Genomic DNA, 115,343 nt, shown 5'->3' with positions numbered 1-115,343 from the left:
TTGGTTCTCGACGAGCGCGACCTGCTCCGAGTGGCGGTGTTCCTCGCCGCGCTGCCGTTGCTCGCCGCTGCCTTCGCGGCACGTGATGGAAGGAGACTCACGGCACGGCGTGAGCTAAAACCGTGGCGGACCGAGGTCGACACCCCCACCACCGTACGGCTGTGGTTGAGCTCCCGCTCCGGCATGCCGGTCGGTGCGACGGAGCTGACCGACAGCGTTCCGAGCACCCTGGGCGGCGATGCGCACCGAGCACTCGACCGGTCTCCGGGACGCGACGGAACGACCGTGGAGTACACGATCCACGCCGAGCTCCGGGGAGTGCACCGGATCGGGCCGTTGCGCTGCCGCTCGGGAGATCCGTTCGGGCTCTCGGCCTTCGACAGGGAACTCCTGAACACGACCCGGTTGACCGTCGTACCGCGCGTATTCGAGTTGACCGGGCTGCCCGCCGGATTCGGCACCGGAACCGGGGAGCCCGGTTCCGGCAGGGCCCGCGCCGGTGAGGGTACCGATGACAGCACAGTGCGGGAGTACCGGCAGGGCGACGACATCCGCAGGGTGCACTGGAAGACGACGGCACGACGCGACGAGCTGATGGTCCGTACCGAGGAACGCCCGGAACGAGGCGGGACGACCGTACTGCTCGACCAGCGGGCCGCCGCGCATCGCGGGGTGGGCAAACACTCCAGTTTGGAATGGGCGGTTTCCGCGGCGGCGAGCATATGCGCCCATCTGTACGAGAGCGATCGGCGGCTACGACTGGTGGGCGCGGGAGGGGATCCGATACCGGGCGACGAGCGTTCGAGCAGCCGGCTCGACGTCGAAGTGGACGAGGCGCTCCTGCTGGAGGCGCTGGCGGCGCTGCAACCCTCCGGCAGGCGTGATCTCGCCGGGGGTGAGGATCCGGCACGTGGGCAGGACCTGATGGCGGTACTGGGGCGCACGACTCTCGCTGGCGCCGACGAGCTGGCCTCACTTCGTCCCACGGGTGCACGCAGTGTGGCGCTACTGCTGAACGTGGCGGGGTGGAACACCGACGGGAAGGAGAATGGCCAGTCGGCTGTGGCACGACGACTGCGCGGCGCTGGCTGGACAGTCACCACGGTCGACGGACCGACGACTCCGATACCACGCGTGTGGGAGAGCCTTTGCGAACAGACCGTTTCCCCGGACATCGCGCGGATGGACCGATGAACCGGACCGAAAGCAGCCGTCGCTCCACCATCGGTGTACTCGCCCTGCTGGCCGTACTGCTGACCTCCACCTCCTTTTCGGTTGTGCTCGCCGACTGGAGGTGGTTCCCGCCCACCGCGATGACGGCCACGGCCGTGGCCGGAACCGGAATCGCGCTCCGCATGAGGCGTGACTCGTGGTGGGGGCTGCCGGTGCAGTTCGCCACGCTGCTCGTGATGCTCACGGCACTGTTCGGCGACCACGGTGTTCTCGGGCTGGTCCCCACTCCCACTACCTTCGGGGAGTTCTCGAACCTGCTCGGCGAAGCGGTCGAAGTGATCCGTACCGGGATACCGCCCGTCCCGGCGGAGACCGACATAGTGGCTCTGATCTGTTCGGGGATCGGAGCGGTCATGATCCTGGTCGATCGGATCGCCGTCACCTGCCGCGCACCGGCCGTGGCCGGGCTGGTGCTGCTGTGCGTGTTCGCGATCCCCGCGTCACTGGCCGATCGGATGTTGCCGTGGTGGGTTTTCGTGGGCAGTGCTCTGGGGTTCGCCGCCCTGCTGCCGCTCGGAGTGGGAATCCCGCGATCGGGAGGTGGGGATGGGGTTTCCGCTCGGCGGATCTCCGAGGCCGTCACCGTCACGGCCATGGCCTCCGTATTCGGTTTGCTGGCGGGCGCGGTCTTCACCGGGGTGGGGACGCAAGGCAGGATTCCGGGGGCCGACCGGGACCCGACAGCACCGGACACGGGCGAGATCGGACTGCGTCCGTTCACCTCGTTGCGTGGTCAACTGACACGCGACGAGGAAGTGGAGCTGTTCCGGGTGGAGGGGTTGCCGAGGGAAACCTACCTGCGTGCGATGACGCTGAGTCGTTTCGAACCGGAGCAGGGCTGGCGACTCGGCAGGCTCTCCGAAGGCGTTCCCGCAGAGGGTCGTCTTCCCATGCCGCCCGGAACGGAGCGGTCGACGGCAGCCCCGAAACGGATCGAGATCGAGCCGGTGGGCTACCGCGATGCCTGGTTACCGGTGTTCGGGGTACCCAGCCAGGTTTCCGGTATAGGTGACGACTGGCGTTACGATCCCGATTCCGGAATGGTTTTCACTCGGGAAACCGACGATACCGAAAGCTACACCGAACTGGCCGTCCTCCCCGACCCGAGCAAGGCGGAGCTACGGACCTCCTCGGGGAACTCCTCGGTCGATCGGGCCTATCTCGCCACCAGCGGTGCCGGGAAACGAGTACGCGAGCTGGCGCGGCGCATAACGGCGAACGCCGACAACCGGTTCGACAAGGCCCTCGCGCTGAACAACCATTTCACCGATCCGGCGAACGGTTTCAGCTACGAACTGCGGACAGCACCGGCTTCCTCGCACAGTGCGCTGGACGACTTCCTGTTCCGGGGCAAACGGGGTTATTGCGAGCAGTTCGCCTCCGCCATGGCGGTACTGCTGCGGGAGGTCGGCATTCCTTCCCGCGTCGCGGTCGGGTTCACATCGGGACAGCCCCGGGGCGACGAACGCGTGATCACCACCGAGGACGCGCACGCATGGGTGGAAGCGCACTTTCCCGGCCACGGCTGGGTGACCTTCGATCCGACCCCGCTGGCGAACGGCCGCGGTTCCACCCCTTCGTATCTCGATCCCACCGCGACCCAACAGGACGACGAAGGGGAGACCACCGCCACGAGTGAGCGGACCACGAACCCCACCCGGCGGAACGACGGGACACAACACCAGGGGGATCCGCGAGCGGGTTCGGGGGATTCGGCAGAATCCGGCATACCGATCGGTATACTGCTGCTCGGCGGCACGACACTGGCGATACTGGTGGCGGGTACCGGCACGCCCGCGGCGCTGCGGGCGCTGCGGAGCGGAAGAAGATCGAGTCTGATAGCCACGGGTGGCCTCGGAGCGGCCGAGAACGCGTGGCGGGAACTGCTCGACGAAGCCACGGACCGGGGCGAGCTCACCCCACCGGGCGAAACCCCGCGTCGTACCGCCGACCGGATCAGCGGGAAGTACGGGATGTCCGCCGAACAGCGGGGAGCCTGGCACGAACTGGCGAGCGCCGTGGAGCGGGAAAGGTACGGCCCACCGGGGCGGCGTGAGACCGCGTCACCGCTCGAGATCCTGCACCGGGCCAGGGCGGGCCTGCGGGCGGCCAGACCCCTCGGGTTCCGGGAGCGACTGCTGCCGAAGTCGGTACTGCGACTGCCCACGCGTCGAAACTCCACCGCACGTCGCTGAGAGCCGCTCGAACGGCGGCCGAACACGGAAACGCCCGGATCACATCGTGACCCGGGCGTACCCAGCTCCGCTCGGGTACGGCGAGCGCCGTCCCCGAGTCTCACGTGAGCACTACCTCTCGAAGCGCTTCCGGAAACGGTCCTCCATTCGCTGCGTCAGGGAGTTCCGCTCCCCCGCCCTGCGCTTCGCACCGGAAGAACCATCACCGCCGTCACCCGACTGCGACTCCGGGTCCTCCGCACTACCGCGCATGGCGAACAGAATGATCACTGCTCCGCCGAACATCACGAGGAAGCCGACCACGCTCACAATGGGTATCCCGGCTGCAGTGACCGGAATAACCACGCCGAGCACCAGTAGGATCAACCCCAGCACGAACACGGCGGCGCCTTGCAGGCGACGCCGCCTGGAGGGTCGATGCAACCGCCCTCCACGCACGTTGGAGGCGAACTTGGGATCCTCGGCGTAGAGCGCGCGCTCGATCTGATCGAGCATTCGCTGCTCGTGCTCGGAGAGTGGCATGGCTCCTCCTCCGGCACACTAGTTCGTGTCACCGGAGCCCCACTCACTTCGTTTCACGAAGCTCCGGTGAACGCTTTTTGGGGGCGTCACATTCGAGGATACGGCCCCAGCGACGAGACGACTACCCGGTCCCGCCCCCGAGGCCATAATAATCACCCAACATCATCCTGTAGGGGTATTCCTCACTGCGCCGCGTGACCGCCCGGGACGCGGGCCAAGGCGTGCAACCTGGTGGCTATGTCCCGCAACGGCGGTTGCGCCGCTGCTGCCATCTCCAGTTCTCGCAGCGCATCGCCGTTCGAATGGGATCCCTCCAGCAGTGAACCGGGGACGAGGTCGGAAATCACGCTCTGCCCCTGCACCAGCTCGACCTCGAGACCGACGGAGACGAGCACGTCCCGTAGCGAATCGGTGTCGAAACGGCGCCGCACCGTCTCACTCACCGGATGGTCGAGACGACCGTTCGGGTCGTTGAACAACCGCAGCGCCTCGGGAACCCGCCCGGTCAGGGCTCGCGCGAGCACGGCCGCGTACCTGTTGGCCGCCAACACGGAGACGGCCGCACCGGGGGAAACGGCGGTGGCGAGCGCACGCAGCGACTCGCTGACGTCGTCCACGTACTCCAGCAGGCCGTGCCCCAGGACCAGATCGGCCCCTCCCTCGGGAACGGCTCCGCGCAGCGCATCTGTGTCCCCCTGGACCGCGGCCACACGCTCGCTCACACCCGCCTCGCCCGCCCTGCGGCGCAGCGTGGCGAGCGCGTCGGGGCTGGGATCCACCACGGTGACCGAACATCCCGACACCGCCAGTGGCACCGCCCAGACACCGCTGCCGCCCCCGATATCCAGCACCTCGGGCACACCGCCACGACGGCGACGTGCGTCGATCAACTCGGTTTCCAGCACCCGGTACACGGCGTCGGACTTCATAGGGGAAGCGTAATCTCGCCGTTCGGCACTACTGCAGCGGACCGGTCCGCGACGGATCAGTTCACCCGGACGACTCGCGTGATACGTAGGCTACGGGCGTGCACACGGTGGCGGTACTGAGCCTCAAAGGCGGCGTGGGTAAGACGACAGTGGTGCTGGGGCTGGCTTCGGCGGCCATGCGCAAGGGCGCGCGCACCCTCGTGGTGGACCTCGATCCACAGTGCAACGCGACGGCTTCGCTGGAGCCGGGGCGGACCGAGCGCGGGTTGAGCGACGTGCTGGCCGACCCGAGCCCCGAGACGGTGGCTCGCGCGGTGGCACCGAGTGCTTGGGGCGAGGGGGTCGACGTACTCGTCGGTTCCGAGGACGCCGAGATCCACAACGGTTGGGACGGCAACGAACAACGTCTCACCAGGCTGACCGAAGCGCTCTCGGAGCTGACCAAAGCGGCCGCCGACGGGGAGCTGCCGTACCGACTGATCCTGTTGGACTGTCCACCCTCACTCGGACGGTTGACGCGTTCGGCGTTGATAGCCGCGGACCGGGCACTGCTGGTCACCGAACCGACCATATTCGCCGTTTCCGGCGTACAGCGGGCGTTCGAAGCGGTTCAGACGGAACGAACGGCCAACAATCCCGACCTGCAACCACTCGGGGTGGTGGTGAATCGGGTTCGTGCTCGCTCGCACGAGCACCAGTTCAGAATCGACGAGTTACGCGACATATTCGGCCCCCTGGTGATGCCGGTAGCCCTACCGGACAGACTGGCGGTACAGCAGGCCCAGGGCGCCTGTGTGCCCGTGCACCAGTGGGGAACACCGGGCGCCAGGGAGGTGGCCCTGGCGTTCAACCTGCTGCTGGCGCGCACCCTGCGTGCGGGGAGACCGCAACGCGATCCGGAACCGGGCGAGGGGGAGGAAGACGAGATCGACGCGGCGGAGGACTGAAGGCACCTGTCCGCCGCTGCCGCGTCCCCGTGGGATCGGCAAGTTCCCGTCGGCGGTCGCTTCCGGGGGCTCCTCCGAGCGGGGTGGGCGACCGTGCTCGCGGAGCACCTCAAGCGGAGAGGTCAGTCGCGCGGACGGCCCCGTACCGCGTCGACCAGGGTGCGCAGCAAGGGGTAAACCAGCACGAGCAGGAGTGAGCCCCAGACCACGCCACTCAACCGGAAGCCCCCGAGCGAGAGCGTGGGGTTGCTCGCGCCGATGAGCAGCGTGGCGACCACGACGACCAGGTTGGCCGGATCGGTGAACCGGATGCGGGCACGCAGCCAGATCCGCCCACCTATCAGTGTGACCATCCCCAACAACACCATGGTCGCCGCGCCGACGACACCGATCGGAACAGTGTCCAGCAGCGCCACGAACTTAGGCGAAAAGGCCAGCGTCACCGCAGCCACAGCCGCGGCCACACAGGCCGCCGTGGAAAACACCCTGCTGGCGACCATCACTCCGGTGTTCTCGGCGTAGCCGATCAGCCCGCTCCCGCCCACGGCCCCGGAAAGCGTCGTGGCCAGGCCGCCACCGATCAGCGCGTCGCCCACGTTGCCGTCGAGATCGCGATCGGTCGAGGCCGCCACCGCCTTGACCACTCCCACCTGCTGCGCGGCCAGGACGACCACCAGGGGCAGCACGACCGGGATCACCGAGATGTGCAACCGCGGCGTGATCAGTTCGGGAAACCCGAACCACGGGGCACTGCGCAGCGACTCGAGCCGAACCTGGTACACCCCTCCGGCGGCGAACGCGTAGAACCATCCGGTGGCGATCCCGAACAGCACACAGCCACGGTTCAGCAGTCCACGGCCGAAGACCGCCAACAGCACGATGACCAACGCGGTCACCACGGCAGCCACCGGAACCGGTCGGAAGGACGGGACGCTTCGGGCGGCTTCCTGGAACAACGTGACCGAGTGGGTGGCCATGCCGAGTCCGACGAGCACGACGACTCCCCCGGTGACGACGGCGGGCATGGCCGTCTCCAGCAGTCGCACCCCCAACGCTTTGACGGCGATCCCGACAGCGGTCACCAGCAGCCCCACGACCAGAACGGCACCCACCAGGCCGCCCGGTCCCGCGCCGGAACGCTCGGCAGCCACCCCCAGCGGCACCACGAAGGTGGCCGAGGCCCCCAGGTAGGCGGGCACGCGGTTACGCGTCAGCAGCAGAAAAAGCAGGGTTCCCACCCCGGAGGCCAGTAACGTCGTCGCAACCGGCAGTCCGGTCAACCGGGGCACCAGCACCGTCGCACCGAACATGGCGAACAAGTGCTGCAGCCCGAGTCCCATCGTCAGTGGCCAGCTGAGCCGCTCCTCGGTTGCCACGTCCTCGCCGTCCGGCGGTTGTCGACCGTTGCCGTGCACGGCCCACAAAGCCACATCCTCCTCCTGTTCGGGAATCGTGGGAAACGTGTCCCGAGCCGTGTTGTCCCGACGCGGTGTTCTCCCGGCCGACGGGCCCGTGGACGGATCACCGACAGCACGCCGCGGCGCACGAGATCACCTCAACCGACAACCGCGAAGATTACTATTTCACAACAGTTGGGAAAACCAACTTGGGAAACTCAGATCCGGCCGGTTTCACGTGGGGTGCTCGCACAGCGTGCCCGCTTTCCGGAAGCCCGAGCGGGCGGCCGGGTCCGGCAACGGGATCGGGGCAGCCGTCACCCGCGTCCGGGCAGCTGGGATCTCACTCCGAGGAGTCGTTCCGGGACCATCGGCCGGGAGGCTGCTCCGGCGGGCCGAGATCCTCGGTGTCCTGGGATTCGTGGCCGGAGAGTTCCCGCAGTGCCGAGGCCAGCCCCGCGAGTCTGTCCGTGGCGTCACGCAACTGGTGCCCGTGCTGTTCTTCACCCCCACTGGCGGCCACGGCGCGTCCAGCCGCGGCCACGAGGGCACCGTACCGTTCGACACCGTCGTCGAGTTCGGCGCGCATCCGACGAACGTCCGCGCGCAGCTGGGCGCGTTCCCCTTCCGGAGCGTGTTCGACCGTGGCTTCCACCGCCACGAGACGGTCGGCCACCGAACGCAACGTCGTAGCCATCTCGGCAGCGGTACCACGCGCCTCGGCCACCGGTTCGTCGGACTGACCGACGTTCTCGGAGAGTCGACTCAACGAGATGTACAGGCTCTGCTCCGCATCGCGTAGCCGCCGCATGGGCTCGTGAGCGGCGGATTCGCGCGTAGGCAGGCTGATCGGTTCCGGCGGCGGCTCCGGAAGCGGCGTCCGGTTGAGCCTGCGGTAGCGACGTATCGCCCCGACGGTGCCCACCCCCGCGGCCAACGCCATGCCACCGAGCCCGAGTGAGGCCAGGTCGAGCAGCACGTCCCCAGCGGAGTCGGCCGGAAGCCCGATGGTTTCCGGCGCGTAGGCCAGGTAGGCCCCGCCTCCGAAGACCCCGGTAGTCATTCCGCTGCCGACAGCGGTTCGTTTCGCCCTGTTCCGCCTCCGGATCAAACGGGCGCGCGGATCACGCCAGGCCGCGATCCTGCGGCGAACACCGGTGAGCACCGGTCCACGCAACTGTTGGAGCGCGTAGTCGCTCCACTCACCGAATCCGTCGCCCCTCCCGCGCACGGTGGGTCACACTTGGCCGGACTGCGGGTTCTGCTGCGACTGCGGCTGCTGTTGCGGAGCGGGGGCCGACTCCTCGCTCCGAGTCGTCCCACCGGTGACCTGCTGCTGGTCGCCGGTCCCCATGGACGCCCTGATCTGGGCGAGTCGATTGACACCCGCCGAGTCCGTGGCCGCCTGCTGGACCTCCATCATCCGCCCCTGCACACTGTTCTGCGCCAGGTCGGCCTCGCCGAGCGCGGTGGTGTAACGCTGCTCGATCTTGTCCCGCACTTCGTCGAGCGAGGGAGTGTTACCGGGTGCGGCCATGTCGTTCATCTGCCGCAACGAGCCCGCCACCTGCTCCTGCATCTTGGCCTGTTCGAGCTGACTGAGCAGCTTGGTCCGCTCGGCTATCTTCTGCTGCAGTACCTGCGCGTTGCGCTCGACGGCCTGCTTGGCCTGGTCTGCGGCCTGCAGGGACTGATCGTGCAGGTTCTTCAGGTCCTCAACCCCTTGTTCGGCCGTGACGAGTTGGCCTGCCAGCTGCTGGGCGGTTTCCTCGTACTGCTGCGCCTTGGTCTCGTCACCCTCGGCGCGAGCCTGATCGGCCATGGTCACGGCCTGGCGCGCCGACCCCTGCAGCTTCTCGACCTCGTTCAGCTGCCGATTGAGCTTCATCTCCAGCTGCCGCTGGTTGCCGATGACCGAGGCGGCCTGCTGCGACAACGCCTGGTGCTGCCGCTGAGCTTCCTCGATGGCCTGCTGGATCTGCACCTTGGGGTCGGCGTGCTCGTCGACCTTGGACGAGAACGACGCCATGAGGTACTTCCAGAACTTCACGAAAGGGTTGGCCATCTCCTCCGCCTGCTTTCTGTCCTACCGGTTTCGCCCTGATCGGGCATTCACGCCGATGGGACGCCGCTGCCGGTTGCTCCGCGGAGCCGCTCCACCGAACCGTGGAACCCCGCGCACAACAGACCGGAAACGCTTACCGACCTCAGCGTCTACCCCCATAGTGTCAGCTCGGTCGAACGGCTTCCACCAAGCCCCGTGGATCTCCGGCAAAAATTCGAAGATCCACGGGCGTTTCGGTCGGTCACGGACTCTCAAGCGGCCACTACCACCCCGTTGGAAGTTCGTCCCGGCGGGCTGATGCGCTGGCTGAGCACCGGCTGCAGCCGCCAGTCCTGCGACTCGGGGTCCTCGTCCGCGTCGAACGAATCCGAAACACTTTCGGCGCCGGCCGGTACGGGCTCGGCTTCCCCGTCGGCCATCTCCGCTTCGGCCAGTTCGGAGTCGATCAGGCTGGAGACCAACCGGTCCCCCTCGATCTCGGCAGGCGTGGCCTGCTCCACGACCGAAGGCGCGACCACGGTCTCCGAGGAGTCCAAGTCGCCCGCCACGGTCACGAGCAACTCGGGCAATGGCAGATCGAGTGCGTCGCAGATAGAGCCGAGCAGCTCACTCGACGCTTCCTTGCGACCGCGTTCCACCTCGGACAAATAACCAAGACTCACCCGGGCTGCGCGCGAAACCTCCCGCAGGGTGCGGGACTGAGCAGCCCGCGCGCGGCGCAGTCGCTCTCCGACCGCCTCCCGCAACAACACGGTCATCGCGCGCCTCCATTCCGTCGCCTACATCCTGCGCGACGCGTCAACGCCCCACACTACTCAACGCGACGCCAACGCACGGCTCGCTTACCACGAGTCCGCCGAGGGCGAACGAGTCTCATCCACAAAACGGAGTCAACGACCCCAATGTCCCATGAAGCGAGACAACGCGCGTGACCGCCGGCGGTAACGTCGAGTTCTCTTCCGATTCAACGCAACAGCCCCTCCAAGTGTTCCAGGGCTCGAAAAGCGGCGCCGCACCGGATCGAACCACGGTCCCCGCTCAACCGTTCCGTCCGGATCACGGACCCGTGCGGTCCGGCGAATCCCAGGTGAACCGTTCCCGGTGGGACCCCGTCCTGCCAGTCGGGCCCGGCAACGCCGGTGAGACCGACACCCCAGTCCGCCACGCAGTGTCGCCGCGCTCCCCTGGCCAGCTGTTCGGCCACCTCGGGCTGCACCGCGCCGCCCTCGGCCAACAGCTCGGGGCTCACCCCCGCGAGCGAGCTCTTCAGGTCGGTGGCATACACCACAAGGCCGCCGCGCACCACCGAACTGGCACCGCTGACATCGGTCAGCAGCATGCTCAGCATCCCGGCCGTCAGGGACTCGGCGGTGGCGATCGTGAGATCACGGAGCCGCAACGATTCCAGGATGCCGCCGACCAACTCCTCTTGCTCCACCTGCCGTTCCGGGCGGAAGCTCATGCGCGCGCTCCACGTGAACGCGGGCTCAACGAGCGCAGCCGGAGCGCGCGCACCGCGTAGTCGACACCCGTGACCACGGTGGCCAGCACGGCCGCGCCCATGACCACCCATTTCAGCGGATCGGCGGCGTCACCGAGCGGCAGCAGGTAGAGGCCGATCGCCACGGCCTGCAACATCGTCTTGAGCTTGCCGCCCGGGCTGGCCGGGATGACACCGTGCCGGATGACCCAGAACCGCAGCAGGGTGACCGAAGCCTCCCGGAAAATGATGACACCGGTCACCCACCAGCCGAGATCACCGAGCGCGCTCAGCCCGACCAACGCGGCTCCGGTCAGCGCCTTGTCCGCCAGCGGGTCGGCGATCTTGCCGAAGTCGGTGATGAGACCGCGACGGCGAGCCAGGTCACCGTCGATACGATCGGTGATCGAGGCGATGACGAAGACCGCGGTGGCCACCCAGCGCCACAGCGAGTCGTGTCCACCCGCCCAGAACAGCACGATCAGGAAGACGGGAACGAGCAGCAAGCGTGAAGTGGTCAGCGCGTTGGCGATGTTGACCAACGGGACCGTCCGCTCGGTATCGGCGTCGCCCTGGCCGGACACAGGCCGGTCCGACGCCGCACTGTCCGCTGTCATGGCAACTCCTCGAACCGATCCTGTCCGCTACGAACCTCATACGCCGTGCCACCCCCAGGATCTGCGACGACGGTCGCACCGTCCACCGCAGGGGCGGTCGACCGGACGAACTCGCACCGACGACGGCGGTGCGGCGCGACGGCCGCGACTTCAGGGTGGAGGACGAACCATCCACCACTGGCGGGCCAAGCATAGCGTCCGGCCACGAGGCGACGACCGGGGAAACCCACCGGCTCCGGAGAGTACGGCAACCGGTCGAGATCACGACGGGCTCAACCCCGGCTTTCCGCCGGATCGGAAAATCGCAGTAGAATACGTTTATGCATGATTATGCGGAAAACAGGATAACGATTCGCCGTGCTCGAATCGGCGACGTGCGGGAGATCAAACGGCTCGTGGACACATATGCCGGTCGGGTACTGCTCGAAAAGGATCTGGTCACCCTCTACGAGAGCGTGCAGGAGTTCTGGGTGGCCGAACGCGCGGATCGGGATCCGAAGGACATCGTCGCCTGTGGCGCACTACACGTACTCTGGGAGGATCTCGGAGAGGTCCGCACCGTGGCGGTGGACCCGCGTGTTCGCGGCCAGGGGGTGGGGCACCGCCTGGTGAACGGTCTCGTCGAACTCGCGGCGGAGCTGGGGCTGCCGAAACTGTTCGTACTCACCTTCGAGACCGAGTTCTTCGCCAAACACGGATTCGAACCGATCACCGGAACACCGGTCAGTCCCGCCGTCTACGCGGAGATGCGCCGCTCCGCGGACAAGGGCGTCGCCGAGTTCCTGGATCTGCCCTACGTCAAGCCGAACACGCTGGGCAACACGCGCATGCTGCTACGACTGGGCGAGCGGGACTGACCAAGACGCGACAAAAGGGACCGACCGGATCATCAGATAACGCCCGATCGCACGAAGCGTTCGCCAGCCCGAAGCGATAGGACTGATTCGACTACAGATCATCCGTCGCTAGGGGACGATCCGTGTTCGGACGGAATACTCGAAACGGGCCGCGAGTACTGGTGATGCTGCTGGCAGCCTGTTTCACGACACTGCTGACCGGCACCAGCGCTTACGCGGCGATCGACGACCCGCAACTTCGCCGGACCACCGACCACTACCTCTTCGAAGTCACACTGGGCGAGTTCGGACAGATTCGCGCCGAACGCCCCTATCCCGACCAACTCGACTGGTCCTCGGACTCCTGCTCGTACTCACCGGACGCTCCGCTCGGCTACGACTTCACGCCGAGCTGCCAACGGCACGACTTCGGGTACCGCAACTACAAGCTCCAGAACAGGTTCACCGAACAGAACAGGGCGATCATCGACGACAACTTCCGCGCGGACATGTACTCCAGTTGCGCGGGTGACGCCCTGTGCGAACGCGCGGCCGATGTGTACTACTACGCCGTGCGGCAGTTCGGCGCCAGTAGCGCCGGCACCGCGGAGGCACTTCGGAAGGCACAGCTCACGACGCGGTAACCGTTCCGAAGACGGAGCTCGGGAGCCGGTCGCGTGGCGTCGGAAGGACTCCCGGTCGGGAAGACCCCGAGCGTACGGACCGATTCCGCCGCGGTGCGTCGGAGCACCGCGGCGGAATCACTCCGTCTCCTCCGGAGGCGGACCACCCCGGATAGCGCTCAGCGCACTGTCCAGGTCCTCCGGTTTGACCAGCACCTCACGCGCCTTGGACCCCTCCGAGGGCGCGACGACGCTTCTGGACTCCAGCAGATCCATCAGCCTGCCCGCCTTGGCGAAACCGACCCGCAGCTTCCGTTGCAGCATCGAGGTCGAACCGAACTGACTGGTGACGACCAGTTCCGCTGCCTGCAGCAACACATCAAGGTCATCGCCGATGTCGGAGTCCACCTCCTTCTGCTGCCCCGCCTTGGCAACCGTGACCCCGTCCGCGTAGTCGGGTTCCGCCTGTTCCTTGGTGTAGCCCACGACCCGGTGTATCTCCTCGTCACTGACGAAGGAGCCCTGCACTCGGCCCGGGCGTGCGCCTCCCATCGGCAGATAGAGACCGTCACCCATGCCGATCAGCTTTTCCGCCCCCGGTTGGTCGAGGATCACTCGCGAATCGGTGAGCGAGGAGGTCGCGAAGGCCAACCGGGACGGAACATTGGTCTTGATCAGACCGGTTACCACGTCGACCGATGGACGCTGGGTCGCCAGCACCAGATGGATCCCCGCCGCGCGCGCCTTCTGCGTGATCCGCACCACCGCGTCCTCGACGTCGCGGGGCGCGGTCATCATCAGGTCGGCCAGCTCGTCGACGATCGCCAGGATGTACGGATAGGGACGGTACTCGCGTTCACTTCCCGGTGGAGTGGTGATCTCGCCGGAGCGCACCTTGTCGTTGAAGTCGTCGATGTGGCGGACCCTGTTGGCCTGCATGTCCTGATACCGCTGTTCCATCTCCTCGACCAGCCACCCGAGGGCGGACGCCGCCTTCTTGGGCTCGGTGATGATGGGGGTGATCAGGTGCGGAATCCCCTCGTAGGGAGTCAGTTCCACCATCTTCGGATCGATCAGGATCATCCGGACCTCGTCCGGGGTGGACCTCGCCAACAGCGACACCAGCATCGAGTTGACGAAGCTCGACTTACCGGAACCGGTCGAACCGGCGCAGAGCAGGTGGGGCATCTTGGACAGATTCGCGGTGACCATCTGCCCCTCGATGTCCTTGCCCAGCCCTATCACCAGTGGATGCGTGTCGTTGGCCGCCGTCGGCGAACGCAGCACGTCACCGAGCCGCACCATCTCGCGGTCGCTGTTGGGGACCTCGATCCCGACGGCTGACTTGCCGGGTATGGGAGCCAACAGCCGTACGTTGTCGTTGGCCACCGCGTAGGCGATGTTCCTGGTCAGCGCCGTGATCTTCTCGACCTTGACCCCGGGGCCCAACTCGACCTCGTAGCGGGTGACCGTGGGGCCGCGGACGAATCCGGTCACCTCCGCGTCGATCTTGAACTGACGCAGCACCCCGTTGATCGCCTCGATCATCGCGTCGTTGGCGGTACTGTGCCGCTTCGCGGGATCGCCCTCCTGCAGCACGTCGAGCGGCGGAAGGTGGTAGTCACCCTCCACGGTACGGCTGAGGGTAAGTTGCTGCGGCTCCTCCGGAGCGGCCCCGGTCGCCTGTACCGACGCGGCCCCGCCGCTCTCGGCCGCCTTCGAGGACGTCTCGGTGCGTGATTCGGCCCGCGGCTGCTCCGACGTCGCGGCGGCTCGGGTCTTACCCGTCCGCTCGACAGCGTCCTCGGACTCCTCCTGGGACGACGACCCGGTCATGGCGGCCTGCCTGCGCCTAGCCGGTCGACGGAGCTCGGCACTGCCCTGATCGGACGGACGCAGCTCCTCATCGGCCGGTTCGGACGCGGTGTGCTCGGGATGGGCGAGCTGACGCAGTCGTTCCGGAACGTCGCGTACCGCGGTTCCGGTCAGCAACAGCACGGCGAACAGTGAGACCAACACGAGAACCGGCACCGCGACGACACCGGTCATCCCGTTGGCCAATGGTCCGCCCGCGGCGTATCCGAGCAGCCCACCCGCCTCCGACCACTCCTCGGCGCGACGAGGGGCACCGGTGACGATGTGCAGCACACCGAGTCCCGCGAACAGCAGCAGCGCCGTTCCGACCACCATTCGCGGACGCGCGTCGGGATTGGTCTCGGTACGCATCAGCAGTACCGCCACCGCGAACAGCACCGGGGGGAGTGCGAGCGCCGCGGACCCCACCACCGAACGCAGCAGCCAGTCGAACCAGTGGCCGACCGGACCGCCCGCCTGCCACCACACGCCCGCCGCGGTGATCACCGCCACGGCCAGCAGGATCAGGGCCACTCCGTCACGCCGGTGCGCGGGTTCGAGCTCCCTGGTGCGCCCCAACGCACGCAGCAGGGTTCCGGTCGTGCGGGCAAGACTGCGGCCCAGTTCGGACCCACCGGACCCGCCCCGGGAGTTACCGCCTTTGGCGGCGTTCCCCCGGTTGGCGGTGGAACGCCGGGAACCGTTCTTCGCGGTGCGCTTGGTCGTGGCGGCATTCCCGGTGGAGGACCGACCGGATCGCGTTCCCCCGCTCCTGGTGCTCTTGGAACCGGATCCGTTCGAGGTGGACTTCTTCGTGCTCGCTCCGGAGGAGCCACGACGCTCCCCTCCACCACGCGCGTTCGTCCGCCCCTTACCCGTCGTGCCGCTGGCCATACCGAACACGGTATCGGTGCTCCGTCTCTCTTGTAACACCAGCCGAAAGCCGTCCATCACTGTTCTCGGAAGAGCCGCTCGTCATGCTCACAGGCACACGGTTCCGGCCACGAACCGACACGCCGTCGAGCGGACGACCGGGAGCGGCGAGGGGCGGGCACGCGTCGAAGCCGTGGAGCCGTGGCACCCGTTCTCGGCAGGACCACTCGGACGTCGCCGTCGACGGCTCCGCCGAACACATTTCACCCACCCGGGTGGGTGCGGCGACGACGTGACAAGCACCGGGACGGACATGCCGATAAGACTGGTCGGGGTTTCCGAACGGAAGGACGGATCCGGGTCTCCTTCACCGGGAGGAACACGAAGTTTCGGTGGGATGCCGGCGGTCAGCGGACAACACCACGAGTCCGGGAGAGCGGTTGTCGTCGCATTGCGGTGCGTCCCGGTTCGCCTACAACTGGGGTCTGGCTCGGGTGAAGGCCGTGCTGGATCAGCGGGTAGCGGAAGCTTCCTACGGAGTCGCCGAGGACCAGCTCACCACGACGGTGTCGTGGTCGGCCTACTCCCTGCGCAAAGCCTGGAACGCGGCGAAGAACGAGGTGGCCCCGTGGTGGGGCGAGAACTCCAAGGAAGCCTACGCCACCGGGCTGGCCAATCTGGCTGACGCGCTGGGCAACTGGCATCAGTCCCGCACCGGCAAGCGCGCCGGGAAAACGGTGGGGTTCCCTCGGTTCAGGTCCAAGCGCCACCGCTTTTCGTGTCGGTTCACCACCGGCTCGTTCGGGCTGTCCGATTCGGACCGGCGGCATGTGAAGCTGCCCCGCATCGGGCTGGTGCGCACCCACGAGTCCACCCGCACACTCGCCCGGCACGTCGAGCGCGGCACTGCCCGCATCCGCTCGGCCACCGTGTCGTACCGGCGCGGCCGGTGGCACGTGTCGTTGTCCGTCGAGATCACCAAAACCGACCCCCAGCCTGCGACCCAGGGCGGCACGGTGGGGGTGGATCTCGGGGTGAAGCACTTGGCGGTGCTGTCCACCGGCGAGACCGTCGCCAACCCGAAACATCTCGACCGGGCGCAGCGGAAACTGCGCCGACTGCACCGCCAAGCGTCCCGTCGTCGTGGCCCGGACCGGCGCACCAAACAGAAGCCGTCGAACCGGTGGCGCACAATCCAGCGTCAGGTGTCTCGCCTGCACACGCAGGTGGCCAACGCGCGCCGCGACGGGCTGCACCAGCTCTCCACCCGACTCGTGGCCGAGTTCGACACCGTGGTGGTCGAAGATCTCCACGTGTCCGGGATGGTGCGCAACCGCCGGTTGGCCCGAGCCGTCTCCGACGTGGGCATGAGCGAGCTGCGCAGACAGCTCGACTACAAAACCATCTGGTCAGGCCGCCACCTGGTGGTAGCCGACCGCTGGTATCCCAGCTCCAAAACCTGCTCAGACTGTGGCGCGGTGAAAGCCAAACTGCGCCTGTCCGAACGTGTCTTCACCTGCGAGTCCTGCGGCCACACCGCGGATCGCGACCACAACGCGGCCCGCAACCTCGCGGGCCTGACGTCCTCCCCGAGTTGCGGGGCGACGAAAAACGAGCCCGCTGGAAACCCACCTAAGACCAGCCCCGCTGGCAACGGGTACCGCCACGGGAAGACCGCACCTACGGGTGCGGTCAAGGCCGTGTAGCAATACAACGGCTCAGGAACGCTTCTACACGTTTCCTGAACGGCAACGCCTGGTCAACGCGCCCTGCCGTACCTGGCCCGCACCGGCGGGCGATCGTGCCGACGTGGTCTGCGCACCGCGTCCCGCTCCCGAGCCAGGCTCCGAACCGAATTCCGGGGCGACGCGGCGGTCGGAACCACGAACCACGCAGCCGACGGTGTTGCGCACGGCGCTGCGGTCCGCTCGACGTTGAGGTTCCACTCGACGTCACGAAATCACTCGACACCCCGCGGAAGCGAGCTGGACACCGCTGGACCACTGGGCCTCCCGAAATGCCCGGAAGACGAGTCTCCACACCGAAAAACGCTCGGCGCCGCACACGATGTGCGACGCCGAGCGCTCCCCCTCCCCTGGTGTGACTTCGGCCCGTACCGGCTTCCCGTTCGACCGCTCCCCGAGCGCGCCCACCCCGACAGCGCCCATTGGGAAACGTCGCCGGTTCTATCCGTTCGGCTCGGTGTGCCCGACGGCTCCCACTTCACTCGCGCACCCGAACACCGATTCGCCGATCACGAGAACCCCGTCACACGTCTTCGCGGCACGTACCGGTCCCCATCCACCGCGGCGGGGACCGACCGGATGCTCAGCGAATCTTGGCGTGGTCAACGATGGGTGCGTTGACGCACTTGCTGTTCTGCGAGGAACCGATGTTGCCGGCGACGCCGAGCACACCGACGTTGTTCCCGCAGAGCTGGATCGGCAGGACGCTGATGTTGTTGTCGTTGAGGACGTTGATGCCGTCGTTGTCATAGCTGTCGGCCATGGCGGGCGATCCCACGGCCATGAGACCGGCGGCGGCTGCCGACACCGTCAGAAGGCGAAGCGACTTACGCACGATCGGACCCCAATCTGCGATCTACTGTTACTGCGGAGCGGACCGGCTCAGCGGAAACACGAAAGTTTCCCCGCAAGCTTTCCGCCGACCGGCTGTTTCCACATTGGCATCACAGCCGGGAACCAGCGCGCGCAGTCACACCATCGAGGCAACATCACCACACGAAAGTGCTGTTGCAAACAAAATGTGTCCACGGTAGCCGGAACCGCACCCGGGATTATCCACTCGAAAGTGTCTTCCAAGCGGTTCCGAGCTCACGATCACGGGGCGGCACGGATCACGGAGTTCGCGAACCGTCGAGGACGTTCCCAGCGACGTACGTGCATCCACCACGAGCCGGTGTGCGGTCCCGCTGTGCCGGCGCTCCAACGGCCCGAACGAAACCCCGGTTCAGGAACTCACCGGAAGCACGTTGGGCACGATCATCGGACGACGCCGGTAGGTGTCGGCGACCCACTTGCCGACCGTACGCCGCACCGTCTGCGCGATGCGGTGCGTATCACTGATGCCCTCGGCCTCGGTCCGCGAGAGTTCCATCTCCACCAGCGGAACGACCCCGTCGAGCGCCTTGGGGTCGTCCGAGAAGCCCCGGCCCGAGACCGTCGGGGGTGATACCGCGCGTCCCGTACCGGCCTCCACCGCCACCGTGATGGAGATGAAGCCGCCCTCACCGAGCACCAGCCGATCGGACAACGTGGACTCGCCGACGTCACCGACCGAGAGTCCGTCCACGTAGACGTGTCCGACCTCGACCCGGCCCGCGATGCTGGCGATACCGTCGACCAGGTCCACCACGACGCCGTCCTCGGCGATCACCACCCGGTCGGGTTGCACCCCGGTGAGGGTGGCCAGTTCGGCATTGGCCCGCAGGTGCCGCCACTCCCCGTGCACCGGCATCACGTTGGCCGGGCGCACCGCGTTGTACAGGTAGAGCAGTTCGCCCGCCGAGGCGTGCCCGGAGACGTGCACCTTGGCGCTCCCCTGGTGGACCACCTCGGCCCCCAGCCGGACCAAGCCGTTGACGACGCCGAAAACCGCCGTCTCGTTGCCGGGAATCATCGAGCTCGCCAGGATGACGGTGTCGCCGTGCTGGATGCTGATCTGCTTGTGCTCGCCACGGGCCATCCGTGACAGCGCCGACAGCGGCTCCCCCTGCGATCCAGTGGAGACGAACACCACGGAGTCGGACGACATCTGCAGCGCCTCGTCCAGGTCGACCAGGGCTCCCTCCGGAACCCGCAGGATGCCGTGCTCGGCGGCGATCCCCATGTTGCGCACCATGGAGCGCCCCACCAGGCAGACCTTGCGCCCGTAGGAGGTCGCCACGTCGAGCACCTGCTGCACCCGGTGTACGTGGCTGGCGAAGCAGGCCACGATCACACGCTGCGTGGCTCGTCCTATCACCGAGTCCAGCACGGGGCCGATCTCGCGTTCCGGGGTGACGAAGCCGGGCACCTCGGAGTTGGTGGAATCGACCAGGAACAGATCGACTCCCTCACCGCCCATCCGCGCGAATCCCGCGAGGTCGGTCAACCGACCGTCCAGCGGCAGCTGGTCCAGCTTGATGTCACCGGTGTGCAGCACCGTCCCCGCGGGGGTGCGGATCGCCACCGCCAGCGCGTCCGGAATCGAGTGGTTGACGGCGAAGAACTCCAGGTCGAACTCGCCGTGACTGCTGCGCTGCCCCTCCTCGACCTCGACCAGCCGCGGCGTCAACCGGTGTTCCTGGCACTTGGCGGACAGCAGCGCGAGCGTGAAGCCGGAACCGATCACCGGCAGCTCCGGGCGTTGCCGCAGCAGGAAGGGCAGGGCGCCGATGTGGTCCTCGTGCCCGTGCGTGAGCACGATCGCCTCGATCTCCTCGAGGCGGTTCTCGATCGGGCCGAAGTCGGGCAGTATCAGATCCACTCCGGGGGAATCGTCCTCCGGGAACAGCACACCGCAGTCGACCACCAGCAACCGACCGTCGTACTCGAACACGGTCATGTTCCTGCCGACCTCACCGATACCGCCGAGGGCGACCACCCGTAGCGCCCCTTCCTCCAACGGAGGTGGGGCCGGAGTCGCCGACGTCGGTGTCAGGGGATGTTTCTCGGTCGACGTTGCGCGTGCTGTCAACGCGATGTCACCTCGGTTGCCGCATCGGGATTGACCAGGACCAGACCAGCATCCCACAGATCGCTGGCGATGATGCGCACCTGTTCGTCCGTGGCCGACGGCAACGGGAGCCGGGGTTGCCCCGTCTCGTAACCACACAGGCGCAGTGCCGTCTTGGAGAAGATCACACCACCGACGAAGTTCATCGACCGGTAGACCGGGAGCAGCCCGTAGTGAATCTCACGGGCGGTGGCGACGTCACCGGACTCGTGCGCGTCCAACATCTGGCGCAGCCGGTCACCGACCACGTGCCCCACCACGCTGACGAAACCGACCGCCCCGGTGGACAGCCACGGCAGGTTCAGCGGATCCTCGCCGGAGTAGTACACGAGGTCGGAATTGGCGATCACGTCGCTGCCCGCGAGCAGATCGTGCTTGGAGTCCTTGACCGCCTTGATGCGGGGGTGCTCGGCGAGCCGCTTGAGCGTCTCGGTCTGGATCGGAACCACCGAACGCGGCGGGATGTCGTAGAGCATCACGGGGAGTTCCGTGGCATCGGCGACCGTGGTGAAGTGCGAGTACAGCCCTTCCTGCGGCGGCTTGGAGTAGTAAGGGGTGACCACGAGCAGCCCGTGGGCCCCGGCCTTCTCGGCCCCGCGCGCCAGTTCCACGGAGTGCGCGGTGTCGTTCGTTCCCGCCCCCGCGACCACGGTGGCACGATCCCCGACGGCCTCGGAGACGGCACGCAGCAGCCGTTCCTTCTCCTCGGTGGTGGTGGTTGGGCTCTCACCGGTGGTGCCGTTGACGACCAGGCCGTCGTTACCCAGCCGGTCCACCAGATAACAGGCCAGCTGTTGCGCGAGAGCCGTGTCGAGATTCCCGTCCGTGTCGAACGGGGTAACCATGGCGGTGAGAACGCGCCCGAAAGGACGACCTTCGGTAGCTGTGGGACTGACGGTCATAACTGCTGACGCTACCCTCCGAGGAGATCATCGGACGTGCCCGTCTCGGAACTGTGTCCCGGGAACGTTCGGGCGACGGAAACATCACGACGATTCGAACCGCGGCGAGGCATTGTTCCGCGCCCGACGGGAACAACACCCGGATTCTTCCACGACTCCGGCCAGTGAGACACATCACTCCTCGCGGTGCCCCGGGCACCGCAGACCCGACTGCCCCACCGACCGGAGCCGCTCGCTCAGACGCTACGGCGAAGATCCTCCACCGCCAGCACGTCGGCCTCGTTCCCCTCGAAGCTGACCTGCGCGGGCTTCCTGCCGAAGGCGTGCAGCAGGAGCTCCTCCGAGGAACCGAGGATGCGCACCGTCCGCGGCCCGTTCTTCGCGGAGACCTCGTGGCCGTCCGGACGACGAAGCACCACGCCCACCGGGCTGCGGCCGTAGAAGTACCTGGCGGTGCGGGACAACGCCTTCCAGAGGGCCTCCGAACGCTCCGGGTCCTCCGGTCGCGGCTGCCACCCCGGCTGTGCCCGGCGGACGTCCTCGTGATGCACGTAGTACTCGGCGCTGTTCACACCCTCGTTGACCGCCCCGATACCGAGTGGGTTCCACTTCGGCGGCCCCTGACGTACCCGATCGACCAGCTCCTCCCACTGGAGTTGAGCCAGTTCGCCCCGAACACGTTCCCCTCGATCGGCCAGTGCCTTCAGCAGCTTCCCACCCGCCGCGTCCGGGCGGTGTTCCCGTACCACCAGGTGAACGGCCAGATCACGCGTCGACCAACCGTGGCACAGCGTCGGCGCCTCCGGCCCCAACCGCTCGAACAGATCACACAATTGCTGACGTTCGTCGTTAGCCACACCCATGCCCGCACTCTAGCCGGAACAGCCGGGCGAGGTCCGCGCGAGGAGGTGATCCACGGCCCACATTGGCTCGTCGAAGGCCACGAGGCGGATCAGCCCTCGGTCACGTACGGACTCGAAGCCACCTCGGTGCCGTCCCGCAGTTCGGTGATCTCGAAGTCACCGAAGACGTTGGGGGCCACTCCCCGCAACTGCCTGAGGCATTCCACGGCCAGCCCGCGGATCTCCACATCGGCGTGCTCACTGGCGCGCATCGCGACGAAGTGCCGCCAGGCGCGGTAGTTACCGGTGACGACGATGCGCGTCTCGGTGGCGTTGGGCAGCACGGCACGGGCGGCCTGCCTGGCCTGCTTGCGGCGCAGCGTCGCCTTGGGCTCGTCGGCGAACTTGTCCTGCAGCGCCTGTTGCAGATCCGCGTAGGCCTCCAGCCCCGCCTTCGTCGCGGCCAGGAACTTCTCGTGCAGCTCGGGGTCCTCGGCGATGATGTCGGGCTCGACCATGCCCGCGTCCCGCTCGGGGACGTAACGCTGCGACAGCTGGGAGTAGGAGAAATGCCGGTGGCGGATCAGCTCGTGGGTCAACGAACGGGAGACGCCGCTGATGTAGAAGGTCACGGTTCCGTGTTCGAGCACGGAGAGATGCCCGACCTCCATGATGTGGTCCAGGTACCCGGCGTTGGTCGCGGTGGCGGGATTCGGTTTGCTCCAGGACTGGTAACAGGCACGACCCGCGAACTCCGCCAACGCCTGTCCCCCGTCGGCATCGGTCGACCAGTCCACGTCTTCGGGCGGGAAGAACTCGGTCTTGCCGATCAGCCGTACCTTCGGCGGAACGATCTCGGTCACGGCGGGCGAACCCCTTTCCTGCGTACTACGGCCGGCGCGATGCCACCGGCGATGACTCCCCCGGGAGGCCCCCACCGGCGATCGGCGTGGCCACTTCCCTCGTCGAACACCCTAACGACCCCGAGTTCGCCGGTCCGACGCGCGGTACGCGGCTGCCGAACGGACCCGATGCCTCACCGAACCGGAACCACGCACGAGGCCGCTCTCCCGGCGATCTGTCAGGACGCACGACACCACTCCCCCTTGCGGTGACACCAGAATGACGTCATGGTGACGTCATGGATTTGAGCTCGCACATCAGCCAACTCCGTGAGGACCTGACGGCGGCGGCATCGATGGGGGACGAGGACACCCGACACGCCGCGACCCTGTTGGCGGGGGCGCTGGAGCCGGCTGTTCGGCTGACCCTGATGAACGCGCTGTCCGATCTGGCTGCGGAGGTGACCACGCAGCTGGACGGCCGCGTGGTCGACGTGCGCCTCGAAGGCAGGGACGTACGCGCGGTGGTGAGCGGGCCGAGCGAACACCGCCGGGAGAGCACCGAGGAGGAGCCACCACAGCCACCTCCCAGCGGTGACAGCGGCGACATCAGCAGAATCACGCTGCGACTGCTGGACGAGATCAAGGGACAGGCGGAACAGGCCGCCTCCACGCAGGGTGTCTCGTTGAACACCTGGGTGGCCAGGGCCGTGCAGGGGGCGCTGCACGGCAACCGGCCGCACGGCGCCTGGAACGGCGGCGGACCGGAGCAGCCGGGCCGCTCCGGGGACTCCGGCCAGGACGTTCCCGACTCCTCCCGACTGTGGGGATGGGTCACCGGCTAGTGGCAGGGCGGTTGACGCGGATCGTCGCTCGACGTGCCCCGCGAGGACTCTCCCGAGGTAGCGGGGTCACTGGCCGGGGTGCGACCTCACGGGCTGCTGGAGGGCTCAGCCGCACCGGCCCCACTCCGGTATCTCTCGGGCACACCTCGCAGCGACCCACTCAGGACTTCCCAAGGAGCAGAGCAGGATGAGCGAACATTCGGAGCCGCCGCCCCGGGAACTCGTGCGTGACCGTGAGTTCCGGGTCTCGGGGCCGGTCGAACTGGACCTGAGTAACGGCCTCGGCCCGATCGAGGTCGAGCTGGAGGAGTCCGAGACGGTTCGGGTGGAGGTGCGGCACGAGCCGGAGCACGGCTATCCGGACTGGCGAGGCGGGCTCAGCGGACTGCTGAACTGGGTCAGCGAGCAGTTCAACGAAACCGGCATCAAGCCCGGGAACGGACGCGGCAACGGCGGCACCCGCGAGGGAGAACGCGCACTGAACGCGGCGGCGGAGGCGGTACAGCAGACGCGGGTGGACATGACCAACAGCCGAGTGGCCGTGCATCCGCCCACCACGGTGCCGCTGCGCTCGGTACCACTGGCGCTTCGGGTACACGCTCCGACCGGTTCCCGGGTCAACGCACGAACCGGGCCGGGCTCCATCCGGATCGGCGGCAGTTCGGGGCGGCTGAGCCTGCAAAGCGGTTCCGGCTCGGTACTCACCGACGAGGCAACCGGCACCGCGACCGTGCGAACCGGGTCCGGACAGGTCCGGCTCGGAACCGTGCGGGCCGGGCTACAGGCACGCAGCGGAAGCGGAAGCATCGAGATCGCCGCGATCGACGCCGCCTCCTCGGTGGTGACCGGCAGCGGCAGCGTGTGGCTGGGCAGGATCGCCGACGATCTGCTGGTGCGTTCCGGCAGCGGTGACATCACCGTCGCCGAGGGAACGGCGGGGCAGGTGGAACTGATCACCGGCTCAGGAGAACTGCAGTTCGCCGTGGGACGCGGCGTCACCGCGGAGGTGGACCTGACGTCCTCGACCGGCAGCATATCCAGCGAGCTGGAGGTTTCCACGGAACCGCCCGACACGGAGCCCGCGCTGAAACTCTTCGGCCGCACCGGCAGCGGGCAGGCACTGTTGACCTCGGCTGTCTGATCGCTCGTGTAGGTTCCTCGACCGAGTTCCGTTGTCCTCGCTTCGTACGATCCTCCCGGGAGGGTCACGCCACGAGGCGCAACCCGGTGGCGAGATCACCGCGCTCTCCGACGACCACCTCGCCCAACCCGAGCCAGTCGGCCATCTCGCGCAGTGCGGCGCCCAGCTCGGAGGCAACCCGATCGTGCTCGACGTCCGGCTCGGCGAACACCCCCGGAACGCGCAACACGCCCTCCTGGCGATCGGCCTTGAGATCCACGCGCGCCACGATCCGATCGTCCAGCAGGAACGGGAACACGTAGTACCCGTACTCCCGCTGCTCCCGGGGCACGTAGATCTCGATGCGGTACCGGAAGCCGAACAGTCGCTCGGCTCTGGGGCGGAACCAGATCAGCGGGTCGAACGGGCAGAGCAGTGCCCGAGCTCCGACCGAACGGGGCGTACGAGCACCGCGATGCACGTAGGCCCGATCCGACCAGCCCTCGACGGTGACGGGACGAAGCTCGCCCTGCTCGACGAGTTCGTTCACCGCCGCGCGGGAACGCTCCGGAGACAGTCGGTAGTAATCCCGCAGATCCGGCTCGGTGGCGATGCCGAACGCACGGGCGGCACGGGAGACCAGGGTCCGCACAGCCTCGTCCACCGGTGGATCCTGGGCCAGGATCTCGGGGGGCAGCACGCGCTCGACGAGATCGTAGTGGCGTTGGAAACCGCGTCGGGTGGCCGTGGTCAGTTCCCCGGCGGCGAACAGCAGCTCGCAGGCGTGTTTGGTGTCCGAACGGTTCCACCAGGTGCCGGTTCCCGTCTTGGACCCGCCGATCTCGCGTTCCAACTCCGCCGCACTGACCGGGCCGCTCTCCTTCACAGCGGTACGCACCTCGTCGGTCAGTCCGGGCGCGCGCTCCAACAGCCGACGGTAGCGGCGCCGTGAGGTGTCGGCGTATTCCCGCATCCGCCAGCGCAGTAACGGCCAATCGGCCAACGGGATCAACGAGGCCTCGTGTGCCCAGTACTCCACCAGCAGACGACGGGAGCCGGGATTCCATGCGGCGTCGTCGAGCGACGACCTGTCGTAACCGCCGATCCTGCTGAACAGGGGCATGTAGTGGGCACGTACCGCCACGTTGACCGAGTCGAGCTGCAGCAGGTTCGTACGTCGCAGTACACGGCGCAGCCGCCCGCGATCCGAGGTGCCGGTTGCCGGAGTGTCGGAGAATCCCTGGGCGGCCAGCGCGATCCGTCGAGCCGCCGCGATACCGATCGTGCGCATACCGGGCAATCATGCCAGCGGACACCGACACACCGTGTATCCGTACGCCGATCCGGTTTCGGCCACCACCACCGAACCCGTCGAGGTGGACACGTTAGGTTCTCGTCATGGCCGACGCCGAGGTACGGACCGCCACAGTCGCGGACGCGGCAGAGATCGCCCGGATTCAGCTCGACACCTGGCGCAGTGCCTACACGGAGCTACTGCCGCCCGGTGTGCTGGATGAGCTCACCCAGGACACCACGGAGCGGCAGTGGTCGGAGGCCGTGGCGGAGAGCGCGACGACGGTTCTGCTCGCCACGGAGGGAAGCTGGACGGTCGGCTTCTGCGTGGGCGGTACCGCTCCAGCGGGGGAGACGGCCGCGGCGGACGGCTCCGTACCAGAGGACGCGAACCACACCGGACTCGTGAGCACCCTGCTCGTGGAGCCGCGTTGGGGACGCAGGGGGCACGGTGGCAGACTGCTCGGCACCCTGGCCCAACGGCTGCGAGAAGCGGGCAACACCAGGGGCATCGCCTGGATCCCGGAAGCCGACGAAGCGTCCATGGCCTTCTACCGCGGTGTCGGTTGGGAGCCGGACGGAACGGTCCGGACCCTGGACGCCGGGGGCAGACCACTGCGTGAACTCCGCGTCACCGGATCTCTGGAGCTGCGTTTCGAGTGATGCGACCGGATACCGGTTCACTCGGAATCCCGCCGCTCCAGCTCGATGGCCCTGCGCATCGAACGACGGCCGCGGTTCCGGTCGCCCGCCAGATCATAGGCCTGCGCCAGGGCGTACCACGCCCGCCAGTCGTTCGGGGTCCGCTCCAGTTCCGCGCGCTTGCCCTCGAACCACTCGTCGGCGGCATCGCGCCGCACTCGGCCCGAGGGACGAAGCGGCAGATGCGACACGTCCGGCAGTGTTCCCTCGTCACTCATCCGCTCCGCGAGGTGCTGCGTACGCATCCCGAACCGGATCTGGTCGAGCACCAGAACAGCACCGAGCACCGGAAGGACGAACACGGCCACGCCGAGCACCGCGAACACCGGAACACCGCTGAACAGCATTGTCACCGCCCGCTGCCCCAGCAGAACCAGGTACACCGCGAGCACGAGCGCGAGCAGCAACGCGGCTCCACGCGCGCCCGGCGACCACGAACGGCGTTTCGCGCTCTCGGACATCACAGCCCCAACAGGGGATCCAGCCCCACGGTGACTCCCTTGCGCCGCTCGATCTCGCGCACCGCGAGCAACAGGCCGGGCATGAACGAACGCCGGTCGTAGGAGTCGTGCCGCACCGTCAGTGTCTCCCCCTCGGTGCCGAACAGCACTTCCTGATGCGCGACCAGACCGGTCATGCGCACCGCGTGCACGTGAACGTCGTCGATCTCCGCGCCACGGGCGCCCTCCGGGTCCCTGGTGGTCGCATCGGGCATGGGATCCAGTCCCGCCGCCGTCCTGGCCTGGGAGATCATCCGTGCGGTACGGATCGCGGTTCCGGACGGGGCATCGGCCTTGCGGGGGTGGTGCGATTCGACGATCTCGGCCGAATCGAAGTATCTCGCCGCGATCTCGGAGAACTTCATGGCCAGTACCGCGCCGATGGCGAAGTTCGGGACCACGAGCACGCCGATCTCCGGCCGTTCACCGAGCCAACTCCGAATTCTGCTCAGCTCTTCGGTGCCGACCCCGCTCGTGCCGACCACCGCGTGGATGCCGTGTTCCACGCAGAACGCCAGGTTGTCCATGACCGAATCCGGATGGGTCAGATCCACCGCCACCTGAACCCCGGCCTCGGACAACCCACGCAGCGAATCCTCCCGATTGATCTCGGCGACCAGTTCGGTGTCGGCTGCCTCCCCGACGGCTCGAACGGCCTCGGACCCCATTTTCCCGCGCGCACCGAGTACTCCGACCCTGATCGGCTCCACCGGCTCGACTCCTTTCGAAAGTTGCACGGTTCCCTGCCCGACGATCTCCTGCCCGACGAACTCCTGCCCGACGAACTCCTGCCCGGCACGATATTGCTCGCCCCGCCCCCGCTCGCGCACCGGCCCCGCACCACGAGAGGTGTCGCACGCGGCACGTGAACGCCACTCGCGCCGCCGCGGCCCCCGCGAGCAGCGATGACCGGACGGGACGTTCGGGGGTCACCGACGAGTGCGGCCCGCCCGAAGAGTTCCGGGCGGGCCGGGTCACATCGATCGGTCCACCGTCGAGTCGGAACCTCCGGCCGAGGTTCGGCCGGTCGGCGTACCCTGCCGGGAACGCCGGTTCCGAGGGATGGTCACTCCGACTCGGGCGACTGCTGCACCGAGGCCTCGTCGACGTTGACCGACTCGGACTCCTCGTCGACGGGAACCAGGCTGATCTTGCCCCTGCTGTCGATGTCGGCGATCTCCACCCGGAGCTTGTCGCCGACGTTGACCACGTCCTCGACCTTGCCGATGCGCTTGCCGTTGCCGAGCTTCGAGATGTGGACGAGACCGTCCTTGCCCGGCATCAGGGAGACGAAGGCACCGAACGCGGCGGTCTTCACCACCGTTCCGAGGAAGCGCTCACCGATCTTGGGCAGCTGCGGGTTGGCGATCGAGTTGATCCGATCGATGGCCGCCTCCGCTGAGGGGCCGTCCGAAGCGCCGACGTAGATCGTGCCGTCATCCTCGATGGTGATCTCGGCACCGGTCTCCTCGGTGATCGTATTGATCATCTTGCCCTTCGGGCCGATGACCTCACCGATCTTGTCCACCGGAACATTGATCGAGGTAACCCGAGGCGCGTGCGGGCTCATCTCGTCCGGCGAACCGATCGCCTCGGCCATGACGCCGAGAATGGCCAACCGGGCGTCCCTGGCCTGTCCCAGCGCCTGCCCGAGAACCTCGGAGGGGATGCCGTCGAGCTTGGTGTCCAGCTGCAGGGCCGTGATGAAGTCCTTGGTGCCCGCGACCTTGAAGTCCATGTCACCGTAGGCGTCCTCGGCACCGAGGATGTCGGTCAGCGCCACGTAGTGGGTCTGCCCGTCCACCTCGTCGGAGACCAGCCCCATGGCGATGCCCGCGACCGGGGCCTTGAGCGGAACACCCGCGTTCAGCAGCGACAGCGTCGAGGCACAGACCGACCCCATGGAGGTGGACCCGTTGGAGCCCAGCGCCTCGGAAACCTGACGCAGCGCGTAGGGGAACTCGTCCCTGCCCGGCAGCACCGGGACCAGTGCGCGTTCGGCGAGCGCGCCGTGCCCGATCTCGCGTCGCTTCGGCGTACCCACTCGACCGGTCTCGCCGGTGGAGTAGGGCGGGAAGTTGTAGTGGTGCATGTAACGCTTGCTGGTGTCCGGACCGAGACTGTCGATGGTCTGCTCCAGCCGGAGCATGTTCAGCGTCGACACCCCGAGAATCTGTGTCTCGCCGCGTTCGAACAGCGCGGAACCGTGTGCCCGGGGAACCACCCCCACCTCGGCCGAGAGGCCGCGGATGTCGGTCAGGCCACGGCCGTCGATGCGGACCTTGTCCCGGATGATGCGCTGGCGGACCAGTCTCTTGGTCAGCGCCTTCAGCGCGGCACCGAGCTCCTTCTCCCTGCCGGCGAAGGAGTCGCCCTCCTCGACGCCGACCCGCTGCAGCGTGATTTCCTTCAGCTCGTCGAGCCGCTGCTCCCGCTCCTGCTTGCCGCCGATGGCCAGCGCCTCGGCCAGCTCCCCGGAAACGGCCTGCTCCACGGCGGTGTAGGCGTCCTCGGCGTAGGCCGGGTAGACGGGGTACTCCTCGGCGGCACCGCCGGCGGCCTCGGCCAACCGCTGCTGCGCCTCGCAGAGCCCCCGGATGAAGGGTTTCGCCGCTTCCAGACCACCCGCGACCACTTCCTCGGTGGGGGCCTGGGCGCCTTCGGCGAGCAGCTCGTCGGTCCCCTCGGTGGCCTCGGCCTCGACCATCATGATCGCCACGTCGTCACCGACGATGCGCCCGGCCACGACCATGTTGAACACGGACCGCTTGAGCTGCTCGTGAGTCGGGAAGGCGACCCATTGGCCGTCGATCAACGACATCCTGGTGCCGCCGACCGGGCCGGAGAAGGGCAGTCCGGACAGCTGGGTGGAGGCCGAGGCGCCGTTGATCGCCAACACGTCGTAGGAGTCCTCGGGGTTCAGGCTCATCACCGTGACCACGACCTGCACCTCGTTGCGCAACCCCTCGACGAAGCTCGGGCGAAGTGGGCGGTCGATCAGCCTGCAGGTCAGGACCGCGTCGGTGGAGGGCCTTCCCTCCCTGCGGAAGAAGGATCCCGGGATGCGTCCCGCCGCGTACATCCGCTCCTCGACGTCGACCGTCAACGGGAAGAAGTCGAGGTTGTCCTTGGGTTGTTTGGAGGCGGTGGTGGCGGACAACAGCATGGTGCCGTCGTCCAGGTAGGCGGTGACGCTGCCCGCCGCCAGCTTGGCCAACCTGCCGGTCTCGAAGCGGACGGTGCGTTGGCCGAATTCGCCGTTGTCCAGGACGGCGGTGCTTTCGTACACCCCGTCGTCGTATGACTGCGAGTCTGTCAACTCATGCTCCTAGAAATTGTGGGCTCCTCCGAACGCAGAGACCACAACGACCGCACGCAGCATGGTCCGACGGGGCCGGTCATCGATCGAAGCCCAGGGGATGTTCGCTCCGACACCCCCTGTGGCCACTACCGAGGACCGGCGAAGGCACCTGCTTGGCAGCGGTGTGGACTCTGTGTTGGCAACCCTGTGTCGCTTGCCGGTTGTGATCCGGACGTCGCTCGTGGGGTTCCACCCCATACACCAAGGGGAGTGGCAGCGCGGCCACTCCCCCGGGCGAACTGTCAGCGGCGCAGTCCCAGTCGCTGAATCAGCGAACGGTAGCGCGTGACGTCGACCCGCGTCAGATAGTTGAGCATCCGACGGCGACGGCCGACCATCAGCAGCAAGCCACGACGCGAGTGGTGGTCGTGCTTGTGTTCCTTGAGGTGTTCGGTCAGTCCCGAGATCCGATGGGTCAGCAGGGCGACCTGCGCCTCGGCCGATCCGGTGTCGGATTCGTGCAGGCCGTACTCGGAAAGGATCTGCCGCTTATCGGTAGTGGACAGCGCCACGAGTGAGTCTCCTTGTATTTCGTGTCCCGTGCCGCCGATACCGTGCTGGGCACGACATCGGATTACGTATCGTCACCGTTCGGTTGAGGCCAAAAACTCGAAGCTGGCAATCACCCGTCTGGCTGATCTCCGGCCGCCACGGACCGCAGCCGGAGGCTGCCACCGAGCATAACAGGGGAACCGGTGAAAAGTGGTATACCCGCTGCGCGGCGTGTCACCGAGGGTTCAGCGGAACCCGGTACACCGTCCGATAGGTCAGCGTCCCCGAGTGCCGCTCACTGGCAACCACGTCGAGCGATTCCGCCGACCAGGCCGGTCCCACGTAGCTGTTCAACCGATCGGTGAGCCGATCGGACTCCACCCTACCGCCCGACCAACGAGCGACCGTAACGTGTGGGCGGAAACGCCGAACGTCCGCTCCTGCCAGCAGGGCCACCCTGCGCAGCACCGGTGAAACCCCGCCGCTGCCAACGTCGTTCTCCGGCGCGACCCCCACCCATAGCGCGCCGCGAAACGTACCGACCCCCGCCAGGCACAGCGATGGCAGGGCGAAGTCCGGTTCGGTCTCGTGGAGTTCGGCCACTCCGGCCCGCAACCGGGCGACGACGGTGTCGGGATCGGCGTCGTCACCGTGAAAGCACAGGGTCACGTGCCACCGGCGGGGCGGGATCGGACGAAAACCACGCGAACGCTCCGCTCCGCCCGGCCACTCGCCACGTCTGTCGCCACCCAACGCGGCGGCAAGGTCGGCGACCGCGGCTTCGGAAGGCCAGAGCGCGGTGAACAAACGCATCAGGAATCCTCCCGAAATCCGCCGACAGGGGTGTCGAGGTCCGTGCCGGGACGAGTCCGTACGTTCGCCGTCACGGCGAGCCCACGTCGAAATTCGAACCGACCCCGGAGCGGCGCGTCCCACTCGCGGCCACCACTCACGCCGATCTGCTGTCCTCGGCCCTGGTCTCACCGGAGGCGGCTCTTCGTAACAGCCCGGCCAGGGCGGGATGATAACTGTCCAGCAGGTCGGCGGCCCATTCCAACTCGTGCGGCTGGGCGACCTGCCGCAGCGCGGGTCGCACCACTTCCTCGCTGTTGCCCACCTGCCGAACGGGCATGCTGTCCCTTCCGAGCGCGGGCCGGGAATCCCTGACGTCCTCGAGTGCCTGTCGCACCGCTTCGGACTCCCCGGCTGCCACACCCGGGGTGAACACCTTGCGTTCCAGCATGACGAGCCTGGCCAGCACGGAGGGGTTACCGATCTTGGCACGCCTGCCGCTCATCACCTGGCTGAGCATCGGTGCGCTGATCCCCAGTACTTCCGCCAGCTGAGCCTGTGAAGTGCGGTAGGCGACCACCAGTCGCCGTACCCGATCGCCCAGCGGTTCGCCGTACCACTGACGTTGCAACGCCAGATTCCGCTGGACGACCTCGCGTTCCTGCACGTTGGCTCCCCCCGGCTGCCGTTCGGATCGATGAACCCTCTCGAGTTCCGAATATTGCCAGGCCGGCGAAACGCACGGGTCCGGAATCCGAAAAATGTTTCATAACGCCTGGGCAATCAACCGCACGGCGGAACGGGTCACCGCGGCATGAGGAGGGCACGTGTCTCGGCCACGTCCTGCGCCATCCGAGCGACCAGCTCGTCGGCCGAATCGAAGCGGACCATTCCGCGCAATCGGTCCACGAAATCCAGCTCGGCGTACTCGCCGTAGAAATCGCGATCGACATCCAGTACGAACGCCTCCACGGTGCGCTCGGTGCCGGAGAAGGTGGGATTGCTGCCGACCGAGACCGCGGCCGGCAGGGTTTGTTCCGGTTCCGTCGCGCCACGCTGTCTATGTGTGAACCAACAGGCGTAGACCCCGTCGGCAGGTATCGCCGCGAACTCGGGGGTGGACAGATTGGCCGTCGGGTATCCGAGTTCCCTGCCTCCTCGGCCGGTACCGCGAACGACGATTCCCTCCAGCCGGTGATAACGGCCCAGCGCGGCGGCAGCGGCGGCCACGTCACCCGCGTCCACGCAGGAACGTACGAAGGTCGAGGAGAACGTGACCGGCGGTTCGTGCTGTTCCGCGCCGTCGGTGTGGCCGCCAAGCAGTTCGGCGGACTCCGCCTCGAAACCGAACCGCTGCCCGAGCGTGTGCAGCAGGTTTATGTCCCCCGCGGCCTTGTGGCCGAACGTGAAGTTCTTCCCCACCACGACCACGGCGGCGTGCAGCCGCTCCACGATGATCTCGTGAACGAATTCGTCGGCGGGCATTCGCGACATCTCCGCGGTGAACGGCAGCACGCAGAAAACGTCGACCCCCTGCTGCTCCGCCAGTTCGGCCCTGCGCTGCAGCGTGGTCAGCTGCGCGGGATGACTGCCCGGGCGGACCACCTCCGCCGGATGCGGGTCGAAGGTGACCAGTACGCACGGCAGCCCGCGCTGTCGCGCCCGCCGCACGGCCTGCCCGATCAGTTGCTGATGCCCCCGGTGCATCCCGTCGAAAACTCCGATGGTGACCACACACCGGCCCCACCCACTGGGAAGCTGCTCCAAGCCACGCCAACGCTGCACGGCTTTCCACCCTATCTAGCCATGTGTGCCGCGCGGGCGGGACCGGGGCGTGTCGCCGCGAAGAGCCTCGTGGTGTCCCCGGTCGGGGACATCACCGCAGCGGCGTCCAACGAAGTGGGAGGAGACTACCGGGGAACGACGAGTCCCGCCCCGGCACGGCCCGGAGTCGGGACGGCGACGCGTCACCTGTGGTCAACCGGCCGGACGCAGCACCAACACCGGCTTGGCCGTCGCTCCCTGATTCCGCAGCAGCGCGAGGGCGTGACCATCGGGGTCGAACGCCGCGTAGGTGCCGTCGAGGTCCGTCCCGGTGATCGATTTGCCGTGCGAGAGCGCCCGTGCGGTTGCCGTGTCGACCTGGTGCCGCGGGAAAGCGGCGGCGACAGCCTGATCGAGGTCCATGGACAGCTCGGGGTGCTGTTCCAGGTACTCGAGACCGCGGACCGTCGCCAGCCCGAACGGACCGACCCGCGTACGACGAAGCCTGGCCAGATGACCCCCGACTCCCAACCGTTCCCCCAGATCACGTGCCAGCGCGCGAACGTAGGTACCGGAGGAGCACTCCACCATCACGTCGAGATCGAGCGTCTCCCCGACGGAGTGCGTGGCGAGCAGGTCGAACCGCGACACGGTGACCGGTCTGGCGCTCAGCTCGACCTCCTCACCGCTGCGGGCGAGTTCGTAGGCACGGCGCCCGTTGATCTTCACCGCACTGACCTTGCTGGGGACCTGTTCGATGTCACCGGTCAACTCGGCCATCACCGCCGCGACGGCGGACTCGGTGATCCCGGAAGCATCGGCGGCGGAGATCTGTTCCCCGTCCGCGTCGTCGGTGTCGGTCGCCGAACCGAGTCGGACAGTGGCCAGGTAGGCCTTGGTGTCGAGCGCGAGGTGACCGAGCAGCTTGGTGGCACGCTCCAAACCGAGCACCAGCACACCGGTGGCCATCGGGTCGAGCGTTCCGGCATGCCCGACCTTGCGGGTCCCCATGATTCGGCGAACGCGGGAGACGACGTCATGCGAGGTCATCCCCGCCGGTTTGTCCACGACCAACAAACCGGCGGGAGTTGTCTGCTGCGAGGAGGTACGGGTCTGACGCGGCACGACGCCCCATCCTGCCTGATATCGACGCCCGGACCGAAACGGGTCGCCCTCCCGACGGACACATGCCCCCGGGAGCGCCCCTGGAACGCGGCTCGCTAACGTGGTGCGCGCGGAAGAGCAGGAGGGGGCGACGTTGACGATCAAGCCGATCCGACGGTTCGGCGACCCGGTGCTGCGCACGGCGGCGGAGCCGGTCACTGTCTTCGACGACAGAATAACTTCGCTGGTGACGGACTTGCTGGACACCGTGACCGAGCCGGGACGCGCCGGTGTGGCCGCACCACAGATCGGAGTGAGCCTGCGGGCGTTCAGCTACAACGTCAACGGCGAGAAGGGCTACGTCCTCAATCCGGAGCTCGTGGAGACCTCGGGGGAACAGGACGGCGAGGAGGGCTGCCTGTCCGTCCCCGGCCTGAGTTACCCGACGCATCGGGCCTCCCACGCGGTGGTTCGTGGGGTGAACCTGCGCAACGAACCGGTCACCGTAGCGGGGGATGACCTGATGGCCCGCTGTCTGCAGCACGAGACGGACCATCTGGACGGGATCGTCTACCTGCAGCGGCTGGAACCCGAGAAGCGCCGCTCGGCGATGAAGGACGTGCGCGGCACGGACTGGTTCTGGAACGGCAACTGAGCCGTTCCGGAACGGCCGTCGACACGCCTACTGCTGCTGGGACGCCGACTCGCCGGGAACCCGCGTCGCTCCCACGACGGCCCACCGACCCGAGCGCGCCCGCGCCAGCAGCGTCAGCAGCCTGCCGAACATGAACAAGCTCAGTCCGGTCCAGATGCCCGCCAGTCCCCAGTCGAAGACCAGCGCGAGCCAGATCAGTGGGAGATAACCGATCGCGGCACTGAGCATCGTCGCCGTTCGGAGGTAGGCCGCGTCGCCCGCGCCGAGCAGCACCCCGTCCAACGCGAAGACGACCCCCGCTACCGGCTGCAGGGCCACGAAGAACCACCAGGCGTAGGGCATCTCGGCCAGCACCGAGGAATCACTGGTGAAGACGGACGGCAGCACCGGGAACAACACGGCGAACAACACACCGAGCAGTACACCGAAGCCTAATCCGTACCAGCTCACCTGCCTGCCGATGCTCTTGGCCGCACGAGCCGCCTCTCGTCCCAGCGCCGCTCCCACCAATGACTGCGCGGCGATCGCCAACGAGTCGAGCACCAGCGCCAGAAAGCTCCAGAGCTGCCAGACGACCTGGTGGGCCGCCGCGGTGTCCGCACCGGTCCTTGCCGCCACCGAAGTGGCGGACAGGAAGCACGCCTGGAAGGCCAGAGTGCGCAGAATCAGGTCCCGCCCCAATGAGAGCTGGGCGCGCATCATCGCGGTGTCCGGGCGGAGAGCGGTAACCCGTTCCGTCAGCAGCGCACGGACGAACAGGCCCGCCGCGAGGGTCTGGCCGATTACGTTGGCCACCGCGGACCCCTCCAGTCCCCAGCCAACCGGGTAGACCAGTACGGGGCAGAGCACGAGCGAGACACCGTTGCCCGCCAACACGTAACGCAACGGCCGAACCGTGTCCTGCACTCCACGCATCCACCCGTGCCCGGCAAGGCTGAGCAGCACCATCGGAGCTCCGAGCAACGCGATGCGCAGCCAACCGGTAGCGGCCTCCGCGATGGCTCCACCACCGGTCATCAACCGCACGACCGGACCGGCGAACAGCTGCGCCAACAGCAGGATGCCCAAACCGACGCCGAAGCCGACCCAGCTCGCCTGCACACCCTCCGCGACGGCATCGGCACGTCGTCCCGCTCCGTGCAGTCGCGCGGCACGAGCCGTGGTCCCGTAGGAGAGAAAGGTCAGCTGGCTGGATACGACCGTGAACAGTGTTCCGCCCAACGCCAGGCCTGCCAGTGGAACCGCTCCCAGATGACCGACCACGGCCGTGTCGACGAGTACGTACAGCGGTTCGGCGGCCAGCACGCCCAACGCCGGGACAGCCAGCGCGAGCAGCCGTCGCACCGGAACCCGTTCATCGGTCTCGGACACCACACCTCCAGTAAGCTGTTCACACGGAAACCGCCCCTTACACAGAGGCTACGGTAAGGATCAGTCATGGACAATGCCGATTACACGGCGGGTGCGCTTCGTCTCTCCAACGCGGATCTGACGAGCCCGGAGACACTGCGCGAAGCGCTGCGTCACGAACCCTGGTGGGCACAACGGGTCACCGAGTCCGACCTGCGTGTGCTGCGAGAGGTCGCGGTGGGAGTCCGACGAGCACTGGCGGCGGCCAGTGCCGGTGACGCGCCGACACTGCTCGCGGAGACGAACGAACTACTGGCGGCCCATCCACCACGTCCGAGACTGTCCGACCACGGCGGGGAATGGCACATCCACGTCGCGGACGTCGACGCCGGTCCGGCGGAGGAGATGGCCGCGGTCGCCGCGTGGGGACTCGCGCAGGGAGTGGTGCGGCACGGCAGCGACCGATGGGGCCGGTGCGCGGCCCCGGACTGCGAGAACTACTTCCTGGACACTACGGCCAACCGGACCAAACAGTTCTGTTCGGCCCGCTGTGCGAATCGGGTGAACGTGGCGGCTTTCCGAGCTCGTAACCGCGAGTGACGGGTTTCCCCGAGCCGTGACGGGTTTCCCCGAGCCGAGAAGCGGCCGAAGTCCCATTCGAGGGCACCCGTCGCGGGGCTCCCGCACCGGTGAGTCGACGCCCGCGACGAAGCACGAACGCCAGCGGGGATCTCCCCCGGACCACGAGAAGCGCCCCGCACGAGATCTCCGGTTCAGTCCTGTCGACCACCGGAGTCCTGCTCGTCCTCCCGCGTCGCGGCAGCCGCGCCCGCGTCGTCGACGATCTCCGCTTCGGACGAGCGGTAAGGATCCACGTCACCTGCCGGACTGGCGGCAGAGGCCAGTCGCGCCACCTCGGCATCGGCCTCCTTGGCCTGCGCGAGGACTTCGTCCAACCTACGCGCGTCACCGGGGATCGAATCGGCGACGAAAGTCAGCGTCGGTGTGAACCGGACCCCGGTCTGCTGCCCGACCCGGGAACGCAGCACGCCGGTGGCGCTGTGCAACGCCGCCGCGGTGGCACTCTCGTCGGTGTCGTCACCGAAAACCGTGTAGTAAACAGTCGCGTCCCGCAGATCGGCGGTGAGTCGCGCGTCGGTAATGGTCACCATGGCCAGCCTCGGGTCCTTGACCTCGTGCTCCAGCCCGGAAGCCACGATCTGCGCGATACGTTTGGCCAGTCTGCGGGCGCGCGCCGAATCAGCCACGGCGCACCTCCTCTGTCGGTCGATCCCCACGGGACGACCCCATAGTCACGTTCGTCCGACAACTCGCGAGGACACTCACCGTGTCCCCGAGGGGAACCCGTCACCCCTGACGGGTAGCAGAGCACATGTCGGCTCGCGGGGACAAACTCAATCCTGCGGGCCGAGCATGCGCTGCCGAGTCGAAAGCAGTTCCAGTTCGGGATGTCCCGCGACCGCGCGCTCGCACGCTTCCAGAACCTCGCGAACCTGCCCCGCCTCTCCGGAGACGGCTGAGACCCCTATGACCGCGCGGCGGTAGAGATCGTTGCCACCCACCTCGGCGACCGCGACGTCGAAGCGCCGCCGCAGTTCCGAGACCAGCGGCCGGACCACCGCACGTTTCTGCTTCAACGACTGAACGTCACCGAGCAGCACATCCAGTTCGAGCGCACCTACGTACATCGGCTTTCCACACCGGCACGAGCCCCACGGCACGGTGGGGACCGAAGCTCGGTCCCCACCCGCCGACGAGGTCTCAGATGCGCGGCTTCTCCTGCATCTCGTAGGCCTCGATGATGTCGCTCTCCTTGATGTCCGAGTACGACCCCAGGGTCATACCGCACTCGAAGCCCTCGCGGACCTCGGTGGAGTCGTCCTTGAACCGTTTGAGCGAGCTGATCGTGAGGTTCTCCGCCACGACCACGCTGTCCCGCAACAACCGGGCCTTGGAGTTACGCCGCACGATGCCGTTGAGCACCATGGAACCGGCGATGGTGCCGACCTTGGAGGACTTGAACACCTCGCGCACCTCGGCCCTGCCGAGCTGCACCTCTTCGTACTCGGGCTTGAGCATGCCCTTGAGGGCCTGCTCGATGTCCTCGATGGCGCGGTAGATGACCGAGTAGTACCGGATCTCCACACCCTCGCGGTTGGCGACCTCGGCCGCCTTGCCCTCCGCTCGGACGTTGAACCCGAGAACGATGGTGTTCTCCGCCGTCGCGAGGTTGATGTCGCTCTCGTTGATGCCACCGACGCCGCGGTGAATCACCCGCAGCTCGACCTCGTCACCGACCTCGATCTTGTTCAGGGATTCCTCCAGCGCCTCGACGGTACCGGAGTTGTCACCCTTGATGATCAGGTTGAGCTGGTTGGTCTCCTGCAGGACCTTGTCCAGGTCCTCGAGGCTCACGCGCTTGCGCTTGGCGGCGTTCTGCGCCTCGCGGATCCTGGCGGCACGGCGATCCGCGATCTGCCTCGCCACCCGGTCCTCGTTGACCATGAGGAAGGTGTCACCGGCACCGGGAACCGAGGTGAACCCTACGACCTGGACCGGTTGCGACGGCTTGGCCTCGGTGACGTCCTGATCGTGCTCGTTGATCATCCGGCGTACCCGACCGTGCGCCCCGCCGGCCACGATCGAATCCCCGATCCGCAGCGTGCCGCGCTGCACCAGCACGGACGCCACCGGGCCACGACCGCGGTCGAGATGCGCCTCGATCGCCACACCCTGGGCCTGCATGTTCGGATTGGCTCGCAGGTCGAGGGTGGCGTCCGCCGTGAGCAGGATCGACTCGAGCAGTCCCTCGATGTTCTGCCCCTGCTTGGCGGAGATCTCCACGAACATGGTCTCGCCGCCGTACTCCTCGGCGACCAGGCTGTACTCGGTGAGCTGCTGCTTGATGCGGTCCGGATCGGCACCCGGAACATCGACCTTGTTGATCGCCACCACGATCGGCACGCTCGCCGCTTGGGCGTGGTTGATCGCCTCGACGGTCTGCGGCATCACACCGTCGTCGGCCGCCACGACCAGCACGGCGATGTCGGTGGACTTCGCACCCCGAGCACGCATGGCTGTGAACGCCTCGTGACCGGGGGTGTCGATGAAGGTGACCGGACGATCCTGGCCCGCCAGCTCGGTCTGCACCTGATAAGCACCGATGTGCTGGGTGATTCCGCCTGCCTCGCCCTCCTGGACGTTCGACTTGCGGATGGTGTCCAGCAACCTCGTCTTACCGTGATCGACGTGTCCCATGACGGTCACGACCGGCGGACGCGACACCAGCTCTTCGCTGCTGCTGCCAGGGTCACCGAAACTGAGATCGAAGGATTCGAGCAGCTCCCGGTCCTCGTCCTCGGGGCTGACCATCTCGATCTTGTAGTTCATCTCCTGGCCGAGCAGTTCGAGCACCTCGTCGGAGACGGACTGCGTGGCGGTGACCATCTCGCCGAGATGGAACATCGCCTGCACCAGCGAAGCCGGGTTGGCGTTGATCTTCTCGGCGAAGTCGGTCAACGAGGCGCCCCGGCGCAGCCGCAGCGGCTCGCCGTTACCCCGCGGCAGCCGCACCCCGCCGACCGAGGGCGCCTGCATGTTGTCCATGTACTCTTGGCGCTTCTGGCGCTTGGACTTGCGCCCGCGACGGGACGGACCGCCCGGCTTGCCGAAGGCGCCGGCCGTGCCACCACGGCCGCCTCCCGGACCGCCACCGGGCCGTCCCCGGAAGCCACCGCCGCTGCCGCTACGGCCACCACCGGGACCGCCACCGGGACCGCCACCGGGACCGCCACCGCTCGGCGGACCACCACGGCCACCACCGGGACCACTGGGAGCACCACCGGCCGGAGCGTTGCCACCACGGCCGCGACCACGGCCACCACCGGGACCACCACGACCGCCGCCACCGGAACCACTTCCGGCGCCACCACCGGGTTTGGGTGCCCGGGAGGGCATCATGCCCGGATTCGGACGCGGCGGCATCATGCCGGGATTCGGCTTGGCAGCACCTTCACTGCGCTGGTCGCTCTTGGCCGCGGGTGTCTGCTGCTGGCCCTGTCCCGAGCCCTGCTGCTGACCGCCCTGCTTGTCCGGGCGCTGACCGCCGCCCTGCTTGTCGGGACGCTGGCCGCCGCCCTGCTTGTCGGGACGCTGGCCGCCGCCCTGCTTGTCCGGGCGCTGACCGCCCTGGCCCTGACCTCCTCGGCCGGACTGACGCTGGCCGCCGGAGCCGCCCTGGCCACCCTGCTTTCCGCCGGAGCCGCCGCGCTGTCCCGGGGAACCGCTGCCGACACCGAACGGGTTGTTGCCGACCCGCGGCGAGCGCGGCCCCGGCTTCGGAGCCTGCGGCTTGGGCGGCACTACGCTGCCGTCGCTGCTTTCACCGCCGGCCTGCTGCTGTTGTTGTTTGTCCGAAGGACGCGGACCGGGCTTGGGTACATTGCGCGGTCCGGGCTTGGGGGCCTGACGTTCGCTCTTCGCCGACCCGTCCTGGCCGGAACCGGCCTGGGCCCGCTTGTTCGACTTGTCAGCCGGAGCCTGCTGCGCCCCGTTCCCCTGGCCGGTCGAGTCGGCGCCCTTGGCCTGCTCCTCGCTGGAACCGGTCTCGTCCCGGAACTCGGCAGCCGGCGGCCGCGAGCGTTGCGAGTCGGCACCGTCGCCGGACCGCTCCGAGTCGGCCTCGGCCGCGGGCTTCGCCTCCGGAGGCCCCGGCTTCGGGCCTGGCTTGGGCCTCGGGCCGGGCTTGGGAATTCGCGAGTCCGTCTTGTCGGAACCGGAGCGCGACGTGCTCTGTTCGGACTGGGTCTGGGCCTTGGTTTCCTGCCCGTTCGTCTTGTTCTCCGACTTCGACTGCGTAGCGGTACTACCGTTGTCCGCTGCGGCCGCGGTGGACTTGTCCGCCTTGGTGAACGCGTCGCGCAACCTGCGTGCCACAGGTGCTTCCACCGTCGACGACGCGGACTTCACATACTCGCCCTGGTCGGCGAGTTTGTTGAGTACGTCCTTGCTTGTAACGCCGAGCTCCTTGGCGAGCTCGTGCACGCGGGCCTTACCTGCCACTGCTCTCCTCATCTGGTGAGGTCGGGCGGCAGACCCGCTCGACCTCGTCCTACTGCCGGTGCGCGTTCATGGCTTCAGCTTCACGGCTGATTCATGACGGGTCGACCTGCTTCCTTTAACTGCCTGGTACGGGAAAACCCGTGTTGGCTTGCTCGTGAGCAACCTGCTCCACATAGGCCTGCACTGTTGTGCTGTCGAGTTGTCCTCGCACGCGCAACGCGCGTGGAAAGGCCCGACGTCGTTCGGCCGAACGTAGACACGCGGGATCGGGGTGCAACCACGCACCCCGTCCCGAAATCCTGCGCTCGGGATCGGGGACGGCCTCACGACCGCCCTCGGCCACCACTCGCAGCAGATCGGAAGCCCACGTTCGGGTGCGACAACCGATGCACGTTCGGATCGGTTCGTGAGTTCCCCCACGGTTACCGGTCGATCGTGTACGAATTCTCGCCCCCTCGCGCTGAGCCACCTGTGATTCTAACCCGTAGTTCTCACTCCGCCGAACCCACGGTCGGCAGATCATTCACCTGGGAGACGAAACCCTCCACACCCGGGGGTTCGGCATCCGGATGCCCCGCGGTCGTGGCGGGCGAACTCGGATCGGCATCACTGCGAATGTCGATGCGCCATCCCGTCAGCCGAGCCGCCAACCTGGCGTTCTGGCCCTCCTTGCCGATCGCCAACGACAGCTGGAAATCCGGCACGATTACCCGCGCCGTCTTCGCTCGCTCGTCGACGACCTCCACCGAGACTACCTTAGCCGGCGAAAGCGAGTTGCCCACGAAAGTCGCCGGGTCGTCGGAGTAATCGATGATGTCGATCTTCTCCTGGCCGAGCTCGTTCATCACGTTGCGCACCCGGGCGCCCATCGGACCGATGCAGGCTCCCTTGGCGTTGACCCCCTCGACCGTCGACCGCACGGCGATCTTGGAGCGATGCCCGGCCTCCCTGGCCACCGAGGGGATCTCCACGGTCCCGTCGGCGATCTCGGGGACCTCCAGGGCGAACAGCCTGCGGACCAGGTTCGGGTGGGTGCGCGAGAGAGTGATCTGCGTACCGTGCACCGTGCGTGAAACGCCGACCACGTAGGACTTGATCCGGCTGCCGTGCTCGTAGCGTTCCCCCGGAACCTGCTCCGCCGCCGGGATGACGCCCTCGCTGTCACCGACCTCCACCACGATCATGCCGCGGGAGTTGGCCCTGGCGTCGCGCTGGATGACTCCGCCCAGGACCTCGCCCTCCTTGGTGGAGAACTCACCGTAGGTCTTCTCGTGCTCGGCGTCCCGCAGCCGTTGCACGATCACCTGGCGCGCCGTGGTGGCAGCGATCCTGCCGAACCCCTCCGGCGTGTCGTCCCATTCCTCGGCGACCTCTCCCTCGGGCGTGAGAGTGTGAGCAATCACACGCACCACGCCGGTCTTGCGGTCCACCTCGACCCTGGCGTGCGGTTGGTGCCCCTCGGTGTGGCGATAGGCCGTCAGCAGGGCCGACTCGATGGCCTGAAGGACCGTCTCGAATGGGATGTCCTTGTCGCGTTCGATCGCCCGCAGCGCGGCGATGTCGACGTTCACCTCGACTCCTCCGTGTCATTTCCGTCGCCGCCGTCGTCCGCGGCAACGTCCGCGGCCCGATCGAGCTTGACCAATTCCTCCGCCGGTGGCTGCTGGAACTCAACCTCGACCACCGCGCGCTCGATGTCACCGTAAATCAACCGACGAACACGACCACCGGCCAGAACCAGCACACCGTTCTCGGCCGCGGGGCCGACCCTGCCGAGCAGCTCCTCACCGCCGACCGTTCTGATCCTGGCAAGCCTGTTGCGGGCACGATGCCAGTGCCGCTGTTTGGTCAGTGGACGATCGACACCGGGTGATGTGACCTCGAGATTGTAGGGCCCCGCGAGCACGTGTTCGTGCTCGTCGAGAACCTTGGACAGGGCTCTGCTGACATCGGCGATGTCATCGAGCGCCACCCCGTCGTCGGCATCTATGATCACCTTGACCAGCCGCCGGCGACCGGCTTGCTGCACGTCGAGTTCCTCGAGGTCGTATCCCACCTCCGCTACGGCCTGCGAAACGGTGGGCGTCAGGCGCGCGACTATCTCGTCCCGCGGCGGGCTGGACACGTTTGCACTCCAAAAAGTTCGCGGCGGCTGAAATTGTCCGGTGCAAGGCAACGCCGGGTGATTTTCCTACGAACCGACGTGACCCGCTTCGCGGGGCGGCGAAGCCCCACGGTCGTGGCGCACCGACGGTGACCGTGGTATTCCAGGGTATCGCGTCCAACCGCTGGCGAGCGCGGCGTACGGCGAACCGATAACGACACGATCACGGGACCACCGGCGACCGATCACCGCGACCGGCTGGCAATATATGTGACCGTGGATTCTCCTCCCCGCATCGGCCGCGACGCCCCCACCGGAAACGTGGACCGACGCACTCTGCTGCGCCTTTCGGCACTGGCCACGTTGTCACCGGTGTTGCTGAGCTGTTCCGGTGCCGCGGAACCGGACCCTGATCCGCTGGTCGAGCTCGCCGAGACGGCACGGGCCGACGCGGAGCTGGCACGAGCCGCGGCCGAGAGCCACCCCGAGCTCGCGGAGAGCGCTCGGGGCGTCGCGAACGCACGCGACGAACACGCAGCGGAACTGAGACGCGAGATCGATCGCCTGACGGGCGGTGGCTCCACGAGGACGAGCACTGCCCCCACCGGGCGGCAGGGCACCGCGGCGGGGTCCGAGCAGACCGCGGAACGCCTGCGGGCGGCGTTGCACGAGGCACAGCGGCAGGCGGCCCGGACCGTTCCCGAACTGTCCGGCTACCGGGCGGGGCTCGCGGGGTCCGTCTCGGCCGGATGCGCGGGTCTGCGGGAGGTCTTGGCATGAGTTCGACGGAGCTCTCCGGAACGAGCGAACAGGCAGCGCGGAAAGCGCTGGAGGCGGAGCACGCGGCGGTGTGGCTCTACGGGCTGGCAACGGCCTTCACTGAGGATTCGAAGGTGAGATCGGGGATCGACGAGGCCGCGGCGACACACCGCGAGCATCGTGATCGCACCCGAGGGTTGCTGCGCGCCGCGGGTGTCGCGCCACCCTCGGCCGAACCCGCGTACCGTCCGCCGAAAACCGTCACGGACCAGAACTCGGCGCTGCGCGCGTTGCTCGCGGCCGAGCAGGACTGTTCCATCGGATGGCTGGCGGTGCTGGAGCGTTCGGAGAACCGGCAGCTGAGCGAGCTGGCACTGACCTGCCTGACCGATGCCGCCACCCGGGCGACGCGCTGGCGGTCGCGGTTGGGAATCGAACCGAGCGCTTCCGCGTTTCCCGGGCGGGAATAGCCGAACGGAGCGGGCGCTCGGGAATCTCCGGACCGGCTCCGGGGAAACGGTCCTCCGGCGAACCGAACGCGGGCCCGTGGCACCCACTCGGTGTCACCCCGCCCCGGGAACCACCCGCGAAACCGGCACCGTTCCCCGGCCCCGCGTCTTCTGTCCCGCGACTGGGCGACGAACTGGTCAACCGGGGTTTTTGTCCTGGTAGTCGCCGAGCTTCAGGGCTTCGGTGGTGACGCTCTTGAGCCTGCCGTCGTCACTGTCACTGCGCCCGAAATAGGACGACTCGCCGATGACGACCAGGCGCTGCCGCTGCAGCGAGTCGTACCCGTAGTCGTGTGACAGGCTCGGGTACTTCTCCGGCATGTCGCGCCCCGCTGTGACGAGGTCCTCGATGTTGCCGGTGGCGTTGCGGGTCGCCATCCGCTCCAGCCGATCGGCGTTGTCGACCTCTGGCATGCGCACGGTGACCACCGAGGTCAGCACCCTCTCCCCGTTCTGCAGCTGCGTGGTGTACAGCGCACGGGTGAGGTGCTCGCAGGGGTTGTCGGCGAAGAAGTCCGCGATCTTGCCCGTCGAATGCTCCGCGCAGTTGTCGGGCTCGTCGTTGAGTTGGCGTTCGAAGTCGTAGGCGGTCTGCGGTTTCCCCGCGTGCTGGGTGGATTCCTCGGAGGTGCCGGGGGGCGCGCTCGGTTTGATCATCACCCACAGCAGCCCGGACACCACCGAAACCGCGCAGAGCAGCAGCGCACGTTTGGCCCACCCCAGCGGAGTGATCCCGCCACCGCCACCTCCGGAACCGGTTGAACCGCCTCCGACAGGGCTGTTCGGCACGTCCGCGCCGAAGCCCGCGTACGCGGGATTTCCCCGTGACGGATCGGACGGCGGGGAAACCTGACCGGCTCCCGGTATCGGCCCGGACGGCGCCGGGCCCGGAGACTGGGCCCCCTGGGAGTGCTGCGGGTGCGAAGGCTGGGATCGGGGGTGCTGGGGCTGCCCGTGATTGGCCCGCTCGGGTGGGGGAAACGTCGGTCGGGTGCGTTCCTCGCCGGATCCTTCCGAACGATCCTGTCCATGCCACGCTGGCGTTGCTCGTTCGGGTGACCCCCCGTGGCCGCCGCGGACAGCATTGAGTGGCGCGGTGTCCCCGCGCTCGAAATTTTGCTGCGACCCCGTCATCTGTTCGGGTGCACCGTGGTGATCCGACACGGGCACCTACCGTAGCGGGTAACGATCGGGCAGAGAACAGCACATCAACTACGACGGAAAAGCGGAGTCGGACCGGAGCGCGTCCAGGAGGGCCCGAACGTCCTCCGCCGTGTTGTAGACGTGGAAAGCCACCCGGATCCTGCCGTCCCGCTCCGCGAACCGAACACCGGCCTCACGCAGCCGTGACACGGCTTCGGGTGCCTCGAGGGAGACTATGGGCGAATCGGGTTCGGCCAGCCCCAGCGCCGAACACAACGACCCGGCCAGCCCGAGGCAGTGCTCGCGGATCGCGGCCCTGTCCAGTCCGACCAACCAGCGCAGCGAGGCCGCCGCTCCCAGCTGTGCGAACCAGTCCGGCGAGGAGTCCAGCGAACGAGCGTCACTCGCCAGCCGCAGCGGCAGACCGTAGATGCTCTGCCACGGGTCCTCCCCCGCGTACCAGTTCGCGCCGTGCGGACGTGGCCACGGTGTTCCCGTGCCGACTGCCAGCCAGGCCGCACCGCGCGGCGTGAGCAGCCATTTGTAGCCGCATCCCACGACCCAGTCCGCCCAGTCCAGCTCCAACGGCATCCAGCCCGCCGCCTGAGTCACGTCGAGCAACACCCGAACACCGTGTCGCTCGGCGAGCGCGCGTAGGCGGTCGGTGTCCATCACCGCGCCGTCGGCGGACTGCACCACGCTGACGGCGACCACGTCGTGATCCGGCAGGGAGTCGAACAACCGGTCCTGGTCGACCTCGGTCACCCGCACGCCACGGTCGTGTTGTGCGGCGAACGGAAACACCACGCTCGTGAACTCCCGCCGGACCACCAGCACGCTGCTGTTGTCGGGCAGCCCCGCCGCCACCGAACCGACCAGTTGCCCCACCGAACCGCCGGTGGCCACCCGTTCGGCGGAAACGCCCACCAGTCGAGCGAAGTCCCTACGCGCCGAAGCCACGAATTCGTCGAACTCGGTGGCGGCGAGTCGCCCAGCTCGCCACCTGTCGATCACCGCGGACACGGCGTCGGCCGCGAAAGCGGGCGGAACCCCGATGCTCGCGGTGTTGAGATAACCGGTCGGGACATCGAAGCTCGCACCGAACGACTCGCGCATGGCGGAACGATACCGCAACGAGGAGGGGTGATGATCGCATCGAGAACCACCCGGTTTCCCCGCCTCGGCACGACAGCGGGACACCGCCCCGGCGCCATCCGACCGAATCGCCACGGAGGTCCTAGACTGCCCGGCATGCACAGCGAAGAGGTCGAGATACGCACCGGGGGTCGCGAAGTGGTGCGCGATCTCAACACCGAGTGCGAGAAATTCCTGCGCGGAGCCGGAGGGGACGAGGGCCTGCTGCACCTTTGGGTCCCACACGCCACGGCGGGAATCGCGGTCATCGAAACCGGGGCCGGCAGCGACGAGGACCTGCTCACCGCGCTGCGCGAACTGCTCCCGGCGGACGACCGTTGGCGACATCGACACGGCTCGTACGGCCACGGACGTGACCACGTGCTTCCCGCTTTCGTGGCGCCCTTCGTCTCGGTACCAGTGCTCGGGGGACGCATGGCGCTGGGAACGTGGCAGTCGGTGTGCCTGGTGGACACCAACACCGACAACCCGACGCGTCGGATCCGGATGAGTTTCCTCCGAGGCTGAACGGGACGGTCCCCTCGGCGGTGGGGACCGTCCCGGACCCACGAACGGTAATCTTCCCGGTGTGACGCAACCACCCGGTGGGCCGTACGACAACACGTCCGGCCAATCAGGATTCGGCCCGCGAGGCGGACAGCAGTATCCACAGTGGCCACCCCATTCCGGTGGTTCCCCCGGGAGGTGGTCGACGGATTCCAGTTCCAGTCCGTACGGCTGGCAGTCCGATTCCAACCGCTCGGGGATCCCCGGGGAGTCCGTCTACCGCGGCTTCGGCACGTTCGACGAACCCGCCCGTGGCGGGAATCGCCGGAGAACCCGCTGGGGGGTGGTTACCGGGCTCGCGCTCGCCGCCCTGTTGCTGGCGAGTGCGATCACCATCAGCATCTACTACGGAACCGCCTCCTCGCCGTCCGGCGGTAACGTCGCCGCGGACGAGGAGCGGTCCTCGACGACCGCCCGGACCGCGCCGCCGGCACCGGAGCCGGAGATCGACGGCTGGCAGGTGGGCTACAACGAGCGGAGCCGGTTCGCCTACGACGTACCGCAGGACTGGAGCGTACTGCCGTCCGAGCAGAGCTACACGATTTCCGGTGTTCCGAACGTGACCTTCCACGGCCTCGTGGACGGCCCCTCGTACCGGTGCGGCAACCGTACGCTGGTAGCCGGTCGAGTGGTGAGCGCGTTGGTGGAAGACGAAAAGCCGATGTCGAAGACCGCCGAGGGCTTCTTCGAGGAAGCCGTGACCGACTTCTACGCCACCAACGGAGTCGATCCGGACGTCTCGTTCGAACCGGCGGAACCACGTGAGACCACGGTGGAGGGATTCGACGCGGTCCGGCTGTCGGGCACGGTGACACTGGGCGGCGAGCGGAAATCGGGGGACGGGAAAACCGGGTGCCTTCCCACGAAGGCCACGATGGCGACACTCGTGGTACGGGCCCGGGAACACTACGTGGTGCTGGTGGCGAGCGCGGACAGCGAACGGCCCGCCTCGGCACCGAGCGCTCCGGACGAGAAGGTCGTGCCCCGCATCGTCGACTCGGCGCGAACGGTGCGCTGAGCGGCGGATGGGCTCAGCGACGGATGGCACAGGCCACCGCCGAGAATCGATTCGCCACCACCGCACGGCGATGTCGCGTTCCCCGGTGAACAGGCGGGTGTTCCGCTCCGGCGAGCTCTCGCCGAGGCCGGAGCGGAACACCACCGCGCTGAATCAGCCGTGCAGCAGACCGACCAGATGCCCCACGATCCGGTCGGTGGCGATCTCGGTGCGCTCCCCACCGGCGCGGTCCTTGACCTCGACCACACCGTTGGCCAGCCCCTTGCCGACCACGAGGATCGTCGGGACACCGACCAGCTCCGCGTCGGCGAACTTGATCCCCGGTGAGGCGTTCCGGTCGTCGAGAATCACGCTGATACCGGCACCGTCCAACTCGGCGGAGATCCGTTCCGCCTCGGTGGCCAGGCTCTCGTCCTTGCCCGCGATCACCACGTGCACGTCGGCGGGGGCGGCCTCCCTGGGCCAGACCAGGCCGAGCTCGTCGTTGTGCTGCTCGGCGATGGCCGCGACCAGTCGGGAAACCCCGACGCCGTAGGAGCCCATGGTGACCCGCTTCGGTTTCCCGTCCTGCCCGAGCGCGTCCAACGAGATGGCGTCGGTGTACTTGCGGCCCAGCTGGAAGATGTGCCCGATCTCGATACCGCGGGCGGAGCGCAGTACGCCGCGTCCGTCCGGTGAGGGGTCTCCCTCCCTCACCTCGGCCGCCTCGATCGTTCCGTCCGGGGTGAAATCACGGCCGCAGACCAGATCGACCACGTGGTGGTCGGGCTTGTCGGCACCGGTGGCCCAGGCGGTTCCCCGTACCACCCGGGGATCGACGAGGTAGCGCACCTCGTTGTCAAGCAGTGCAGGCGGGCCGACGTATCCCTTGACCAGGAACGGGTTCGCCTCGAAATCGGCGTCGTCGAGCAGGGCCACCTCCAGGGGCTCCAGGGCGGCCTCGAGCCGCTTCATGTCGACCTCGCGGTCGCCGGGCACACCCACCCCGAGCAGCTCCCAGTCCTCGGCACCGGGGGCACGGGTCTTCACCAGCACGTTCTTGAGCGTGTCCGCGGCGGTGAAGGTGCGTTGCCCGCTCTCGGAGTTGAGGAACTCCACCAGGGTCTCGATGGTCGGGGTGTCCGGGGTGTGGTGAATCTCCGCCGGAGGGTGGTCCTCGATCCTCCCCTCGGGGGGCGCCGGGGTCGTGACGGCTTCGACGTTGGCCGCGTAGTCGGACTCACTGCTGCGCACGAAGGTGTCCTCACCCGTGGCACACTCCGCCAGGAACTCCTCGGAGGCCGAGCCACCCATGGCACCGGAGGTCGCCGACACCACGGTGTAGTCGAGTTCGAGCCGGTCGAACAGCCGCACGTAGGCCTGCCGGTGGAGCTGGTAGGACCGCAGGAGTTGTTCGTCGTCGAGATCGAAGGAGTAGGAGTCCTTCATCACGAACTCCCTGCCGCGAAGAATCCCGGCGCGGGGGCGTTCCTCGTCGCGGTACTTCGTCTGGATCTGGTAGAGGATGACGGGGAAGTCGCGGTAGGAGTTGTACTCCCCCTTGACCGTCTGCGCGAACAGTTCCTCGTGGGTGGGCCCGAGCAGGTAGTCGCCGTTCTTCCGGTCCTTGAGCCGGAACATGTTCGGCCCGTACTCCGTCCAGCGACCGGTGGCCTCGTAGGGTTCCTTCGGCAGCAGTGCGGGCAGGTGGATCTCCTGGGCACCGATGGCGTCCATTTCCTCACGTACCGCCCGCTCGATGTTGCGCAGCACCCGCAACCCCAACGGCAGCCAGGAATAGATGCCCGGCGCCACCCGACGTACGTATCCGGCGCGCACGAGCAGGCGGTGACTCGGCACCTCCGCCTCGGCCGGATCCTCCCGCAGGGTACGCAGGAACAACGTGGACATCCTCGTGATCACGGCTGCGCGCTCCTTTACGCCCGGCATTCTCCTCGCGTGTTACGGGGCAGCGTAGCTGTCGGGACCACGGTCAGTGGCGAGTCCCCTCCCGGAGGGGAACTCCCGCCCGAAAGGTCCGGAGTGCGGGACGCGAGTCCCACGATCGGAGCACAGCGACGGATCTTCGCACGCTCGCCACGCGTGGGTGTGGCTCAATTGTTCCGCACTTCGAGCGAACCGAACACACGATGGGAGCTGTGATGAGTTCGGAAGACGACGGCCCCCTGTTCTGGCATCCGGCACGGCAGCTGGACGGGAAACGCCACGCGATCCGGCAAGACCGCCCGCCGAGGGGCTGGTCGAAGGTCCGGGCGCTGTGCGGCTCGCTGCTGGACCCCGCTCCGGTGAGTTCCACGGAATGGTTGCTGTATCCGACCTGCCGAGCGTGCTGGGACAGCGTGGTTCGCAGGCAGGTACCGGACTTTCCCTGCGCGGCCCCCGAGGAGGATCAACCGCCCGAGGAGCGCTGAGGGAACGCGGAACGGCGGCGGCGCGCGGTTGCCCGTTCGGCCGGCGCGGTCAGCGCCGAAAGGTCCACGCACGCGGCCCGGCCACCCGCGGAAACGACCGCGAAAACCGGGACCGCGCAGTCCTGCTACTAGACTGCGGTGGACCCCACGGCCCTCTTTCGCCTCTCCGGCCCCTCGGAACCACAGGCTCACACGGAAAGGATCCCGGTTTCACGTGTTGGTGTTGCTTCCCCCGTCCGAAACCAAGTCGAACGGCGGTGACGGAGCGCCGCTGCGGCTCGAATCACTGTCGTTCGGGGAGCTCAACCCGGTGCGGGAACGGCTGGCCGAAGCCCTGACCGAGCTGGCGTCGGACACCGACGCCAGTCTGCGGGCCCTCGGACTGTCCGAGCGGATGTCGGGCGAGGTCACGCGCAACGCCACGCTGTGGAACTCCCCGACCGCGCCGGCGCTGGAGCGCTACACCGGAGTGCTCTACGACGCGCTGGAGGTCGGCTCGATGTCGGCGGTCGAGCGGTCCCGTGCCGACAACCGGTTGGCGATCGCCTCGGCGTTGTTCGGCATGGTCCGGGGCGGGGACCCGATACCCGGCTACCGGCTTTCGGCGAACTCGGCCCTGCCCGGAGTCGGCCGACTGCACACCGTGTGGCGCCCCGCGCTGGAGCCGGTGCTGGCCGCCGAGCGGGGGCCGGTGGTGGATCTGCGCTCCGGGGCCTACGCCGCGTTGGCGAGAACGCACGGTGCTGTGGCGGTAAGCGTGGTCACCGAACTCGTGGACGGCTCGCGCAAGACCGTGAGCCATCACAACAAGGCCTACAAGGGGCGGCTGGCGCGCGCACTGGCATGTGCCGAGGAGGAGCCCAGCGATCTCGACTCGATAGCGGTGGTGGCGGAAAAAGCCGGGATCGGGGTGGAGCGCGCGGGCGAACGAGCTCTGCGCGTGATCGCGGACTGACGAGGACCGTGCCGGTCACCGGCAGCGTCGCCACGCCCGAAGTGGGATAGAATCATCCCGTCGCGTCCGGTCGGTGAGCAGTAGTGCGGTGTGTTCGCCCCGCTCCTCGATCCGGAGAGGCGAGGCGCAGCGCCGCGCGGAGCCGCGGCAGGAGTCGCCCATGACGTCCGGAACCTCCCGGACTCCGGTGTGGCCGACACGCCGTACCGGCAACACCGAACCGGTCTGTCATGCCGGTACGCGCCCGGCCGATCCCACTGGTCCCGGGAATCGTCCACGCCGTTGAACCGTGTTCCGCGACACAACGAGCCCCGGAGAAGGAGAACCGCGAACGTGTCCTGTTACCTCTTCCGCGGTGAGCGGAGCCCGCTACCCGGCGCGGTTTCGAAGTCCAGCGCGGTTTCGAAGTCCGGGGTGGTCACGGAGGACGTGCCTGCGGGAGCCGTTGCGGGCCGAGTGACGACGTCCGAGACACCGGGATCGTCATGAACGAGGCGAGGACGGAGCTGCCCGAACGAGTGCGGGTGGTGGGCATCGGCGCCGACGGTTGGCCGGGTCTGTCCCCTATCGCCAGGCAAGCGATCACCGAGGCCGATGTGCTGCTGGGCAGTCGCAGACAGCTCGATCTGGTACCGGAACCGAGTGATCGCCGGGTCACCTGGCCCTCACCGCTGCTCCCGGCGTTGCCCGGCTTGTTCGCCGAGTACGCGGACAGCGCCGTCTGCGTGTTGGCGAGCGGGGACCCGATGTTCCACGGGATCGGTGCGACCCTGGCCAGGTTGCTGGGACCGGAGCGGCTGGATGTGATACCGCAGCCCTCCTCGGTGTCACTGGCGTGTTCCCGGTTGGGATGGCCGTCGCAGGAGACCGAGGTGGTCAACCTGGTCGGCAGAGCGGTGGAGAACGTCCTGGCCGCACTCGATCCGGGCGGACGCCTCCTGGTGCTGGGCTCCGACGGGACGACTCCGGGCAGGGTCGCCGAGCTGCTCACCGAGCACGGTTTCGGCCCCAGCGAACTGACGGTGCTGCAGAACCTGGGAGCCGCGCACGAGCGGCACCGGACCACGACCGCGGCCGAACTGCGGGAGAACACCGAACCACTCCACGTGCTCGCGGTGCGCTGCCGCACCGACGAGGAGACACAGCCCCCCTTCGAGCGCTTCCGAACCGCTGGTGCGCCCGGACTGCCGGACGAGGCGTTCGAGCACGACGGGCAACTGACCAAACGGGACGTGCGGGTGACCACGATGGCTCGGCTGGCCCCCTTCCCCGGTGGACTGCTGTGGGATGTCGGTGCGGGAGCCGGAAGCGTGGCCGTCGAGTGGATGCGCGCCGCTCCGTCCTGTCGTGCGATCGCGATCGAACGAGGCTCCGAGCGTGCCGAACGGATCGCGCGCAACGCCGCCCGGCTCGGGGTTCCCGAGCTGAGCGTCGTCGCGGGAACCGCTCCGGAAGCACTGCGGGATTTGGAACGACCGGACGCGGTGTTCGTCGGCGGCGGAGTGACCGCGCCCGACGTGTTACGGACCTGCATGGAGGCGTTGGCACCGGGCGGACGCCTGGTGGTCAACGCCGTCACGATGGAATCGGAGTCGATAGTGTCCGACTGGTACAGCAGGTTGGGCGGCGAATTGGTGCGCATCGGCATCGAACAGGCCGCTCCTATCGGTGGATTCACCGCTTGGCGTCCCGCCATGCGGGTGACGCAATGGGCGGTGACGAAGCGATGACGGTTCACTTCATCGGTGCGGGCCCCGGCGCGGCCGACCTGATCACTGTTCGTGGGCGGGACACCCTCGCGAACAGCCCGGTGTGTCTGTACGCGGGCAGTCTGGTCCCCCGGGAGCTTCTGGAACAGTGCCCGGCGGAAGCCCGACTCGTCGACACCGCCAGGATGACGCTCGACGGGATAGTCGACGAGATGCTGGCGGCCCACCGGCGGGGGCAGGACGTGGCACGGCTGCACTCCGGGGATCCGGCGGTGTTCAGCGCGGTGGCCGAACAGATGCGCAGGCTCGACGCCCACGGTGTCGACTACGAGATCGTTCCGGGGGTACCCGCGTTCAGCGCGGCGGCGGCAGCGCTGAACCGGGAGCTCACCGTTCCCGGTGTCGGTCAGACCGTGTTGCTCACCAGGATCGCCGCCCGGGCTACCCCGATGCCGGAGGGCGAGGAGCTGGAAACGCTGGGCCGCAGCGGCGCGACGATGGTGCTGCACCTGGCGGTCAACCGCATCGAGGAGCTCGTGGAGCGGTTGGTGCCGAACTACGGCCACGAGTGCCCCGTCGCCGTGGTCGCCGGTGCGAGCAGGGACGACGAGATCGTGCTGCGCGGCACGCTGTCAGACATATCCGACCAGGTCAGGCAGGCGGGGATCGAGCGTACCGCCGTGATCGTCGTGGGCGAGGTGCTCACGGCGGGTGAGTTCCCGGACAGCCATCTCTACTCGGTGAACCGTTGTCGCGAGTGATCGTCCGCTTCTGACACCCGGACGATCTCGCCCTGGGAACCGGGCGTCGATTTCTCGCGAAATCGCCGCGCCGCTACGGTGCGGTGCCGAACCCCGAGCGCCCACGCGAGGGATCGTGGCGGCGGAGTCCTGTCAGAACGTCGGAGGAGTACGTCCGACGATCTCTCCATCACGGTCGATCACGATCACCTCGACCTCCACGGCCGAGCCGCGCAGTGTTTCCAGGGCCACTTCGCGTGCGTGCCGAGCGACGACGTCCCCCAGCCGGAAATTCTCGGCGAGGGCCGCTTGGAGCGCGTCGAGGGCGGTGTTGGCACCGGCCACGCGTTCGGCCAGTTCCGCGCTGCCGCCCTCCTGTCGCACCAGGCGGGACAGCTGTGCGAAGTTGACCTGGGAACGCTTGGAGTGCAGATCCAGGTGGCCGTCGGCGAGCTTCGCCATCTTGCCGATGCCGCCCGCGATCGTCAGCCGGGCCACCGGGTGTCTGCGCAGGTACTTCAGCACCGCTCCCGCGAAGTCGCCCATGTCGAGCAGCGCCTCGTCGGCGAGTCCGTAGAGCTCGACCACCGTGCGCTCGGACGTGCTGCCGGTGCATCCCGCCACGTGCTCGAGTCCCTCGGCCCGGGCCACGTCCACTCCCCGCCGGATGCTGTCAATCCACGCCGAGCACGAGTACGGGATCACCACTCCCGTGGTGCCCAGGATCGACAGTCCCCCCGTGATTCCCAGTCTCGGGTTCCAGGTGTGTCTGGCCAGCTCCTCGCCGTCCTCGACGGATATCTCGACCACCACATCACCGGAATCGCCGTGTCTCCCGGCGAGATCGGTTACCGCTTCGGTGATCAGCCTGCGGGGAACGGGGTTGATCGCGGGCTCACCGACCGCCAGCGGCAGACCGGGCTTGGTGACGGTGCCGACACCGGCTCCGGCACGGAAGGTCACCCCACTGCCCCGCTCACCACGGCTGACACGGGAGCGCACGACGGCACCGTGCGTGACGTCCGGATCGTCCCCGGCGTCCTTGACCACTCCGGCGAACGCCCAGCCCGGTCCGGACCGCTCCCGGGTGAGCGCGAAGGACGGGCAGTGTCCCTTGGGCAACCGCACCGGCACGGGATCCGGGAAGTCACCCGTGAGCAACGCCGTGTAAGCGGCTGTGGTGGCGGCCAGGGCGCAGGCTCCGGTGGTCCAGCCGTACCGGAGCCCACCCGACTGCTCGGCGCTTTCGTTCGCCACGGCAGAATGCACTCCAACGGGTTCGATTGGTCGTCCTGGCGGAAGAGTTCGCGGTCACCGATCCGGAGTCCGAAGGAGCCCGGGACTTTCAACGGCACGACCGCACCGACGAACCCGACCCTACGACCGACCCCGGTCCGCCCGCGGTGGGAACCCCGAAACCGCGATCCCACCGACTTTCCGGGTCCGGGCACGGGCCGTCGCCGGGATTCCGCATTCGAATTGAGGTGTAACGATGAGTCCGCGTGTCCTCGTTCTGGGCGGCACCGGCGAGGGTAGGCGACTGGCCGAACAACTCGCTCACCTGGGATTTTCGGTGGTTTCCTCGCTCGCCGGCCGGGTTAGCGAGCCGAAACTGCCCGCCGGTGAGGTCAGGATCGGCGGGTTCGGCGGCCGGGAAGGACTGGCCGAATACCTCCGCGGGGAACGGATCGGGACCGTGGTGGACGCCACCCATCCGTTCGCCGCGCGGATGACCGAGAACGCGGTCTCGGCCGCGGAAACCACGGGAACCGAGCTGCTGGTGCTCCGGAGAAGGGCGTGGTCGCCGGGACCGGACGACGAGTGGCACCAAGTGGACTCGCTGGCCGAGGCCGCCGAGAAGGTCGGCGAGCTCGGGCGGCGCGTGCTGTTGACCACCGGGCGCCAGGAACTGGGGTGCTTCGCCGCCGCGCGGGACAACTGGTTCCTGGTACGCACCGTCGACGAGCCCGAACAACCGCTGCCTCCGAACATGACCACGCTTTCCGCGAGAGGACCGTTCGACACCGCCTCCGAGTTGGAGCTGCTCCGAGCACACCGGATAGAGGTAATCGTGAGCAAGAACAGCGGAGGCGACATGACCGAGGGGAAGCTGAGCGCCGCACGCGGACTGGGACTGCCGGTGGTGCTGGTGCGACAGCCGGATCTCCCGCCGGCGCCCGTGGTACACACCGTGGAGGAGGCACTCACCTGGTTCCGGGAACGCGGTTATCATGCCGGGTAACGGCGTGGCGTGAACACGGTCGTACCGTCCGAGCGCTCGACGACCCTGCTGGTGGAGGAGCCGACCAGCAACAGACATCGCATGTCGACCTGTTCCGGATCCAGCTCGTCGAGCCGGACGATCCGAACGTCCTCCTCCGCACCTCCGATGTCTCTGCCGATCACCACCGGTGTATCGGGAGCACGGTGCCGGAGCAGTGTGTCGCGGGCCGCACCGACCTGCCAACGCCTGCTCGCGGAGGCCGGGTTGTAGACGGCCATCGCGAGATCGGCACTCGCGGCGGCCTCCAGCCGCTGTTCGATGACGCTCCACGGTTTGAGCCGGTCGGACAGCGAGAGCACGCAGTAGTCGTGGCCCAGCGGCGCCCCCGCTCTGCTGGCCACCGCCTGCGCCGCGGTGAGCCCGGGGAGGACGCGGACGTTCACGTGCTCGTAAGCAGGATCGGCGGCCTCCTCCAGCACGGCGCTCGCCATCGCGAAGACCCCCGGGTCGCCGGACGAGACCACGACGACCTCGCGCCCGGTGGCGGCGAGCTCCAGCGCTGCCGCGGCCCGCTCGGCTTCGACCCGGTTGTCCGAGGGGTGCTTGCGTTGGCGCGGATTGGTCGGAATCCGGTGGAGGTAGGGACCGTAGCCGACGAGATCGTCGGCGGCGCCGAGCGCCGCCTGTGCCTCGGGAGTCGTCCACTCCCGACCCGCGGGGCCCAATCCGACCACGCTGAGGCCGCCCGAGCTCGAGCCGGTTTCGCTGCCGGTGTCCTCGTGGGCCGCGGTGGTGCCGGTGGTCTCCCCCACCGGACTGGGCAGCAGCGCCAGTGAGAAGTAGGGCACGCTTTCGGGATCGACGTCGCCGAGCTTCTCGACTCGTTGGCGGCGTGTGCTGGCGCGTTCCACGTAGTAGGCACTGTCGAGACAGCCTGCCTTGTCGAAGGCCTCCCGCACTCCCTCGAAGGTCCGCCCCAGTTTGAGCACGGCGGCGGCGTCGGTGTCCCGCAGTCGCTCGGCCAGGGCGTCCGGGTCCAGGGTGCCGGGCAGTACCGTCAGGACCTCGTCGCGTTCGGCGAGTGGTCGTCCCAGTTCGGCCGAAGCGGCGCTGACCGAATTGACGCCTGGCACGACCTCCGTGTCGAACCGTCCCGAGAGCCGTTTGTGCATGTGCATGTAGGAGCCGTAGAAGAACGGATCGCCCTCCCCCAGCAGTGCGACGTCGCGACCCGCGGCGAGGTGAGTGGCCAGCCTGCCCGCGATCTCGGTGTAGAACTCGTCGATCGCGCCCTGGTAACCCCCGGGGTGATCGGTGGTCTCGGTGGTGACGGGATACACCAGGGGTTCCTCGATCTGGTCACCGCGCAGATAGGGCTCGGCGACCGAGCGGGCGATGCTGTTGCCGTGCCTGGCGCTGTGATAGGCGACCACGTCGGCCTCACCGATCAGACGTGCCGCCTTGACCGTGACCAGTTCCGGATCACCGGGGCCGAGCCCCACTCCGAACAGTCGGCCGGGCAGGGGGGCGTTGCTGTGTTGGCTGCTCACTCTTCCTCGCTCGCGATCGCGTTGATGGCGGCGACCGTCATCGCACTACCGCCGCGCCTGCCGTGCACCACCAGGTACTCGGGACAGCCGGGGTGCTCCTCCAGCGCCTGTTTGGACTCGACCGCACCGATGAACCCGACCGGAATCCCCAGTACCGCCGCTGGTGTTCCCGCCCCCTCCTCGATCAGCTCCAGCAATCGGAACAAGCAGGTGGGCGCGTTGCCGATCGCGACCACGGCTCCGTCGAGCCTGCCGCGCCACAGTTCCATGGCCGCCGCGCTGCGGGTGGTCTCCAGCTGACGGGCCAGCTCCGGGACCCGTGGGTCGGACAGGGTGCACAGGATCTCGTTGGCGGCGGGCAACCTACGGCGCGTCACCCCCGCGGCCACCATTTCCGCGTCGCACAACACCGGAGCACCGGCGGCCAGCGCGTCGCGCGCGACACCGACCGCTCCGGGGGAGAAGGCGAGATCGTCGACAAGGTCGACCATGCCGCAGGCGTGGATCATGCGCACGGCCACACCGGCGACGTCCGACGGCAGCTCGTCGAGACCGGCTTCGGCGCGGATCGTCGCGAAGGAGCGCCGGTAGATCTCCTTGCCGTCCCGGATGTATTCGATCACCGGTTGTCCTCGTCACCCGTTTCCTGCTGGTTGTCCTCGTGTCCGTCACTGGGCTCGACGGTGCTCGCACCGACGTGCCGGGCACGCCGGACGGCCTCGGCCACCTCGTCCGTCCCCGCATCCGTGGCCCAGGTGTCGGTCCCGGACTCCGTGGTGGAGCTGACCCGGTATCCGGAGGAGCTCGCCAGCACTTCCACCACCGGACCCCGCGGAAGCCCGCAGCGGCGCGAGCAACCGGCCCAGTGCACCGGCAGGACACCGGCATCGGTGTCTCCGGCGTCCGCCGCCTCGACATAGGCCAGACCACGCGCGGCGTCCCGGTGGACGTCTGCCAGGGACTTGGCACAACCGGGTTCCCCCGCACAGGCGGTCGCGCCGTTGAACGGCGAGGCTGTTTCGACGATCAGACCGCACGAGTGCAGCGCGGAGAGCCACGTCGAACACTCGTCTTCGGCGACGCCGGGGACGACCACCGTCCGCCAGGGCGTCAGTCGGACGGTACCCGACGCGGCTTCGGCCGTTCGTATGATGCAACGCAGCTGCGCCGGGGACAAGCGCCCCAGTGGTGCTCCCACGCCCAGGGCTACCCGCCCCTCGGAGCGAGCCAGCTCACCCACAGTGGGTCTTTCCTGGGAATTCACCCGCTCGGTGAACGAGGTGGAGGGCCGCGGTGTGACATCGGCAACGGATCCCGGCCATCGCTCCACACGAGCACGAAGCGCGTCGGTCAACTCATCCAGTGTGTCCAACTCGGCCACTCGCCACGCGGCGGCACCGTGCCGTCCCCGCACGGCGAGGAACTCGCACGCGGCCGTCACCGCGGCGGCGGGCGCCGAGTCGGGCGGGACCCGCACTCCCGAATCGGTTCCCGCCAGCAGCAGGGCGACGTTGTCGGAGGACACCGGCAGCAGTCCCACGTCGGCACGCAGCCGCGCCAGATCACCGCTGCCGTCGTCGACGGTGAACAGGAACCTGCCGGACAGTTCGGCCAACGCGGGCTCGGCGCACAGCAGTGCGTCGAGTTCCGCGACGAGCCAACGCACCGAGCACAGTCGGCCGCGCCCGTCGAGTCCCGCGTAGGGGGCGGCGATGATGTTGCGCACCCGCTCGTGGGTCAACGAGGGCAGCAGGCCGACTTCGGCCAGCAGCCGTCCCAGCTCTTCGGGGGCTTCGACACCGCGCAGCTGCAGGTTCGCACGCGAGGTCAGCTCGACCGTGGAGTTCCCCAGCTCCACGGCCGCCTTCGTCAGGGCGCGCAGCCCGCGGGTCTCCAGCCGACCACCGGGAACCCGGATCCGCGCCAGCCCACCGTCCGCGGCCTGATGAACCCGGAGCGCACCGGGGCAGGCATCGGCTCTGTCTCGGTCGACGCTGTAGTTCTCGGACACTCCGGGGATGCTACGGGCCGCACCACTGTGCGCCGCGACACGATGGCGGCCTGCGGTGTGCCCGCGGCTTGACGAGGGATCCGCACGTTACCGAAACTGGAGCTCGTATCTGCGGTGGATCATGGAGGAAGCCGGTGCGAGTCCGGCGCGGTCCCGCCACTGTCACCGAGGAGCGAACTCCGTGGACGGTCACTGTCTCGTGGAGATGGGAAGACCGGAGCGAGCGATGATCCGGGAGCCAGGAGACTCCGACCACCGCCACCACTGAAAAGGGGCGAGGACCCCTGGGAAGGTTACTGATGCGCCGTTCGAACGCGCGTGCATCGCGCGTCCTGTCCTGGTCGGTCCCCCCGGTTTTCGACGCCGAGGAGCCAATCGCATGATCCTGCTGCTGTCAACTTCCGACACCGACCTGCTCAGTGCCCGGGCCAGCGGCGCCGACTACCGGCTCGCCAACCCGGCCCGGGTCGGCGCGGACGATCTCCCCGGACTGCTGGACGGCGTCGACCTCGTCGTGGTGCGGCTGCTCGGCGGCCGCAGGGCGTGGGAGGAAGGACTCGACGTCCTGCTGAACGGGCCACGCCCGGTGGTCGTACTCGGCGGGGAACAACAGCCGGACGCCGAGCTCATGGAGTGCTCGACGGTTCCGGGCGGGGTGTGTGCCGAGGCGCACGCCTACCTGGCGCACGGCGGCCCGGAGAACCTGACCCAGCTGTTCCACTTCCTGTCCGACACCGTGCTGCTTACCGGGCACGGCTTCGCTCCGCCCGCGGAAACCCCCACCTGGGGCAGGCTGGAGCGCACGCCGGGTCGGCAGGAGGGTCCCACCGTCGCGGTGCTGTACTACCGAGCGCACCACATGGCGGGCAACACCGCGTTCGCCCACACCCTCTGCGACGCGATCGAGAACGCGGGTGGACAGGCCATGCCGCTGTTCTGCGCCTCGCTGCGCACCCCCGACCCGGAACTGCTCGAAACGCTGCGCGGCGCGGACGCCCTGGTGGTCACGGTGCTCGCCGCGGGGGGCAGCAAGCCCGCGGTAGCCACCGCCGGTGGTGACGACGAGGCGTGGGACGTCGGCGCGCTCGCGCGACTGGACATCCCGATCCTGCAAGGGTTGTGCCTGACCAGCAGCCGCGCCGCCTGGGAGGAGAACGACGAGGGACTGTCCCCGTTGGACATGGCCACCCAGGTCGCGGTTCCGGAGTTCGACGGCAGGCTGATAACGGTACCGTTCTCGTTCAAGGAGAACGACTCGGAAGGACTGCCGGTCTACGTCGCCGACAGCGAGCGCGCGGCGCGTGTCGCCGGGATCGCGGTTCGGCACGGGAGGCTGGGACACATCCCCGCCGAGCGCAAGCGCCTCGCGTTGATGCTCTCGGCCTACCCCACCAAACACGCCAGGGTCGGCAACGCCGTCGGCCTGGACACCCCGGTGTCCGCGGTGCGGATGCTGCGCTCGCTGCACGAGCACGGCTACGACATCGGCCCGGCGGAGGGCCCGGACGCCCTGCCCGGTGTCGAGGCGCAGGACGGCGACGCGCTGATTCACGCGCTGATCGCGGCAGGCGGACAGGACCGCGACTGGCTGAGCGAGGAACAGCTGGCGGGCAATCCGGTACGCATCCCAGTCGGGCGCTACCGGGAGTGGTTCGACTCGCTTCCCGAACAGCTGCGCACCGACATCGAACAGCACTGGGGACCACCGCCCGGTGAGCTGTTCGTGGACTACTCGCGGGACCCCGAGGGTGAGATCGTGCTCGCCGCCATCAGGGCGGGCAACGTCGTGCTGATGATCCAGCCGCCACGTGGCTTCGGGGAGAACCCGATCGCGATCTACCACGATCCCGACCTGCCCCCGAGCCACCACTACCTGGCCGCCTACCGGTGGCTCGTCGACGACTTCGACGCGCACGCGATGGTGCACCTGGGCAAGCACGGCAATCTGGAGTGGCTTCCGGGCAAGACGGCGGGCATGTCGGCGGCCTGCGCCACGGACGCGGCGATCGCCGACCTGCCGCTGATCTACCCGTTCCTGGTCAACGATCCCGGTGAGGGAACACAGGCCAAGCGGCGGGTGCACGCGACCCTGGTGGACCACCTGGTTCCTCCGATGGCCCGCGCCGAGAGCTACGGCGACATCGCACGACTGGAACAGCTGCTCGACGAGCACGCCAACATCACGGCGATGGACCCGGCCAAGCTGCCCGCCATCCGCAGCCAGATCTGGACGCTGATGCAGGCTGCCAAGCTGGATCACGACCTGGGGTTGGCGGAGCGCCCGCACGACGCCGAGTTCGACGACATGCTGATGCAGGTCGACGGTTGGCTGTGCGAGGTCAAGGACGCCCAGATCCGGGAAGGGCTGCACGTGTTCGGGGATCCTCCCGCCGGGGAGGCCCGGGTCGGCCTGGTCCTGGCGATGCTGCGGGCGCGGCAGATGTGGGGTGGCCGGCAGGCAGCGGTTCCGGGGCTGCGAGAGGCGTTGGGACTCGCGGAGGACGGTTCGGAGGCCCGGGAACGGGTGGACGACGTCGAGGAGCGGGCTCACTCGCTGGTGGCGGCCATGGAGGAACACGGCTGGCGGAGCGAGAAAGTCGAGGAAGCCTGCCGTGCGGTGCTGGGCGAGGTGCCGGAACGGGTTCCCGAGGTGCTGCGGTTCGCCGCCGCGGAGATCGTGCCGCGACTCGCGGCCACCACCGACGAGATGGACTCGACGCTGCACGCGCTGAACGGCGGCTACATTCCCTCCGGCCCGAGCGGCTCCCCGCTGCGCGGGCTGGTGAACGTACTTCCCACCGGCAGGAACTTCTACTCGGTGGATCCGAAGGGCATTCCGAGCAGGCTCGCCTGGGACACCGGTTACGCCATCGCCGAGTCGTTGCTGGAGCGCTACCGCGAGGACAACGGTGAGTGGCCCGACACGGTGGGACTGTCGGTGTGGGGCACCAGCGCGATGCGCACCTCCGGTGACGACATCGCCGAGGTGCTCGCGCTGATCGGTGTCCGTCCCACCTGGGACGACTCCTCGCGGCGGGTCAACGGGCTGGAGGCGATCCCGCTCGACGAGCTCGAACGGCCGCGCGTCGACGTCACGGTGCGCATCAGCGGCTTCTTCCGGGACGCCTTCCCGCACGTGGTCAACCTGCTCGACGACGCCTTCCGGATGGTCTCCGAGCTGGACGAGCCCGACGAGTGGAACCACGTTCGGGCGCACACCAGGGCCGATGTCGCCGAGCACGGCGACGAGCGCCGCGCGACGATGCGCATCTTCGGTTCCAAGCCGGGTGCCTACGGTGCGGGCATGCTGTCGCTGATCGACAGCCGCAACTGGCGCGACGACTCGGACCTCGCCGAGGTGTACACGGTCTGGGGTGGTTTCGCCTACGGCCGCGAGCTGGACGGTGTCGAGGCGAGGTCGGACATGGAGACCGCCTACCGCAGGATCTCGGTGGCGGCCAAGAACACCGACACGCGTGAGCACGACATCGCCGACTCGGACGACTACTTCCAGTACCACGGTGGGATGGTCGCCACGGTCAGAGCGCTGACCGGCGAATCCCCCGCCGCCTACATCGGGGACAGCTCGCGGCCGGACTCGATCAAGACGCGGTCGCTGCACGAGGAGACCTCGCGGGTGTTCCGCTCCCGTGTGGTCAATCCCCGCTGGGTCTCGGCGATGCGCCAGCACGGCTACAAGGGTGCCTTCGAGCTCGCGGCCACGGTGGACTACCTGTTCGGCTACGACGCGACTACCGGCGTGGTCGGCGACTGGATGTACGAGAAGCTCGCCGAGACCTACGTCTTCGACGAGCAGAACCAGAAGTTCCTCACCGAGTCGAACCCGTGGGCGCTGCACGGGATCGCCGAGCGACTGCTGGAGGCCGCCGACCGCGAGCTGTGGGCGGAGCCGGACCCCGAAACGCTGCGGGGGCTGCGTGAGGTCTACCTGCAGGTGGAAGGTGACCTGGAGGACGGTCCCGGCGGGAACTGACACCGACGCTCGTCGGCGTCGATTTCGCGCGAAATCGACGCCGACGAGCGGTCGGGCGGAATCAGGCCACCGGCAGCGCCCGACGTTCGGGGGCCAGCCCCGCCACCGGACCGACGACGATCACGGCGGGCGGCTTGACCTCGGAGTTCTCGACGTCGTCGGCCACTTCGCGCAGGGTGCTCCGCAGCGTCCGCTGCGTGTGCATGGTGCCTTCCTGGACCACCGCGACCGGCGTTTCGGGGCTCCTGCCGTGTTCGAGCAGCACGTCGGCGAACTCGCGGATCCGTTTGACGGCCATCATCAGCACCAGCGTCCCGTTCAACCGGGCGAGGGCGGGCCAGTCCACTAGGGACTGCTCGTCGTTCGGCCCCACGTGCCCGGAGACCACGACCACCTCGTGCGCCACCCCGCGGTGGGTCACCGGCACGTCTCCGATCGCCGGCGCAGCGAACGCACTGGTTATGCCGGGTACCGCGGTCACCGCCACCCCTGCCTCGACGCAGGCCAGCAGCTCCTCGAAGCCCCGTCCGTAAACGTAGGGGTCGCCGCCCTTCAGCCGCACCACGAAGTTGCCCGCCGTGGCGCGTTCGATCAGCAGCTTGTTGATGACTTCCTGGTTCGCCGCGCGCCCGTAAGGGATCTTGGAGGCGTCTATCACCTCGACGTCGGGGGAGAGTTCCTCCAGCAGTTCACGCGGCGCGAGCCGGTCGGTGATCACCACGTCGGCCCTCCCCAACAGCTGGCGACCACGAACCGTGATCAGGTCGGGATCCCCCGGACCACCGCCGACGAGGGCGACGCCGGGTTCCGGTGGTTCGGCACGCTCTTCGACCTGCCCGGTACGCAGCGCCTCCAGCAGCGCCTCCTTGACCACGGCCGATCTACGGTGATCCCCACCGGCCAACACTCCGAACAGCAGGCCGTCGTGTTCCGCGACGGCGGGGGTGACCGCGGTGCCCCCGCTCGCGTCGTCCGCGCGCACGCAGAACACTCGGTCGCGCTCCGCCTCGGCGACGACCCGCTCGTTGACCTCGGCGCTGGAGGTGCAGGCCACCGCGTACCAGGCCCCGTCCAGATCTCCCTCGGTGTACCGCCTGCGGTGCCACACCAGCTCTCCGGCTTCGGCCATGGCATCAACGGCGGGGGTGGCCTCCGGCGATATCACCACGACGCTTGCCCCGGCCTTGAGCAGCCTGGGGACGCGGCGCTGTGCCACGGTTCCGGCTCCGACGACCACCACCCGCCTGTCCTGCAGATCGAGTCCGGCGAAGTAGTGGTGCTGGCTGTGCGAGGTCATCTGGATAGTCGTTCCTGTCGGGTCACACCCCCGGCGACATCGGCGGGGTCGGTTCGAGACTGTCGCTGCCGCTGGTATCCGTCACTGGTGAGCACGCACGGCTTCGTGCGGCTTGGGAACGGACAGCTTCCACCAGAGCGCGGCGCCTCCCCATACTGCCATGAAGGCCCCGAGCGTCAGATACCCGAGAAGCTCGAAGTGATCCCCGATACCCGCGACGATCCCAGCCACCGGGATACCGAGCTCCGAGAACACGCCCGCGAGCACTACCACGCAGATGACCGGTTGCTCACCGTGGAGATCCCACGACCGGGAACATTCCGGACGTGCTCGTGCCCGGCCCCGCCGTTGTGACGGGGTCGGGCACGAGCACGTGGACAGACAGCCCGGGCAGGTCACCGACCGAGGACGGTGCGCAACGCACCGAGCAGCATCTCCACCCGGTCCAGCCGCGCGTTGTTGCCCATCAGGCCGATACGCCAGACGCTGTTGGCGAACGGTCCGGCACCGGCACCGATCTCGATGCCGTAGTCGGTCAGCAGTTGCTTGCGCACGTCCGCCGAGTCCACCCCTTCGGGTACCCACACGCTCGTCAACTGGTGCAGCCTGTTGCCCTCCGGAGCGAACAGTTCGAGCCCCATCCGCCGCAGGCCCTGCTGCAGCGCCTCGCCCGCCGCACGGTGGCGCTCGGCGACCGCGGGCATCCCCTCGTCGAGCACCCGGCCGAGCGCGGCGTGCAGCGAGGCGACCATCGCGGTGGGCGCGGTGTGGTGGTAGGCGCGTCCGCCGGAGGCGCCTCCGGTCACGTAGTTCCCGATGAGCCCGAGGTCCAGATACCAGGTGGTGGGGTTCTCGATCCTGCGCTGCCAGGCACGCTCGGAAACCGTGAACGGCGCGAGCCCCGGGGGAACCCCGAGGCATTTCTGCGTACCGGCGTAGGCGATGTCGACGTTCCAGGCGTCGAGGTCGATCTGTTCACCGGCGATCGAGGTCACGCAGTCCGCCAACAGCAGGGTGTTGTCGCCGCGGGAACGCAACGCCTCGCCGAGGCGACCGATATCGCTGCGCACACCGGTGGAGGTCTCGGCGTGCACGGCTGCCACCAGCGCCGGGGAGGGATGGGCGTCCAGCACGCGCTGGACGTCCACTGGCTCTCCCCATTCGTGGTCGACACGCACGACCTCCGCTCCGTAACGGCTAGCGACATCGCACATGCGTTCGCCGAACAGACCGTTGACGGCCACTACGACCACGTCACCAGGGCGCACGAAGTTGACGAAGGCGGCTTCCATGCCGATGGAGCCGGTACCGGAAAGCGGAAGCGTCCGAAGGTTTCGGGTCCCCCAGACCGACCGCAGCCGCTCCCCGGTGTCGTCGAGCAGCTTCAGGAAGTCCGGATCCAGGTGGCCGAGCAGCGGAGCCGCCAGGGCCGCGGTGGCCTCCGGATAGGTGTTCGACGGCCCGGGGCCGAGTAGAGAGCGTTCAACCAGTGCCATGACGCCCAGCCTAGGCATACCGTCCCAGCGCAGCGGGTCGTACCCACTTGACGCGGATCTGACCTGGGCACGCCGGATTCCATGCAACGGAAACAAGATTCCACGAGCGTGCTCACACGAACTGTTGACAATGTCACATCCTCGAGAGATCCACGGAAACCGCGGCGCGACACTCCGGAGAAACCGGAAGCGCGGCGCTGAGCGGCGAAAACACAGCAGGGAAAAGAAAACACCACCGCACACCCCCAGTGGTGCGGTGGTGGGCGTGGTCGGTTCACCCGTAAGGCTGTTGGCAACCACGCAAGCCGAAGCTTTCTCGCATATAGCTTGCAGTACTGTAATGTAGTTTCACTCGATACAGTCAAGATCTATCGATAAATCGGCCTAATAGTCGGCAAATCACTCACTTTGCGTAGCCGATTTGGCGCGGCTGTGACACGCGGTGCGTCGAACAGGGAGCACGGTGACCGCCCCTGAGCCCGCTGCACGCGAGGATCAACGCAACCAGCGGAGCACCCTGCCGGGAACGACCGGTCGCAGCGCCGTCGGAGATCCAGCGGGGTTGGCCGCCGCGAGCGTGACACCGGCGATGACGAACTTGGACAGCACCATCCGAGCCGTGCCGTCCCCGATCTCGGCGGCGGCACGCAGACATGCCGCTTCCGCGACGCTGGGGGTGCCGACCCGTTCCCCGACGGAATCGCTCGGATTGGGGACGATCGTCCCGGCGAGCGCTTCGGCCGAGTAGCACAGTAGCGGCAGCTCCCCCTCGGCCGCGAGCGACCAGTGCCGCGAGTGTCGCCGCAGCCCGGCACGCAGCGGCCCCGATTCCGCCGCACGATCGATCGTGGCCACCGCCCGAACGACGACGGAACCACCGGGAAAACACTCGTCCAGCCCGGACAGTGCTTCCGTCACGGCGGCAGCGGTCACACCGCTGGAAGCACCGATACCGATCACCAGAGCTCCGGGGACACTCACACGGCGTCCCCGTTGGGAAGCTCAGCGGACAGCAGCACCACCGGCTCACCCGCCGCCAATCCCGAAACGTCCTCCTCCGAAGTGACCATCCGGTTGGCGAAGAGCTGTACTCCCTCGACGTGGTAACCGGCGTTGCGCAGCACATCCCTGTTCGCCGCGATCCGGTCCAACGTGTGCGAGGCGAGTACGACCCGACGCGCCCCCGCATGAGCGCAGGCGGTGAGCACTTCCGCGTCGTCGATCCCGACGAAAACCGAATCCGGCTTGGCGAGCCCACGCAACACCGCCGGCGCGGCACCCTCCTCGACGCGGACGTCCACCCCGTGAGCGGCAGCGTTGGAGACCAGCCTCACGACCTGGGCCTCATCGGACTCCACCGCGACGCAGGCCGCACCCATCCTGGCGCACTCCACCGCCACCGAACCCGAGCCGGCCCCCACGTCCCACACCAGGCTGCCGGGCCGGGGAGCCAGTCGCGCCAGCGCGAGCGCACGAACCTCGCTGGTGGTAACCGTCCCCTCCCGATGGGAGAACTCGCCCTCCGGAAGGGCCCACCGCTCCGGAGGCGTGGGCTCACCCCCGCTGTGCCAGCTACGTCCGGGAACGGCGTCCGGATCGTCCACGCAGCAGACGATGTTGGGTTCGAACCAGTTGCGCTCCGCCGCCTCGTCCGGATCGATCGTGGTTACACGCTCGTGCTCCCCCCCGAGGTCCTCACCGACGATCATCGTGCGACGCCAACCACGCAACCCGGAGGCCAGTTGTGCCGGTCCGGTGTCACCACCGGTCAGCACCACCACGGTCGAACGCGCACGACAGATGTTGAGCGCACGGTGCAGCCCCCCGATGCGCGCGCTGACCACGCTGGCGTCCTCCCAGGAGCGCCCCATGCCCGCGAGCAGTCGTTGCACGCTGGACAACGCGGGCAACACCGTGCACCGCAGTCCCTTGTCGCGCAGTGCGCGAACGGCACCGAAGAAACCTGGGTCGCCCGAGGCGAGCACCACACCGGTTTCCTCGGCGGTCAACGCGGAAAGCGCGCTCAAGGCGGGCCCGAACGAACCGAGCTCGACCGTTCGCACCCCCTCCGGTGCGTGCACCCGCAAGTGCGGGGGAGCTCCCACGATCAGTTCCGCGGAGTTCAGCACCTCGGCCGCCCCCTCGGGCAACGGTCCACCGTCGATTCCGATAACCGTGACCGCCACGTCGCACACTCCGTCCGACTAGAGGTTGAGTTGGTCTCTCGCTGTGACTTCCTACTCGGCGGCGCGCCGCTTCCCGGAACCGGTACTCGACGAACCGCCCCTGTTCCCGTTCGTCGTGCTCTTCTGCTGCGACCTGGTCTTGGTGCCGCTCTTCGCCGCGTTCGACCTGCCACCGCCGGACTTGGTCGCCGAACTCTTGGAACCGGACTTCGCCGAGGTACCGGACCGTGAGTCGTTCTTGGCGGTTTTCGGGTTCGAGACGTCGACGGCCTCCGCCGCGCTCGACTCCTCGGCCTGTTCGCCCTTCTCGGCACTGGACCGTTCCCGCGGATCCTCCTCGGACGCGACCGGTTCCTCGGCCGTTTCCCGTTCGGTACCGCTGGAGGAACCGTCCGGTGCGGATTCCGCGTCGTCGCGCCCACTCCCCTCGGGACCGGTCGCTCCGCGCTCCGCCGCCCCGGAGACCGCGTCGTCAACGGTGTGCGCTGGTTCGAGGCCCTCCCCCTGGGCGGAGTCGACGGAGCCATCCCTCGCCGCCACGGCGTCCTCCCCCGTTCCGGACTCGACAGCACCCTGTTCGGTGGCCACGTCCCCCTCCGGGGTCGTGAACCCCTCGGTGGACTGCTGCTCGGTCACGACCGAGTGCCGAACTCCACCGCGACCACCGGTCCGAACGGCATCCCTGGTGTTCTGCTGCCAATCACGCACCGCCCACCAGGCGACGTCGGCGTCGGCACGCGCACCATCACGTTGTTCGTCCGAACGGGGCTGCGGAAGCGGTCCGTCCGCACCGCCCTCGGCGTCACCCGAAGCACCGCGAGTTCCCGAACTCCGATCAGTGTCCCGCCGCCCGGTGGAGTACCGAGCGCCGAAACCACCACGCCGTCCCGAAGTCGACTCCCCGTAGCGACCGGTCCGCACCGCCTGCTCCCGCGTCCGCGCGGCGGAGTAGGACCGCGAACGGGTGGCCTGCGGCCGCAGCGCCTCGCCGACCAGGAAGAGCGTGTTCCGCCAGAGCCTGTGCTTCTTGACGACTCCCTCGAGCTCGCCGACGCTGCTGCGCAGCACCAACTCGTCGGAACACGTGACCTTGTAGGCGACCACGACCGGAACGTCGTCCTCGTAGCCCGCCGCGCGCAACCGCTCCACGAGTTGACCGGTGCGTGACGCGGAGACCGACAGCGCCATGGTCACGCCGTTCTCGGCGAACTCCCGCGCTTTCGCCGCGTCGGGAAGCGTACTGGATCGACCGTCCGGCCTGGCCACCATGACGGGATACTCGTGGTCCGCACCGGTGAGTTCCCTGCCGACCGCGGCGGCCGCGGCGGTGTGGCCGGCCACTCCCGGAACCATCTCCACTTCCAGTTCCATGCGCGCGCAGGTGTCGTACTGCTGCTGCAGCGAACTCCAGACCGCGGCGTCGCCGGAGTGCAGTCGCACCACTCGCAGGCGTTCCCGCTCCGCCCTGCGGTAGATCTCCTGAACCTCGCGCTCGTCGACCGCGGTGGTGTCGAGCAGCTCCACGTCGGCACGTGCGTGTTCCCGCACACCCTCGGGAGAGATCGTGCTCGGACTGCAGAGAACGATGTCCGCCTCGGAGATCCGACGCGCGGCGCGCAGTGTCATCAGATCGGCCGCACCGGGGCCCGCCCCCACGAAAGAGACCAGCCCGGTACGAGTTCCCGAAGTCATGCGATCGTTCTCCTCTCCCGCCTCACGCGGTGCAAGTAATACCACTGCGGACAATCGATACGCGCCGCACCCGGTACGGCCGTTCTCCCGTGTCGAGGCGGTCGAATCACCGGTGCACCGACGGAGGTCTCCGACTCGTCCCGCGGTCGCCCGTGGCGCAGGCGAGCGGCACTCGGTTATGAAAACACCGCGCATCGGTCGTCGACGCGACAGTGAAAAGCCACGACGCGTACTGATCGACCGTATCGCGACGCCGACGACGACACCGAGTGCACCGTTCCGGCCGCACACGGCACACGAACGGGAACAATCGTTCCAGAATGGATCAAGCACGTCGGCCCTGCCCGGCCGACCCGACCGGGTAGGGGAAGGAACTCGAAGTCGATCCGCCGGGGTTTCCCCGTCACGTACTCACTCGAACGACAACCGCGGAGCGGAGAATCACGCCCGATCGGCGACCGTGGTGCCGTTCGGGACCGGTTTCACCGAGCGTGCCGTCAGCGGGAGCACTCCCGCACGAACCGCGCGATCGCCCCGGGTATCGCGACCGGGTGAGTGTGGAGGTAGGAAGCGTGCAGCCTGTCGCGCACGAACCCCTCGGTAACCACACCGTCGTCGCGCCAGAACCAAGCCGGGTTTTCCCCGGCCGTCCGGGTGAGCACGGTGCGGTGGAACTCGTGCCCGGAGACCCGGCTGCCCTCGTGGAACAGCACCGAGTCACTCGCCGCCACCGCCTCCCGGTAGCCGAGCGTGAGCCGAGGGGACATCCGCGCGTCGACGTCCAACACCCCGCACAGCGGATATCCGTCCAGACTCCGCGCCAGGTACAGCAGGCCCGCGCATTCGGCGTGCACCGGCAGGCCGTCGGCGACACGGCTCGCGATGTCGTGACGCAGTCCCTCGTTCGCGGACAGGTCCGCGACGTACTGCTCCGGGAACCCACCGGGCAGAATCAATCCGCTGGTGCCCGCTGGCAATCGCTCGTCCCGCAGCGGATCGACCACGGTGACCTCCGCACCCGCGGCTCGCAGCAGTTCGACGTGTTCGGTGTAGCCGAAGGTGAACGCCGATCCACCCGCCACCGCCACCCGAGGCGACCCCGCCGTCAGCTCGCTGTCACCGATCGCGGTTTCGGGGCGCCACGGCTCGACGGACATTCCGGAAGCCGAAGCGGCGAGTGCGGCCACCGCGTCGAGATCGACCCCCGAGGTGACGATCCGCGCCATGCCGGCGACGGCGTCATCGGCCCGTTCGCCGTGCTCGGCTGCGGTGACGAGGCCGAGGTGGCGCGAGGGCACGTGCAGCTCGTCGGCACGGGCGAGGACACCGAGCACGTTGATCCCCACGGAGCGCGCGGCCTCCCGCAGAATCCCCTCGTGCCGAGCCGAACCGACCCTGTTGAAGATCACACCTCCCAGCCGCAGTCCCGGTTGGAAAGCACGGAAACCGTGCAACAACGCGGCCACGCTCTGGCTCTGCCCCTTGGCGTCCACCACGAGCACGACCGGAGCGTCCAGCAAGGAGGCGACGTGAGCCGTCGAACCGTAGGGCGGCACTTCGTCCACGGAACCGAGCCTGCCGTCGAACAGCCCCATGACACCTTCGACGACGGAGAGGTCCGCCCCCTCGGCACCGTGGGCGAACAACGGGGCGACACGACTCTCCCCGACCAGGACGGGGTCGAGATTACGACCCGGTGCACCGGTGGCCACGGCGTGATACCCGGGATCGATGTAGTCGGGCCCCACCTTGAAGCCCGCCACCTTTCCGAGTCGCTCACGCAGCGCCGCGAGCAGTCCGGTCGCGACGGTGGTCTTGCCGTGTCCGGAGCCCGGAGCCGCGACCACGACGCGCGGACGAGCGGCACCGGTCACCGTGGCCGAAACCGACCGGCTCACCACTCGATCCCCTTCTGCCCCTTCTGGCCGGCATCCATCGGGTGTTTGAGCTTGCCGGTCTCCAGTGCCAGATCGGCGGCGTCGAGCAACTGCTGCGGAGCACGCCTGCCGGTGATCACCACGTGCTGGAATCCCGGGCGCTGCCGCAGGGTTTCCACCACTTCCGCCACGTCGACCCATCCCCAGTGCAGCGGGTAGGTGAACTCGTCGAGCACGTAGAGGTCGTGCCTGCTCTGCTCGATCCGGCGGGCGATCTCGTGCCACCCCTCCAGCGCGGCCTCGGCGTGGTCCTGCTCCGTGGAGCGTTTGCGGGTCCAGGACCAACCCTCACCCATCTTGTGCCACTCGACCGGACCGCCTTCGCCGGTCTCCTCGTGCAGCCTGCCGAGCGCCCGGAAGGCCGACTCCTCGCCCACCCGCCACTTGGCCGACTTGACGAACTGGAAAACCCCGATGGACCAGCCCTGGTTCCAGCCGCGCAACGCCATTCCGAACGCGGAGGTGGACTTGCCCTTCATGTCACCGGTGTGCACCGCGAGCAGGGGACGGTTGCGACGCTGCCTGGTGGTCAACCCGTCGTTCGGTACGGAGTTCGGTTGTCCCTGTGGCATAGCAGGATCTCCAAGCGAGTACGGTCGTTCGCTCCCACGAACCGATCGGGGGGCGTGGACAGCGGGAGGGTGTGAAGTGGGTACCACGGTCGCGTGCGGAGGGTTCGGGGCGGCCGAACCACGAGCGGACACCGGTCTCGTCATCGGGTGGCGGGTAACGCGCCTCATCCACGGACCGCGCCTCGTCCACGGACACCGAGAGAACGCCCTCGCACTCAACCGGCCTGGGGGTGCCGGGAGCGCGAGGGCGCTTTGGTCCACCCCTGGGGGTCAGGTGGACACCACGCATTGTATCAGCAATCGCCTCCACACCGTGCACGACGGTGCGCTCCCGACGGAACGGAGTCACGCGAGCACCGCACCGGCTTCCCGTGCGGCGCGCACGACTCCGGCGACGTTGTCCGCGGAGAGCTCCTCCAACCGCAGGTTGGGCGCTCCGAGCACGTGCGCCAGTCGATCGGCCATGCCGAGACGCACCGGCCCGTTCTCGCAGTCCACCACCACGGAGGCCACGCCCATCTCGTCGAGCAACGCGGCCGAACGCATCGCGTCGTCCACGGCGCGACGGCTACGCGTGGCGGCGTTGCCCGCGGCGTCGACGCCCACAGTGGCCTTACCGTCGGTGAGCACGACCAGCAGGGGGCGACGCTGCGGATCACGCATCCGCTCGGTACGGATCACCTTGCGAGCCGTGAGCAGCCCACCCGCCAGCGGCGTCTTGCCGCCGGTCGGCAGCCTGCGCATGCGAGTGGCAGCGGTGTCCACCGACGAGGTCGGTGGCAGCGCGATCTCGCCGTCCGCCCCCCTGAAGGTCACCACTCCCACCTTGTCCCTGCGTTGGTAGGCGTCGCGAAGCAGTGCGATGACCGCGCCGCTGACGGCGGACATCCGCTCCCTGGCAGCCATCGACCCCGAGGCGTCCACGGCGAAGAGCACCAGATTGCCCTCGCGTCCTTCGCGTACGGAGTGGCGCAGATCGGTGGCGTGCAGCCGCAGGCCGGGTCCGGAACGTCCCCGGGAACGCTGGTGTGGCGCCGCGGCGGCCAACGTGGCGGGCAGGTGAACACCGTGACCGTCCACCGCGGACGAGCGCACGACCTGGCCGGTACGGGAACGCGACCGCGAACGCCGTCCCGGCGCACCTTCGCCGAGGCCGGGAATCTCCAGCAACCGAGCCCGGAACGTGGTGTCCGACGCCTCGGAAGTCCGCTCTCGTGGGGCTTCACCGGAGCCGTCGGAACCGTTCCCGTCCGAACCGTTGGCAGTGTTACCGGCGGCATCCTCGTCGGAAGGCGGCCTCCCCTCGGCCCCTCCCGAGGGGGTGTTGTCGGGTCCCTCGGGACCGTCCGGAGCGCCGGTGCCGCCACCCCCGGAACCGTCCTCGTCGTCGGGGCCGGCACCGGGGTCGTCGGGGCCGTCACCGGAGCCTTCGTCAGGGCCGCCACCGGGGCCGTGCTCGGAATCGTTCGACTCGGAAGCACCGTCCGAATCGGACGTGACCGAGTCCGCCGAGGCCTCCTGCCTTTCGGCGTCCTGTTCGGCATCGTCCAGGGCCTGCCGCAACTGCTGCTCGTCCATCCCCGGCTCGTCGAACGGATCGCGCCGTCGGCGGTGCGGTAGCGCCAGCCTCGCCGCGGCTTCCACATCCGCCGCGGCGACGGCGTTCACTCCCCGCCAGGCCGCGTGCGCGACCGCGGCACGCGCCAGCACCAGATCGGCGCGCATACCGTCCACCTCGAACGAGGCACACACCGACGCGATCCGGCGAACCTCGGAGTCCGGCAGCTGGACGGACTCGACCCGGGAGCGGGCATCGGCGATGCGTCGCGCGAGCTCGGCGTCCTCCTCCGCCCATTCCTTCGCGAACCCGACGGGGTCGGCCTCGAAGTGCAGTCGACGACGTACCACCTCGGTACGCGTGTCCACCTCGCGCGAGGCGGCCACCTGCACGGTCAGCCCGAAGCGGTCCAACAGCTGGGGACGCAGCTCACCCTCTTCCGGGTTCATGGTGCCGACCAGCAGGAACGACGCCGCGTGCGACAGCGAGACCCCCTCACGCTCGACGTGGGAGCGGCCCATGGCGGCGGCATCGAGCAACAGATCGACGAGGTGATCGTGCAGCAGGTTGACCTCGTCGACGTAGAGCACCCCGCGGTTGGCCGCGGCGAGCAGCCCGGGCTGGTAGGCGCGGACTCCCTCGGTCAACGCGCGTTCGACGTCCAGCGATCCGACCAGGCGGTCCTCGGAAGCCCCCACCGGGAGTTCCACGAGCCGGGCGGGACGACGAGCACCGGCCGTCGCCTCGTCGTGCGGCCCGTCGGGGCAGTCCGTGTCCGGCTCGGCGGGATCACAACCGAAGCGGCAGTTCTCGACGACGTCGAGAGCGGGCAACAGGGCAGCGAGCGCACGCACGATGGTCGACTTCGCGGTGCCCTTCTCGCCCCGCACCAGCACCCCGCCGATACGCGGGTACACCGCGTTGAGCAGCAACCCCAGTCGCAGCTCGTCGTGCCCGACAACCGCGGAGAACGGGTAGCGCACGGTGGACTGTGCCGATGTGGCAGCGGTCATCGCTGGTATTCCTTCCTAGGGTCTCGGACGCCCCTGGTTGCGGAACGCAGCAACGGCAGTGTCCTGACTCCCGGATCGACGCGCTTCTCCGGCCTTCCCGGGTGATTCCCGGTGGCCATTCGTGGGAGAACCGCTCCCCGGTCACAGTGGCGCCGGCCGTGCCGGATTCACACCGGCTTCCTGACCGTTGCTCGCTTGGACCACGTCGCATCCTCGCAGAAGCCCGTTCGGGCACCAAACGTCGTGCCCTATCGCGTTACTCCCGTCACTGTCGGGTCCCGATGCATGTCGATGTGCGGTATCCCGTCCTCCTCGTAGGGCTCGCCGTACTCGACGAACCCGAACGACCGGTAGAACCCCACCGCGTAGGTCTGGGAGGAAAGCACCGCGTACGACTTGCGGACCTCGGCGACAGCGGCACGCATCAGTTTCTTGCCGAGACCCATTCCCCGGCCGGAGGGGGCGGTGCACACCCGTCCGATCCGGAAGGAGCCGTCGGGTTCCTCGAGCAGTCGCAGGTATCCGAGCACGCCGGAATCGGCGGAGTCGATCCAGAAGTGGCGGGTCGCCCCTTCGAGGTCACGACCGTCGAGTTCCGGATAGGGACAGTGCTGCTCGACGACGAAGACGTCCACGCGCAGCCGCAGCATACGATAGAAATCCTCCGGGGCGAGATCGGCCGTGTAGGCGCGCTGCACCGCGGTGGCGAGGGGATGCGGGTTCACCCTCCAGTACCTATCACACCGTCGCGTGATCCCGAGCTGTCGTGGCGTGCGGAGTCGGCCATGCCACGTCTCGACGGAGGGCTCCACGCGGAGCGGGGCGGAACAGTTACGTTTACTTGCTTCGGTTCGCGGCCACAGGAAGGGACGAAACGTTGAGCACGGGAACCTCGACGGCACTACGAGTGCCCAAGACCGAGCTGCACATCCACATCGAGGGCGCGCTGGAGCCGGAACTGACGTTCGCTCTCGCCGAGCGCAACGGCATCACGCTGCCGTACGCGGGAGTCGAGGAGCTGCGCGGGAAGTACGAGTTCGGTGACCTGCAGTCGTTTCTGGATCTGTACTACACCGGGATGAACGTGCTGCGCAGCGCGGCGGACTTCACCGAACTGGCCGATGGCTATCTCGCCAGGGCGACGGAACAGGGGGTGCGCCACGCCGAGATCTTCTTCGACCCACAGGCACACACCACCCGAGGGGTGGCGCTGGAGACGGTGCTCGACGGGCTGGAGGCATCGTTGTCGAGCAGCGAGCGCCGCTTCGGGATCAGCACCGAGCTGATCGCGTGCTTCCTGCGCGACCGGGGCAGCGAGGAGGCGTCTCGGATGCTGGACGAACTGTTGGAGCACCGGCAGCGCATAATCGGCATCGGCCTCGACTCCGCGGAGCTGGGGCATCCGCCGGGAGACTTCGCGACAGTGTTCTCCCGGGCCCGGCAGGCGGGACTCCGGCTGGTGGCCCACGCGGGCGAGGAGGGACCCGCGGAGTACGTCTGGCAGGCGCTGGACGTGTTGGGGGTCGAGCGGGTCGACCACGGCGTTCGGGCTCTCGACGACTCCGAGCTGGTCAGCAGGCTGGCGCGGGACCGTGTCCCGTTGACGGTGTGCCCGCTCTCGAACGTAAGGCTGCGCGGCGTGGCGAACCTGCGGGAACACCCCTTGCCCCGGCTGGTCGACGCCGGTGTGATTGCCACGATCAACTCGGACGACCCGAGTTACTTCGGTGGGTACGTGGGTGACAACTTCCGGGCGATCGAGCGGGAGCTCGGTTTCGGCGAGGCCGCACTGCGCGAGTTCGCGCGCAACTCCGTCGAGGCGTCGTTCCTCCGGGACAGTCGACGCGAACAACTGCTGGCCGAGATCGAATCGACGTGAATCCATCGGTAACGTGACCTCGGTATCCGCGTGACCGGACGTGGGGCCGCGCTCCGGGGCGATCACGCCGGCGGCGGGCGCCTCTCCGGGGGCACGTGCCCGCGTTCACCGCGGCGGAGTGGCCGTGACGGGTTTTCCCGGAGCGGGCCGCTCCGCGTCAGCGGGCGAACTCACCGGACGGGATTCACCGCGATGTCGCGGATCCTCGCCGCGTAGGAGGAGAGTCGCGTGTAGACCCCCGGAAAGCCGGGGCGGGCACAGCCGCTTCCGTAGGAGACCAGGCCGACGAGTCTGCCGTCGACCACGAACGGCCCTCCGGAGTCACCGCCGCACGCGTCCTTGCCTCCGTCGGGGTACCCCGCACAGAACATCGACTCGCGTTCGAAACCCGGATACGCCCGGGAACACCGGACGTCAGACATCACAGGGACCCGCACCGAACGCAGCACCTGGGACGTCGGTTCCGACTCGGCGGTGCGCCCCCAGCCGTAAACGGTGCCGGTGGTCCCCGGCCGGTACCGCTCCCGCTCTCCGGCGTCCACCAGTTTCAACGGTGGCGCGGACACCCCGTTCCGGAGGGTCAGCACGGCGACGTCGTCACCACGGGTGAAGTGCTCGTACCGCGAGTGCCGCCAGACACGTTCGACCGCGATCACCTCACCCTGCCGGGTTCGGAGATCGCTACGGTCGAGCACGACCCGGATGTCGGTGGCACTCCTGGCCGCACCGGTCGTCGGATCGAGCGTGCAGTGCGCCGCGGTGACGACCTCGCGAGCGGAAACCAGCGCACCCCCGCAGAAGTGAGCCCCCGAGGAGTCGGTGAGCGCGACGGCCCAGGGCGCGGCTTCCGGGGCGGTCGCGGTACCGCCGACGATTCTGGCCCGCACGTCACCGCGACCGGTCATCGACTCCGCCTGAACCACTGCGGTGGTTTGCACGCTCCACAGCAACGGAACCAGGCAGCACACGAGCACTCGAAGCCGACGTCGCAACGGTCGGTTGGCTCCCCTGCGGGAAGGGCCGCCGTGAACACGCAACAGTGGCCTCCAGTTCTGCCCGAGTGTGTCGAATCCACGACGGAACGTATCCGCTGGTGTTGCACCGAACACAGGAGGGACAACTCACAGCTGCGGCGTAATTTTTTTCGTTATACTCGGATTCAGTCGAAAAAGTTGCTTCCCGATCGGACTTTGCGCGGCATTAATCCTGAAATGCCAACTGGGTGGTCCGGCAAGCAACGAGACGGGCTCCACGATCTACCCCCGAACGTGTGAAGCCTGTCGCCCACAAGTGACCTCTTGTCGGTGAAACGTGTGTCGACGACCCGAATCGGCCACGGTCGCGTACGGAAAGGAACGGCATGCTGCTGGATCCGGGAACCCTGCCGGGCTTCGTACTCATCAGCACGGCGGTGATACTCACCCCCGGCGTGGACACGTTCCTGTTGCTTCGCACATCGATGAGGTTCGGGACACGCCCGGGGCTGTACACCCTGGCGGGCATCCACACCGCGAGCCTGGTTCAGGTGGCCCTGGTGATCTCGGGCCTGGGAGCACTCGTCACCAGCAGACCGGAAGTGCTCTCGGTGCTGAAGTGGGTGGGAGCGGCTTATCTGATCTATCTGGCAGTGACCATCCTGCGCGGACTCTGGCGCTCCCGGCACGGCGACAGCGCCGACGTTCTCGGTGACGCCCCGGCCACGCCGGATGCCAATCCGTACCTGCGTGGTCTGCTCAGCAACATCACCAATCCCAAGATGCTGCTGTTCAGCCTGGCCTTTCTGCCGCAGTTCGTGGGATCCGCGACCAGTCCTGCCCTGCAGCTGACAATGCTCGGGCTCGTTTTCCTGGCACTGGCCGCCGTATGGGAGCTGGCGATCGTACTCGGCGCCTCCCGGGTAGCGGGCCGACTGCGGAAGCCGAGCATCCGCAACTCACTCGACGTGGTCAGCGCGGCGGCGTTCCTCGGGCTCTCCGTGGGACTGGTCGCCGGTTGACCGCTCCGGCACGAGTACCCACACGGGCAACAACCGCTGCCGGAGAAACCCCGGGTAACCGTGACCATCGGCCCGCTGCCGGGCCCGGTTCGACTCAGAGCCGGGCCCGTATCCGATCGGCATAGGCCGCCACCTCGGTATAGACCCCCGGCTTTCCCGGACGCGCGCATCCCACGCCCCAAGAAACGATGCCGATGATCTTGTCCCCCACGACCAGCGGACCTCCGGAATCGCCCTGGCAAGCGTCCACTTCCCCATCGGGATATCCCGCGCACACCATCGCCTTCGGTACGAACTGGCGGTCGTAGATCTCGGCGCACTCGGCGTCGCCGACCACCGGAACCGTCGCCCGGCGCAGGATCTCCGAGTTCTGGCCTCCTTCGGAGCGGGCGCCCCATCCCAGCACGGTCGCCTCGGTGTTGTCGCCGTAGAGCTCGTCGCTCGGATCGGCCAGTTCCACCACCGAACGTGATGTGGATTCACGAAGTGTCAGCACCGCCACGTCTGCCCCTCGATAGGGAGCGCTGTAGTCGGGATGCACCCAGAAGTCGGCCACCCCCAGGACCTGACCCCGCTGACTGCTCTTGTCGGCACGCCCGGCCACCACGCGGACGTCGGAGGCTCGACGATCGATCACACAGTGCGCCGCGGTCACCACCTTGTTCGAGGCGACCAGCGCCCCGCCGCAGAACTGCTTTCCCTGGGAATCCATCAGATAGACCACCCAGGGGTACTGCTCGATGTCGGCGGGTTTCCCTCCGACGATCGGTGCGGCCGATGCCGTGTTCAGTTCGGGAGGTGGTTGCTCGGTGGCAACCGTGGTCGTGGGCAGCACCACCCAGAACGCGAGAGCCACGAACAGCACCGCCGGAAGGTTGGGCCACAAGCGTCGTCGCATTCAAAGCTCCCTGTAGCGGTCACCGTCTTCCGGAGCGGTGCTCCGGGCAACGGAAAACGATTACCGGGTTTCGCGCATTGGTGGTCGTTCGTAACCGGGCCGTCGCGGCCAGTGTCCACGACCTCGCCGCTGACGGCTCACAAGCAAGCCGAAACTGGACAGTGACTCACCTGATCGAGCGACAAAATGGTGTTTCCGGCACAGCACTGGGGAACAGCGCGGCGCTGGAGAACGACCCGCACCGGTGGGAGCTCGCCGGGAGTGGCCACGACCGATGCCGGAGCGGTGATTACGGTGGAAGCGGCCGATCACCGGAGAACGGCGATTCCGGCCGAGGTGTACCGAAATCCGATCGACGAGAAGGGTAGACGCAATGAGCCTGGAGCGTCCCATCGATCCCGATCCCTACAGTCTGCTGCCCGAAGTGCCGTCGTTCACGGTCACCTCGAAGGACGTAACCGATGGACAAGCCATGTCCAAGGCCCACGCGTACGACGGCATGGGGGCCGGCGGCGACAACGTCTCGCCGCAGCTCTCCTGGCACGGCTTCCCCGAGGGCACGAAGAGCTTCGTGATCACCTGCTTCGACCCGGACGCCCCCATCCCCGGTGGGTTCTGGCACTGGGTACTCGTCGACGTCCCGGCCTCGGTCACCGAACTGGCGACAAGTGCGGGTGACCGAAGCGGCACCGGCGTGCCGGAGGGCGCCTTCCACGTGCGCAACGACGTGGGAGAGCACGCGTTCGGTGGGGCGGCTCCCCCGCAAGGTGATCGCCCGCACCGCTACTACTTCGCGGTGAACGCGGTCGACAGCGCGAAGCTCGGTGTCGACAGCACCGCCACTCCGGCCGTGGTCAACTTCATGCTCGCCTTCCACACCCTGGGGCGTGCCGTGATCGCGCCGACCTACGCGCACTGAACGGCCCTTCGGCCCGGTTGTCGCGAATCACCCGTCGTGCGGCCCCGGCTGAGGCACGGGGCCGCACGACGACGGTGGCGACACTTCACAGCGCGCGGGAGGTCCCCGGTTCCGCCGCCAGGGGACTCGGTTCGGACCGGACCAACGTACGCAGCCGGTACGCGGCATACCCGCCACCCAGTGCCAACGCCCAGGGCAACGCGGCGACCGGGGCATCGAGCGACAGCGCCGTGGTGGCCACGGCCAGTCCCATTACTGAGTCCAGCAACCGCGGCAGGAACACCGCACGGGACATGCGGCGGGTCACGAGCTCGGTGGCATAGGGCAACCCCGCCGCCCACAGGGCGAGATAGACGACCCAACCGAACACGGCCCCCGCATCGACGCTCCTGCCGAACAGCGGAGGAGCGAGCAGCAGGGCCAGCACCGCGGACAGCAGCCCCGCCACGACCGTTCCACCGCACAGCGCCCCGGCGGCCCTTCCGATCAGACGCGGGTCACGTCGGTCACCACCCCGCTCGCGCGCCGCCAATTTGCCCAGCAGCAGACTTCCCGAACCGTTGATCACGACCTGCACCGGAGCGACCACCAACCGGGCGAGTTCGAGCACGCCGACGGCCGCCGTGGAGATCAGTCCGGCCACCAACAGCCTGGCGGCCAACAACGTCAACGGACGCAGCCCGGACTGCAAGGCGCGCCACACCGCGAACCGGGCCAGTCCCGGCAGTTCGGTGATCCCCGGTCGCAGCCCGCGCCACTCGGAACCGGGCAACTGCCACAACCCGAGCGACACCGCGGCGAACGCACCGCAGCACATCGATCCGAGCAGCACCTCCGGGGTGGGTTCCCCGCTCGCCCCCAGCAACACCGGCAGCGCCAACGCGGTGACGACAAGCGAGCACACGTCGTTGAGCAGCAGGGCGCGGAAGGATACCCGGACCACGAACAGCCTGCGTACGGTTTCGGCGGCCAGTTTGCTGCCCACCAGCAGCGCGTACGGGACGGCCAGGCTGATCCCGCCACCGGAGAACGTCAGTGCCAGTACCAACGCCCCCGACACGCACAGCGCGGCCACCAGCAACGCCGCGCTGACCAGTGCCGCGCGGTATCGGGGTTCGTGCCGGTCGAAAACGGTGAAGCTGTCGCAGACGAAGCCGATGTAGAGCGCGTTGGCCCCGACGAGCATGGCGAGTAACACCGCGAAGACACCGTACTGGGACAGTCCCAGCGAAACGGCCGCGACCACCTGGACCAGCAGGCTGGTGGCGGCGGTGACCCCCTGCGCCGCCACTCCGGCCATACCGTCCCGCACCTGGCCACGAAGCCATCCGGGAGTTCGACACGAGGTCACTGTCCACCTCGGTGAACGGTTGTCGCGGAAACTCGCCCCGATGTCTCGCCCTGCTGCTCGTTGTGCTGCGCCGTCGTCGGGGAGCTCTGGGAGGCGAAGGTGAAAACGTAACCGGCGATCTTGCCCCCCAGCAGTTCGATCCGTTCCCGCGCCCTGCGCAGCGCGGCAACGGAACGCTCCTTGCGGACGGTGAGCACGACTCCGTCCGCGGCGGGGACCAGCGCACTGACCTCCGGGGCGGACTCCAGCGGCGGCAGATCAACCAGCACGAGATCGTAACCACCCCGGGCTTCCACCATCGCTCTGCGCAACAGCGAGGAACGGAAGTAGTCGGGAGCTCCCTCGCTGGCACGCCCGGCGGGAATAACGCGGAACTCGATACCGGGTCCCACCTCGATGACCCTGGTGGAAGCGTGCACGGTCGCCGCGCCGGTGGCGATGGGGGCCATGCCGTACCAGTCGTTCTGCAGCGCGACGTTGTGCGAGAGCTCCCTGGTCCGCACAGCCGCGTCCACCACCAGCACCCGCAGTCCGTCCCGGGCGGCGGCTCCCGCGACCTGCAGCACCGTGGTGGTGGCACCGTCCCCGGCGGAGACTCCCGTCACAGCCACCAGCCCACCTCGGACGGTGTTGCGCAGCACCGAGGAAACGAGTCGGTAGGACCCCAGCGGCGGCACCACCAGGTTGTGCAACCGAGCGGTCTCTCCCTCACCGAGTGCTTCCACCTCACCCAGCAGTGGTTCGTCGGACAACCGCGCGAGGTCAGCGGCATCGCGTACCCTGCGGTTGCGATCGGCACGCGCCCAGGCGACCGTCGCGGCCAACAGCACTCCCACCGCGAATCCGACGACCGCGTCACGCAGCAGGGCGGTGATGACACCCGAGGAGTCGGTAACAGCTTTGTCGACGAAGGACACACCATCGCCGAACTGGCCGGAGGCGATTCTGATATCGGTTATGCGCTGGTCCAACTCGCTGATGGTGCGGCTGGAGGCCGAATCCACGCCGGAACCGGATTCGGCGATGTCGGCGACCAACTGTTCACGTCGGTTGCGCAGCGCCTTCAACGTGCTGTCCGCCGCCGCGGATACCTCGGCCCGGGACTCTCGTTGATAGGCGGTCACGACGGCGTTGGCGATCTCGGTGGACCGTTCGGCATCGCCTATGTCGACCCGCACGAGAATCGAGTCACCGTTGTCCGAGGCGCTGGCGGTGACCGCCTCACGCAGTTCCTTGATCGTCTCCTGCCCGCCGAGCCGTTCACGGGCGGTCCCCAGGGTGCGATCGGAGGTCACGAACAGCGCACGCTGGTTGACATAGCGCACGAACCCCGATTCACTCGTGACCTCGAAACCCAGCGCCTGTGCCGAGTCGGGGGCCTTGAGCACGATGCGGGCCTCGGCCACCCCGGCACTGCCCACGGTGAGCGCGACGATGACGCTGACCAGGACGGTGCCGACGACGATCCCGAGCGAACTCAATCGATAGCGCCATAACGCGCCGAGAATGTTCGGGGCGGGCAGGGGTTCATTCATGCGAGCTCCATTCGACGCGTGAGCGTTCGCCGGGGAGGGTCACGATCGAGCTGCTCACCGCGACGACAGGCTCGCGGTACGGCGCCACCGAGCACGATAGCCTCCCGTTCGTCCCTGACCGGTGAGCGGACGATCCCCCGGTCCGACCGGTCCGAAGTGTCCGAACGACATCCCGGTCGGCGCGCTCCGACGGGGAGCTTACGCCGATCGCGGGGTCACGGTGAAACTCCCCGACGCGAACACCATGATTACGATAACGGTGTAACGAACAGCGCCCACTTGACGAGTATCCGGACACGTCCGAGAGTCTGACGAATCGCGAAGTTTCCGCTCGCTCGGAGCTCACGGCGATTTCTCCGGCTCCTCGAGTGAACACCCATCGGAAACATCGATTCGATAACGGCCCGTCCCGGATCCGGGTGATGCATTCGGACAGAACCACGAGCACCTTCGACGAAGGAGAACCTGTGCGCGGACCTGCCTTACGGAGTGGCTCCCGGCCCGGGAACGATCGGGCCGACTCGGTGTTCCGGGAAGCGTTACGCCGCCTCCCCGGAGCGCAGAAGTCGGCCGTTGGAGCACCCGCGTACTCCAGGTTCATCAACCGCAAGGCGGGCGGTTACCTCGCCGCAGCGGCCTATCCGGCCGGGTTCACCCCTAACCAGGTGACCACCATAAGCGCGGCGTTCACGTTCGGTGGGATCCTCGCGTTGGCCGCCGTTCCCCCTTCCCGCACACTGGGTGTGATCGTCGCGCTGGCCCTGCTGCTCGGCTACGCGCTCGACTCCGCGGACGGGCAGCTTGCCAGGCTGCGGGGTGGTGGAAACCCGGCCGGGGAATGGTTGGACCACATCGTCGACAGCGCGAAGATCCCCACGTTGCACCTTGCCGTGCTGCTTTCGACGTTTCGGTTCGGGGACACGGCGAGCGCGTGGTTGTTGGTTCCGCTCGGTTTCGCGGTGACCGAAAGCGTGTTGTTCTTCGCGATGATTCTCAACGACCAGTTGCGGCGCGCGCGTTCGAACCCTGCCGCCGCGCTGTCGACGAATTCCACGACACCGGGAATCACCAAGTCATTACTGGTCGCACCGACCGACTACGGAGTGCTGTGCTTATGTTTCATTCTTTTGGGTGACAGGATTCCTTTCATCGCGGTGTACACGATGTTGTTCACGGCACATTTCTGTTTCGCCTGCCTGGCACTGCCGAAATGGTTCCGCGAGATGCGAGCGCTGTGCCCACCGGAATCGGGGCGGTGAGCATGCCGGTGATCGGATACGCGCCCGGTGCCTACGACATGTTCCACATCGGCCACCTCCGGATTCTGCAGCGAGCGCGTTCGATCTGCGACCGGCTCGTCGCCGGTGTCGCCACCGACGAGATGATCCTGCGCGCCAAAGCCAGACACCCCGTCGTTCCGTTCGAGGAACGACTTGAGATCGTCGCTAGCATCCGGCACGTGGACAAGGCGGTGGCCGATCCCTATCTGGACAAGTTCCTGGCATGGCGAAGGGTCGGTTTCCACGTGCTGGTCAAGGGCGACGACTGGAAGGACACCGAACGAGGCGAGGCATTGGAGAGCAGACTGGGTTCCGTGGGAGTCAGAATCGTGTACTTCCCGTACACCGCACACGTGTCCAGCACCTCCCTCCGTGACCGGATCTCGGTGCCCGACCGCCCTGGCGGTTGACCGGCAGTCCGGTTCCAAGGAGGGCCGCCGCGAGCAGACCCGACGACCCGATGAGGCCAACCCGACATGTTTCCGCTGGTTCCGCGCACGGAAAAGCACCGAAACCGACTCGTCATCACCGCCGGAGCGGTCCTGCTGTGTGCCGTGGCCGTGCTCGCGGGAGTCCTGGTACGGATCAATTCCGGTACCGCGGAACCGGTGGACAGGCATCCGCTCCCCGACGCCTCCCCGCTCCCCGCCGTTCCCGGGACGAACGCACCGGTCCCCCCGGACGCGCTGTTCGTGGCCACCGACGGCTCCGACGATGCCGCTGGCACCAGGGACGCACCGCTGCGCACTCTCGGCGCGGCCGTGGACAGGGCCGACTCCCCCGAGACGATCGTGCTCCGGGAAGGAACGTACCGGGAGAGCGTGGGAATCGTGCGCGAACGGTTGCGGATCAGATCCTTCCCCGGTGAGCAGGTGTGGTTGAAAGGCAGTGAGATCGTCTCGGAGTGGACCCGTACCGACGGGGGGTGGCTGCACCGGGACTGGTCACCGGGTTACTGCCGGGACTGCTACCTGCCGAAGATAATCGATTCACGGCATCCGAACGCCGGCCTGCCCGACATGGTCTTCCTGGACGGGAAACCGTTGCGACAGGTGGCGGAGCGCGGCGAGCTCACCCCGGGGACCTTCTACGTCGACACCGTCGAGGACACCCTGCTGTTGGGATCCGATCCGACGGGCAGCACCGTCGAGGCGAGCGCGCATCCGTGGCTGCTGCAGTTCGACGGCCCCCGGGCGGCGGGCAGCAGCCTGCACGGTGTCGGGATCGCGCATTACGCCTCCCGCCAGGAGTACGGCAGGAGAGGAGCGATGGTGGTGGTCAACGCCGCCGATGTCGTGCTGCGCGACAACGCGTTCGCGTGGTCGGCCTCCAGCGGGGTGGCCGTGTTCGCCCCGAACGCCGAAGTGGACGGCAACATCATCGTCGACAACGGCCTAGTGGGCCTGATGTCGAACAAGGCGCACGGCGTACGAGTGGTGGACAACCGGGTGTCGCGGAACAACAGGGAGCGGTTCGCCCTGTCCGGCCCCGCCATCGGGGCCGGTGGCGTGAAGATGACACGCACCAGCAAAGCGCTGATCGAGCACAACTCGTTCGTGAACAACATCGGCACCGGCTGGTGGTGCGACCTGGGCTGCGCCGACGCGACGGTCGTGCACAACACCGCACGTGACAACGTCAAGCACGGCTTCTACTACGAGGTATCCTCCCGCGCGCTGTTCGCCTCGAACCTGGCCTCGCACAACGACCGGTTCGGTGTGAAGATCTCCAGCGCCGACCACATCGGCTTCTTCAACAACACCTTCTGGCGAAATCACGGCTCCCTGGGGATATACAACGATCCGCGCCCCCCGTCCTCCGATCCCTACAGTCACCAACTGGGCCAGAGCTGGATCACCGCAGAAACCGAAATCGTGAACAACCTCTTCGCGGGGACCGCTCACGACGAACCGTTCATCAGGATGGGGGGCGACAAAGCAGCGGACGTGAGCACTCCGGCTTTCGTGTCACGTGGTGACGGCAACGTCTACCTGCGGAATGACGAGCCCTACTTGGCGGAGTGGTACCACGGTGACGACCGGAAAAGCCGTTTCGAGTCACTGGCAGAACTGAACGAGGCAACCGGACAGGGCGAACACAGCATCTCGAAGCGCACCGAACGTCATCCGTTCCGCGCACCGGACAGCGGTGATTTCGGGCTGCGTGACGACGCGGTGGGTAACAGGGCAGGACGCCCACTACCGGGGGATGTCGCCGAGGAACTCGGGGTGCGGGCGTACCACCGTCCGGACGTGGGCCTGTTGACCGCTCCCGGAGCCCGCGGGAGCTGAGCGGACCGGCCCGGCCCGCCCGGAGGCGGACCGGGCCGGTGACAGTCGCTCACCAATCCGTACTGCCCCGTGGCGAACCGATGGCCGCCCCGTCGGCGTCGACGGCTCTGATCCAGTACTCCGTGCTCCCGTCGGGAGCCTGGGTATCGGTGAACCGCATGGTGGGCAGCGACCACGGCCAGGACTCCTTCGTCACCGTGTGGATCGGCTCGGACTCACCGACCCGCACCACTTCGTAACGAATGGCACGGTTCTGGGCGTCCCAGGTTCCGGTCCACTCGATCGTGACGTCCCCGCTGGGCCACTGGCGCCGCACCTCCGGAGCTCGGAACGGCACCTGGGGACCGTTGTTGATCGCTTCCGGCACCGAACGCGCCGCGAACCGGGTCAACGACTGCTGCCGTGTGCCGTTGACAGTGGTGAACTCACCACCGACGACGACGTAGTCCGAATCGGCTTCGATCGCCCACGTCCCGTTCTCCCAGGGGCTGTCCGCCGGGCCACCGTTGGTGTTGGGCAGCCAGGGCAGCAACGCGGGAACCGGATCTCCCTCGGTCACGTGGTTCGAGTCGGCAACCGCCGTACCGGCCACGGCCGTGCTCTCCGCGCTCAACCGCTGGTAATCGATGGCCCCGTCCTCGGGAAAAGCCCCGAGTGCGGCACAGGAGTGCGTGTGGGATGCCGCGTAGACCACTCCCTCGGACACGGCGACCGACTGGGTATCGCCGTAACACCCGTCCATCCAGACAGTGGCACCGTTGTCGATGCGTACGGCACCACGGCCCTCGAAACGAGCGGCGCCGTCGGCGTTCCAGTTGTACGCGCCGAAATAGGCACGGCCGTTCCCGTCGGTGTCGATGTCGGTGACCACGTCCTTCGGGGAGGGAGCCTGCCACTGCCAGGAGACGTTCGCACCGGTGGTGTCGTCAACGGCCATCAGCGCGGAGTGGGACTGCCCGTTGACATTGTCGAAGGCACCGCCGATGAGCGTGCGCTGCTGTTCCGGCACTGCCGATATGCTGTGGACAGTCGCGTCGACGGTGGGATTCCACGGCAGCAGTTCCCCCGTGGTCGACACCGCGCCCAGCCTGGTGCGATCGGTGCCGTCGACGCTGTCGAAAGCACCCCCCATGTAGACGGTGTCCTCGGTGACCGAGAGAGCCCGTACGCGACCGGCCACCGTCGGGTCGAACCCGTCCACCAGCGTACGGTCGGCCGCGTCGAAGGACGCCACCCTGGAACGCCACCGATCGTTGATCCGGTCGAAGTCCCCCCCGACGTAGACCCTGCTCTCGTCAGGGGCGGCGGTGACGTTGAAAACCGTGTCGCATCGCCAACGATTCTCGCCGAGCGAGTCGCACAGCGTACCGGGATCCGCGCTGGATTCGAACGCTGTGGAGGTCACCGAGGGGGACCAGTCGAGCAGCTGCCCGGTCCGGATGTCGAAGGCCAGCAGGTTGTCCCTGTTGACCTCGCCGGCACCTCCCGGAGATACCCCGGCGGGACGGGCCTTGCTGAAGTGACCGCCCGCGTAGACGGTATCGCCCACGATCGCCATCGACAGCACGATCCCGTTCGTCTGCGGTGTGGGCAACGCACCGGCCGTAACCGGCTGTGGTTGTTGCTCGGCGGCCCCCGCCGGAGCGGTCAACAGCCCCAGCCCGAGGATCCCGACAAAAGCCGCGCCAACTCTTCGGCTACGACGTAACATCTCACTCCTTTCTGTCCGGTTGACTCCGCCGCGGTTCGGTACGGCCGGTCACGGCGCGACCGAACAACCGCGACACCTTTTCCCTTACCGGGAAGACTCGACGGGCACACAACCGCTCCGCCAGTTCCGCGTAACCGCGGGCCACGACGTCCCAGTCGTAGTTCCCCCGCAGCGCGGAGAGCTGTGCGCGCCCACGATCCATCGTGTCCTGTGGAAACTCCTCGGCACGGTCGAAGCATTCGGCCAACGAAGCCGGATCGGTGAAATAGACACCGTGCTCCCCCAGCACTTCCCGGTTGAACGGCACATCGTAGGCCGAGGTCGCGGTCGCGGCCCCCATAGCGCGCAGCAACGACGGGTTGGTGCCACCGACCGAATGCCCGTGAACATACGTGAGCGCGTTCGCGTAGAGCTGGTCGAGGCCCCGCTGATCCCAGACCGACCCCAGCAGCCTCACCCCGGAACCGCGCGCCGCGAGCCTGCGGACGTGCGCGGTGTAGGAATCCGCGTAAGGAGCCGCCCCCACGATCACCAGCGGGTGCACCGCACCACTCCGGAGATAACCGGCCACCGCGACGTCCACGTGGTTCTCCGGTTCGAAACGCGCCACCACGAGGTGGTACTCCCCTGCCCGCAGTCCGTGTTCGGACAGCGTGTCGGCACCGACGGTGTCCAGCACGGGAGCACCGTAGGGGATGTATTCCGTGCCGACGTCGAACCGCTGCGCGTAGTAGTCCTGGATCCCCCGGGAATCGGCGATGAGCGCGTCGGAACAGCGAACCGCCAGTGCTTCGGCCGCCCGGTAGTAACGGGACCCGAGCCTCCCCCATTTGGCACGTTTCCACTCCAAGCCGTCGACATGGGTGACAACCGGCACCCCACGAGCTCGCAGCAAGGGCAGGAACGGCGCGTTCGCGGCGTTGAAAACCACGGCCACATCCGGTGGATCCCGCAACAGGTGTCCCACCGAGACGCCGGTGTGACTCAGCGTCTCCAGGGTTTTCCTGCGGAGGGCGGGCAGCCGGACCAACCGCATTCCCCGGTACTCGGGGCTCCGTTCGATCTCGTCATTGCCGTTGCGGCAGTACACGGTGACTTCGTGGCCCAGCCGAACCAACCGGGCCCCCACCTCCTCCACGCAGGTCTCGAATCCACCGTATCGCGCGGGAACACCCCGCGTACCCAACATCGCTATGCGCATCGCCGTCCAATCGAATCGCGCCTGTCCGCCGTAGTTCGGCAATCAATGGTGCGGGCACTGTGACCGCTGTATAAGCTCGCGGTATCAGTTCGTTACCAGATCTCCTCCGAGACGCGCTCCTCGACTCGTCCCCGCTATCGCGATCCCGCGATGTCCGAACGGCCGGTTCCCGGCACCTCGGGCAGGACTGGTAGAACCCGTTCCGCAAGACACCCAAGCCGAGGATTTCCGTGCTCGACTATCGCCACTTCCTTGCCGACGCATCCGGTTTCCGCTCCGATCGGGACACGATACGACTGACCGTGTGCGCACTGGCGTTCATCATAGCCAGCGAGTACGAATTCCGACTCCGCGATCAGGACCAATCCATCTCGGGCAATCCGGACCTTTTCGTGCTGCTCGAGATCGCCACCTACGGAGTGGTCGCCTGCTGGTTGTTCCTGCGGTTCCGTCCCACGCCGAGACTCACGACTGCCCACTGGACGACACTGGCGGCTTACGCCTACGTCGCGGTGCTCTTCTTGTCCACAGTGTACTCTCCGTATTTCGAGATGGCGCTGGTGCGATCCTGCCAGATGGCGATCATCCTGGCGCTGACGCGCACGACGGCGCGGCACTCGGATCGCGCGAGCATGCACTTCTTCGCGCACGCCTACAGTGCGCTGATCACGGTATCGGTGATCTTCGGAGTACTTGTCCCCTTCCCGCGCAGGGAAAGCCAGCCGGATCGGTTCACCTGGTTGCACCTGCACCCCGTCGCCGCGGGGCAACTACTGGCGATCGCCGTGATCGTGCTCGCGAGCTACGTCATCGGCAGACGCAACACCAGGACCGGTCCGCGCTGGCCGCTGGGGATCTATCTCGGCATGCTGACCGTCTGTTCCGGCGGGCTGATCGCGACGAACACGCGGAGCGCGGCACTGGCCGCCGCCGTCGGTTCGATTGTGGCGCTGTGGATCAGGTGGCGGGGAACCCGCAGGCTGGAGATCACGGCTTTCCTGTCGGTCGGCGTGTTGACCGTGGTGCTGGCCGCCGCCCCGGCCATCGCCGGGTTCTTCACTCGCGGGCACTCGATGTCGCGGCTGCTGACCCTCAACGCCCGTACCGAACTGTGGGGCTACGCCCTCGAAGCCTTCGCCCAACGGCCGTTGTACGGCCACGGTCTGAGTGCCACTCGCGGGCTCTTCCTCGACGAGATGGGACTCGGCGGCGGTCACAACGCCGTGATCAACCTGCTCGTGAACACCGGCCTGCTCGGACTGATCGTCTGGTCGGCGTTGGTGATCGGTATATTCGTCAACACCACGCGCGCCAAGCGGCTGAGACCGGAACCGCGGGCGGACCGCACCCTCATCATCTCGGTCACCTTGGGCATGCTGGCCAACTCGGTGTTCGCCGAAGCCCTCGGTGCGCCCGCCAACGCATCGGCCGTGTGGCTGCTGGTGCTCGCGGCCTGGGCCGGGATGCTCCGAGCGGAAACGGAACCCGCGGACAACGGGAATCCCGCGGCCACCCGCTAACAGCGTCGAGCCCCTCGACCTCCACACCTCCCGCGACGCCGGGACAGCCACGATGGGAGCAGCGATGACCCGTTCACCGTTCGAAAGCCCCGTTACGGCCCGGAAGACAGCGGCGGTGTTTCGGAAGGCCGTCCGTGACCGCTTTCGGCCCCACGACCATCGGAACCACTCGCCGAGCGAACTGCTGCTGGTGCACCCGTCCGCCGAGTTGTACGGTTCCGACCGCGTGTTCCTCGAATCGGTGCGAGCGCTGACCGGGGCGGGGCACCGTGTGCTGGTGGTACTGCCCCAGCGGGGTCCACTCGTACCGTATCTGCGACGCACCGGAGCACGGGTGCACCACTGCCCCACGGCGGTGTTGCGGAAAAGCGTGCTGCATCCCACCGGCCTGCTCGGTTTTCTGCGGGACGGTCTTGTCGCGCTACCCGCCATGCTTCGACTGCTGTCCCACCGTTACGCGGCCGTCTACATCAGCACGATCACCGTTCCCACCTGGACGTTACTGGCAGCCGCGCTCGGGCACCGCGTGGTGACGCACGTGCACGAGGCCGAGGACACCCAACCGTTACCGGTACGTGTCGGGCTGACGCTTCCACTGCTGGCCTCCCGCAGTGTCGTGGTCAACAGTCGTGCCGCCGCCAGTGTGCTGCACCGAGCGATTCCTCGGCTGCGGGACCGGACCAGCGTGATCTACAACGGGGTCGCCGGGCCCGGAAACCCCCGCGTGGACACCGGGAACACCCGACCGGGACGGCTCGTCCTGGTGGGCAGGCTCTCGCCGCGCAAAGGCACGGACACGGCGGTGCGGGCACTCGCGCTGCTGCGGGAACGGGGACATCCGGTCACGCTGGATCTGATCGGCTCCGTCTTCGACGGTTACGAATGGTTCGAACGTGAGATCGAGCGGCTGGTCCGTGCGCACGGACTGTGGGACTCGGTCCGACTGCACGGCTTCGACTCCGATGTCTGGCACCACTACGCCGAAGCGGACATCGCCCTGGTGCCCTCCCGGTTCGAGCCGTTCGGCAATACCGCGGTCGAGGCGCAGCTCGCCGGACTGCCGGTGGTGGTCACCGACGTCCAGGGACTCCCCGAAACCGTCGGCGACGGCAGCCGCGGCCACATCGTCGAAGCCGACGACCCCGAGGCTCTCGCGGACGGCGTGGAACGACTGCTGATCGACTGGCCGGGTGCGTTGGAGCTCGCGGAGCACGCCCGTCACGAGGCCGCCGCGCTGTTCGCCCCGGAGCGCTACCACGACTCGCTACGAAAAACGATCAACGAGCTCACCGCACCCGGGACCGACGGTCGTCGTGTCCCGCGAAGGGCCCTTCGGGTGCGAAGGCGAAACCGGTGAAACGTTCACCCATACGACGGTGAGCGGCGGAATCCGGATGGAGCTCGTCGGGTAGTGGTAGTTCGGCGTAATCGGTCGGGCCGTAGAGTTCACGTCCGTCCAGGTAGTGCAACCTCGGATCCTCCGCCGCCCGCTGCGCCACGATCCCGGCCAGTTCGGCTCGAATCGTTTCCAGCGTGAGCTTCCCGTTCGCCCGTTCCGCCGGGTCCCCGGTGGCGAGGAAGCGCAACCGTCCGAGAGCGGACTCGGTGAGGTCGGGGGCGCTGGGTCCCGGGGTGGCCTCGTGGATCGGGCAGTGGATGGGTGAGACGACCAGCAGCGGAGCGTCGGGATGCCCTTCCCGGATGGTGTCGAGGAAACCGTGCACCGCGGGTGTGAAGGCACGCAGCCGCATCAGATCGGCGTTGACCAGGTTGATGCCGAGCTTGAGGCTGATCAGGTCGGCCGGAGTGTCGCGCATCGTTCGCGCGGTGAACGGGTCGAGCAGCGCGCTGCCGCCCATTCCCAGGTTGATCAGGTCCACCCCGGCGGTGTTCGCGGCGAGCGCGGGCCAGGTCGCGGTGGGACTCGCGGCGTTGGAACCGTGGCTGATCGAACTGCCGTGGTGCAACCAGACGGCACGCTCCGATTCCGGGGACGGCTCGACAGGGGCGTCAGTGCGCAGGGACACGAGTTCGGTGGTCTCGTCGTGCGGTAACCAGATCTCGAGGTCCTTCACGCGTTCGGGCAGATCGGTGAAGCGAAGGGTTCCGACCGCTCCGGTATGCCGCTGGACGTCACCTGTCGTCATGTCGATTTCGAGGGTGTCGCCCCCGCTGACATGGGACTGCTCCACCAGCGAGCCGTCGACGAGCAGGTCGTAGATTCCGTCCGGTCGAGGCGGCGCCCCACGGTAGATCCGCTTGGTCGGCACGGTGTCCAGCTCGACAGTAGTGGCTCGGGTGCGCAGGGCGAGCCGAACGCCGGAGGGCTGGCTCTCGGCCATGGCGAGTTGCCCGTCACCGCACTGGGCGAGTGCCCTGGCGGGCAGCCGATGCGGTAGCAATCCGCGTTCGGTGTGCTCCGTCTCGACCGCGCCGCGCAGCAGATTCGCGGTGAGAGGTGTGTCGATCGGGGTCGGCTCGTCGTGCATGGTCTCTTCCTGTCGCGTGTTGATGGCCGGGAGCCGTCGGTACGCCTCGGGGGCGCGAACGCGGACGGGGTTCAACTCCCCCGCTGTGAGGGGTCGTGCTGTGAGGCACCGGGTTGTGCGGCACCGGGCCAGTTCCGCAGCAGGGCATCGAGAACTTCCACGATTCGTGCCCAGGATTGCCCGCTGTCGGGAGCGCTGTGGCTGAATCCGCCCTCCAGCTCCAGACTGACGTAGCCGTGGAAAACACTGCCCAGCAGTCGAACCGCGTGTGTCTGCTCATCGCCGGTGAGGTCGTAGCCCCGCAGGACGGAGCGCAGGAGCCGCGCGTGCCTGACTCCGGCACTCGCTGCCGCCGTCTCCGGATCGAGCCGGTAGCGGCTCGCGGCGTAGCGGCCGGGATGCTGCCGAGCGTAGTCACGGTAGACGTCGGCGAAGGCAGCCAGGGCATCCCTGCCCGCCCGTCCGGCCAGTTCGGCAGCGGCACGATCGGTGAGCTCCTCCAGGGCGAGCAGCGCGATCCTGGTCCTGAGGTCGTGCGAGCCGTCCAGGTGTGAGTACAGGCTCGCGACCCTGACACCGAATCGCCTGGCCAGCGCGGAGACCGTCACCTGCTCGAAGCCGACCTCGTCGGCCAGCTCCGCCGCTTCACCGATGAGGCGTTCCGCGCTCAGCCCCGCTCTCGGCACAATTTCCCCCTCGTCCGCAATACACCTAAAGGTACTATACAAAACTCTAAAGCTTTTAGGAAATTTGCGCACAGTCGTCCGGCGGGGCGGGAGCGGCCCGACCACTCACCGTCAGTAGGCTCCCTCCCTGGACATCACAGCACGCACCGTCTTCCAGAGGATCATCCCGTCCAACGTCAGTGACCAGTTCTCCACGTAACGCAGATCCAGCCGCACGCTCTCCGCCCACGAGAGGTCACTCCTGCCGCTGACCTGCCACAGTCCGGTCATCCCGGGACGCACCAGGAAGCGACGGTGCATCTCCGGCTCGTAGGACTCGGTCTCGTTCGGTAGTGGCGGCCGCGGCCCCACCAGTGACATGTCACCGACGAGAACGTTGACCAGCTGCGGCAACTCGTCCAGGGAGTAGCTCCGCAGCACGGAACCGAGACCGGTCACCCTGGGATCGCACCTCGACTTGAACAGCGGCCCGGCTCCCTCGTCGGTGAGCTCACCATCGGAGGGTGAGGCATCCGCGCCGGTGACCATCGTCCGGAACTTCAACATGGTGAACACGTGGCCGTTGTGACCGACACGTCGTTGCCGGTAGAAAACCGGCCCCGCGCTGTCCAGTTTGATCCCCGCGGCGATCACGAGCAGCAGGGGAGACAACACCAACAGCAAAAACAGTGCCCCTGTTCTGTCCATAACGGACTTGACGAACAGCCGCGGCCCGGTCAGCACCGGCTCGCTCAGCCGCAACAGCGGCATGCCGAGCACTTCGGACACGTGCACTCTGGGACCGGCGATGTCCATCAGCACCGGAGCCACCACCATCTCGGTGGCGGTACCCTCCAGTTCCCAGGACAGCCACTGCAGCCGTTGACGTGTCCAGTAGCCGTCGGCACTGATCATCACCGCCCGGTAGGCATCCAACCGCGCCTGTCGGGCGACGTCGCCGAGGTTTCCCACCACCGGAACGGAGTCGATCTGGTCGACCTCCGCACCACTTCCCGCTCGTCCCGTGGTGCACACCGCGCGGATCTGCCAACCGAGGTGGGACTCCCGCCGGGTACGCGCGATCAGATCGCGCAGCGCTTCGGGATCCCCCGCCGCGATGACCGGAAGCATACAGCGCCCCGCGGCCCGCTTCCGATGCAGCAGTTTGCGCAGCACGTAACGCTGCAACAAGCACAGCACGGCGGCCGAGGGCAACACGGCGAAGATCCAGCCCCGCAACTGACCGACACCGGCGGCGACCGCCCCGAACGCCAACAGCACGGCAGCGGTCAGCAGTGCCCTGCCCAACCGGTGGAACTCCTCGGCTCCCTGCCCGAGGATTCGATGGTCCCAGGCCGGAACCAGGGCGACGAGCAGCGCGGCGGCGGTGACGGCCGCGAACAGCACCGTCCGCCACGGATCGGAAGGTGCCGAGATCACGGTGCCACCCGCCACGGCCAGCCCCGTGGCGGTCACATCGCCGAGAGCCACCAACGAGCGGTAACGACGCTCCCACGGCAACACCCGAGCACTGTGCGACCGCGGCGAGCCATCGCGGCGCGCGTCGCGCCTCACTTCGGTGGTTCCGACACCGGAAGCCTCCGGGCCCGAACCGCCCGCGGCGGGAATCTTCTGCCGTAGCTCGACGGGGTGTTCCCGCTGCCGCGAGGATAACCGCATTCGTACTCCAACTCACCGCGAACGCACGGGCCCATCGGCCCGCGGAACCCCGCGGATTCCTTCCTCACGGGAATGTTCGACTTGCTGTTCTCCCAGTTTTTCGAGCATCTTTCATATCACGTTACATCCAGCACACTCGTGCGATCACGGAATATTCGCTGCGCACGGCGCGATCGATGCGAGCGCACCGAATGTTCCGGATGGAGAACAACCTCGTAACAATCAGCTATTTTCCGTTCAAGGAAACAAAACTCGTTGCCGAAGGGAGCAGTCGGCCCTTCCGCACCACGGGACGTGTGGTCGCGCGGCCACCGGACGCGTAGGAATTTCCGGAACGAACCCCGGGTTGTACGCGGCGGCAAGGAAGCAGAGACGGGATGGGGCACGTGCGACACTTCGATCTGATCATCATCGGCACCGGTTCGGGTAACGCGATCCTCGACGAACGATTCGCCGACTGGGATGTCGCGGTCGTGGAGAAGGGTGTCGGAAGCGACTCGTCCTACGGCGGTACCTGCCTGAACGTGGGGTGCATACCGACGAAGATGTTCGTGCACACCGCCGATGTCGCGAACTCCCCGGCCGCCGGGGAACGGCTGGGAGTCGGAGTACGGCTCGACGAGGTGCGGTGGCGCGAGATCAGGGACCGTGTGTTCGGCAGGATCGACACGATCGCCGAAAGCGGAAAGCGGTTCCGCAGGGACGAGAACCCCAACGTGACGCTTTACGAGGGCACCGCACGGTTCACCGCGGCACGGGAGCTCCGGGTGGAGACGGCCGAAGGGCCGACCACGATCAGCGCCGACCGGGTGGTGATCGCCGCGGGAGGCCGCCCGGTGATCCCGGAGGTCCCGGGCATCGAGGACGTCGAGTACCACACCAGTGACAGTGTGATGCGTCTGGAAAGCCTTCCGGAAAGCATGATCATCATGGGCACGGGTTTCATCGGGGCGGAGTTCGCGCACATCTTCTCCGCGCTGGGCGTGCGCGTGACCATGGTCGGCCGTTCCGGACGGGTGCTGCGTGGCGAGGACGACGACATCTCGGCACGGTTCACCGAGCTGGCCGCACGGCAGTGGGACCTGCGGTTGAACCGGCGCGAGATCGAGGTGAGCGGTTCCGAGGAGGGTGTGCGGCTCCGGCTGGACGGTCCGGAAGGGGCCGAGACCCTCGAAGCACGGACGCTGCTGGTGGCCACGGGGCGTCGCCCCAACTCGGACCTGCTCGACACCGCCGCGGCGGGAATCGAGACCGCCGAGGACGGAAAAGTCAAAGTGGACAGCACGCAGCGCACCACCGTCGAGGGGGTGTGGGCGCTGGGCGACGTCAGCAGCGAGTACGAACTCAAGCACGTCGCCAACCACGAGGAGCGGGTGGTACAGCACAATCTGCTGCACCCGGACACACCGATCGAGTCGGATCACCGCTTCGTCCCGCACGCGGTGTTCTCCGAACCACAGATCGCCTCGGTGGGACTCACCGAGCAGCGGGCCGCCGAGCACGGCATCCGCTACGTCACCGCCACACAGGACTACGGCGGTATCGCCTACGGATGGGCGATGGAGGACACCACCGGCTTCGCCAAACTGCTCGCCGACCCCGCGACCGGGAAGCTGCTCGGCGCACACATCATCGGGCCGCAGGCACCCACCGTGATCCAACCGCTCATTCAGGCCATGGAGTTCGGCATCGACGCGCGTTCCATGGCTCGCGGCCAGTACTGGATCCACCCCGCTATGCCCGAGCTGGTGGAGAACGCGCTGCTCGGCCTGCCCCTGGACTGACCGGGCGGACACGAGAGCGGGCAAGGATCGGCCCGGTGAGCACCGCGGTGCTCACCGGGCCGATCCGCTTCCACTGCTCGAACGGTTCCCGCACCCGTTCCCGCCGGAGACCCCGGACCGTTCACAACGGGAATCCCGGACGGGAACCGGATCAGAGGGTGCGGGGACGCCCGGCGAACGCACCGAGGACGGCCTGCGCCGTGAGCACCCCTATCAACACCACCAGCGACGCCGACCAGCTCGCGGTGACGTCGTGCAGCATTCCGAACAGGAAGGGGCCGGTGGAGGCGATCAGGTAACCGATGCTCTGCGCCATTCCGGACAGCCTGCCCGTGTCGGCCGCACTGCTGGTGCGCAGCGATATGAGCACCAGTGCCAGCGGGAACGCGCTCATTCCCACACCGATCAACAGCGCCCAGAGCAGCGGCGCGCTCATCGGAGCGAACAGCACCCCCAGGAAGCCGCTGATGGCCGTGGCCGCCAGGCAGACCGTCCAGACCGACTGACCGTTGGTCCTCGTGACCAGGGGTGGCAGCACCATGCTGATCGGAACACCGATCAGCAGCACCAGGCCCAGCAGCCCTCCGGCGGCACCGGCACCGGCACCCGCGGATTTGAACACCTCGGGAAGCCAGCCCATGACCACGTAGGCCACCAGCGACTGCATCGCGAAATAACCGGTAACCGACCAGGCCAGCGGGCTGCGCAGCAACGATCCCCCCTCCGCCGTCGACTCAGCTCGCTGCCGGGCCGCCGCTCCCGAATCGGGAGCGCGACCACTGCCCGCCGAGTTCCAGACGACGAAGGCGGCCAGGGCCAGCACCGCCCAAGTGGCCAGTGCCAGGCGCCAACCACCCAGCTCGGCACGTAACCAGGGAGTGAAGGCGGACCCCACGGAGCCGCCCGCGGCCATCGCGGTGGTGTAGAGGCCGGTGGCCATCCCCACCCGCGTGGGGAACGACTCCTTGACCACCACCGGGATGAGGACGTTGCACATCGCGATAGCGGCGCAGGCGACCACGGTGCCTGCGAGGACGGTGATCGTGCCCCCCACAACTCGCAGCAGCATCGCCGTGGTCAGCACGCCCAGGGCGACACCGACGACGCCCCGCCTCCCCCAGCGACGCGCCAACAGCGGTGCGGCTATGCCCGCCGCCCCGAAGCACAGCGTCGGCACCGAGGTGAGCGCGCTGGCCCAGACGGTACTGGCACCGAGCGCGTCACGTACCCCGCCGAGTATCGAGGAGAGGCTGGTCACCGCGGGGCGCATGTTCGCCGCGGCGAGCGCGACCCCGAGCAGCAGCAGCCCACCACCCGCGGCCGCGTTCCGGTCGGGAAGGCCGTTGATCTCGGGGGTACTTTCGTTGGCTTGCGAACTCGTATCATTCCGGGCCTCGTCCGCCCCGGAACTGGCATCCTGGACGATCAACCGATCGGGAACGGTTTCGGTACGCGACTCGGAAGACATCGCGTACTAGTATCGCAAACGTAGGATGTTTGGATGAAAGGACCTCGCTGTGCCCTTGGTCACGACAACGAGGACCGGTTTGGTGGACCAGGTCATCGCCCAGATGCGTGAGTTAGTCGCATCAGGCGAGTGGCCTCTCGGGCAACGGATCCCACCGGAGGCGGAACTCGTCAACGCGCTCGGCGTCGGGCGCAACACGGTCCGCGAAGCGGTGCGGGCCCTGGCTCACGCGGGCCTGCTGGAGGTCCGGCAGGGAGACGGCACGTTCGTACGCGCCACGAGCGAGCTGTCGGGAGCCGTCAGCCGGTTGTGCGACACCGAACTCCGGCAGGTTCTGGAGGTACGGCGCGCCCTGGAAGTGGAAAGCGCCCGGTTGGCGGCGAACGCCCGGACCGAAGCCGACGTCGCTGATCTGGAGATCGCGCTGCGGGAACGGGACACCGCCCTCGCCGAACGCGACTCGGAGCGGGTCGTGCACACCGACAGCCGCTTCCACCTGCGGCTGGTGGAGGCCTCGCACAACCCGGTGCTGATCCAGCTCTACCAGGGCATCAGCGAAGCGGTGCTCTCCAGCGTGGCCACCACCTTCGACCCCGAGGTCCCTCCGGAACGCGACGTCTCCCACACCGAACTGCTCGAAGCCGTACGCGACGGTCATCCCGAACGGGCCGCGGCCGAGGCGGGCGGCTTCCTCGACGAACTACTCGCCGAGTTCACCTCGGGGGAGGAGCACGACACCGCCTGAAAAACAACGCGGAGGTCATCAACACCGGGAACGCACCCGGTCAGGGCGAGACCAGACCGCTGGAGACGCGCGGTAGACCGGCGGGGACACCACGGTCGAGCAGCCGAAGCAACGTGTCGGTGTCCAGGTGGTGCTCCACCATGTCCCCGAGCAGGTCCAGCTGACCACGGCGCAGCTCTGCGAACGAGGTGTCCGCGGCGACGCGGAAACCCGTCCTTCCGGCGATCCGGGCGGCGCGTTCCAGGAAGTCGCGGCGGAACGCGTCGTTCTCGAACAAGCCGTGCCAGTGCGTGCCCGCGACGGAGCCGTGCAGCGCTCCTTCCCCGTTACCGTCGGGGAGCAGAACCAGCGGATCGGTCTCGGGAGGGCGCCGCACCCTGCCGTGGTGAATCTCGTAACCGGAGACCGGCTGCCGCAGCGCGATGCCGGTGGGATTGCCCAACGTCTTGGCCGTCTCGAACGCTATCTCCATGTCCAGCAGTCCGAGAGCGTCGATCTCCGCACCGGACTCGACGTGATCGACGATCCGCTTCCCCAGCATCTGGAACCCACCGCAGATCCCCAGCACCGGCAGGCCCGCGGCGGCGTGTTCGAGAACCGCCTCGGCCAGTCCGGTTCGTCGGAGCCAGTCGAGATCGGCGACCGTGGACTTGGAGCCGGGAAGCACCACCAGATCGGCGTCCGCGATCCGGGAGGGCTCCGTCACGAACCGCACCGAGACACCGGGCTCGGCCGCCAGCGCCTCGACGTCGGTGGCATTGGACACGCGCGGCAGTCGCGGCACGGCCACGCGCAACCACTGCTCGCCCACCGGTGGGGCGGGGCGACCGACCACACCGTCAGCCACGTACGACAGCGAGTCCTCCGCGTCCAGCCAGAGCTCCTCCGACCACGGCAGCACACCGTGCACGGTTCGACCAGTGAGTTCGCCGAGCTCCCGCAACCCCGGGGTGAGCAGCTCGGGTTCACCGCGGAACTTGTTGACCACGAACCCGGAAACGAGCGCCTGGTCGGCCGGATCCAGCAGCGCGAGCGTGCCGAACAGCTGCGCGAACACCCCACCCCGGTCGATGTCGCCGACCACCAGCACGGGCAGCTCGGCGGCACGAGCGAGTCCCATGTTGGCGATGTCCTGGGCACGCAGGTTGATCTCGGCCGGTGAGCCGGCCCCCTCACAGATCACGTAGTCGTACTCGGAGCGCAGTTCGGAAAGCGTAGCGGTAACCGTGTGCAGCAGCTCGGCCTTGCGCTCGCGATAGGACAGCGCGGTGGCCTCCCCGGCCACCCGCCCCAGCACCACGACCTGGGAAGTGCGATCACTGCCCGGCTTCAGCAGCACCGGATTGAACCGGACGTCGGATTCGACACCGGCGGCCATAGCCTGTACTGCCTGCGCACGTCCGATCTCGCCGCCCGAGGTGGTGACGACGGAGTTGTTGGACATGTTCTGCGCCTTGAAGGGCGCCACCCGGGCACCGCGACGCGACAACCAACGGCAGAGCGCGGCCACGAGCACGCTCTTGCCCGCGTCGGAGGTCGTCCCGGCAACCAGCAGTGAATTCACGTCGGATTTCATACACCACGGCCACGTCCTCGCAGGCCCACCCACCACGTGGAAGTGCCCTCGCTCACACCCCGTGCCATCGAGCGACACGGGGGGCGTGCCCAACGTGAGCGCGCCCCGGCCGGGCATCCGCGTTCCTTCCGGAGCGCTCAGGGACGCGTGAGGATCTCGTTGCCGTCCTCGGTGATCAGAATGGTGTGCTCGAACTGCGCGGTCCAGCTCTTGTCACTGGTCGTAACCGTCCAGCCGTCGTCCCAGACGTCGTACTCGTGAGTCCCGAGCGTGATCATCGGTTCGATGGTGAACGTCATGCCGGGTTCGATAACCGTCTGTACCGATGGTTCGTCGTAGTGCAGCACCACGAGGCCGCTGTGGAACGAGCGACCGATGCCGTGTCCGGTGAAGTCCCGCACGACTCCGTAGCCGAAACGCTTGGCGTAGGACTCGATGACTCGTCCGATCACGTTCAGCTGCCGCCCCGGCTGCGCCGCACGGATCGCGCGCATCGTGGCCTCGTGGGTGCGTTCCACGAGCAACCGGGCCTGTTCGGAGACCTCGCCCGCGAGGAACGTCGCGTTGTTGTCACCGTGCACACCGCCGATGTATCCGGTCACGTCGACGTTGACGATGTCCCCGTCCTCGATCACCGTGGAATCGGGTATCCCGTGGCAGATCACCTCGTTCAACGAGGTGCAGCACGACTTCGGAAACCCGCGGTAACCGAGGGTGGACGGGTAGACCCCGTTGTCGACGAAGAACTCGTGCACCACGGCGTCGACGTCGTCGGTGGTCACACCGGGACGGATCGCCTTGCCCGCCTCCTCCAGCGCCTGGGCCGCGAGCTTGCCCGCGACACGCATGGCATCGATCACTTCGGGAGGCTGCACGTCGGGATCGGTATTGCGCCGCGGTGCCGGTTTGTCGACGTACTCGGGACGCTCGATACCGGACGGCACCGGACGGCGGGGGGTTTGCTGTCCTGGTTGCAGCGGGCTTCGTACGGGCATGTCCTCACTCTAGAACGTCGGCACCACGCGAAACCGCCCGCAGTCGAGCACGTGGCCCCGAAATGACCAACCACACAGCGCCGCGCCGAAAGCGGAAAGGACGACTCCGCCCGACCCGTCACGTCATACCGGGTGCGTCGTTGCCCGGCGAAACGGTCACCAGGCCGACGCGTTCGGCGGCACGCAGCATCACCGGGTCGTAGGAGACGAACGCGTGCAGTCCGTCCCGCGCCTGACAGGCGGAGGCCAGTTGAATGGCCTCCGTGGAACTCAGCGGCGAGTCGAATCCGCTCGCGGTGTCGAGCACGTCCTGCCCGACGGGTAGTTGTTCGATCTTCGACACCACGATCGAGGCAAGGTCCTCGGCCGCGGGACCCGCCGTACGAAAGCTACGGAGTATGTCGACCCTGGAGACCGCACTGGTGGCACGTGGCTGTTCCCAGTTGCTCCGGATCCACACGCTGAGCGCGTTGCTCTCCGGTTCCGCGGCGATCAGTTTCTGCAGGGCCGAAGAATCGAAGTAGATCACATCCACTCCCGTCCACGGTGATCTCGCACCGCACCCGGAACGGCACGGTGCGCGACAACCTAACACACCGGGATCAGCCGACCCCGTCGAGAAACTTCTTCGAGACCCGAACCGCCCGCTCCGAGGTCCCGGCGTCGGTCACCAGCACCGCGAACGACAGATCCCCCCGGTACCCGGTGAACCAACCGTGCGCCCGACTGCCGTCGCCGAACTGTGCGGTCCCCGTCTTACCCGCCACCTCGCCGAGGCCGGACAACTCGGTGGCGGTCCCGGAACGCACGACCTCCCGCATCATCTCGCGGAGTTTCCGCAACGCCTGCTCGGAGGGGGCGCGTTTCGCCTGCTCGTTCACTCGCGTCTCGGCTGATTCGAGCAGTTTGGGAGTGGGCATGGAGCCGTGGGCCACCGAGGCGCTGGCCAGCGCCATCCCGAACGGGCTGGTGAGCACCTTGCCCTGGCCGATGCCGTTGACCGCACGCGTCACCTCCTCCTCGGAGGAGGGCACTTCTCCCGTCAGGGTGGTCATGCCGGGGATCGCGAAGTCGGCGCCGATTCCCAGTTTCTCGGCGGCCGTCGGCAACGCCGAGGCGGGCAACCGGGAGGCCAGTCCGGCGAAGGTGGTGTTGCAGGACTCGGCGAAGGCCTTCTTCATGGTCACGCGGCCGAGGTCGAAATGATGCGCGTTGGGCAGTGTCTTGCCGTTGAAGGTCCGCTCCGCGGGACAACCGAGCTTCGTCCCGATGTCGGCCTCGCCGGCTTCGAGAGTCGCCAGAGCGGTCGCCATCTTGAAGGTGGACCCCGGCGGGTACTGCCCCGTCAGCGCCAGTGCGCCCTTGTCGTCGGCGGACTCGTTCTGCGCGACCGCCAGCACCCCGCCGCTGGAGGGGCGCATCGCCACGATCATGGCGGGCTTGTCGATCGGGTCGACCGCGTTCTCGGCGGCACGCTGCACCTTGTCGCTGAGTGTGGTCCGGAGCGCCTCGGTAGGCTCGGGTTCGGCCCGGTGCAGCGTTTTCAGCTCCGCGCCGGAGGAGTTCGCCGTGAAGACGCGCCAGCCGTCGCTGCCGTTCAACCGGTCCTTCCTGCTCTCGGAGATGGCGGGCAGCACCTGGGAGGCGTAGCCCTGTTCCGAGGCCACCAGGGCGGTCCTGTCCGGGAACCGGACGCCTGGTAACTCGTATATCGCGGACTTAACCCGCCGGTAGTCGGACAGGCGCAGTGTGACCACGGTGTAGGCCTGGTTCTCGGGGGTGTCCTTGGCGCCCTCGACTATTCCCCGCGCGGTGACCGTGGGTGCCACCGGTTCCAGACCCCGCGCCAGTGACCCGGCTACCTCGGAGAGGTTGTCCACCTCCTTGCGCACCACGGTGACGCGGATCAGTCGTTGGGGCCCCATCAGACGGGTACCGTCTCGCCCCAGGACCGGCGCGGGAGTGGCGGGATCCAGCTGGTAGCGCAGGCTCTGCCCCGAACCGAGCTCGGGATGCACCACGGAGGGCCGCCAGTGGACCTTCCAGGAGTCGTCGCTCTCGCGCAGCTCGAGTTCACCGTCGTAGTTCCAGACCCGGTCGGAGCCGAACTGCCACGAAACGTGGAACTTCGCGGTGGTGGGACTGCCACCGTCCCCGGAGTCGACCCCGGTGACGGAGGCCTCGACCTTCTCCGGCGAGAGATTCCGCCTGGTCTCGCCCAGGAACTCTCGAGCGGTTTCCGGTGCGTCGGTGCGGCGGGCAGCCGCCGCGTTGTCGCCTGCGGCGAAGTCACGCAGATAGGCGGCCGCCGCGTCCTCGGCCGAGGGTCCGGAGTCGAACACGCCGCAGGAAGCCAGCGGCAGGGTAACGAGCAGTCCCGTCAGAGCACTGAGAGCACGAGCTGTACGCACAGATCGCAGTATGCCGAAGAATCGTCCAGGTGTCGTGCGTGCTGTGTTGCGCAGAACGCACCAAGGCACGACCGAGGTCGCTGAACAGGGGGAAATGTCCACCGAACGCATTACAGCGAGTAGGAAGTGTTTCGATTCACAATCACCTCGCCGTCATGCCCGGGCTCGGGTCTCGCCACGGCTAGAGCCGAGCGGGATGTTCCGCCGAGCGAACACGGGAGAGAACCGGGGGTAGCAGAGCTCTACTAGAGCAGTACGGTGCTGAACGTTCCGGCCCGCCGGAATCCGATCTTTCGGTAGGCCGCTCTGGCGGCGATGTTGAAATCGTTGACGTAAAGGCTCGCCCTGCGCCCCATCCGGCGGACCAGGTGGTCGGCGACGGCCGCCGTACCGGCGGCCCCCAGCCCACTGCCACGCCGATCGGGGCGTACCCAGACCCCCTGGATCTGACCGACGGTCCCGGAGATCGCACCGATCTCCGCCTTGAAGACCACCTGGCCGTCCTCGAACCGGGCGAACGCGCGTCCACTGGCTATCAGGTCGGCCATTCGCGCGCGGTAACCCACGGCACCACCGTTGCGGCGGGGATCCACGCCGACCTCCTCGACGAACATGGACACCGCCGCGGGCAGGTAGCTGTCGAGTTCCTCGGAACGGACCTGGCGCACCGCGGGGTCCACCCATCCCGCGGGAGGTTCGGACAACGCCAGCAACGGCTGCTCGGGACGCACCTCTCTGGCGGGTCCCCAGTTGGCGGACAACTCGGACCACAGTGACATGACCTGCCTGGCGGGTCCGACGAGCGAGGAACACACCCGCCTGCGTCGAGCCGCGCGATCGGCGAAAGCGCGCATCGCGTCCCTGCCCCCGCGCAGCGGTATGAGATTGGCACCGGAGTAGCAGAGCCCCTCGAAGCCGCTGCCGAATCCCCACAGCTCGCCACTCAGATAGACCGGGTCGATCTCGGCGGCCTCGATTCGGGAAAGCACCATGCAGGCGGCCACGGGATCCGATTCGAGCAGGGAACGAACGCTTGCCAAGTCCCGTCCCTGTAACAACCGCGCACCCGCGAGCTTGAGCACTGCTCAAGCGTGCCAGAAACCCGTGGGACAACGCCGCACGAGACATCCCGGAAGTGAGGTATTCCGCACCGAGATCACCCGATCGAAGGAGTTTTTCGAGCGGGAACGCCGTCATGACCAGGGAATCCCGCCGGAAGGACCCTCTAAGGGGCGAGTCGGAACGGCCCGCCGACGACGGGCCGCCCGCTGCAGCGATAACCGGACAGCGGATGCCGCACCGGTCAACCGACGGTGACGGTCGGCGACTCGTCGGAGCTCTGCTCCATGCCCTCCGCCAGGCGTCCGGCTTCTTCGATGAGGGTTTCCACGATCTGGCTCTCGGGCACGGTCTTGATCACCTCGCCCTTGACGAAGATCTGCCCCTTGCCGTTACCCGAGGCCACCCCGAGATCGGCCTCGCGGGCCTCGCCCGGCCCGTTGACCACGCAACCCATCACCGCCACCCGCAGCGGCACCTCCATGCCCTCCAGGCCGGCGGTGACCTCGTCGGCGAGCTTGTAAACATCGACCTGCGCCCGCCCACACGACGGGCAGGACACGATCTCCAACTTGCGCGGCCGCAGATTCAACGACTGCAGAATCTGGGTACCCACCTTGATCTCCTCCACCGGCGGGGCCGACAACGACACACGGATCGTGTCCCCGATGCCCTGCCGCAGCAGCGAACCGAAAGCCACCGCCGACTTGATCGTGCCCTGAAAAGCCGGACCCGCCTCGGTCACCCCCAGATGCAACGGGTAGTCACACCGCTCGGCGAGGATCTCATAAGCCCGCACCATCACCACCGGATCGTTGTGCTTGACCGAGATCTTGACGTCGTGAAAATCGTGCTCGGCGAACAACCCGGCCTCCCACAACGCCGACTCCGCCAGCGCCTCGGGCACGGCCTTGCCGTACTTCTCCATCATGCGCGGATCCAGCGAACCCGCGTTGACCCCGATACGGATCGGCGTGCCGGTGTCCTTGGCCGCCCGGGAGATCTCCTTGACCTGATCATCGAACTTGCGGATGTTGCCCGGATTGACCCGAACCCCCGCACAGCCCGCCTCGATCGCCGCGAACACGTACTTCGGCTGGAAATGAATATCAGCGATCACCGGAATCTGCGACTTCCGCGCGATGACCGGCAACGCCTCGGCATCATCAGAGGTCGGACACGCCACACGCACGATGTCACACCCCGACGCGGTCAACTCCGCGATCTGCTGCAACGTCCCGTTGATATCGGTGGTGTTCGTCGTCGTCATCGTCTGCACCGAAACCGGATGATCACTACCAACACCGACCGGCCCGACCTGTAACTGGCGGGTTTTACGCCGTTCCGCGAGTACCGGTTCGGGATTGGCGGGCATACCCAGATCGACGGTCATCGCGTCTTCTCCACCTTCGCAATGCGGATCGAATTGTCGGTCCCGCGACATGACGGGAACCTCGGGGTGACGGGGCCCGGCGGGTGAGAGGCACCGGACCGCCACCCACGATACCGGCACGCACCACGACTCGAACGGGAAGTCACCTTTCGAGTGATGCCCGTCTTCTTAGCAGGCCTTTCGAGTGAGTTTAATAACACTGTGTGTGACACTGCGGGGCCTTCGGAACGCTGCTCCCCGGGGAGCCTCAAGTGAGCGTGACCGGGTTGACCACGTCCGCGACCAACACCAGCAGCGAGTACGCGATGAACACGATGCTGATCCCGTAGGCCAGCGGCATCAGCTTGGCCGTGTCGAACGGGCCCGGATCGGGCCTGCGGGTCAGCTTCGCGAAGTTGCGCCGCAGCGCCTCCCAGAACGCTCCAGCGATGTGCCCACCGTCCAACGGCAGCAGGGGCAGCATGTTGATCAGGAACAACGAGAGGTTCACACCCGCCAACAGCTGCACCATCATGATCAACCGGGCACTGACGGAGAGCTCGTCGTAGGAGAGCACCTCACCGCCCAGCCGACTCGCGCCGACCACACCAACCGGGGAGTCCTCCGCTCGCTCCTGCCCACCGATGGCGGCCACCAGATCAGGTACCTTGCTGGGCAGCTCCACGACCTTCTGCGCGGTCGCGCCGATCATGGTGCCGATCCGGGTGACGACCTGACCGAAGTTCTGCCGCACCAGGTGATCGGTGGGGACCACCCCGAGGAAACCGACCTCGACCAAGCCCTCCGCCTCACCCAGTCTCGGCTGGGGATTCTGCATGAGCTCGGGGCGGAGCGTGAGCCTCTCCCCGTCCCGCTCGACGAGCACGGTCGCGGTGCCGGAGGCATCGCGGATCGAGTTGCGCAGCTCCGACCACGACTCGACCCACTGACCGTTGAACCGGATGATCTCGTCACCGGGCCGGAAACCCGCGGCCGCCGCGGGTGACTTCGGCGCGTCCGGAGGACACTCCTCCGTGCTCTGGTCGGCGGGCACCACGCACTCGCTGACGGAGCGAATCGTGGTGGTGGGCTCCGCGATCCCGTAGCCCATCAGCACCGAGGTGAAGATGCCGATGGCCAGGATCAGGTTCATGAACGGCCCCGCGGCCATCACGATGATCCGCTTCCAGGGTTTGCGCTGGTAGAACTGCCGGTGGGAGTCCTCGGGCCGGACCTCCTCGGCCACGGCCTGCCTGGCGTCCTCGACCATGGCCCGCCACGGTGCGGAGGAAGCCGTGCGCCCGTACTCCTCGTCCCGCTTCGGCGGGAACATGCCGATCATCCGGATGAAGCCGCCGAACGGAACGGCCTTGACGCCGTACTCCGTCTCCTTGCCCTGCCGGGAGAACAGCGTGCGGCCGAACCCGACCATGTACTGGGTCACCTTGACGCCGAACATCTTCGCCGTCGCGAGGTGGCCCAACTCGTGCCAAGCGATCGAGAACAACAGCCCGAGGAAGAAAATCAGGATGCCCAGCACGACAAGCATCAATGCGCTCTTTCCATACCGGCGAGTTCGCGGGCTCTGCGGCGGGCCCACTCCTCGGCTTCGAACACCTCGTCCACGCTGGCCGGCTCGGCGCACCAGGCGTCGGCCCCTGCCAGTACCTCCTCCACAGTGTGCACGATGCTGGTGAAACGACTGTTACCGGCGACGAACGCGGCCACTGCCTCCTCGTTCGCGGCGTTGTAGATCGCGGGCAGGCATCCGCCCCGCCCACCGGCCTCCCGAGCCAGTCGAACCGCGGGAAAGGCCGTGTCGTCGAGCGGTTCGAAGGTCCACGAGGCCGCCTGTTCGAACGTCAGCCGTGGGGTGACTCCGCCTATCCGGTCGGGCCAGCCCAGGCCGAGCGCGATCGGCAGCCGCATGTCGGGCGTGCTGGCCTGCGCGATGGTGGCGCCGTCGACGTAGGTGACCATCGAGTGCACGATCGACTGCGGATGCACCACGACGTCGATGCGCTCGTACTCCACGCCGAACAGCAGGTGGGCCTCGATCAGTTCCAGACTCTTGTTCACCATCGTCGCCGAGTTGATGGTCACGACCGTCCCCATGGACCACGTGGGGTGTGCGAGCGCCTGCTCGACGCTCACCTCGTGCAACGCCTCGCGGCCGTAACCCCGGAACGGCCCACCGGAGGCGGTCAGCACGAGCCGTTCCACCTCCTCGTCCCGACCGGCCCACAGGCACTGCGCCAGCGCGGAGTGCTCGGAGTCCACCGGGACGATCTGCCCGGGGGAAGCGGCCCTCGTGACCAGCGGTCCCCCCGCGACCAGCGACTCCTTGTTCGCCAGCGCCAACCGCGAGCCGACGTGCAGAGCGGCGAGCGTGGGACGCAGCCCCCGCGAACCGTCCATGCCGTTGAGGACCACATCGGCCTCGGTCTCGCGCACCAGATCCGTGGCGGCGTCCGGTCCGGCCAACAGCCGTGGCAGCCGGAAACGGCCGGTCGAGTAGCCGAGCCGCTGCGCCTCGGCGTAGAGCGCGAGCTGCACGTCCTCCACAGCCGTGGCCCGGGCCACGGCCACGACCTCCACCCCGAGTTCGAGGGCCTGCGCGGCCAGCGCCGCGGGATCGTTGCCACCGGCGGCCAGACCGACCACCCGGAACCGCTCGGGGGCCTGGCGGATGACTTCCAACGCCTGGGTACCGATGGAGCCGGTGGACCCCAGCAGCGTGACGGTGTGCACCGTGTCGCGTTCCTCGCGCCGGGCGCGCGTATCCGGTTGGGCGGAGACCATCGGGGTCATTGTCACCCATCGGCGACGTCACACGTCATCGCGGTCGCGTTCGGCGGAACCGAGTGGCCGTCGAACCGGCCCGGACCGACTGGGAGCAAGGAACGATCGGGAGCCAGAAGTGACCGGTCACACTGCCGACAACACTGCGGCGGCCACCGCCCGGCGGTGTGCGAGGATGGTCGGCATCGGCGGTCCTCGTGCCGTGCGGCAGTTCGATCCGCTACGAAGCCGTGTACCGCCCCGTGCCGACGATTCGGCGTCCGCGACTCCGAGGCCGCGGGTCGCGACGGTTACAGGAGGAGAACGTGGCAAGCACGGAGCTGGAACAAACCCAGAGCGAACGGACACCGACCCAGGCGATCGATCCTGCCGAAGAGCCCTCGGTGGAATGGGGCTGGCACGGATCGTTCCCGAAGGGCATCCAGATCGCGGGCTGGTTCTCCACCTTCGCGATGGTGATGATGCTCATCGGCAACCACCAGGGACTCCTCAGTGGTGGTGGCCGCCCCATCAGCGCGGACATCTGGCTGATCGTGATCGCGCTGGGAATGGCGATCGCGCTGATCTACGACCTGCGCAGGCGCCGCACCTCGTGGCGACGCTGAATCTCGTGACGATGCCGACACGCCCTCCGGGCGGTGGGCCGCGTCGCCGAGTTTCGGGCGAGGAGCTCTCCGGCGTCGCGTAGGCGCACTACGCGACGCCGCTCCCACGGCTGCTCACTGATGTCTTCCCGTCGTGCTGTCGATGTGCGCGGGTCTCCCCGGAGCCGGAGATCCTCGAAAGAGGCACCGGCGAGCGGGCATCCCGCCAGAGCCCGACCGGAAAACCTCGATCAGGAGTTCTCGGCGGCCAGCTGCCCGCACGCGGCGGCGATCTCCTGACCGCGGGTGTCGCGCACCGTGCAGGAGACCCCCGCCTCGCGCACGCGGCGCACGAACTCGCGCTCCACCGGTTTCGGGCTCGCGTCCCACTTGCTTCCCGGCGTGGGATTCAACGGGATGACGTTGACGTGGGCGAACCTCCCCAGGTGCTCGTGCAGCAGTTTGCCGAGCAGATCGGCTCGCCAGGGCTGGTCGTTCATCTCGCGGATCAACGCGTACTCCACCGAGACGCGCCTGCCGGTGTGCTCGGCGTAACCACGTGCCGCCCGCAGCACTTCCTCGACCTTCCAGCGGTTGTTGACCGGAACCAGCGTGTCCCGCAACTCGTCATCGGGTGCGTGCAGCGAAACGGCGAGCGTGACCTGGAGCCCTTCCTCCGTCATTCGTCGGATGGCGGGTGCGAGTCCCACGGTGGAGATGGTCACCGAGCGCTGGGACAGTCCCAGCCCGTCGGGGGCGGGGTCACAGATGCGGTGCACCGCGTCGATGACCCTTCGGTAGTTCGCCAGCGGCTCCCCCATGCCCATGAAAACGACGTTGGAGAGCCTGCCCTCTCCACCGGGCAGCTCACCGTCCCGCATCATGGCGGCGGCCTGCCGAACCTGTTCGACTATCTCCGCGGTCGAGAGGTTGCGCTGCAGACCTCCCTGCCCGGTGGCGCAGAACGGGCAGGCCATGCCACAACCCGCCTGGCTGGAGATGCAGACGGTGGCCCGTTCCGGATAGCGCATCAGAACGCTTTCCAGGGTGGTCCCGTCGTGAGCCCGCCACAACGTCTTGCGGGTCTCCCCCTCGTCCGTGTCGAGGTTGTTCACGGCGGTCAACAGCGTGGGCAGCAGCTCGTTCGCCAGCACCTGCCTGCTGGCGGCCGGGACATCACTCATCGACCACACATCGGCCGTGAGCCTGCCGAAGTAGTGCTGCGCGAGTTGCCGTGCGCGGAACGGCTTCTCACCCAGTTCGGAGACGGCGGCACGACGCTGTTCCGCGGACAGATCGGCGAGATGCCTGGGAGGCATCCCCCGCTTGGGCGCGTCGAAGACGAGAGGTAGGGACTGCGAGGTCATAGCACCGGCAGTATCCCACGAGGACGAGTGGACGAACGCGGCGGTCACCCGCCGAGTCGGGCGGGGCACTCCGGGCGGGTCCACCCGGGCCGGACGCGGCAGGAGTCGATGACGGAACGGACACATCCGAGCGCGCGCAGTGTCTGTCGGCATCCGCTGCGCGGGGTGCGGGCGAGGTTCGCGAGCGCCGTCCTATCGTGAAGCCATGACTGGCATGGTTGAGCGCCACTCAGCCTCCGTGGAGGACTACGTACGGACGATCTACGGGCTGGGCGAACGCGGCGCGGCGGTCACGAACACCACGCTGACCGCTCGTCTCGGACTGAGCCCGTCATCGGTGTCAGGGATGATCAACAAACTGGCGCAGCTCGGCCTGGTCACCCACGAGCGGTATCGGAGTGTCGAACTCACCACCGAGGGGCGCAGACTCGCCTGCGACGTGCTGCGCAGGCATCGGCTGCTGGAGTTGTTCCTGGTGGAGATTCTCGGCTACACCTGGGACGAGGTGCACGACGAGGCGGACTCGCTGGAGCACGCCGTCTCGGACGAACTCATCGAGCACATAGCGGCCAAGCTCGAACACCCCACCCACGATCCGCACGGCGATCCGATCCCGACCGCGGACGGGGTGGTGGAAAAACCCACGACCAGACTGCTGGAGCATCTGGAACCGGGCACCGTCGGCACGATCGCGCGGGTGTGGGACACCGACTCCGAACTGCTGCGTTACCTCACCGATCACGGTTTGACGCTGGGAAATCGGATCGAGGTCGTGGAGCGCAAACCCTTCGGCGGGCCACTGGTGGTGCGAGTGGGCGACTCCGAAACGGTCGAGACGCACTTCCTCGGCTCCGAGATAGCCCAGACACTGTCCATCACGGTCCAGCGGTGAGTTCTTCCACACCGAATCGGTAGTAGTACCGGGGCGTAACAGTGATGGTCGCGGTAGTGGTGACCGGAGTAGTGGTGACCGGGGCAGCGCCGGCAAGTCGTCACGCGGGGTCGTCGGAGGCCGAGCCGCCCCGGGACCGGTGGCCGCCCCCGGAATCGTGATCGGCATACCGGGAGCTCTCGCCTAGCGGCGCGGCACGTTCCGCGGCGACGGTCCGGGAACCGGAACGCCCCGGCGAGTCCTCCACGGCGGAACCGTCCCTCGTCCGCTCGGCTTCGTAAGCGCCCAGTACGGCGAGCAACAGGTCGAACCTGCTGTCGGTGAGCCGAACGACCACCCA

The 115,343-nt window shown here is 67.8% G+C and carries 100 protein-coding genes and 2 riboswitches (2 of these 102 cut by a window edge); of the genes, 33 read left to right on the top strand and 67 right to left on the bottom strand.

Annotated features, from left to right (window positions below; translation table 11 throughout):
- Window positions 1–1,194: the 3' portion of a DUF58 domain-containing protein gene (locus tag J2S53_RS01725; protein WP_456239459.1), read on the top strand. It extends 69 nt beyond the left edge of the window; the window shows 1,194 of its 1,263 coding nt (coding positions 70–1,263); its start codon lies beyond the left edge, outside the window; its stop codon occupies window positions 1,192–1,194.
- Window positions 1,191–3,428 carry a transglutaminase TgpA family protein gene (locus J2S53_RS01720; RefSeq protein WP_456239458.1) on the top strand — a complete coding sequence of 746 codons (2,238 nt, stop codon included), beginning with the start codon at window positions 1,191–1,193 and terminating at the stop codon, window positions 3,426–3,428. Before J2S53_RS01725 ends, J2S53_RS01720 begins: the two co-directional genes overlap by 4 nt.
- Window positions 3,429–3,539: 111 nt before the next feature.
- Here the strand turns inward: J2S53_RS01720 and J2S53_RS01715 are convergent, their stop codons facing one another.
- Both J2S53_RS01715 and J2S53_RS01710 read right to left on the bottom strand, forming a co-directional pair.
- Window positions 3,540–3,950, bottom strand: coding sequence for a DUF3040 domain-containing protein (locus J2S53_RS01715; RefSeq protein ID WP_092977623.1), 411 nt, complete (start codon window positions 3,948–3,950; stop codon window positions 3,540–3,542).
- Between the two features lie 182 nt (window positions 3,951–4,132).
- The gene (locus tag J2S53_RS01710) at window positions 4,133–4,879 is read right to left on the bottom strand and encodes a class I SAM-dependent methyltransferase (RefSeq protein WP_456239457.1); all 747 of its coding nucleotides are present in this window, start codon (window positions 4,877–4,879) and stop codon (window positions 4,133–4,135) included.
- A 98-nt stretch (window positions 4,880–4,977) separates the two neighbouring features.
- On the opposite strand from J2S53_RS01710, the gene J2S53_RS01705 reads away from it, so the two are divergent.
- Window positions 4,978–5,826, top strand: a complete 849-nt coding sequence (locus tag J2S53_RS01705; RefSeq protein WP_456239456.1) for a ParA family protein — start codon at window positions 4,978–4,980, stop codon at window positions 5,824–5,826.
- Window positions 5,827–5,948: 122 nt separating this feature from the next.
- Here J2S53_RS01705 and J2S53_RS01700 read toward each other — a convergent pair whose 3' ends face one another.
- The 6 genes from J2S53_RS01700 to pgsA all read right to left on the bottom strand — a co-directional run bounded on the left by J2S53_RS01700 (window position 5,949) and on the right by pgsA (window position 11,385).
- Complete coding sequence (locus J2S53_RS01700; protein WP_456239455.1) at window positions 5,949–7,256, bottom strand: solute carrier family 23 protein; 1,308 nt, start codon at window positions 7,254–7,256, stop codon at window positions 5,949–5,951.
- Window positions 7,257–7,566: 310 nt separating this feature from the next.
- Complete coding sequence (pspM, locus tag J2S53_RS01695) at window positions 7,567–8,454, bottom strand: phage shock envelope stress response protein PspM (RefSeq protein ID WP_456239454.1); 888 nt, start codon at window positions 8,452–8,454, stop codon at window positions 7,567–7,569.
- A gap of 6 nt (window positions 8,455–8,460) precedes the next feature.
- A complete protein-coding gene (locus tag J2S53_RS01690; RefSeq protein WP_456239453.1) occupies window positions 8,461–9,288 on the bottom strand; it encodes a PspA/IM30 family protein in 828 nt (275 codons plus the stop codon).
- Between the two features lie 251 nt (window positions 9,289–9,539).
- The gene (locus tag J2S53_RS01685) at window positions 9,540–10,046 is read right to left on the bottom strand and encodes a helix-turn-helix domain-containing protein (protein ID WP_092977635.1); all 507 of its coding nucleotides are present in this window, start codon (window positions 10,044–10,046) and stop codon (window positions 9,540–9,542) included.
- A 206-nt stretch (window positions 10,047–10,252) separates the two neighbouring features.
- Window positions 10,253–10,750 carry a CinA family protein gene (locus J2S53_RS01680; RefSeq protein WP_456239452.1) on the bottom strand — a complete coding sequence of 166 codons (498 nt, stop codon included), beginning with the start codon at window positions 10,748–10,750 and terminating at the stop codon, window positions 10,253–10,255.
- Complete coding sequence (gene pgsA, locus J2S53_RS01675; protein WP_092977639.1) at window positions 10,747–11,385, bottom strand: CDP-diacylglycerol--glycerol-3-phosphate 3-phosphatidyltransferase; 639 nt, start codon at window positions 11,383–11,385, stop codon at window positions 10,747–10,749. The genes J2S53_RS01680 and pgsA overlap by 4 nt, the downstream gene beginning before the upstream one ends.
- A 320-nt stretch (window positions 11,386–11,705) precedes the next feature.
- On the opposite strand from pgsA, the gene J2S53_RS01670 reads away from it, so the two are divergent.
- Window positions 11,706–12,242: an amino-acid N-acetyltransferase gene (locus tag J2S53_RS01670; protein WP_456239451.1), complete on the top strand. Its 537-nt coding sequence runs from the start codon at window positions 11,706–11,708 to the stop codon at window positions 12,240–12,242.
- 122 nt (window positions 12,243–12,364) lie between these two features.
- The gene (locus tag J2S53_RS01665) at window positions 12,365–12,865 is read left to right on the top strand and encodes a phospholipase (protein ID WP_456239450.1); all 501 of its coding nucleotides are present in this window, start codon (window positions 12,365–12,367) and stop codon (window positions 12,863–12,865) included.
- A gap of 117 nt (window positions 12,866–12,982) precedes the next feature.
- Here the strand turns inward: J2S53_RS01665 and J2S53_RS01660 are convergent, their stop codons facing one another.
- Window positions 12,983–15,592, bottom strand: a complete 2,610-nt coding sequence (locus tag J2S53_RS01660) for a DNA translocase FtsK 4TM domain-containing protein (protein ID WP_456239449.1) — start codon at window positions 15,590–15,592, stop codon at window positions 12,983–12,985.
- Window positions 15,593–16,011: 419 nt separating this feature from the next.
- Between J2S53_RS01660 and tnpB the strand changes: the two genes are divergently transcribed.
- A complete protein-coding gene (tnpB, locus tag J2S53_RS01655) occupies window positions 16,012–17,277 on the top strand; it encodes an IS607 family element RNA-guided endonuclease TnpB (protein ID WP_456239448.1) in 1,266 nt (421 codons plus the stop codon).
- 622 nt (window positions 17,278–17,899) lie between these two features.
- Here the strand turns inward: tnpB and J2S53_RS01650 are convergent.
- The 5 genes from J2S53_RS01650 to thyX all read right to left on the bottom strand — a co-directional run bounded on the left by J2S53_RS01650 (window position 17,900) and on the right by thyX (window position 22,915).
- On the bottom strand, window positions 17,900–18,124 hold the full coding sequence (locus J2S53_RS01650; protein ID WP_456239447.1) for a hypothetical protein: 225 nt from the start codon (window positions 18,122–18,124) through the stop codon (window positions 17,900–17,902).
- Between the two features lie 417 nt (window positions 18,125–18,541).
- Entirely contained in the window at window positions 18,542–20,233 is a 1,692-nt protein-coding gene (locus J2S53_RS01645; protein WP_456242668.1) for a ribonuclease J, read from the bottom strand.
- A 32-nt stretch (window positions 20,234–20,265) separates the two neighbouring features.
- Window positions 20,266–21,210 carry a 4-hydroxy-tetrahydrodipicolinate synthase gene (gene dapA / locus J2S53_RS01640; protein WP_092924572.1) on the bottom strand — a complete coding sequence of 315 codons (945 nt, stop codon included), beginning with the start codon at window positions 21,208–21,210 and terminating at the stop codon, window positions 20,266–20,268.
- 236 nt (window positions 21,211–21,446) lie between these two features.
- The gene (locus J2S53_RS01635) at window positions 21,447–22,073 is read right to left on the bottom strand and encodes a TIGR03085 family metal-binding protein (protein WP_456239446.1); all 627 of its coding nucleotides are present in this window, start codon (window positions 22,071–22,073) and stop codon (window positions 21,447–21,449) included.
- A gap of 89 nt (window positions 22,074–22,162) precedes the next feature.
- Entirely contained in the window at window positions 22,163–22,915 is a 753-nt protein-coding gene (gene thyX, locus J2S53_RS01630) for an FAD-dependent thymidylate synthase (protein ID WP_092924570.1), read from the bottom strand.
- 278 nt (window positions 22,916–23,193) lie between these two features.
- Here thyX and J2S53_RS01625 point away from each other — a divergent pair, with 278 nt between their 5' ends.
- Both J2S53_RS01625 and J2S53_RS01620 read left to right on the top strand, forming a co-directional pair.
- Window positions 23,194–23,739 (top strand): toxin-antitoxin system HicB family antitoxin, encoded by a 546-nt coding sequence (locus J2S53_RS01625; protein WP_456239445.1) that lies wholly within the window; start codon window positions 23,194–23,196, stop codon window positions 23,737–23,739.
- A 187-nt stretch (window positions 23,740–23,926) separates the two neighbouring features.
- Entirely contained in the window at window positions 23,927–24,880 is a 954-nt protein-coding gene (locus J2S53_RS01620; RefSeq protein WP_456239444.1) for a DUF4097 family beta strand repeat-containing protein, read from the top strand.
- A gap of 64 nt (window positions 24,881–24,944) precedes the next feature.
- Here the strand turns inward: J2S53_RS01620 and J2S53_RS01615 are convergent, their stop codons facing one another.
- Window positions 24,945–26,150: a winged helix-turn-helix domain-containing protein gene (locus J2S53_RS01615; RefSeq protein ID WP_456239443.1), complete on the bottom strand. Its 1,206-nt coding sequence runs from the start codon at window positions 26,148–26,150 to the stop codon at window positions 24,945–24,947.
- A 107-nt stretch (window positions 26,151–26,257) separates the two neighbouring features.
- On the opposite strand from J2S53_RS01615, the gene J2S53_RS01610 reads away from it, so the two are divergent.
- Window positions 26,258–26,815, top strand: coding sequence for an N-acetyltransferase family protein (locus J2S53_RS01610; protein ID WP_456239442.1), 558 nt, complete (start codon window positions 26,258–26,260; stop codon window positions 26,813–26,815).
- 17 nt (window positions 26,816–26,832) lie between these two features.
- Here the strand turns inward: J2S53_RS01610 and J2S53_RS01605 are convergent, their stop codons facing one another.
- From J2S53_RS01605 to truB, 8 genes are all read right to left on the bottom strand, one after another.
- Window positions 26,833–27,315, bottom strand: coding sequence for a tetratricopeptide repeat protein (locus J2S53_RS01605; RefSeq protein WP_456239441.1), 483 nt, complete (start codon window positions 27,313–27,315; stop codon window positions 26,833–26,835).
- Window positions 27,315–28,064: a 4-hydroxy-tetrahydrodipicolinate reductase gene (gene dapB, locus J2S53_RS01600; protein WP_456242667.1), complete on the bottom strand. Its 750-nt coding sequence runs from the start codon at window positions 28,062–28,064 to the stop codon at window positions 27,315–27,317. The genes J2S53_RS01605 and dapB overlap by 1 nt, the downstream gene beginning before the upstream one ends.
- A 356-nt stretch (window positions 28,065–28,420) precedes the next feature.
- Entirely contained in the window at window positions 28,421–30,673 is a 2,253-nt protein-coding gene (locus J2S53_RS01595; protein WP_456239440.1) for a polyribonucleotide nucleotidyltransferase, read from the bottom strand.
- A 284-nt stretch (window positions 30,674–30,957) separates the two neighbouring features.
- Window positions 30,958–31,227, bottom strand: coding sequence for a 30S ribosomal protein S15 (rpsO, locus tag J2S53_RS01590; RefSeq protein ID WP_092924562.1), 270 nt, complete (start codon window positions 31,225–31,227; stop codon window positions 30,958–30,960).
- A gap of 214 nt (window positions 31,228–31,441) precedes the next feature.
- On the bottom strand, window positions 31,442–32,020 hold the full coding sequence (locus J2S53_RS01585; protein ID WP_456239439.1) for a 2'-5' RNA ligase family protein: 579 nt from the start codon (window positions 32,018–32,020) through the stop codon (window positions 31,442–31,444).
- Window positions 32,021–32,156: 136 nt separating this feature from the next.
- Window positions 32,157–32,666, bottom strand: coding sequence for an XRE family transcriptional regulator (locus tag J2S53_RS01580; protein WP_456239438.1), 510 nt, complete (start codon window positions 32,664–32,666; stop codon window positions 32,157–32,159).
- 137 nt (window positions 32,667–32,803) lie between these two features.
- Window positions 32,804–33,784: a bifunctional riboflavin kinase/FAD synthetase gene (locus J2S53_RS01575; protein ID WP_130466851.1), complete on the bottom strand. Its 981-nt coding sequence runs from the start codon at window positions 33,782–33,784 to the stop codon at window positions 32,804–32,806.
- 192 nt (window positions 33,785–33,976) lie between these two features.
- Window positions 33,977–34,888, bottom strand: a complete 912-nt coding sequence (gene truB / locus J2S53_RS01570; protein WP_456239437.1) for a tRNA pseudouridine(55) synthase TruB — start codon at window positions 34,886–34,888, stop codon at window positions 33,977–33,979.
- Window positions 34,889–35,021: 133 nt separating this feature from the next.
- Between truB and def the strand changes: the two genes are divergently transcribed.
- On the top strand, window positions 35,022–35,522 hold the full coding sequence (def, locus tag J2S53_RS01565; RefSeq protein WP_456239436.1) for a peptide deformylase: 501 nt from the start codon (window positions 35,022–35,024) through the stop codon (window positions 35,520–35,522).
- A gap of 27 nt (window positions 35,523–35,549) precedes the next feature.
- Here def and J2S53_RS01560 read toward each other — a convergent pair whose 3' ends face one another.
- Window positions 35,550–36,893, bottom strand: a complete 1,344-nt coding sequence (locus J2S53_RS01560) for an MATE family efflux transporter (protein WP_456239435.1) — start codon at window positions 36,891–36,893, stop codon at window positions 35,550–35,552.
- Window positions 36,894–36,959: 66 nt separating this feature from the next.
- Between J2S53_RS01560 and J2S53_RS01555 the strand changes: the two genes are divergently transcribed.
- Complete coding sequence (locus J2S53_RS01555; protein ID WP_130466847.1) at window positions 36,960–37,472, top strand: CGNR zinc finger domain-containing protein; 513 nt, start codon at window positions 36,960–36,962, stop codon at window positions 37,470–37,472.
- A 173-nt stretch (window positions 37,473–37,645) separates the two neighbouring features.
- Here the strand turns inward: J2S53_RS01555 and rbfA are convergent, their stop codons facing one another.
- From rbfA to rimP, 6 genes are all read right to left on the bottom strand, one after another.
- Window positions 37,646–38,140 carry a 30S ribosome-binding factor RbfA gene (gene rbfA, locus J2S53_RS01550; RefSeq protein WP_456239434.1) on the bottom strand — a complete coding sequence of 165 codons (495 nt, stop codon included), beginning with the start codon at window positions 38,138–38,140 and terminating at the stop codon, window positions 37,646–37,648.
- A 147-nt stretch (window positions 38,141–38,287) separates the two neighbouring features.
- Window positions 38,288–38,581 (bottom strand): DUF503 domain-containing protein, encoded by a 294-nt coding sequence (locus J2S53_RS01545; RefSeq protein WP_092627547.1) that lies wholly within the window; start codon window positions 38,579–38,581, stop codon window positions 38,288–38,290.
- 73 nt (window positions 38,582–38,654) lie between these two features.
- Window positions 38,655–41,966 (bottom strand): translation initiation factor IF-2, encoded by a 3,312-nt coding sequence (gene infB, locus J2S53_RS01540; protein ID WP_456239433.1) that lies wholly within the window; start codon window positions 41,964–41,966, stop codon window positions 38,655–38,657.
- A gap of 103 nt (window positions 41,967–42,069) precedes the next feature.
- Window positions 42,070–42,477, bottom strand: coding sequence for a YlxR family protein (locus J2S53_RS01535; RefSeq protein WP_456239432.1), 408 nt, complete (start codon window positions 42,475–42,477; stop codon window positions 42,070–42,072).
- Window positions 42,446–43,525, bottom strand: a complete 1,080-nt coding sequence (gene nusA, locus J2S53_RS01530; RefSeq protein ID WP_456239431.1) for a transcription termination factor NusA — start codon at window positions 43,523–43,525, stop codon at window positions 42,446–42,448. The genes J2S53_RS01535 and nusA overlap by 32 nt, the downstream gene beginning before the upstream one ends.
- Complete coding sequence (rimP, locus tag J2S53_RS01525; RefSeq protein WP_092977687.1) at window positions 43,522–44,079, bottom strand: ribosome maturation factor RimP; 558 nt, start codon at window positions 44,077–44,079, stop codon at window positions 43,522–43,524. The genes nusA and rimP overlap by 4 nt, the downstream gene beginning before the upstream one ends.
- Window positions 44,080–44,334: 255 nt before the next feature.
- Between rimP and J2S53_RS01520 the strand changes: the two genes are divergently transcribed.
- On the top strand, window positions 44,335–44,838 hold the full coding sequence (locus tag J2S53_RS01520) for a hypothetical protein (RefSeq protein WP_456239430.1): 504 nt from the start codon (window positions 44,335–44,337) through the stop codon (window positions 44,836–44,838).
- Window positions 44,835–45,287 (top strand): ferritin-like domain-containing protein, encoded by a 453-nt coding sequence (locus tag J2S53_RS01515; protein WP_456239429.1) that lies wholly within the window; start codon window positions 44,835–44,837, stop codon window positions 45,285–45,287. The genes J2S53_RS01520 and J2S53_RS01515 overlap by 4 nt, the downstream gene beginning before the upstream one ends.
- A 177-nt stretch (window positions 45,288–45,464) precedes the next feature.
- Here J2S53_RS01515 and J2S53_RS01510 read toward each other — a convergent pair whose 3' ends face one another.
- A complete protein-coding gene (locus J2S53_RS01510; RefSeq protein WP_456239428.1) occupies window positions 45,465–46,115 on the bottom strand; it encodes a hypothetical protein in 651 nt (216 codons plus the stop codon).
- Between the two features lie 423 nt (window positions 46,116–46,538).
- Window positions 46,539–47,585, bottom strand: a complete 1,047-nt coding sequence (locus J2S53_RS01505) for an aminotransferase class V-fold PLP-dependent enzyme (protein ID WP_456239427.1) — start codon at window positions 47,583–47,585, stop codon at window positions 46,539–46,541.
- Window positions 47,586–47,720: 135 nt separating this feature from the next.
- On the opposite strand from J2S53_RS01505, the gene J2S53_RS01500 reads away from it, so the two are divergent.
- Window positions 47,721–48,131, top strand: a complete 411-nt coding sequence (locus J2S53_RS01500) for a YjbQ family protein (protein ID WP_130466840.1) — start codon at window positions 47,721–47,723, stop codon at window positions 48,129–48,131.
- A gap of 61 nt (window positions 48,132–48,192) precedes the next feature.
- Window positions 48,193–49,188: a hypothetical protein gene (locus J2S53_RS01495; protein WP_456239426.1), complete on the top strand. Its 996-nt coding sequence runs from the start codon at window positions 48,193–48,195 to the stop codon at window positions 49,186–49,188.
- Between the two features lie 153 nt (window positions 49,189–49,341).
- Here J2S53_RS01495 and J2S53_RS01490 read toward each other — a convergent pair whose 3' ends face one another.
- Window positions 49,342–51,090 carry a proline--tRNA ligase gene (locus J2S53_RS01490; RefSeq protein WP_456239425.1) on the bottom strand — a complete coding sequence of 583 codons (1,749 nt, stop codon included), beginning with the start codon at window positions 51,088–51,090 and terminating at the stop codon, window positions 49,342–49,344.
- A gap of 239 nt (window positions 51,091–51,329) precedes the next feature.
- Between J2S53_RS01490 and J2S53_RS01485 the strand changes: the two genes are divergently transcribed.
- From J2S53_RS01485 to cobM, 4 genes are all read left to right on the top strand, one after another.
- Window positions 51,330–51,599, top strand: a complete 270-nt coding sequence (locus tag J2S53_RS01485) for a zinc finger protein (RefSeq protein WP_456239424.1) — start codon at window positions 51,330–51,332, stop codon at window positions 51,597–51,599.
- Window positions 51,600–51,813: 214 nt separating this feature from the next.
- Window positions 51,814–52,554, top strand: coding sequence for a peroxide stress protein YaaA (gene yaaA / locus J2S53_RS01480; RefSeq protein ID WP_456239423.1), 741 nt, complete (start codon window positions 51,814–51,816; stop codon window positions 52,552–52,554).
- Between the two features lie 485 nt (window positions 52,555–53,039).
- Window positions 53,040–54,284, top strand: coding sequence for a precorrin-6y C5,15-methyltransferase (decarboxylating) subunit CbiE (gene cbiE / locus J2S53_RS01475; protein WP_456239422.1), 1,245 nt, complete (start codon window positions 53,040–53,042; stop codon window positions 54,282–54,284).
- Window positions 54,281–55,024, top strand: a complete 744-nt coding sequence (gene cobM, locus J2S53_RS01470) for a precorrin-4 C(11)-methyltransferase (RefSeq protein WP_456242666.1) — start codon at window positions 54,281–54,283, stop codon at window positions 55,022–55,024. Before cbiE (J2S53_RS01475) ends, cobM begins: the two co-directional genes overlap by 4 nt.
- Window positions 55,025–55,156: 132 nt before the next feature.
- Here cobM and J2S53_RS01465 read toward each other — a convergent pair whose 3' ends face one another.
- Window positions 55,157–56,260 carry a cobalt-precorrin-5B (C(1))-methyltransferase gene (locus J2S53_RS01465; RefSeq protein WP_456239421.1) on the bottom strand — a complete coding sequence of 368 codons (1,104 nt, stop codon included), beginning with the start codon at window positions 56,258–56,260 and terminating at the stop codon, window positions 55,157–55,159.
- A gap of 235 nt (window positions 56,261–56,495) precedes the next feature.
- On the opposite strand from J2S53_RS01465, the gene J2S53_RS01460 reads away from it, so the two are divergent.
- Window positions 56,496–57,245 (top strand): cobalt-precorrin-6A reductase, encoded by a 750-nt coding sequence (locus J2S53_RS01460; RefSeq protein WP_456239420.1) that lies wholly within the window; start codon window positions 56,496–56,498, stop codon window positions 57,243–57,245.
- Here the strand turns inward: J2S53_RS01460 and J2S53_RS01455 are convergent.
- The 3 genes from J2S53_RS01455 to cobG are packed head-to-tail and all read right to left on the bottom strand — an operon-like array spanning window position 57,233 to window position 60,788.
- Window positions 57,233–58,750, bottom strand: coding sequence for a precorrin-2 C(20)-methyltransferase (locus J2S53_RS01455; RefSeq protein WP_456242665.1), 1,518 nt, complete (start codon window positions 58,748–58,750; stop codon window positions 57,233–57,235). The genes J2S53_RS01460 and J2S53_RS01455 overlap by 13 nt on opposite strands.
- Window positions 58,751–58,773: 23 nt before the next feature.
- Window positions 58,774–59,400, bottom strand: coding sequence for a precorrin-8X methylmutase (locus tag J2S53_RS01450; RefSeq protein ID WP_092977709.1), 627 nt, complete (start codon window positions 59,398–59,400; stop codon window positions 58,774–58,776).
- Window positions 59,397–60,788 carry a precorrin-3B synthase gene (gene cobG, locus J2S53_RS01445; protein WP_456239419.1) on the bottom strand — a complete coding sequence of 464 codons (1,392 nt, stop codon included), beginning with the start codon at window positions 60,786–60,788 and terminating at the stop codon, window positions 59,397–59,399. The genes J2S53_RS01450 and cobG overlap by 4 nt, the downstream gene beginning before the upstream one ends.
- Window positions 60,789–60,878: 90 nt before the next feature.
- A riboswitch (cobalamin riboswitch) is annotated at window positions 60,879–61,052 on the top strand.
- Window positions 61,053–61,167: 115 nt separating this feature from the next.
- Between cobG and cobN the strand changes: the two genes are divergently transcribed.
- Complete coding sequence (cobN, locus tag J2S53_RS01440; protein ID WP_456239418.1) at window positions 61,168–64,782, top strand: cobaltochelatase subunit CobN; 3,615 nt, start codon at window positions 61,168–61,170, stop codon at window positions 64,780–64,782.
- Window positions 64,783–64,843: 61 nt separating this feature from the next.
- On the opposite strand, the gene cobA is transcribed toward cobN, so the two are convergent.
- The 10 genes from cobA to J2S53_RS01390 all read right to left on the bottom strand — a co-directional run bounded on the left by cobA (window position 64,844) and on the right by J2S53_RS01390 (window position 77,258).
- On the bottom strand, window positions 64,844–66,079 hold the full coding sequence (gene cobA, locus J2S53_RS01435) for a uroporphyrinogen-III C-methyltransferase (RefSeq protein ID WP_456239417.1): 1,236 nt from the start codon (window positions 66,077–66,079) through the stop codon (window positions 64,844–64,846).
- Between the two features lie 81 nt (window positions 66,080–66,160).
- Window positions 66,161–66,352, bottom strand: coding sequence for a hypothetical protein (locus tag J2S53_RS01430; RefSeq protein ID WP_456239416.1), 192 nt, complete (start codon window positions 66,350–66,352; stop codon window positions 66,161–66,163).
- A gap of 122 nt (window positions 66,353–66,474) precedes the next feature.
- Window positions 66,475–67,575: a pyridoxal-phosphate-dependent aminotransferase family protein gene (locus tag J2S53_RS01425; protein ID WP_456239415.1), complete on the bottom strand. Its 1,101-nt coding sequence runs from the start codon at window positions 67,573–67,575 to the stop codon at window positions 66,475–66,477.
- 495 nt (window positions 67,576–68,070) lie between these two features.
- Window positions 68,071–68,556, bottom strand: coding sequence for a cobalamin biosynthesis protein (locus J2S53_RS01420; RefSeq protein ID WP_456239414.1), 486 nt, complete (start codon window positions 68,554–68,556; stop codon window positions 68,071–68,073).
- Window positions 68,553–69,761, bottom strand: coding sequence for a precorrin-6y C5,15-methyltransferase (decarboxylating) subunit CbiE (gene cbiE, locus J2S53_RS01415; RefSeq protein WP_456239413.1), 1,209 nt, complete (start codon window positions 69,759–69,761; stop codon window positions 68,553–68,555). Before cbiE (J2S53_RS01415) ends, J2S53_RS01420 begins: the two co-directional genes overlap by 4 nt.
- Window positions 69,762–69,812: 51 nt before the next feature.
- The gene (locus J2S53_RS01410; RefSeq protein WP_456239412.1) at window positions 69,813–71,453 is read right to left on the bottom strand and encodes an SAM-dependent methyltransferase; all 1,641 of its coding nucleotides are present in this window, start codon (window positions 71,451–71,453) and stop codon (window positions 69,813–69,815) included.
- Between the two features lie 497 nt (window positions 71,454–71,950).
- Window positions 71,951–73,354: a cobyrinate a,c-diamide synthase gene (locus J2S53_RS01405; RefSeq protein ID WP_456239411.1), complete on the bottom strand. Its 1,404-nt coding sequence runs from the start codon at window positions 73,352–73,354 to the stop codon at window positions 71,951–71,953.
- Entirely contained in the window at window positions 73,348–73,962 is a 615-nt protein-coding gene (gene cobO, locus J2S53_RS01400; RefSeq protein WP_092924513.1) for a cob(I)yrinic acid a,c-diamide adenosyltransferase, read from the bottom strand. Before cobO ends, J2S53_RS01405 begins: the two co-directional genes overlap by 7 nt.
- Window positions 73,963–74,307: 345 nt before the next feature.
- Entirely contained in the window at window positions 74,308–76,533 is a 2,226-nt protein-coding gene (locus tag J2S53_RS01395; protein WP_456239410.1) for a VWA domain-containing protein, read from the bottom strand.
- Between the two features lie 36 nt (window positions 76,534–76,569).
- A riboswitch (cobalamin riboswitch) is annotated at window positions 76,570–76,738 on the bottom strand.
- A gap of 43 nt (window positions 76,739–76,781) precedes the next feature.
- Window positions 76,782–77,258 (bottom strand): GNAT family N-acetyltransferase, encoded by a 477-nt coding sequence (locus tag J2S53_RS01390; protein WP_456239409.1) that lies wholly within the window; start codon window positions 77,256–77,258, stop codon window positions 76,782–76,784.
- 152 nt (window positions 77,259–77,410) lie between these two features.
- Here J2S53_RS01390 and J2S53_RS01385 point away from each other — a divergent pair, with 152 nt between their 5' ends.
- Window positions 77,411–78,412, top strand: coding sequence for an adenosine deaminase (locus J2S53_RS01385; protein ID WP_456239408.1), 1,002 nt, complete (start codon window positions 77,411–77,413; stop codon window positions 78,410–78,412).
- Window positions 78,413–78,582: 170 nt separating this feature from the next.
- Here the strand turns inward: J2S53_RS01385 and J2S53_RS01380 are convergent, their stop codons facing one another.
- Window positions 78,583–79,350 carry a S1 family serine peptidase gene (locus tag J2S53_RS01380; RefSeq protein ID WP_456239407.1) on the bottom strand — a complete coding sequence of 256 codons (768 nt, stop codon included), beginning with the start codon at window positions 79,348–79,350 and terminating at the stop codon, window positions 78,583–78,585.
- A 422-nt stretch (window positions 79,351–79,772) separates the two neighbouring features.
- On the opposite strand from J2S53_RS01380, the gene J2S53_RS01375 reads away from it, so the two are divergent.
- Window positions 79,773–80,408, top strand: coding sequence for a LysE family translocator (locus J2S53_RS01375; protein WP_130466827.1), 636 nt, complete (start codon window positions 79,773–79,775; stop codon window positions 80,406–80,408).
- Between the two features lie 94 nt (window positions 80,409–80,502).
- Here J2S53_RS01375 and J2S53_RS01370 read toward each other — a convergent pair whose 3' ends face one another.
- Complete coding sequence (locus tag J2S53_RS01370; RefSeq protein ID WP_456239406.1) at window positions 80,503–81,306, bottom strand: S1 family peptidase; 804 nt, start codon at window positions 81,304–81,306, stop codon at window positions 80,503–80,505.
- Between the two features lie 373 nt (window positions 81,307–81,679).
- Between J2S53_RS01370 and J2S53_RS01365 the strand changes: the two genes are divergently transcribed.
- Window positions 81,680–82,225, top strand: a complete 546-nt coding sequence (locus tag J2S53_RS01365; protein ID WP_456239405.1) for a YbhB/YbcL family Raf kinase inhibitor-like protein — start codon at window positions 81,680–81,682, stop codon at window positions 82,223–82,225.
- Between the two features lie 85 nt (window positions 82,226–82,310).
- Here J2S53_RS01365 and J2S53_RS01360 read toward each other — a convergent pair whose 3' ends face one another.
- Window positions 82,311–83,576, bottom strand: coding sequence for a hypothetical protein (locus J2S53_RS01360; protein WP_456239404.1), 1,266 nt, complete (start codon window positions 83,574–83,576; stop codon window positions 82,311–82,313).
- Window positions 83,573–85,111 (bottom strand): cellulose synthase operon protein YhjQ/BcsQ, encoded by a 1,539-nt coding sequence (locus tag J2S53_RS01355; RefSeq protein WP_456239403.1) that lies wholly within the window; start codon window positions 85,109–85,111, stop codon window positions 83,573–83,575. The genes J2S53_RS01360 and J2S53_RS01355 overlap by 4 nt, the downstream gene beginning before the upstream one ends.
- Window positions 85,112–85,578: 467 nt before the next feature.
- Between J2S53_RS01355 and J2S53_RS01350 the strand changes: the two genes are divergently transcribed.
- The 3 genes from J2S53_RS01350 (at window position 85,579) to J2S53_RS01340 (ending at window position 88,682) form a co-directional block, all read left to right on the top strand.
- Complete coding sequence (locus J2S53_RS01350; protein WP_456239402.1) at window positions 85,579–86,370, top strand: CDP-alcohol phosphatidyltransferase family protein; 792 nt, start codon at window positions 85,579–85,581, stop codon at window positions 86,368–86,370.
- Window positions 86,371–86,372: 2 nt separating this feature from the next.
- Window positions 86,373–86,801 carry an adenylyltransferase/cytidyltransferase family protein gene (locus J2S53_RS01345; RefSeq protein WP_130469377.1) on the top strand — a complete coding sequence of 143 codons (429 nt, stop codon included), beginning with the start codon at window positions 86,373–86,375 and terminating at the stop codon, window positions 86,799–86,801.
- A 66-nt stretch (window positions 86,802–86,867) separates the two neighbouring features.
- Window positions 86,868–88,682: a right-handed parallel beta-helix repeat-containing protein gene (locus J2S53_RS01340; RefSeq protein ID WP_456239401.1), complete on the top strand. Its 1,815-nt coding sequence runs from the start codon at window positions 86,868–86,870 to the stop codon at window positions 88,680–88,682.
- Window positions 88,683–88,731: 49 nt separating this feature from the next.
- Here J2S53_RS01340 and J2S53_RS01335 read toward each other — a convergent pair whose 3' ends face one another.
- On the bottom strand, window positions 88,732–90,393 hold the full coding sequence (locus J2S53_RS01335; protein ID WP_456239400.1) for a hypothetical protein: 1,662 nt from the start codon (window positions 90,391–90,393) through the stop codon (window positions 88,732–88,734).
- 1 nt (window position 90,394) lies between these two features.
- Window positions 90,395–91,594 (bottom strand): glycosyltransferase, encoded by a 1,200-nt coding sequence (locus J2S53_RS01330; RefSeq protein ID WP_456239399.1) that lies wholly within the window; start codon window positions 91,592–91,594, stop codon window positions 90,395–90,397.
- Window positions 91,595–91,824: 230 nt separating this feature from the next.
- Between J2S53_RS01330 and J2S53_RS01325 the strand changes: the two genes are divergently transcribed.
- Together J2S53_RS01325 and J2S53_RS01320 are read left to right on the top strand one after the other, a co-directional pair.
- On the top strand, window positions 91,825–93,114 hold the full coding sequence (locus J2S53_RS01325) for an O-antigen ligase family protein (protein ID WP_456239398.1): 1,290 nt from the start codon (window positions 91,825–91,827) through the stop codon (window positions 93,112–93,114).
- 64 nt (window positions 93,115–93,178) lie between these two features.
- Window positions 93,179–94,471 carry a glycosyltransferase gene (locus tag J2S53_RS01320; protein WP_456239397.1) on the top strand — a complete coding sequence of 431 codons (1,293 nt, stop codon included), beginning with the start codon at window positions 93,179–93,181 and terminating at the stop codon, window positions 94,469–94,471.
- On the opposite strand, the gene J2S53_RS01315 is transcribed toward J2S53_RS01320, so the two are convergent.
- The 3 genes from J2S53_RS01315 to J2S53_RS01305 all read right to left on the bottom strand — a co-directional run bounded on the left by J2S53_RS01315 (window position 94,401) and on the right by J2S53_RS01305 (window position 97,948).
- Entirely contained in the window at window positions 94,401–95,603 is a 1,203-nt protein-coding gene (locus J2S53_RS01315) for a GDSL-type esterase/lipase family protein (protein ID WP_456239396.1), read from the bottom strand. The genes J2S53_RS01320 and J2S53_RS01315 overlap by 71 nt on opposite strands.
- Window positions 95,604–95,674: 71 nt before the next feature.
- Complete coding sequence (locus J2S53_RS01310) at window positions 95,675–96,289, bottom strand: TetR/AcrR family transcriptional regulator (protein ID WP_456239395.1); 615 nt, start codon at window positions 96,287–96,289, stop codon at window positions 95,675–95,677.
- A gap of 111 nt (window positions 96,290–96,400) precedes the next feature.
- On the bottom strand, window positions 96,401–97,948 hold the full coding sequence (locus J2S53_RS01305) for a sugar transferase (protein WP_456239394.1): 1,548 nt from the start codon (window positions 97,946–97,948) through the stop codon (window positions 96,401–96,403).
- 386 nt (window positions 97,949–98,334) lie between these two features.
- Here J2S53_RS01305 and J2S53_RS01300 point away from each other — a divergent pair, with 386 nt between their 5' ends.
- Window positions 98,335–99,732 (top strand): mycothione reductase, encoded by a 1,398-nt coding sequence (locus tag J2S53_RS01300; protein ID WP_456242664.1) that lies wholly within the window; start codon window positions 98,335–98,337, stop codon window positions 99,730–99,732.
- Between the two features lie 151 nt (window positions 99,733–99,883).
- On the opposite strand, the gene J2S53_RS01295 is transcribed toward J2S53_RS01300, so the two are convergent.
- A complete protein-coding gene (locus J2S53_RS01295; protein WP_456239393.1) occupies window positions 99,884–101,200 on the bottom strand; it encodes a CynX/NimT family MFS transporter in 1,317 nt (438 codons plus the stop codon).
- A gap of 49 nt (window positions 101,201–101,249) precedes the next feature.
- Between J2S53_RS01295 and J2S53_RS01290 the strand changes: the two genes are divergently transcribed.
- Window positions 101,250–101,945, top strand: a complete 696-nt coding sequence (locus J2S53_RS01290) for a FadR/GntR family transcriptional regulator (protein WP_165400583.1) — start codon at window positions 101,250–101,252, stop codon at window positions 101,943–101,945.
- 40 nt (window positions 101,946–101,985) lie between these two features.
- Here the strand turns inward: J2S53_RS01290 and J2S53_RS01285 are convergent, their stop codons facing one another.
- The 8 genes from J2S53_RS01285 to dxr all read right to left on the bottom strand — a co-directional run bounded on the left by J2S53_RS01285 (window position 101,986) and on the right by dxr (window position 112,160).
- Window positions 101,986–103,509 (bottom strand): cobyric acid synthase, encoded by a 1,524-nt coding sequence (locus J2S53_RS01285; protein WP_456239392.1) that lies wholly within the window; start codon window positions 103,507–103,509, stop codon window positions 101,986–101,988.
- Window positions 103,510–103,658: 149 nt separating this feature from the next.
- Complete coding sequence (map, locus tag J2S53_RS01280) at window positions 103,659–104,516, bottom strand: type I methionyl aminopeptidase (protein ID WP_092977754.1); 858 nt, start codon at window positions 104,514–104,516, stop codon at window positions 103,659–103,661.
- 118 nt (window positions 104,517–104,634) lie between these two features.
- Entirely contained in the window at window positions 104,635–105,045 is a 411-nt protein-coding gene (locus tag J2S53_RS01275; RefSeq protein WP_092977898.1) for a type II toxin-antitoxin system VapC family toxin, read from the bottom strand.
- 73 nt (window positions 105,046–105,118) lie between these two features.
- Window positions 105,119–106,927: a penicillin-binding transpeptidase domain-containing protein gene (locus tag J2S53_RS01270; protein WP_456239391.1), complete on the bottom strand. Its 1,809-nt coding sequence runs from the start codon at window positions 106,925–106,927 to the stop codon at window positions 105,119–105,121.
- 245 nt (window positions 106,928–107,172) lie between these two features.
- Entirely contained in the window at window positions 107,173–108,009 is an 837-nt protein-coding gene (locus J2S53_RS01265; RefSeq protein ID WP_456239390.1) for a GNAT family N-acetyltransferase, read from the bottom strand.
- A gap of 221 nt (window positions 108,010–108,230) precedes the next feature.
- Window positions 108,231–109,379 (bottom strand): flavodoxin-dependent (E)-4-hydroxy-3-methylbut-2-enyl-diphosphate synthase, encoded by a 1,149-nt coding sequence (gene ispG / locus J2S53_RS01260; RefSeq protein WP_456239389.1) that lies wholly within the window; start codon window positions 109,377–109,379, stop codon window positions 108,231–108,233.
- Window positions 109,380–109,626: 247 nt separating this feature from the next.
- Complete coding sequence (locus J2S53_RS01255) at window positions 109,627–110,907, bottom strand: M50 family metallopeptidase (RefSeq protein ID WP_456239388.1); 1,281 nt, start codon at window positions 110,905–110,907, stop codon at window positions 109,627–109,629.
- Window positions 110,907–112,160, bottom strand: coding sequence for a 1-deoxy-D-xylulose-5-phosphate reductoisomerase (gene dxr, locus J2S53_RS01250; protein WP_456239387.1), 1,254 nt, complete (start codon window positions 112,158–112,160; stop codon window positions 110,907–110,909). Before dxr ends, J2S53_RS01255 begins: the two co-directional genes overlap by 1 nt.
- A 305-nt stretch (window positions 112,161–112,465) precedes the next feature.
- Here dxr and J2S53_RS01245 point away from each other — a divergent pair, with 305 nt between their 5' ends.
- The gene (locus tag J2S53_RS01245) at window positions 112,466–112,765 is read left to right on the top strand and encodes a DUF2631 domain-containing protein (protein ID WP_092981310.1); all 300 of its coding nucleotides are present in this window, start codon (window positions 112,466–112,468) and stop codon (window positions 112,763–112,765) included.
- A 230-nt stretch (window positions 112,766–112,995) separates the two neighbouring features.
- Here the strand turns inward: J2S53_RS01245 and rlmN are convergent, their stop codons facing one another.
- A complete protein-coding gene (gene rlmN, locus J2S53_RS01240; RefSeq protein ID WP_456239386.1) occupies window positions 112,996–114,111 on the bottom strand; it encodes a 23S rRNA (adenine(2503)-C(2))-methyltransferase RlmN in 1,116 nt (371 codons plus the stop codon).
- Window positions 114,112–114,316: 205 nt separating this feature from the next.
- Here rlmN and J2S53_RS01235 point away from each other — a divergent pair, with 205 nt between their 5' ends.
- Window positions 114,317–115,003 carry a metal-dependent transcriptional regulator gene (locus J2S53_RS01235; protein WP_456239385.1) on the top strand — a complete coding sequence of 229 codons (687 nt, stop codon included), beginning with the start codon at window positions 114,317–114,319 and terminating at the stop codon, window positions 115,001–115,003.
- Window positions 115,004–115,103: 100 nt separating this feature from the next.
- Here the strand turns inward: J2S53_RS01235 and J2S53_RS01230 are convergent, their stop codons facing one another.
- Window positions 115,104–115,343, bottom strand: partial view of a hypothetical protein gene (locus J2S53_RS01230; protein ID WP_456239384.1) — the 3' portion only. 207 nt of this gene lie beyond the right edge of the window; the window shows 240 of its 447 coding nt (coding positions 208–447); its start codon lies off the right edge, out of view; the stop codon is at window positions 115,104–115,106.

Source organism: Actinopolyspora lacussalsi (assembly GCA_030803735.1).
Lineage (GTDB): Bacteria > Actinomycetota > Actinomycetes > Mycobacteriales > Pseudonocardiaceae > Actinopolyspora > Actinopolyspora lacussalsi.
This window is presented reverse-complemented; position numbering and strand designations above follow the sequence as displayed.

Coding starts and splice junctions, on each gene's coding strand:
- J2S53_RS01720 (WP_456239458.1), top strand. CDS start 1,191: ATGAACCGGACCGAAAGCAGCCGTCGCTCCACCATCGGTGTACTCGCC.
- J2S53_RS01715 (WP_092977623.1), bottom strand. CDS start 3,950: ATGCCACTCTCCGAGCACGAGCAGCGAATGCTCGATCAGATCGAGCGC.
- J2S53_RS01710 (WP_456239457.1), bottom strand. CDS start 4,879: ATGAAGTCCGACGCCGTGTACCGGGTGCTGGAAACCGAGTTGATCGAC.
- J2S53_RS01690 (WP_456239453.1), bottom strand. CDS start 9,288: ATGGCCAACCCTTTCGTGAAGTTCTGGAAGTACCTCATGGCGTCGTTC.
- J2S53_RS01685 (WP_092977635.1), bottom strand. CDS start 10,046: ATGACCGTGTTGTTGCGGGAGGCGGTCGGAGAGCGACTGCGCCGCGCG.
- J2S53_RS01680 (WP_456239452.1), bottom strand. CDS start 10,750: ATGAGCTTCCGCCCGGAACGGCAGGTGGAGCAAGAGGAGTTGGTCGGC.
- pgsA (WP_092977639.1), bottom strand. CDS start 11,385: ATGACAGCGGACAGTGCGGCGTCGGACCGGCCTGTGTCCGGCCAGGGC.
- J2S53_RS01670 (WP_456239451.1), top strand. CDS start 11,706: ATGCATGATTATGCGGAAAACAGGATAACGATTCGCCGTGCTCGAATC.
- J2S53_RS01660 (WP_456239449.1), bottom strand. CDS start 15,592: ATGGCCAGCGGCACGACGGGTAAGGGGCGGACGAACGCGCGTGGTGGA.
- dapA (WP_092924572.1), bottom strand. CDS start 21,210: ATGACCGTCAGTCCCACAGCTACCGAAGGTCGTCCTTTCGGGCGCGTT.
- J2S53_RS01635 (WP_456239446.1), bottom strand. CDS start 22,073: ATGGGTGTGGCTAACGACGAACGTCAGCAATTGTGTGATCTGTTCGAG.
- J2S53_RS01625 (WP_456239445.1), top strand. CDS start 23,194: ATGGATTTGAGCTCGCACATCAGCCAACTCCGTGAGGACCTGACGGCG.
- J2S53_RS01620 (WP_456239444.1), top strand. CDS start 23,927: ATGAGCGAACATTCGGAGCCGCCGCCCCGGGAACTCGTGCGTGACCGT.
- J2S53_RS01615 (WP_456239443.1), bottom strand. CDS start 26,150: ATGCGCACGATCGGTATCGCGGCGGCTCGACGGATCGCGCTGGCCGCC.
- J2S53_RS01610 (WP_456239442.1), top strand. CDS start 26,258: ATGGCCGACGCCGAGGTACGGACCGCCACAGTCGCGGACGCGGCAGAG.
- J2S53_RS01605 (WP_456239441.1), bottom strand. CDS start 27,315: ATGTCCGAGAGCGCGAAACGCCGTTCGTGGTCGCCGGGCGCGCGTGGA.
- J2S53_RS01585 (WP_456239439.1), bottom strand. CDS start 32,020: ATGCGTTTGTTCACCGCGCTCTGGCCTTCCGAAGCCGCGGTCGCCGAC.
- J2S53_RS01555 (WP_130466847.1), top strand. CDS start 36,960: ATGGACAATGCCGATTACACGGCGGGTGCGCTTCGTCTCTCCAACGCG.
- J2S53_RS01545 (WP_092627547.1), bottom strand. CDS start 38,581: ATGTACGTAGGTGCGCTCGAACTGGATGTGCTGCTCGGTGACGTTCAG.
- infB (WP_456239433.1), bottom strand. CDS start 41,966: ATGAGGAGAGCAGTGGCAGGTAAGGCCCGCGTGCACGAGCTCGCCAAG.
- J2S53_RS01535 (WP_456239432.1), bottom strand. CDS start 42,477: ATGATCTGCCGACCGTGGGTTCGGCGGAGTGAGAACTACGGGTTAGAA.
- J2S53_RS01515 (WP_456239429.1), top strand. CDS start 44,835: ATGAGTTCGACGGAGCTCTCCGGAACGAGCGAACAGGCAGCGCGGAAA.
- J2S53_RS01505 (WP_456239427.1), bottom strand. CDS start 47,585: ATGCGCGAGTCGTTCGGTGCGAGCTTCGATGTCCCGACCGGTTATCTC.
- J2S53_RS01500 (WP_130466840.1), top strand. CDS start 47,721: ATGCACAGCGAAGAGGTCGAGATACGCACCGGGGGTCGCGAAGTGGTG.
- J2S53_RS01485 (WP_456239424.1), top strand. CDS start 51,330: ATGAGTTCGGAAGACGACGGCCCCCTGTTCTGGCATCCGGCACGGCAG.
- cbiE (WP_456239422.1), top strand. CDS start 53,040: ATGAACGAGGCGAGGACGGAGCTGCCCGAACGAGTGCGGGTGGTGGGC.
- cobM (WP_456242666.1), top strand. CDS start 54,281: ATGACGGTTCACTTCATCGGTGCGGGCCCCGGCGCGGCCGACCTGATC.
- J2S53_RS01460 (WP_456239420.1), top strand. CDS start 56,496: ATGAGTCCGCGTGTCCTCGTTCTGGGCGGCACCGGCGAGGGTAGGCGA.
- cobN (WP_456239418.1), top strand. CDS start 61,168: ATGATCCTGCTGCTGTCAACTTCCGACACCGACCTGCTCAGTGCCCGG.
- cobA (WP_456239417.1), bottom strand. CDS start 66,079: ATGACCTCGCACAGCCAGCACCACTACTTCGCCGGACTCGATCTGCAG.
- J2S53_RS01425 (WP_456239415.1), bottom strand. CDS start 67,575: ATGGCACTGGTTGAACGCTCTCTACTCGGCCCCGGGCCGTCGAACACC.
- J2S53_RS01410 (WP_456239412.1), bottom strand. CDS start 71,453: ATGACTTCGGGAACTCGTACCGGGCTGGTCTCTTTCGTGGGGGCGGGC.
- cobO (WP_092924513.1), bottom strand. CDS start 73,962: ATGCCACAGGGACAACCGAACTCCGTACCGAACGACGGGTTGACCACC.
- J2S53_RS01395 (WP_456239410.1), bottom strand. CDS start 76,533: ATGACCGCTGCCACATCGGCACAGTCCACCGTGCGCTACCCGTTCTCC.
- J2S53_RS01375 (WP_130466827.1), top strand. CDS start 79,773: ATGCTGCTGGATCCGGGAACCCTGCCGGGCTTCGTACTCATCAGCACG.
- J2S53_RS01370 (WP_456239406.1), bottom strand. CDS start 81,306: ATGCGACGACGCTTGTGGCCCAACCTTCCGGCGGTGCTGTTCGTGGCT.
- J2S53_RS01365 (WP_456239405.1), top strand. CDS start 81,680: ATGAGCCTGGAGCGTCCCATCGATCCCGATCCCTACAGTCTGCTGCCC.
- J2S53_RS01355 (WP_456239403.1), bottom strand. CDS start 85,111: ATGAATGAACCCCTGCCCGCCCCGAACATTCTCGGCGCGTTATGGCGC.
- J2S53_RS01345 (WP_130469377.1), top strand. CDS start 86,373: ATGCCGGTGATCGGATACGCGCCCGGTGCCTACGACATGTTCCACATC.
- J2S53_RS01340 (WP_456239401.1), top strand. CDS start 86,868: ATGTTTCCGCTGGTTCCGCGCACGGAAAAGCACCGAAACCGACTCGTC.
- J2S53_RS01335 (WP_456239400.1), bottom strand. CDS start 90,393: ATGTTACGTCGTAGCCGAAGAGTTGGCGCGGCTTTTGTCGGGATCCTC.
- J2S53_RS01330 (WP_456239399.1), bottom strand. CDS start 91,594: ATGCGCATAGCGATGTTGGGTACGCGGGGTGTTCCCGCGCGATACGGT.
- J2S53_RS01320 (WP_456239397.1), top strand. CDS start 93,179: ATGACCCGTTCACCGTTCGAAAGCCCCGTTACGGCCCGGAAGACAGCG.
- J2S53_RS01315 (WP_456239396.1), bottom strand. CDS start 95,603: ATGCACGACGAGCCGACCCCGATCGACACACCTCTCACCGCGAATCTG.
- J2S53_RS01305 (WP_456239394.1), bottom strand. CDS start 97,948: ATGCGGTTATCCTCGCGGCAGCGGGAACACCCCGTCGAGCTACGGCAG.
- J2S53_RS01295 (WP_456239393.1), bottom strand. CDS start 101,200: ATGTCTTCCGAGTCGCGTACCGAAACCGTTCCCGATCGGTTGATCGTC.
- map (WP_092977754.1), bottom strand. CDS start 104,516: ATGCCCGTACGAAGCCCGCTGCAACCAGGACAGCAAACCCCCCGCCGT.
- ispG (WP_456239389.1), bottom strand. CDS start 109,379: ATGACCGTCGATCTGGGTATGCCCGCCAATCCCGAACCGGTACTCGCG.
- J2S53_RS01255 (WP_456239388.1), bottom strand. CDS start 110,907: ATGCTTGTCGTGCTGGGCATCCTGATTTTCTTCCTCGGGCTGTTGTTC.
- dxr (WP_456239387.1), bottom strand. CDS start 112,160: ATGGTCTCCGCCCAACCGGATACGCGCGCCCGGCGCGAGGAACGCGAC.
- rlmN (WP_456239386.1), bottom strand. CDS start 114,111: ATGACCTCGCAGTCCCTACCTCTCGTCTTCGACGCGCCCAAGCGGGGG.
- J2S53_RS01235 (WP_456239385.1), top strand. CDS start 114,317: ATGACTGGCATGGTTGAGCGCCACTCAGCCTCCGTGGAGGACTACGTA.